This is a genomic window from Phenylobacterium sp. (assembly GCF_036502675.1).
Lineage (GTDB): Bacteria > Pseudomonadota > Alphaproteobacteria > Caulobacterales > Caulobacteraceae > Phenylobacterium.
Genome location: NZ_DASXYF010000080.1, coordinates 1 through 92,500, shown reverse-complemented (window position 1 = coordinate 92,500; position 92,500 = coordinate 1). Strand labels below are relative to the sequence as shown.

Annotated in this window: 84 protein-coding genes and 1 tRNA gene; 52 read left to right on the top strand and 33 right to left on the bottom strand. The window is 69.8% G+C overall.

All coding sequences use genetic code 11. From position 1 onward, the window contains the following. Window positions 1–54 precede the first annotated feature (54 nt). Window positions 55–131 (top strand) — tRNA-Met (locus tag VGL30_RS10460). 68 nt (window positions 132–199) lie between these two features. On the opposite strand, the gene VGL30_RS10455 is transcribed toward VGL30_RS10460, so the two are convergent. From VGL30_RS10455 to VGL30_RS10445, 3 genes are read right to left on the bottom strand one after another with little or no spacing between them, the layout of a single operon-like run. After that, window positions 200–1,666, bottom strand: a complete 1,467-nt coding sequence (locus tag VGL30_RS10455) for an efflux transporter outer membrane subunit (RefSeq protein WP_331539635.1) — start codon at window positions 1,664–1,666, stop codon at window positions 200–202. Continuing rightward, the gene (locus tag VGL30_RS10450; protein WP_331539633.1) at window positions 1,650–3,170 is read right to left on the bottom strand and encodes a DHA2 family efflux MFS transporter permease subunit; all 1,521 of its coding nucleotides are present in this window, start codon (window positions 3,168–3,170) and stop codon (window positions 1,650–1,652) included. Before VGL30_RS10450 ends, VGL30_RS10455 begins: the two co-directional genes overlap by 17 nt. A 5-nt stretch (window positions 3,171–3,175) precedes the next feature. Continuing rightward, a complete protein-coding gene (locus VGL30_RS10445; RefSeq protein ID WP_331539631.1) occupies window positions 3,176–4,261 on the bottom strand; it encodes an HlyD family secretion protein in 1,086 nt (361 codons plus the stop codon). 131 nt (window positions 4,262–4,392) lie between these two features. Here VGL30_RS10445 and VGL30_RS10440 point away from each other — a divergent pair, with 131 nt between their 5' ends. Then, window positions 4,393–5,355 (top strand): LysR substrate-binding domain-containing protein, encoded by a 963-nt coding sequence (locus tag VGL30_RS10440; protein WP_331539629.1) that lies wholly within the window; start codon window positions 4,393–4,395, stop codon window positions 5,353–5,355. Here the strand turns inward: VGL30_RS10440 and VGL30_RS10435 are convergent, their stop codons facing one another. Then, window positions 5,356–6,759: an AMP-binding protein gene (locus VGL30_RS10435; RefSeq protein ID WP_331539627.1), complete on the bottom strand. Its 1,404-nt coding sequence runs from the start codon at window positions 6,757–6,759 to the stop codon at window positions 5,356–5,358. Window positions 6,760–6,908: 149 nt separating this feature from the next. Between VGL30_RS10435 and VGL30_RS10430 the strand changes: the two genes are divergently transcribed. The 5 genes from VGL30_RS10430 (at window position 6,909) to VGL30_RS10410 (ending at window position 12,378) form a co-directional block, all read left to right on the top strand. Next, complete coding sequence (locus VGL30_RS10430; RefSeq protein WP_331539625.1) at window positions 6,909–8,420, top strand: CoA-acylating methylmalonate-semialdehyde dehydrogenase; 1,512 nt, start codon at window positions 6,909–6,911, stop codon at window positions 8,418–8,420. Between the two features lie 4 nt (window positions 8,421–8,424). After that, window positions 8,425–9,480, top strand: coding sequence for an enoyl-CoA hydratase/isomerase family protein (locus VGL30_RS10425; RefSeq protein WP_331539623.1), 1,056 nt, complete (start codon window positions 8,425–8,427; stop codon window positions 9,478–9,480). 2 nt (window positions 9,481–9,482) lie between these two features. Then, window positions 9,483–10,385 carry a 3-hydroxyisobutyrate dehydrogenase gene (gene mmsB / locus VGL30_RS10420; RefSeq protein ID WP_331539621.1) on the top strand — a complete coding sequence of 301 codons (903 nt, stop codon included), beginning with the start codon at window positions 9,483–9,485 and terminating at the stop codon, window positions 10,383–10,385. A 123-nt stretch (window positions 10,386–10,508) separates the two neighbouring features. After that, window positions 10,509–12,041 (top strand): CHAD domain-containing protein, encoded by a 1,533-nt coding sequence (locus VGL30_RS10415; protein ID WP_331539619.1) that lies wholly within the window; start codon window positions 10,509–10,511, stop codon window positions 12,039–12,041. A gap of 112 nt (window positions 12,042–12,153) precedes the next feature. Beyond that, a complete protein-coding gene (locus VGL30_RS10410) occupies window positions 12,154–12,378 on the top strand; it encodes a hypothetical protein (protein ID WP_331539617.1) in 225 nt (74 codons plus the stop codon). A 62-nt stretch (window positions 12,379–12,440) separates the two neighbouring features. Here VGL30_RS10410 and VGL30_RS10405 read toward each other — a convergent pair whose 3' ends face one another. The 3 genes from VGL30_RS10405 to VGL30_RS10395 are packed head-to-tail and all read right to left on the bottom strand — an operon-like array spanning window position 12,441 to window position 15,039. Continuing rightward, window positions 12,441–13,604: a glutathionylspermidine synthase family protein gene (locus VGL30_RS10405; protein WP_331539615.1), complete on the bottom strand. Its 1,164-nt coding sequence runs from the start codon at window positions 13,602–13,604 to the stop codon at window positions 12,441–12,443. A gap of 5 nt (window positions 13,605–13,609) precedes the next feature. Then, a complete protein-coding gene (locus VGL30_RS10400; protein WP_331539613.1) occupies window positions 13,610–14,362 on the bottom strand; it encodes a PspA/IM30 family protein in 753 nt (250 codons plus the stop codon). Window positions 14,363–14,376: 14 nt separating this feature from the next. After that, window positions 14,377–15,039, bottom strand: coding sequence for a YjfI family protein (locus tag VGL30_RS10395; protein WP_331539611.1), 663 nt, complete (start codon window positions 15,037–15,039; stop codon window positions 14,377–14,379). 127 nt (window positions 15,040–15,166) lie between these two features. On the opposite strand from VGL30_RS10395, the gene VGL30_RS10390 reads away from it, so the two are divergent. Genes VGL30_RS10390 through VGL30_RS10380 form a run of 3 tightly spaced genes read left to right on the top strand, consistent with a single transcriptional unit; the run spans window position 15,167 to window position 16,910 of the window. Then, on the top strand, window positions 15,167–15,805 hold the full coding sequence (locus VGL30_RS10390) for a DUF2491 family protein (protein ID WP_331539609.1): 639 nt from the start codon (window positions 15,167–15,169) through the stop codon (window positions 15,803–15,805). Window positions 15,806–15,816: 11 nt separating this feature from the next. Then, on the top strand, window positions 15,817–16,230 hold the full coding sequence (locus VGL30_RS10385) for a DUF350 domain-containing protein (RefSeq protein WP_331539607.1): 414 nt from the start codon (window positions 15,817–15,819) through the stop codon (window positions 16,228–16,230). A 17-nt stretch (window positions 16,231–16,247) separates the two neighbouring features. Then, window positions 16,248–16,910 carry a DUF1190 domain-containing protein gene (locus VGL30_RS10380; protein WP_331539605.1) on the top strand — a complete coding sequence of 221 codons (663 nt, stop codon included), beginning with the start codon at window positions 16,248–16,250 and terminating at the stop codon, window positions 16,908–16,910. Between the two features lie 54 nt (window positions 16,911–16,964). Here the strand turns inward: VGL30_RS10380 and VGL30_RS10375 are convergent, their stop codons facing one another. From VGL30_RS10375 to VGL30_RS10360, 4 genes are all read right to left on the bottom strand, one after another. Continuing rightward, window positions 16,965–17,279, bottom strand: coding sequence for a polyhydroxyalkanoic acid system family protein (locus VGL30_RS10375; protein ID WP_331539603.1), 315 nt, complete (start codon window positions 17,277–17,279; stop codon window positions 16,965–16,967). Between the two features lie 89 nt (window positions 17,280–17,368). Next, a complete protein-coding gene (locus tag VGL30_RS10370; protein WP_331539601.1) occupies window positions 17,369–17,575 on the bottom strand; it encodes a hypothetical protein in 207 nt (68 codons plus the stop codon). Between the two features lie 111 nt (window positions 17,576–17,686). Next, window positions 17,687–19,291, bottom strand: coding sequence for a M10 family metallopeptidase (locus VGL30_RS10365; protein WP_331539599.1), 1,605 nt, complete (start codon window positions 19,289–19,291; stop codon window positions 17,687–17,689). Window positions 19,292–19,490: 199 nt separating this feature from the next. Further along, window positions 19,491–20,624 (bottom strand): DNA topoisomerase IB, encoded by a 1,134-nt coding sequence (locus VGL30_RS10360; protein ID WP_414694973.1) that lies wholly within the window; start codon window positions 20,622–20,624, stop codon window positions 19,491–19,493. A 116-nt stretch (window positions 20,625–20,740) separates the two neighbouring features. Between VGL30_RS10360 and rlmJ the strand changes: the two genes are divergently transcribed. The 9 genes from rlmJ (at window position 20,741) to VGL30_RS10315 (ending at window position 27,670) form a co-directional block, all read left to right on the top strand. After that, the gene (gene rlmJ, locus VGL30_RS10355) at window positions 20,741–21,568 is read left to right on the top strand and encodes a 23S rRNA (adenine(2030)-N(6))-methyltransferase RlmJ (protein ID WP_331539595.1); all 828 of its coding nucleotides are present in this window, start codon (window positions 20,741–20,743) and stop codon (window positions 21,566–21,568) included. Window positions 21,569–21,670: 102 nt separating this feature from the next. Further along, window positions 21,671–22,111, top strand: coding sequence for a hypothetical protein (locus tag VGL30_RS10350; RefSeq protein ID WP_331539593.1), 441 nt, complete (start codon window positions 21,671–21,673; stop codon window positions 22,109–22,111). 76 nt (window positions 22,112–22,187) lie between these two features. Next, window positions 22,188–22,748, top strand: a complete 561-nt coding sequence (locus tag VGL30_RS10345; protein WP_331539591.1) for a sugar transferase — start codon at window positions 22,188–22,190, stop codon at window positions 22,746–22,748. Between the two features lie 61 nt (window positions 22,749–22,809). Next, complete coding sequence (locus tag VGL30_RS10340; RefSeq protein ID WP_331539589.1) at window positions 22,810–24,897, top strand: AsmA family protein; 2,088 nt, start codon at window positions 22,810–22,812, stop codon at window positions 24,895–24,897. Window positions 24,898–24,979: 82 nt separating this feature from the next. Beyond that, the gene (locus tag VGL30_RS10335; RefSeq protein WP_331539587.1) at window positions 24,980–25,462 is read left to right on the top strand and encodes a cytochrome c; all 483 of its coding nucleotides are present in this window, start codon (window positions 24,980–24,982) and stop codon (window positions 25,460–25,462) included. 4 nt (window positions 25,463–25,466) lie between these two features. Continuing rightward, on the top strand, window positions 25,467–26,150 hold the full coding sequence (locus tag VGL30_RS10330; RefSeq protein WP_331539585.1) for a cytochrome b/b6 domain-containing protein: 684 nt from the start codon (window positions 25,467–25,469) through the stop codon (window positions 26,148–26,150). 148 nt (window positions 26,151–26,298) lie between these two features. Then, entirely contained in the window at window positions 26,299–26,805 is a 507-nt protein-coding gene (locus VGL30_RS10325) for a hypothetical protein (RefSeq protein WP_331539583.1), read from the top strand. Window positions 26,806–26,855: 50 nt separating this feature from the next. Continuing rightward, window positions 26,856–27,239: a hypothetical protein gene (locus VGL30_RS10320; protein WP_331539581.1), complete on the top strand. Its 384-nt coding sequence runs from the start codon at window positions 26,856–26,858 to the stop codon at window positions 27,237–27,239. After that, on the top strand, window positions 27,236–27,670 hold the full coding sequence (locus tag VGL30_RS10315) for a hypothetical protein (RefSeq protein ID WP_331539579.1): 435 nt from the start codon (window positions 27,236–27,238) through the stop codon (window positions 27,668–27,670). Before VGL30_RS10320 ends, VGL30_RS10315 begins: the two co-directional genes overlap by 4 nt. Window positions 27,671–27,692: 22 nt before the next feature. Here the strand turns inward: VGL30_RS10315 and VGL30_RS10310 are convergent, their stop codons facing one another. After that, complete coding sequence (locus VGL30_RS10310) at window positions 27,693–28,022, bottom strand: hypothetical protein (RefSeq protein ID WP_331539577.1); 330 nt, start codon at window positions 28,020–28,022, stop codon at window positions 27,693–27,695. A gap of 130 nt (window positions 28,023–28,152) precedes the next feature. On the opposite strand from VGL30_RS10310, the gene VGL30_RS10305 reads away from it, so the two are divergent. The 3 genes from VGL30_RS10305 (at window position 28,153) to VGL30_RS10295 (ending at window position 35,555) form a co-directional block, all read left to right on the top strand. Further along, window positions 28,153–29,358: an L-lactate dehydrogenase gene (locus VGL30_RS10305; RefSeq protein WP_331539575.1), complete on the top strand. Its 1,206-nt coding sequence runs from the start codon at window positions 28,153–28,155 to the stop codon at window positions 29,356–29,358. 82 nt (window positions 29,359–29,440) lie between these two features. After that, window positions 29,441–34,078 carry a glutamate synthase large subunit gene (gene gltB / locus VGL30_RS10300; RefSeq protein WP_331539573.1) on the top strand — a complete coding sequence of 1,546 codons (4,638 nt, stop codon included), beginning with the start codon at window positions 29,441–29,443 and terminating at the stop codon, window positions 34,076–34,078. 25 nt (window positions 34,079–34,103) lie between these two features. After that, window positions 34,104–35,555: a glutamate synthase subunit beta gene (locus VGL30_RS10295; RefSeq protein WP_331539571.1), complete on the top strand. Its 1,452-nt coding sequence runs from the start codon at window positions 34,104–34,106 to the stop codon at window positions 35,553–35,555. Between the two features lie 22 nt (window positions 35,556–35,577). Here VGL30_RS10295 and VGL30_RS10290 read toward each other — a convergent pair whose 3' ends face one another. Next, on the bottom strand, window positions 35,578–36,033 hold the full coding sequence (locus VGL30_RS10290; RefSeq protein WP_331539569.1) for a hypothetical protein: 456 nt from the start codon (window positions 36,031–36,033) through the stop codon (window positions 35,578–35,580). A gap of 343 nt (window positions 36,034–36,376) precedes the next feature. Here VGL30_RS10290 and galE (VGL30_RS10285) point away from each other — a divergent pair, with 343 nt between their 5' ends. The 3 genes from galE (VGL30_RS10285) (at window position 36,377) to VGL30_RS10275 (ending at window position 39,224) form a co-directional block, all read left to right on the top strand. Continuing rightward, complete coding sequence (galE, locus tag VGL30_RS10285; RefSeq protein WP_331539567.1) at window positions 36,377–37,426, top strand: UDP-glucose 4-epimerase GalE; 1,050 nt, start codon at window positions 36,377–36,379, stop codon at window positions 37,424–37,426. 105 nt (window positions 37,427–37,531) lie between these two features. Continuing rightward, window positions 37,532–38,506 (top strand): ATP-binding protein, encoded by a 975-nt coding sequence (locus tag VGL30_RS10280; RefSeq protein WP_331539565.1) that lies wholly within the window; start codon window positions 37,532–37,534, stop codon window positions 38,504–38,506. Window positions 38,507–38,657: 151 nt separating this feature from the next. Then, the gene (locus VGL30_RS10275; protein ID WP_331539563.1) at window positions 38,658–39,224 is read left to right on the top strand and encodes a tetratricopeptide repeat protein; all 567 of its coding nucleotides are present in this window, start codon (window positions 38,658–38,660) and stop codon (window positions 39,222–39,224) included. A gap of 64 nt (window positions 39,225–39,288) precedes the next feature. Here the strand turns inward: VGL30_RS10275 and VGL30_RS10270 are convergent, their stop codons facing one another. After that, window positions 39,289–40,614: an anthranilate synthase component I family protein gene (locus VGL30_RS10270; RefSeq protein ID WP_331539561.1), complete on the bottom strand. Its 1,326-nt coding sequence runs from the start codon at window positions 40,612–40,614 to the stop codon at window positions 39,289–39,291. 158 nt (window positions 40,615–40,772) lie between these two features. Here VGL30_RS10270 and VGL30_RS10265 point away from each other — a divergent pair, with 158 nt between their 5' ends. Together VGL30_RS10265 and VGL30_RS10260 are read left to right on the top strand one after the other, a co-directional pair. Continuing rightward, a complete protein-coding gene (locus VGL30_RS10265) occupies window positions 40,773–41,537 on the top strand; it encodes an SDR family NAD(P)-dependent oxidoreductase (protein WP_331539559.1) in 765 nt (254 codons plus the stop codon). Further along, window positions 41,530–42,348, top strand: a complete 819-nt coding sequence (locus VGL30_RS10260; RefSeq protein ID WP_331539557.1) for a TOBE domain-containing protein — start codon at window positions 41,530–41,532, stop codon at window positions 42,346–42,348. Before VGL30_RS10265 ends, VGL30_RS10260 begins: the two co-directional genes overlap by 8 nt. 46 nt (window positions 42,349–42,394) lie before the next feature. Here the strand turns inward: VGL30_RS10260 and VGL30_RS10255 are convergent, their stop codons facing one another. From VGL30_RS10255 to VGL30_RS10235, 5 genes are read right to left on the bottom strand one after another with little or no spacing between them, the layout of a single operon-like run. Then, on the bottom strand, window positions 42,395–43,045 hold the full coding sequence (locus tag VGL30_RS10255) for an XRE family transcriptional regulator (RefSeq protein WP_331539555.1): 651 nt from the start codon (window positions 43,043–43,045) through the stop codon (window positions 42,395–42,397). Window positions 43,046–43,077: 32 nt separating this feature from the next. After that, window positions 43,078–43,668, bottom strand: coding sequence for a sarcosine oxidase subunit gamma family protein (locus VGL30_RS10250; protein ID WP_331539553.1), 591 nt, complete (start codon window positions 43,666–43,668; stop codon window positions 43,078–43,080). Then, the gene (locus VGL30_RS10245; RefSeq protein ID WP_331539551.1) at window positions 43,661–46,633 is read right to left on the bottom strand and encodes a sarcosine oxidase subunit alpha family protein; all 2,973 of its coding nucleotides are present in this window, start codon (window positions 46,631–46,633) and stop codon (window positions 43,661–43,663) included. The genes VGL30_RS10250 and VGL30_RS10245 overlap by 8 nt, the downstream gene beginning before the upstream one ends. After that, a complete protein-coding gene (locus VGL30_RS10240) occupies window positions 46,630–46,896 on the bottom strand; it encodes a sarcosine oxidase subunit delta (RefSeq protein ID WP_331539549.1) in 267 nt (88 codons plus the stop codon). Before VGL30_RS10240 ends, VGL30_RS10245 begins: the two co-directional genes overlap by 4 nt. Before the next feature lie 2 nt (window positions 46,897–46,898). Next, a complete protein-coding gene (locus VGL30_RS10235; RefSeq protein ID WP_331539547.1) occupies window positions 46,899–48,149 on the bottom strand; it encodes a sarcosine oxidase subunit beta family protein in 1,251 nt (416 codons plus the stop codon). A 109-nt stretch (window positions 48,150–48,258) separates the two neighbouring features. On the opposite strand from VGL30_RS10235, the gene VGL30_RS10230 reads away from it, so the two are divergent. Continuing rightward, window positions 48,259–49,272, top strand: coding sequence for a GlxA family transcriptional regulator (locus VGL30_RS10230; RefSeq protein ID WP_331539545.1), 1,014 nt, complete (start codon window positions 48,259–48,261; stop codon window positions 49,270–49,272). Here the strand turns inward: VGL30_RS10230 and VGL30_RS10225 are convergent. Together VGL30_RS10225 and VGL30_RS10220 are read right to left on the bottom strand one after the other, a co-directional pair. Beyond that, a complete protein-coding gene (locus tag VGL30_RS10225) occupies window positions 49,249–49,740 on the bottom strand; it encodes an outer membrane beta-barrel protein (RefSeq protein WP_331539544.1) in 492 nt (163 codons plus the stop codon). The two genes, VGL30_RS10230 and VGL30_RS10225, sit on opposite strands and share 24 nt — an antisense overlap. Before the next feature lie 103 nt (window positions 49,741–49,843). Then, a complete protein-coding gene (locus VGL30_RS10220; RefSeq protein WP_331539542.1) occupies window positions 49,844–50,557 on the bottom strand; it encodes a DUF899 family protein in 714 nt (237 codons plus the stop codon). A gap of 138 nt (window positions 50,558–50,695) precedes the next feature. Here VGL30_RS10220 and VGL30_RS10215 point away from each other — a divergent pair, with 138 nt between their 5' ends. Then, window positions 50,696–50,902, top strand: coding sequence for a hypothetical protein (locus tag VGL30_RS10215; RefSeq protein WP_331539540.1), 207 nt, complete (start codon window positions 50,696–50,698; stop codon window positions 50,900–50,902). 603 nt (window positions 50,903–51,505) lie between these two features. On the opposite strand, the gene VGL30_RS10210 is transcribed toward VGL30_RS10215, so the two are convergent. Beyond that, window positions 51,506–52,051, bottom strand: a complete 546-nt coding sequence (locus tag VGL30_RS10210; RefSeq protein ID WP_331539637.1) for a polysaccharide biosynthesis/export family protein — start codon at window positions 52,049–52,051, stop codon at window positions 51,506–51,508. A 424-nt stretch (window positions 52,052–52,475) separates the two neighbouring features. Between VGL30_RS10210 and VGL30_RS10205 the strand changes: the two genes are divergently transcribed. Next, window positions 52,476–53,696, top strand: coding sequence for an alkyl sulfatase dimerization domain-containing protein (locus tag VGL30_RS10205; RefSeq protein ID WP_331539538.1), 1,221 nt, complete (start codon window positions 52,476–52,478; stop codon window positions 53,694–53,696). A gap of 212 nt (window positions 53,697–53,908) precedes the next feature. Next, window positions 53,909–54,661, top strand: a complete 753-nt coding sequence (locus VGL30_RS10200) for a sulfotransferase family 2 domain-containing protein (protein ID WP_331539536.1) — start codon at window positions 53,909–53,911, stop codon at window positions 54,659–54,661. Between the two features lie 28 nt (window positions 54,662–54,689). Here the strand turns inward: VGL30_RS10200 and VGL30_RS10195 are convergent, their stop codons facing one another. Further along, a complete protein-coding gene (locus tag VGL30_RS10195; protein WP_331539534.1) occupies window positions 54,690–55,088 on the bottom strand; it encodes a hypothetical protein in 399 nt (132 codons plus the stop codon). Between the two features lie 303 nt (window positions 55,089–55,391). Then, window positions 55,392–55,634 (bottom strand): hypothetical protein, encoded by a 243-nt coding sequence (locus VGL30_RS10190; protein ID WP_331539532.1) that lies wholly within the window; start codon window positions 55,632–55,634, stop codon window positions 55,392–55,394. Window positions 55,635–56,306: 672 nt separating this feature from the next. Here VGL30_RS10190 and VGL30_RS10185 point away from each other — a divergent pair. Beyond that, window positions 56,307–57,071 (top strand): sugar transferase, encoded by a 765-nt coding sequence (locus tag VGL30_RS10185; RefSeq protein WP_331539530.1) that lies wholly within the window; start codon window positions 56,307–56,309, stop codon window positions 57,069–57,071. Between the two features lie 101 nt (window positions 57,072–57,172). After that, window positions 57,173–57,382, top strand: a complete 210-nt coding sequence (locus VGL30_RS10180) for a hypothetical protein (protein ID WP_331539528.1) — start codon at window positions 57,173–57,175, stop codon at window positions 57,380–57,382. Between the two features lie 134 nt (window positions 57,383–57,516). Here VGL30_RS10180 and VGL30_RS10175 read toward each other — a convergent pair whose 3' ends face one another. Continuing rightward, complete coding sequence (locus VGL30_RS10175) at window positions 57,517–58,962, bottom strand: oligosaccharide flippase family protein (RefSeq protein WP_331539526.1); 1,446 nt, start codon at window positions 58,960–58,962, stop codon at window positions 57,517–57,519. A gap of 943 nt (window positions 58,963–59,905) precedes the next feature. Here VGL30_RS10175 and VGL30_RS10170 point away from each other — a divergent pair. Further along, on the top strand, window positions 59,906–61,222 hold the full coding sequence (locus VGL30_RS10170) for a glycosyltransferase (RefSeq protein ID WP_331539524.1): 1,317 nt from the start codon (window positions 59,906–59,908) through the stop codon (window positions 61,220–61,222). A gap of 206 nt (window positions 61,223–61,428) precedes the next feature. Here the strand turns inward: VGL30_RS10170 and VGL30_RS10165 are convergent, their stop codons facing one another. Further along, window positions 61,429–62,439: a sterol desaturase family protein gene (locus tag VGL30_RS10165; RefSeq protein ID WP_331539522.1), complete on the bottom strand. Its 1,011-nt coding sequence runs from the start codon at window positions 62,437–62,439 to the stop codon at window positions 61,429–61,431. 325 nt (window positions 62,440–62,764) lie between these two features. Then, window positions 62,765–65,026 (bottom strand): polysaccharide biosynthesis tyrosine autokinase, encoded by a 2,262-nt coding sequence (locus tag VGL30_RS10160; RefSeq protein WP_331539520.1) that lies wholly within the window; start codon window positions 65,024–65,026, stop codon window positions 62,765–62,767. A 650-nt stretch (window positions 65,027–65,676) separates the two neighbouring features. Here VGL30_RS10160 and VGL30_RS10155 point away from each other — a divergent pair. Then, entirely contained in the window at window positions 65,677–66,603 is a 927-nt protein-coding gene (locus VGL30_RS10155; protein ID WP_331539518.1) for a glycoside hydrolase family 16 protein, read from the top strand. An 80-nt stretch (window positions 66,604–66,683) separates the two neighbouring features. Here VGL30_RS10155 and VGL30_RS10150 read toward each other — a convergent pair whose 3' ends face one another. Next, window positions 66,684–66,806 (bottom strand): hypothetical protein, encoded by a 123-nt coding sequence (locus VGL30_RS10150; protein WP_331539516.1) that lies wholly within the window; start codon window positions 66,804–66,806, stop codon window positions 66,684–66,686. A 382-nt stretch (window positions 66,807–67,188) separates the two neighbouring features. Here VGL30_RS10150 and VGL30_RS10145 point away from each other — a divergent pair, with 382 nt between their 5' ends. The 5 genes from VGL30_RS10145 (at window position 67,189) to VGL30_RS10125 (ending at window position 72,974) form a co-directional block, all read left to right on the top strand. Next, window positions 67,189–68,067, top strand: a complete 879-nt coding sequence (locus VGL30_RS10145; protein ID WP_331539514.1) for a glycosyltransferase family 2 protein — start codon at window positions 67,189–67,191, stop codon at window positions 68,065–68,067. Window positions 68,068–68,079: 12 nt separating this feature from the next. Beyond that, on the top strand, window positions 68,080–69,042 hold the full coding sequence (locus tag VGL30_RS10140) for a glycosyltransferase family 8 protein (RefSeq protein WP_331539512.1): 963 nt from the start codon (window positions 68,080–68,082) through the stop codon (window positions 69,040–69,042). A gap of 9 nt (window positions 69,043–69,051) precedes the next feature. Beyond that, a complete protein-coding gene (locus VGL30_RS10135; RefSeq protein ID WP_331539510.1) occupies window positions 69,052–70,131 on the top strand; it encodes a glycosyltransferase family 1 protein in 1,080 nt (359 codons plus the stop codon). Window positions 70,132–70,189: 58 nt separating this feature from the next. Continuing rightward, entirely contained in the window at window positions 70,190–71,683 is a 1,494-nt protein-coding gene (locus tag VGL30_RS10130) for a hypothetical protein (RefSeq protein WP_331539508.1), read from the top strand. A 160-nt stretch (window positions 71,684–71,843) separates the two neighbouring features. Beyond that, a complete protein-coding gene (locus tag VGL30_RS10125) occupies window positions 71,844–72,974 on the top strand; it encodes a glycosyltransferase family 4 protein (RefSeq protein ID WP_331539506.1) in 1,131 nt (376 codons plus the stop codon). Here the strand turns inward: VGL30_RS10125 and VGL30_RS10120 are convergent. Next, the gene (locus tag VGL30_RS10120; protein WP_331539504.1) at window positions 72,922–73,650 is read right to left on the bottom strand and encodes an FkbM family methyltransferase; all 729 of its coding nucleotides are present in this window, start codon (window positions 73,648–73,650) and stop codon (window positions 72,922–72,924) included. The genes VGL30_RS10125 and VGL30_RS10120 overlap by 53 nt on opposite strands. A gap of 493 nt (window positions 73,651–74,143) precedes the next feature. Here VGL30_RS10120 and VGL30_RS10115 point away from each other — a divergent pair, with 493 nt between their 5' ends. From VGL30_RS10115 to VGL30_RS10105, 3 genes are all read left to right on the top strand, one after another. Beyond that, window positions 74,144–74,941 (top strand): hypothetical protein, encoded by a 798-nt coding sequence (locus tag VGL30_RS10115; RefSeq protein WP_331539502.1) that lies wholly within the window; start codon window positions 74,144–74,146, stop codon window positions 74,939–74,941. Window positions 74,942–75,153: 212 nt separating this feature from the next. Then, window positions 75,154–76,299, top strand: a complete 1,146-nt coding sequence (locus VGL30_RS10110; protein WP_331539500.1) for a sulfotransferase — start codon at window positions 75,154–75,156, stop codon at window positions 76,297–76,299. Window position 76,300: 1 nt separating this feature from the next. After that, window positions 76,301–77,089: an SDR family NAD(P)-dependent oxidoreductase gene (locus VGL30_RS10105; RefSeq protein WP_331539498.1), complete on the top strand. Its 789-nt coding sequence runs from the start codon at window positions 76,301–76,303 to the stop codon at window positions 77,087–77,089. A gap of 21 nt (window positions 77,090–77,110) precedes the next feature. Here VGL30_RS10105 and VGL30_RS10100 read toward each other — a convergent pair whose 3' ends face one another. Further along, complete coding sequence (locus tag VGL30_RS10100; protein WP_331539496.1) at window positions 77,111–78,136, bottom strand: NAD-dependent epimerase; 1,026 nt, start codon at window positions 78,134–78,136, stop codon at window positions 77,111–77,113. A 290-nt stretch (window positions 78,137–78,426) separates the two neighbouring features. On the opposite strand from VGL30_RS10100, the gene VGL30_RS10095 reads away from it, so the two are divergent. From VGL30_RS10095 to VGL30_RS10075, 5 genes are all read left to right on the top strand, one after another. Further along, entirely contained in the window at window positions 78,427–79,383 is a 957-nt protein-coding gene (locus tag VGL30_RS10095; RefSeq protein WP_331539494.1) for a UDP-glucuronic acid decarboxylase family protein, read from the top strand. 394 nt (window positions 79,384–79,777) lie between these two features. After that, the gene (locus VGL30_RS10090) at window positions 79,778–80,452 is read left to right on the top strand and encodes a sugar transferase (protein ID WP_331539492.1); all 675 of its coding nucleotides are present in this window, start codon (window positions 79,778–79,780) and stop codon (window positions 80,450–80,452) included. 126 nt (window positions 80,453–80,578) lie between these two features. After that, window positions 80,579–80,797 (top strand): hypothetical protein, encoded by a 219-nt coding sequence (locus VGL30_RS10085; protein WP_331539490.1) that lies wholly within the window; start codon window positions 80,579–80,581, stop codon window positions 80,795–80,797. Window positions 80,798–81,146: 349 nt separating this feature from the next. Then, a complete protein-coding gene (locus VGL30_RS10080) occupies window positions 81,147–82,388 on the top strand; it encodes an outer membrane beta-barrel protein (RefSeq protein ID WP_331539488.1) in 1,242 nt (413 codons plus the stop codon). A 70-nt stretch (window positions 82,389–82,458) separates the two neighbouring features. Then, the gene (locus VGL30_RS10075; RefSeq protein ID WP_331539486.1) at window positions 82,459–83,556 is read left to right on the top strand and encodes an acyltransferase; all 1,098 of its coding nucleotides are present in this window, start codon (window positions 82,459–82,461) and stop codon (window positions 83,554–83,556) included. Here VGL30_RS10075 and VGL30_RS10070 read toward each other — a convergent pair. The 3 genes from VGL30_RS10070 to VGL30_RS10060 are packed head-to-tail and all read right to left on the bottom strand — an operon-like array spanning window position 83,545 to window position 87,172. Beyond that, complete coding sequence (locus tag VGL30_RS10070; RefSeq protein ID WP_331539484.1) at window positions 83,545–84,474, bottom strand: glycosyltransferase family 2 protein; 930 nt, start codon at window positions 84,472–84,474, stop codon at window positions 83,545–83,547. The two genes, VGL30_RS10075 and VGL30_RS10070, sit on opposite strands and share 12 nt — an antisense overlap. 2 nt (window positions 84,475–84,476) lie before the next feature. Beyond that, the gene (locus VGL30_RS10065; protein ID WP_331539482.1) at window positions 84,477–85,469 is read right to left on the bottom strand and encodes a polysaccharide deacetylase family protein; all 993 of its coding nucleotides are present in this window, start codon (window positions 85,467–85,469) and stop codon (window positions 84,477–84,479) included. Further along, complete coding sequence (locus tag VGL30_RS10060; RefSeq protein ID WP_331539480.1) at window positions 85,466–87,172, bottom strand: glycosyltransferase; 1,707 nt, start codon at window positions 87,170–87,172, stop codon at window positions 85,466–85,468. The genes VGL30_RS10065 and VGL30_RS10060 overlap by 4 nt, the downstream gene beginning before the upstream one ends. A 131-nt stretch (window positions 87,173–87,303) precedes the next feature. On the opposite strand from VGL30_RS10060, the gene VGL30_RS10055 reads away from it, so the two are divergent. The 4 genes from VGL30_RS10055 to VGL30_RS10040 all read left to right on the top strand — a co-directional run bounded on the left by VGL30_RS10055 (window position 87,304) and on the right by VGL30_RS10040 (window position 92,396). After that, window positions 87,304–89,103, top strand: coding sequence for an ABC transporter ATP-binding protein (locus VGL30_RS10055; protein WP_331539478.1), 1,800 nt, complete (start codon window positions 87,304–87,306; stop codon window positions 89,101–89,103). Then, a complete protein-coding gene (gene galE / locus VGL30_RS10050) occupies window positions 89,100–90,092 on the top strand; it encodes a UDP-glucose 4-epimerase GalE (protein ID WP_331539476.1) in 993 nt (330 codons plus the stop codon). The genes VGL30_RS10055 and galE (VGL30_RS10050) overlap by 4 nt, the downstream gene beginning before the upstream one ends. Further along, a complete protein-coding gene (locus tag VGL30_RS10045) occupies window positions 90,089–91,030 on the top strand; it encodes a glycoside hydrolase family 16 protein (protein ID WP_331539474.1) in 942 nt (313 codons plus the stop codon). Before galE (VGL30_RS10050) ends, VGL30_RS10045 begins: the two co-directional genes overlap by 4 nt. Window positions 91,031–91,223: 193 nt before the next feature. Next, entirely contained in the window at window positions 91,224–92,396 is a 1,173-nt protein-coding gene (locus VGL30_RS10040) for an acyltransferase (protein ID WP_331539472.1), read from the top strand. The last annotated feature ends 104 nt before the right edge of the window (window positions 92,397–92,500 follow it).

The window sequence follows — 92,500 nt, the reverse complement described above, 5'->3', positions numbered from 1 at the left end:
AAGCGAATGGATGTCCAGTCAGACCCTTCAAATCACGATTTCAGACAGCTTTGCCGCGGGGTGGAGCAGCCCGGTAGCTCGTCAGGCTCATAACCTGAAGGTCACAGGTTCAAATCCTGTCCCCGCACCCAAGTTCGCGAGACGGCCTCCTTCGGGAGGCCGTTTTCGTTTGGGCGCAGGCCGGCGGCGCAACCCAGGATCAACGCGCCGCGACGGCGCCGGGGCCCGCGGGCGGCGTGTCGCGCCAGTCCGCCGCGGCGGCGGCGAACAGTTTGACCACGTCCCCCAGCCGCTCGCCCTCCGCCCGGGCGCGCTCGCGGCGCGAGCGGCTGAGCTGGCGCTGGGCGTCCACCAGCCGCATCAGGGGCGCGCCGCCCAGGCGATAGGCCTCCTCGGCGTTGCGCAGGTTGCGGGCGTCGGCAGTCTCGGAACGGGCGAGGGCGGCCACGGTGGCGTCGCTCTCGGCCAAGGCCTGCAGGCTGTCGGCCACCTGGACGAAGGCGGCCAGCACCGCCTGCCGGTAGCGGGCCATGGCCGCGCGGGCTTCGGCTTCGGCGGCGCGCCGGTTGGCGTGCAGCGTTCCCCCGTGCAGCAGCGGCGCGGTGAGGCCCGCGCCCGCCGCCCAGCCGCTGGCGCCGTAGCGGAACAGGTTGTCCGGCGTGGTGGCGGTCTGCACCAGGTTGGCGGTCAGGCTGACGTCTGGATAAAGCTCGGCGGTCCGCACCCCGATCTCGGCCGTGGCGGCGTGCAGGTCGGCCTCGGCGGCCAGGATGTCGGGGCGCCGGCGCACCAGCGACGAGGGCAGGGCGACCGGGATGGCGCCGGGCAGGGTGAAGGCCGCCAGGTCGAACTCGGGCGGGCTCCAGGTTCCGGGCGCCTGGCCGGTCAGCAGCGCCAGACGGTGGCGCGCTTCCCCCAGGTCGCGCTCCAGCGGCGGGGCCAGCGCCTCGTCTCTGGCGACCTGGGCCTGGCCGGCGGCCAGGGAGCCGGCGGCCTCGCCGCCGGCCTTGATGCCGGCCACGACGATATCGAGGAGCCGCCTGTCGTCGGCGACGGTGGCCTGCAGGGCGGCGAGCTCGGCGCGCAACGCCGCGAGCCGGACGGCGGCCAGGGCGACGTTGCCGGTCAGGCTGAGGTAGGCGGCGTCGGCCCGGCGGCCCTGGGCCTCGGCCCTGGCCTCGGCCTCCTCCACCCGCCGGCGGCGCCCGCCGAACAGGTCGAGGTCGTAGGAGACCGCGCCGCCCACGTTGTAGAGGTTGACGGTCGGGCTGGGAAAGCCGGAGAAGCCCAGGGTGGCGGTGTTGATCCGCTGGCGCTTGGCCCCCGCCGAAAGGTCGGCCTGGGGTCGGCGGCCCCCGCGCGCGGCGTCGGTCTCGGCCTGGGCCCGGGCCAGGACGGCGTCGGCTTCGGCCAGCGTGGGGCTGTCCTTCAGCGCCTGGCGGATGACCTGGTCGAGCTCCGGCGACCCCAGGGCCGTCCACCACACGCCCGCGGGCCGCGTCTCGGGCGTCAGTTCCGCCCGGGGGGAGGCGGCGTCGCCCGCCATGGCGTAGCCGGCCGCGGCCGGCGCCGGCGGCCGCTGGAAGCTGGGACCCACGGCGGCGCAGCCGCCCAGCATCAGGGCGAGAGCCGCGCCGGCGGCCGGCGGCCTATTCCACGGCTGCATGGTCCATCTCTCCGGTTCGGATCTTGGGCGGCCGCATCAGCAGCAGCAGCGGGCTGGCGCAAATGACCATGATCAGCATCAGCCGGAAGTCGTCCAGATAGGCCACCATCGTCGCCTGGCGCGAGATCTCGGCGTTGAGCGCGGACAGCCCCGCCACCGAAACGGTGTCGTAAGGCGCCGCCAGGCCCGCGGCCACCACCGGATCGGCGGGATTGATCCGGCCGGCCAGCGACTCGTGCATCACCTGGCCGTTGGCGACCGCCGAGGCCTGCATCACCGAGATGCCGACGCTCGAGCCCATGTTGCGCACGATGGTGTTGACCGACGAGGCCTCCGCCCGCAGCGAAAAGGGAATGGTGGCGTAGGCCACCGCGTTCATCGGCACGAACATCACCCCGATGCCAAGCCCCTGGAGCAGGCCCGCGACGACGATCTGCTGCGTGCCCATGACCAGGTCGAAATGCGACATCCGCCAGGCGGCGACGGCGGTGAGCGTGAGCCCCAGCGCGAGGATCAGCCGCGTATCCATCCGCCCCACCAGCGCCCCGGTCAGGAACATCGCGATCAGCGCCCCGACGCCCCGGGGGACCGTCAGGAACCCCGAGTCGAACGCCGAATAGCCCATCAGCCCCTGGGTGATCGGCGGCAGCAGGGCCACGGCGGTGTACAGCAGCATGCCGATCCCGAAGCCGAACAGGGTGACCACCATGAAGTTGCGGTCGGCCATCAGCCGCCGGTCGAAGAACGGGTGCCGGACGGTGAGGGAGTGGAGGACGAAGACCCACAGGCCGATCGCCGCGATGATCAGATAGATCCAGGTCTCCCGCGAGGAGAACCAGTCCACGCTGGGGCCGCGGTCCAGCAGCAGCTGCGCCGAGCCGATGAAGGCGACCAGGGCCGCGAAGCCCAGGAAGTCGAACGGCTTGCGGTCGTCGGTGCTCTTGCCGGAGATGAACAGCCAGCAGCCGGCGAAGGCCAGGATGCCGATCGGCAGGTTGATGAAGAACACCCAGCGCCAGGAGAGGCTGTCGGTGAGGAAGCCCCCGAGGATCGGCCCGGCCACCGGCCCCAGGACGGTGCCCATGCCCCAGACCGCCATCGCCCGGCCGTGTTTCTCCGGCGGATAGACGTCGAGCATCACCGCCTGCGAGAGGGGGGTCAGCGGCGCGCCGAACATCCCCTGGAAGAACCGGAAGGCCACGATCTCCGGCAGGCTGTTGGAGACGCCGCAAAGCATGGAGGCGATGACGAAGCCGCTGATGGAGACCAGCAGCAGCCGCTTGCGGCCGAGCCGCGCGGCCAGCCAGCCGGTGAGCGGGGTGGTGAGGGCGGCGGCCACGATGTAGGAGGTCAGCACCCAGCCGACCTGCTCCTGGGAGGCCGAGACGCTGCCCTGCATGTGCGGCAGCGCGACGTTGGCGATGGTGGTGTCCAGCGCGTTCATCGTCGACGCAGCCATCACCGAGACGGTGATCGGCAGGCGCGCGCCCGAAGCGAGGGCCACGGCGGTCAGCGCGCCCGGGCGGCCGCCGGCCGGACGTCGACCTTGACGTTCGCGCTCAGCCCCACGCGGGCGGCCATGTCGGGCGGCGGCTTGTCGAAGGCGATCTGCACCGGCAGGCGCTGCACCACCTTCACCCAGTTGCCGGTGGCGTTCTGGGCCGGCAGGGCGGAGAAGGCCGCGCCGGTGCCGGGGCTGAAGCTGGCCACATGGCCGGCGAAGACCACGTCGGGATAGGCGTCGATCTTCAAGGCCGCCGGCTGGCCGACCTGCATCTTGCCGAGCTGGTCTTCCTTGAAGTTGGCCTCGACCCACGGGACCCCGGAGATCAGCCAGAACACCGTCTGGGCGGGGTTGATGTAGCCGCCCACCTGCAGCTGCTGCACCCGGGTGACGATCCCGTCCTTCGGCGCGCGCACCACGGTGTAGGAGGCGCTCAGCCTGGCCTTCTGGACTCGGGCGGCCGCCTCCATCACCGCCGGCTGGCGATCGAGCGGCAGGTCGGCGTCGCCGCCCATGTTGGCCAGCGCCACGGCGGCCTGCCCCTGGGCGACGGTCAGCTGGCGCTGCGCCTGCTCATTGGCGTGGACCGCCTCCGATTCCTGCTGGCGGGACGAGACGCCGGCGACCACCAGGGCGTGCTGGCGCTGCGCCTCGCGGGCGGTGAAGGCCACGCTTTCGCGCGCGGCCTGCACGGCGGCCTGCTCCTGCAGATAGGCGGCGCGCAGCGACATCGCCTGGGTGCGGGCGGCCGCGAGCTGCGCCTCGGTCTGGTCGAGGCTGGCGGCAAGGTCGCGGCTGTCGAGGCTGAACAGCTCCTGGCCGGTCTTCACGCGCTGATTCTCGCGGACGTTCACGCTCACCACCCGGCCGCCGATGCTGGCGCTCACCGGCACCTTCTCGGCCTGGACATAGGCGTTGTCGGTGGATTGCGAACGTCCGCCGGTGATGACCACGAAGGCGACGACGGCGAGCAGCAGCAGCGGCCCGCCGATCATCAGCGGCCAGCGCCAGCGGCGCAACCAACTGTCGCGCGGGGGCGCCGGGCGCATCGAGACGCCTGCGTCCGTGAAACCGTCTTCGCCGTCCCGCACCCGCAGGCTCCTCCCAGGCCACTGCCACGTTAATAGGTGCGCTGCGCTGCGAGCGCACGCCGCATGCCCAAGGTCTAGCGGAGGTACGGCGTAGCACTCAATGACGGAAATGATATATCGTCACCGGCGACATGCACCCACGTCATATCGCCAATCTCGACCTCAACCTACTCCGGGTGTTCGACGCGGTGTTCGAAGAAGGCGGCGTCACCCGGGCCGGCGTGCGGCTGGGGGTGACGCAATCGGCGGTCAGCCACGCGCTCAACCGGCTGCGCTACATCCTGGACGACGAGCTTTTCCTGCGCGGCTCCAATGGCATGCAGCCGACGGCGCGGGCGCAGGCCATCGGGCCGCAGGTGCGCGCCGCCCTGGAGCAGCTGCAGTCGGCGCTGGCCACCGAGGATTTCGAGCCGGCCACCAGCGAGCGCCAGTTCACCTTCGCGGCAGCGGCCTACGTCTGCGCCGTGCTGACCCCCAGCCTGGTGAGCCAGCTCAGCGTCGAAGCCCCCAACGTCGGCCTGCACTTCGTCGAAGCGCCGGACCTCGCCGAACGGCTGGACGCCGGCGGCGTCGACTTCGCCATCGGGGTGTTCGACAGCCTGCCGCAACGCTTCGCCGGCGACCCGATCCTGAACGAGACCCTGGTATGGGTGGTCCGCCGCGGCCATCCGCTGGCGAACAGCCTGAAGCGGCTGGAGGACCTGGTGCAGGCGCCGCACGTGGTGATCAACAACCGCCCCCGCGGCGTCCCGGCCGGCGCCCGCGGCGGCGAGGAGCTGGTTTCGCGGCCGGGCTGGGAGGACGCCGACCGTGTGGAAAGGGCGCTGGCGATGCGGGGGCTGCGGCGGCGGGTGGGCGTGACGGTGTCCGACACCACCACCGCCCTGGCGGTGGTGTCGCGCTCGGAGATGATCGCCATCGCCCCGCGCCGGCTGGCGCTGATGGCCTCGGACAGCGGCCGCGTGCAGCTGATCGATCCGACCGACGCCTCGCCGCCGGTGGAGGTGCAGATCGTCTATCGCCGGGACCGGATGTCCGAGCCGGCCGTCGCCTGGATGCGCGAGCAGCTGCTGGCCATCGGCAAGACGGTCTGATCAGCCGGCGAACAGGCCCGCGTGGATCTGGCGCAGCAGCGCCTTCTGCACCTTGCCCATGGCGTTGCGCGGCAGCTCGTCGACGAACAGGATCCGCTTGGGCGCCTTGAAGGCCGCCAGCCGGTCGCGGGTACGGGCGATCAGCTGGGACTCGTCGCCGGCGCCCATCACCACCGCCACCACCGCCTCGCCGAAGTCCGGATGCGGCACGCCGATCACGGCGCTCTCGGCGACGCCCTCGAACTCGTCGAGGATCAGCTCGATCTCCTTCGGATAGACGTTGAAGCCGCCGGAGATGATCAGATCCTTGGCCCGGCCGGAGATCCACACCCGCCCGTCCGGATCGGCGTGGCCCACGTCGCCGGTGATGAAGAACCCGTCGGCGGTGAACTCCTCGGCGGTCTTCTGCGGCATGCGCCAGTAGCCGGAGAAGACGCTGGGGCCCTGGATCTGGATCACGCCGGTCTCGCCGCCTTCGACGCGCAGGGCCACGCCGGGCAGGGGATAGCCGACGCTGCCGGCAAGGCGTGCGCCGTCCAACGGGTTGGAAGTGATGATCGCCGCCTCGCTCATGCCGTAGCGCTCGAGGATGCGCATGCCGGTGCGCGCCTCGAACTCGGCGAAGGTGGATTCCAGCAGCGGCGCGGAGCCGGAGACGAACAGGCGCATGTGCGCGGCCTGGGCGCGGGTGAACCCGGGGTTCGCCAGCAGGCGGGTGTAGAAGGTGGGCACCCCCATCATCACCGTCGACCGGGCCAGCCCCTCCAGCACCTGGCGGTCGTCGAACTTCGCCAGCCAGACCATCGGCGCGCCGGACAGGAAGACGCAGTGCAGCGCCACGAACAGGCCGTGGACGTGGAAGATGGGCAGGGCGTGCAGCAGCACGTCGGATTGCGAGAAGCCCCAGATCTCGTGCAGGGCCAGGGCGTTGGCCGCCAGGTTCCCGTGGCTGAGCATGGCGCCCTTCGAGCGCCCGGTGGTGCCGCTGGTGTAGATGATCGAGGCCAGGTCGGAGGCGGCCCGGGGAACCGCCGCGGCGAGCGGCGCGCAGGCCGCGGCCTCCGCGACCAGGGCCTGGACGTCCCGCACGAAGAGGCGCGGCTCGGCGTCGGCCAGGAAGTAGTCCACCTCGGCCGCGGTGTAGGCGGTGTTGAGCGGCAGGAAGACCGCGCCCGCCTTCAGCGCCGCCAGGTAGAGCATCACCGCCTGCGGGCTCTTCTCCGCCTGCACCGCCACCCGGTCGCCGGGGGCCACGCCTTTGGCGATCAGCAGGGCGGCGAGGCGGCCGGCCTGGTCGGCGACCTCGCCATAGCCGATCCGCGAGCCGTCCGGAAACAGGAAGCAGGGCGCGGCCGGATCGGCGGGAAAGCGCGAGGCCAGCAGGTCATAGAGATTGTCGGACATCGACGCGCTCAGTCTCGCTTGCAGCGTTCATGCCGGTCTAGGGGAGGCGCGGCGTATGGGCAATCGCTTGATTGGAGGATTGACGAGAGCCACCTGACAGGGGATGCCGACGCCTGCGAGCGTACGGTCCCTTCGGAGCAGTCAAGAGCATGCGCGACATCCAGCACTTCGTGAACGCCGCCGCCGCGGCCGGCCGTTCGGGCCGCTTCGGCGAAGTGTTCGACCCCAACACCGGCGAGGTGCAGGCGCGCGTCGCCCTGGCCTCGGTCGAGGACGTGGACCTGGCCGTCCAGGCCGCCGCCCAGGCCCAGCCCCGCTGGGCGGCGGTGAACCCGCAGCGCCGGGCCCGGGTGATGTTCGAATACAAGCGCCTGGTGGAGGCGCGCCTGGAGGAACTGGCCAACTTGCTCTCCTCCGAGCACGGCAAGGTGGTCGCCGACTCCAAGGGCGATTTCCAGCGCGGCCTGGAAGTCATTGAATTCGCGTGCGGAATCCCCCACGCCATGAAGGGCGAATACACCGAGGGCGCAGGGCCCGGCATCGACGTCTACTCGCTGCGCCAGCCGCTGGGCGTGGTGGCCGGCATCACCCCGTTCAACTTCCCGGCGATGATCCCGATGTGGATGTTCGGGGTGGCGATCGCCGTCGGCAACACCTTCATCCTGAAGCCCTCGGAAAAGGATCCGAGCGTGCCGGTGCGCCTGGCCGAGCTGTTCGCGGAGGCGGGCGCCAACCTGGGCATGGACCTCAAGGGGGTGCTCAACGTCGTGCACGGGGACAAGACGGCGGTGGACGCCATCCTCGACCACCCGGCCATCCAGGCGGTGAGCTTCGTCGGCTCATCCGACATCGCCCAGTACGTCTATTCCCGCGGCACGGCGAACGGAAAGCGGGTGCAGGCCATGGGCGGAGCCAAGAACCACGGCCTGATCCTGCCCGACGCCGACCTCGACCAGGCGGTGAAGGACATCGTGGGCGCCGCGTACGGCTCGGCCGGCGAGCGCTGCATGGCGCTGCCGGTGGCGGTGCCGGTGGGCAGGAAGACCGCCGAGGCCTTCCGCGAGAAGATGATCGCTGAGATCGAGACCCTGAGGGTGGGCGTTTCCACCGACGCGGCGGCGCAGTACGGCCCGGTGGTCAGCGCCGCCCACCGCGACAAGATCGCCGGCTACATCAAGCTGGGCGTCGAGGAAGGCGCCGAGCTGGTGGTCGACGGCCGGGATTTCCGGCTGCAGGGCTTCGAGAAGGGCTTCTTCATCGGCCCGACCCTGTTCGACCACGTCAAGCCGAGCATGAAGACCTACCAGGAAGAAATCTTCGGCCCCGTCCTGCAGATGGTCCGCGCGGAGACCTTCGAGGAGGCCCTGGCCCTGCCGTCGCAGCACCAGTACGGCAACGGGGTGGCGATCTTCACCCGCAACGGCCGCGCCGCACGCGAGTTCGCCAGCCGGGTGCAGGTGGGCATGGTCGGCATCAACGTGCCGATTCCCGTGCCGGTCGCCTACCACTCCTTCGGCGGCTGGAAGCGCTCGGCCTTCGGCGACGCCAACCAGCATGGCATGGAGGGGGTGCGCTTCTACACCAAGGTCAAGACCGTCACCGCCCGCTGGCCGGAAGGCGACGTCACCGACGCGGCGTTCCATATGCCGACCATGAACTGAGCTCATGGAGGAGCCGGAAATCCTCGTCGGCGTGGAGGGCCGGGTCGGACGGCTGACGCTGAACCGCCCCAGGGCGCTGCACGCGCTGACCACCGGCATGTGCCGGACGATGACCGGCGCGCTGATGGCCTGGCGCGACGACCCCGGCGTCGAGCTCGTGCTGCTGGACCATTCCGGCGAGCGCGGCTTCTGCGCCGGCGGCGACATCCGCATGCTGGCCGAGAGCGGGGCGGGGGACGGCCGGGCCGCCCGGGAATTCTTCTTCGTCGAGTACCGGCTGAACCACCTGCTGTTCGGCTACCCCAAGCCGATCGTGGCGGTGATGGACGGGGTGACCATGGGCGGCGGCGTGGGGATCTCGCTCCCCTGCCGCTACCGGGTCGCCACCGAGCGGACCACCTTCGCCATGCCGGAGACCGGCATCGGCCTGTTCCCGGACGTGGGCGGCGGCTGGTTCCTGCCCAGGATGCCGGACCACATCGGCCTGTGGCTGGCGCTCACCGGCGCGCGGATCAAGGCGGCCGACTGCGAGCTGGTGGGCGTCGCCACCGACTATCTGGAGAGCGCCGCGATCCCCGGGTTCAAGGCCCGGCTGATCGCCGATCCGGCGGCGGCGGAGACCCTGCTCACCGAATACGAGGCCGACGCCGGCCGGCCGCCGCTGGCCGCCGACCAGGACCACATCGCCCGCCTGTTCGGGGGCGACGGCGTCGAGGCGATCTTCGCGGCGCTGCAGGCGGACGGCGGGGCGTGGGCCGCCGGGCAGCTCGCCACCCTGCAGACCAAGTCGCCGCATTCCATGAAGGTCAGCTTCCGCCTGCTGCAGCTGGGCGCGAAGTCGGCCAGCTTCGCCGAGCACATGGCGATGGAGTACCGCATCGGCGCCCGCCAGGTGGCGACCCACGACTTCCGCGAGGGGGTCCGCGCGGTGATCGTCGAAAAGGACAATGCGCCGGCGTGGAATCCGCCCACGCTCGAGGGCGTGACGGAGGCGAGCGTCGAGGCGGTCTTCGCGCCGCTGCCGTCCGCCGAAGAATGGACGCCGCTGGAAGGGGCCTGAACATGACCCGCATCGCCTTCATCGGACTGGGCAACATGGGCGGGGGCATGGCCGCCAACCAGGCCAGGGTCGGCCACGCCGTGGCGGCCTTCGACCTCGCCCCGGCCGCGCTGGCCCGCGCGCAGGCCGCCGGCTGCCGGGCGGTCGGCGCCGTGGCCGAGGCCGTGGCGGACGCCGAGGTGGTGATCACCATGCTGCCCGCCGGCCCCCACGTGCGCAGCGTCTACCAGGACGAGATCTTGCCGAACGCGGACCCCCGGGCGCTGCTGATCGACTGCTCCACCATCGACGTCGACAGCGCCCGCGCCGTGGCGGCCCAGGCCGCGGCGAAGGGCTTCCGGTTCGCCGACGCCCCGGTCTCCGGCGGGGTGATGGCCGCCGACGCCGGCACGCTGGCCTTCATGGTGGGCTCGGCCGGCACCGACTTCCCGGCGGCGGAGGCCGCGCTCTCGCCCATGGCGCGGGTGGTGATCCACGCCGGCGAGCCCGGGGCGGGCCAGGCGGCCAAGATCTGCAACAACATGCTGCTGGGCGTGTCCATGCTGGGCGTCTGCGAGGCCTTCGCGCTGGCCGAGAAGCTGGGGCTGGCCGCCGACCGCTTCTTCGAGATCGCATCGAAGTCCTCCGGCCAGTGCTGGTCGCTCACCACCTACTGCCCGGTTCCCGGCGTGGGGCCCGAGACCCCGGCCGACCGCGGCTATGGGGGCGGCTTCGCCACGGCCATGATGCTGAAGGACCTGAAGCTGGCCCAGGAAGCCGCCGCCCGGTCGGGGGCCGCCACGCCGATGGGCGCGCAGGCCGAGGCGCTCTACGCGCTGTTCGCGGGCCTGGGCCATGCCGGGAAGGACTTCTCCGCCGTCATCGAGCTGCTGCGCGGGCGCCTCGACGGCCTCTCCGCCGCCTGAGGCATGATTCGGGGCCGGCGCGATAGACAAGCGCCGCGTTCTGGTCACAGGGTGCCGCCCGCGTCCAGTCGAGCGGCGAACAGCCGCCGCTTCGGCGCGCCCGAAACCGATCCGAGTTGCCCGATGGCGCCCCCGCGTCCGACCGCCGGCCTGGAGACCGAGCTGAAGTTCGAGGTGGATTCCGCATCGATCGAGAAGCTGAAGACCCACCCGGCGCTGGCGGGGCCGGCGTCGCCGAAGCGCCTGCGGTCGGTCTATTTCGACACCCCGCACCACGACCTGAAGAACCACGGCGTCACCTTGCGGGTGCGCGAGGCCGACGACGGCTTCGTCCAGACGGTCAAGAAGCGCCAGGGCGCCGGTCTCTTCGCCCGCGACGAGTGGGAAAGCGCCGTGGCGGGCGTCCGCCCCGACACGGCCGCCCTGCAGGACACCCCGGCCGGCGACGTGCTGAACGGCCACGCCGGCAGCCTGGCCCCGGTCTTCGCCACCATCGTCGAGCGCCAGGTGCACCTGTGGCGCCATGACGGGGACGTGGTGGAGGTGAGCCTCGACCAGGGCGAGATCACCGCGGGCTCCCAGAGCGAGCCGATCCGCGAACTGGAACTGGAGCTGAAGGCCGGCGATCCGGCGGCGCTGTTCGCGCTCGCCCGCGACCTGGCGCAAGGGGCGCCGATCCGGCTCAGCTTCGATTCCAAGGGCGAGCGCGGCTACCGCCTGGCGGGGCACGACGGCCTGGCGGCGCTGAAGGCCGAACGCACGGCGGTCTCCGGCGACATGAGCGCGGCGGAGGCTTTCCGCCGGGTGGCCCGCAGCGCCCTGGGGCAGATCGCCGGCAACGCCCAGCTGCTGCGCCGGGCGCGCCTGCCGGACGCCCTGCACCAGACCCGGGTGGGGCTGCGCCGGTTCCGCGCGGCGCTGGCGGTCTTCGGCGGCGTTCTCCGGGGCCCGGCCCTGGACGAGGTGCGCGCCCAGACCAAGTGGCTGGCCGAGGCGCTGGACGAGGCCCGCGACATCGACGTCTTCATGCAATCGACCTTCCGCCCGGCGGAGGCGGCGGCCGGGGAGGGCGATCCCACCATGGCCGCCCTCGGGGCGCGCCTGCGCCACGCCCAGGCCGAGGCCTATGAGCGGGCGGTGGCGGCGATCGAATCGCCGCGCTTCGCCGCCCTGCTGCTGGACGTCGCCGCCTGGGTGGAGGTGGGCGCCTGGACCCACGCCGAGGCCGCTCGGCGCTGCGAGCCCGTCCGCGACCTCGGCGCCCGCGAGCTCGATCGGCTGAGCGAAAAGGTGCTGAAGAAAGGCCGCCATCTGGCCAAGCTGGAGCCGGCCGAGCGCCACCAGCTGAGGATCAAGGCCAAGAAGCTGCGCTACGCCACGGAGTTCTTCGGCGGCGCCTTCGGCCCCAAGGCCGAGCGCCGGCGGGCGCGCTACCTGGCCAGCCTGCGCACCTTGCAGGACACGCTGGGCGAACTGAACGACATCGCCGTGGCCCGCGCCCAGGGGCCAGGCTTCCTCAACGGCCGCGGGGCCGACGTGGCCTTCGCCGCCGGCCTCATCGTCGGCCGCCGCGAACGGCGCGAACCCGACCTGCTCGATGCATCCGAAAAGGCCTTCGCGGCGTTCAGGCAGGCCAGGCCGTTCTGGGAGCCCTGACCCGGTTCCCGTCCGGGTTGCAGATCGGATTCACCTCTTTGTGCAGGTACAAGCGTCGCAAAAGGGCGCTTAATGGGGCCCGTGGGGTCGAGCGTCAGAACGGGAGCCACCCATGAACGTCATCACCGTAAGCGCGGTCCAGGGCGGCTGGGTTGTCGATCACGCCCTCGCCGCCAATCCACTCATGTTCCTGGCGGGCGGCAAGGCCGAGCAGAAGGCGCGTGAGCTCGCCCAGAGGGCGAGCCAGCGAGGCCTCGCGGCCGAGGTGCAGATCTATGATATCGCCGGCCAGCTCGCCGGCCGCTTCCGCTATGGGGCGGAACCCGCTTCGGTGTAGCCGCGGCATGGTCCAAACTTGATTTGAGCGTCATCGCCGGGCTTGTCCCGGCGATCATTGGGTCACCCCACGATCGCGTGCGGGACGTAGCGCGACAGGTTCCTGGTCACCCGGCTGCGGTCCTCGCGGATGCCCAGCGCCACCGGCTCGTCGCCGACGATCCAGGCGCCGGCCACCGGATAATACCCGTCGAAGCGGGGCAGGGGATGCAGCGCCTGGCGGACATGGCCCTCGGCGCCGTAGCCCTGGTCCAGCACCGGCGCGCGCCGGCCGCGATCGACCAGCTCGACGTTGGCCCCCTCGCGGGAGAACAGCGGCTTCCTGACATAGGACGCGCCCAGCTCGGCGATGCGCGGGTCGTCCTCGAAATAGGCGGGCAGCAGGTTCGGATGGCCCTCCTCCCGCGCCCAGAGCAGCGGCAGCAGGCCCTTGTTGGAGAGGATCGCCTTCCAGGCGGGCTCCAGGAACAGGGTCTGCGAGCCCGCCAGGTACGCGGCGAACGGCTCGCGCAGCATCTCCTCCCAGGGATAGAGCTTGAAGATCGCCTGGACGATGTAGTCGTCCTGGTCGACGAAGCGGCCGTCGGCGTCGACGCCGATGGCCTGCATGGGCACGAACTTCGCCTCGATCCCCGCCTGGGCGGCGATGTCCTGCAGGTAGCGGACGGTCTGGCGGTCCTCCACCGCCTCGGGATCGCTGGCGAAGTGGACGAAGCCGCCGGCGGGGAACAACGTGGCGAAGCGGGCCGCCAGCTTCTCGTGCAGGCTGTTGAACTGGTCGGCGCCGGCGGGCAGGCGGCCGGCCTCGATCATGTCCTCCAGCCAGATCCACTGGAAGGCGGCGGTCTCGTAGAGGCTGGTGGGGGTGTCGGCGTTGTATTCCAGAAGCTTGGCCGGCCCGCGCCCGTCGTAGGCGAAGTCGAAGCGGCCGTAGAGCGAGGGCGCCGCCTCGGCCCACGACTGGGCCACGTAGTCGCGCAAAGGTTCCGGGATGGCCAGGCGGGCCATCGTCCGCTCGCTCTTCACCGCCTCGGCGACCACCTCGAGGGCCAGGGCGTGCAGCTCGGCGGCCGGCGCCTCGATCCCGTCTTCCACCTCGGCCAGGGTGAACTGGTAATAGGCCCGCTCGTCCCAGTAGCGGCGCCCGTCCAGGTGATGGAAGGTGAAGCCCAGGCGCTCGGCCTTCTCCCGCCAGCCCGGGCGTTCGGCGACCTTGATCCGCTGCAAGGGGGTCAGGCGTCCCGGTCGGGCGAAGGCGCGCCCAGCTTCAGGGCCGGCGCCTCGATCTGCAGCGGCTCGTCCTTCGGCGCGGTCAGCCGGGCCAGCACGTCGTCGGCGCTGGTCTGGCCGGGCAGGATGCCGGCGTTGCGCAGCTTGGCGTCCAGGTCCGCGCCGGTGCGGCGGTCCTCCAGCTCGGCGGAGGCCTTGAACTTCTCGTCGCGGATCGCCTGGCGCTCCTTGATGCGCTTGAGGCTGTCGGCGGCCGAGCCCAGCGACGCCGTGGCGCCGGCGCCGCCCGCGACCACCGAGGCCTGGGCGCGCTGGACGGACTCGTTAACCTTCACCACGTCGATCTCGCGGCGCAGCCCCTCCACCTTCTGCTGGGTGGCGGCGATGATCTGGTGCAGCCGGTCCTCGGCGCCGCGCATCTCGGCAAGCTGCGGCGCCTTCAGCGTCACGTCCTGCTCCAGGTCGGCGATCCGCTGGGCGACCTCGCGGGCCAGGGCCTCGTCGCCCTTGGCCAGGGCCGCGCGGGCCGAGCCCTCGTAGCGGGACGCCTGGTCGCGGAAGCTCTGCAGCTCCTTCTCCAGGATCCGCCGGCGGGCCACCAGGGCGGCCAGGTCGTCGCGCGCCTTGCCCAGGGCGTTGTCGGCGTCGCGGATCTCCTGGTCGAGGATGCGCAGCGCATTGGCGTCCACCACCGCGCCGCCGGCCTCGTAGGCCGTGCCGCGCACCAGGGCGAAGAGTTTGGTCCAGATGGCCATGTCGAGTCCCTTTCTCAGGCGGCGGCGGAGAAGCTGTCGCGCAGGTCGGAGGCCGCGCGGATGGCGTTCTCGGCCAGCATGCGCAGCTCGATCAGCACGGTCTGCAGGGTGGTCTTGCAGGCCAGCTCGCCGAACACCTCGTAATAGTCGCGGCCCGCCACGGTGGTGATGCCGAAGTTGGAGAGCGGCACGATTTTCTGAGCTTTCAGCAGGAACTCGTTGAAAGCATGCCGGTCCTCCTGCTCGTCCACCGGCCAGAGCAGGGCCGAGACCACGATCTGCTCTGCGCCGACGCTGAGATAGATCGGCAGGTCGCCGTGCTCGTGCATGACGATGCGCACCACGGGGTCGGCGCCCTCCATCACCCGGACGGTCATCTCGCCTTCGCGGGCGAGCGCCGTGGTCTGCAAGGCCTCGCTGAGGGTCTTCACTGTCCAGTCGATGTCGATGACCTGGTCCATAGGGCGGGTTCCTCGGGTCGGAGAAGTGGAATGGGCGGGGGCCGGCCCGCGGCTCGAGGCGATGAGGATCGCGCGCACGGCGGCCTGGATATCGGCGCGGGCGGCGGGGGGAACCCATAGCTCCAGCTTCACCAGGCCCATGCGCCGGCGCGCGTCCCGCCAGGCCCGGGTGCGCTCGGCGGCGTTGACGGCGGACGGTCTGGCGGTTGGCGGCATGTTCGCGGAATGCATACATGTATGCTTGACACGATGCAATCGCCGGGTGGATGTCTACGGGCATTGCCCGTAACGGCGACCCGCGCGTTCGGCTGCGGTCATAGGGCGCGCAGAGGATGACGGTTTGATGTTCGACCGGCTGTTCGGCCGTGGCCGCACCCCGGCGGCGCCTGCGCTGCCGATGGTGCGCAACATCACCATCGGGCGCAGCCTGCGGGTCGATCCGCTGGCCTGGCGCCGGTTCGGCGATGCGGCGCGCTTCAGCCTGGACGGCGACACCCTGGAGATCGTGGCCCAGGGCCTGATCGACCTGGGCGCCGACGGCTTCGTGCACCGGTTCTACACCGACGACGACGTGATGTTTCAGGTGCTCTCCGGCGATCGCGACGGGGCGGGGTCGGAGGACCACACCCTGTTCGTCCCCTGGTCCAGCGACTATCCCGCCGCCCCCGGCGACAAGCGGCGCTGGCGCGACCGGCTGCAGGCGCGGACCTTTACCGGCGAAGGCCTGCCGGACTACCGCCGCTTCTGGTTCGGCGACGAAGCCGAGACGCAGGCGCCGGTGAGCTTCTGGGAAAGCGTGTATGACAACCGCGACGCGGCCACGACGCGGCGAATCTACCAGACCTGCATGTTGTTCGCCCGCGAGCTGCCCGGCGAGGGGCGCGAACTCCTGCTGGCGATCGAACAGGAGCCCGAGGGGGGCGACATGACCCATGAAGTGATGATCGGCGTGCCGCTCGACATCGCCGAATTCAGCGCCTGACGGAGCCTGCGATGTTCGACCCGGTCCTGTTCGCGAGCGGTGCGCTCGCCTTCCTGCTGGCCTTCGGGCTCGCCGGCGCCTTCGCGCTGGCCTTCAAGTACGTCTACCAGTGGATCACCCCGCACGACGAGAAACAGCTGATCCGCCAGGGCAACAGCGCCGCCGCCGTGGTGCTGGGCGGCGCGATCCTGGGCTATGTGATCCCGCTGGCCTCGGCGCTGGCCCAGACCCACAGCCTGCCGGAGTTCGCCGCCTGGGCGCTTCTGGCCGGGGTGATCCAGATCGCGGTGTTCTGGATCGTCCGCCGGGTCGCCGTGCGCGACGTCTCGGCCCGTATCGAGCGCGGCGAGATGGCCTGCGCCCTCTATCTCCTGAGCATCTCGGTGGCGGTGGGGATCATCAACGCCGCCTGCATGACCGCCTGACCGGAGCGCGCGCCGCAATGTCCGCCTCGCCCACCCCGCCCCGGCCGCTGCTGAAGCGCAGCCGCCGGCTCGTCCTGACCACGGTGATCGCCAGCGCCGGGGTCTCGCTGGCCGCCTGCGACGCGCCGGGCGCCTCCGCCGACTGGAACAGCCCGCCCGCCGTGCAGATCGAGCAGGGCGCCCCGCTCAACGCCCACACCTACGCCTCGCTCGCCGCCTGCAAGGCCGCCAACGAAGTGCCCGACGAAGCCTGCGAACAGGCCGCCAAGGCCGCCGTCGCCGACCAGGACAAGACCGCGCCGCGCTTCGCCGAGCGCGCGACCTGCGAGGACGTCTACGGCGCCGGCCAGTGCGTGCCCAACACCCAGGCGGGGCAAGGGAGCTTCTTCACCCCGCTGCTCACCGGCTTCGTCATCGGCCAGCTCATGAACGGCGGCTTCCGGGGCGGCGCGCTCTACCGCGACCAGCGGGACGGCGGCCTTTACACGGGCTACGGCGGCCGGGTGTTCAACGACTACTCGACCGGGCGCACCCAGATCGGGACCAATGGTCTCGATCCGCCGGCCGCGATCCGCGAGGCCCCGCCCAAGATCCAGACCCGCACCTCGGTGCTCTCCCGCGGCGGCTTCGGCGGCCGCATGAGCGCCCACAGCTACGGCGGCGGCGGCTTCGGGGCTTAGGAAAACGCCCTGCTCCCGCAAGGGAACAAGGGAAGAAGGATCGCGAAGTCGCCGCTACTTCTTCTCCAGCAGCAGCTGGCCTTCCTTCTGCAGGCGGCCCTTTATCTTGCCGGCGATCATGCCCAGCACGTCGGGCAGGTCGATCTCCATCCGCACCGCCTGATCCTGCACGTCCAGCCGGCCGGCGATCGCCTGGCCCAGCACCTTGGCGCCGAAGCTCAGCCGGTCGCCTTCCCACGCCCGGGTGACGCTCATCAGCCCCTCGCCGCCGAACTGGGCGCCCAGCTGGCCGAAGCCCGCCTCGATGCGCCGGCGCGCCTCGGCCTTGCCGAGGTCGTGGGGGATGTTGACGGTGACGGTCTTGGTCATGCGAAAGGCGATCTCCAGGGACGGAACGGCTGAGGCGGCGTGCGGCTCCGCCGGCGGCGACGGACAGGGAGCCGGTCCGGCCCGATAGCCTAATCGGCCAGGGTTTCGGCGGCGGTTATCATCGCCCGTTTCGCCAGCCGCCGGGCGCGTCCGGCGATCTCCTCGGCCGGAAGGTCGTGCAGGCCCTTGGGCCGGGGCAGGCTGACCATCACGGTCGCCCCGTCGTCGGTGAGGATCGACACACCGACGGCGGTCGGGCCGACCGTCACCGACGGTGGCAATGAAAGATCCGGCATGTCGAACGTCTCCTGGCCCCCGCCCGATGTGGGGGCGCGGAGTCCGCGCGTCCATACAAGATTTGATGAAATTCCCGACATGAACCCGTCCGGCGGAAGCGTCCCCGGACGCTAGCTGATCCAGGCGCCGGTGAGGCTGGTCATCGAGACGCCCGCCAGGATCAGCTGGTCGCCGCCGCCCATGTCGACCACCGTGTCGGCGCCGGCCTGGGCGACGGTATAGGCCGTGCCCGGATCCAGCAGCACCCGGTCGCCTTCGGCGAGATGGAAGTCGGTCACCCGGTCGATCCCGGCGCCGGAGAAGCTGTGGAACACGTCGGCGCCCGCCCCGCCGGTGACGGTGTCGCTCCCCCTGTCGCCGGACAGCCAGTCGTCGCCGGCCCCGCCGGTCAGCACGTCGTCGCCCTGGCCGCCGCGGACGATGTCGTTCCCAACCCCGCCGTCGCAGGTGTCGGCGCCCAGGTTGCCGTAGACGATATCGTCGCCTTCATCGCCGCCCAGGAGGTCGTTGTCCTTGCCGCCCACCACCCAGTCGTCGCCCGGCCCACCCGCGGCGATGTCGTTCCCGGTGTTGCCGTTGATGTCGTCGAAGCCCGCGCCGCCGACGATCCGGTCGTCGCCGTCGCCGCCGCGCAGGTAGTCCTCGCCCAGGCCCCCGTCGAGGCTGTCGGCCCCGCCGCCGCCCAGGAGGGTGTTGGCCGCGTCGTTGCCGGTGACGCTGTCGGCCCCGGACCCGCCGGTGAAGTTCTCGATCACCGTTCCATAGGCGATGCCCAGGTTATCGGACCAGGTGTAGGTGTTGGCCTGGGCGAACTGGGTCTGGAAGAAGCTCGCCGCCCAGGGATAGATCGACGTCCAGTAGGCCGCCTGGGCGCCGGCCGAATAGTAGGCGATCGAGGAGTAGGCCCCCGGCGTCAGGTCGACGACCGAGCCGCGGGTGTGGCTGGAGAGGTCGATGGTGTCGGTCCCGCCGGCGTCCCAGATCGTCTGCATCATCGGCGTCGACTGGGAGAAGCTGTAGATGGTGTCCCCCGCGGCCGTCGCCGTGTCCGCGCCGTAGCGGCTCTGCAGCGCCAGCACGTCGAACACCATCGGCGTCGAGGGGAAGACCCCGGTCAGCACGGTCCTGACGCCGGTGGCGGTGGGCTCGACCGTCCTGAACTGGTCGTCCGCATATTGGGTGTAGCTCATCACCGTGTAGCGGTGGTTGTCGTAGGGCGCGGGCAGGGTCGCGCCGTCCTCGAACGGGTGCTTCAGCCCCAGCGCATGGCCCAGCTCGTGGATCATGGCCATGTAGTCGTAGCTGGTGGCCGCGAAGCCGGCGCCGGCCTTGCCGTAGTCGATCCAGATGTCCCCGGACCGGGCGGTGGGCGCGCCGCCGTGGAAGGGCGGCATGATGGTGTAGCCCCAGGAGCCCGGCTCGAACTTGTCCACGTCGGTGAAGGCGACGCGGACCTGCCCTGGCTGCACCTGGTCGAGGGTCTGGACCAGCGAGAGCTGCAGCACCGAGTCCCACGCCCCCGCCGCGGAGGCGAACCGCGCGGCCTGGCCCGGGCCGAGGACGCCGTAGTCGGGATCGCTGGGCTCGCCGTCGGCGCCGTAGCCCGGCCAGGCGCCGCCCAGGCCCGCGACGCTGAACGTCACGGTCGAGCCGCCCCACCAGGAGTCGGGGTCGAGGAGCGCTGCGGAGATGTCGCCTGCGCTGGGCGCCGCCATGCCTGATCCGTTCCGAAGGTCTCGCGTCGGGCCGGATCGTGGCCGCCAGACGTGAAAGAGTTTTGAATCGTTAGGATGAACAGCGCCCGGCCGAGCCGGCGCGACGATCGGTCCGAGATGCGGCTCGGCTTACTTCCCCTGCACAACGGGCTATCGCTGGGGTCGAGATGCTCCCCTTCCCCGGGGGGGCTGTCAGCCGTCAGGCTGACTGAGGGGGGTTCTTTTCGGCGACGCCGCTTGCCCCCTCCACCGCCTGCGGCGGTCCCCCTGCCCCTGCGGGGAGGATCCGGGAGGGTTTCCGGCTCATGGTGTCCGCTTCGTCGTGCAGCGTCTCCAGGAAATGCAGCACCGCCAGCTCGAAGGCCCGGTCGGAGGCCGGCGCCTTGAGCTCCAGCCTCCCGCCGGCGTGGGCCGCCAGCACCGCCGGGTGGATGTAGGCCTTGCGGCAGACCGCCGGGGTGTTTCCCAGCAGGCCGGCCACCGCTTTCACGCAAAGGTTCTGCTGGCGCCTGGCCTCGGTCTCGTTCTCGGGCCTGGGCGTGGAGAGCAGGGCGCGCACGGCCGACAGCGTCCCGGCCCAGGTGCGGAAGTCCTTGGCCGAGAAGTCCTCGCCCATCGCCGCGCGCAGATAGGCGTTGACGTCGGCGGACTCCACCGCGCGCCGCTGGCCGTCCTCGTCCAGGTACTGGAACAGCCGCTGGCCGGGGATGTCCTGGCAGGACTTGACGATGCGCGCCAGGCGCCGGTCGTGCAGGCCGGTCACGTGGGTCTTGCCGCTCTTGCCGCGGAACTCGAAGGTCACACCCGTGGCGGTGATCCTGGCGTGCCGGTCGCGCAGGGTGGTCAGGCCGAAGCTCCTGTTGGTCCTGGCGTACTCGTCGTTGCCCACCCGGATCAGGGTGATCTCCAGCAGGCGCACCACGGCCGCCAGCACCTTCTCCCGCGGCAGGCCGCGGCGGGCGAGGTCGGCCTCCGCCCGGGCGCGAAGGCGGGGCAGGGCGCGGCCGAAGGCGACCAGGCGGTCGTACTTGCTCTCGTCGCGCGCCCGGCGCCAGGCGTCGTGGTAGCGGTACTGCTTGCGCCCCCGCTGGTCGCGGCCGGTGGCCTGGATGTGGCCTTTCGGGTCGGGGCAGATCCACACGTCGGTCCAGGCGGGCGGCAGCACCAGGGCGCGGATCCGCGTCAGCGCCGCCTCGTCGCGCACCGGCGCGCCGTCCGCGTCGCGGTAGCCGAAGCCCGCGGCGGCCTTCACCCGGCGGAGGCCCGGGTCCTGGTCGTTGACGTAGTGCAGGCCAGGCGCGGCGGTCGGCGGATCGGGCAGGTCGCGCGCCACCGTCAGCACCGGAACGGCGGGCGGGACGGGCGCATAGGCATCGTGAGAGGTCTCCGCGGGCCGCGGCTCAACGTGGTATGGGGCGGCGCGGTTCCGTACCGCCGGGAGGACGCCGCTTGAACTACCGCCACGCCTTCCACGCCGGCAACTTCGCCGACCTGGTCAAGCACGCCGCCCTGATCGAGCTGCTCTCCCGCCTGACCCAGGCGAAGGCGCCGCTGACGGTGATCGACACCCACGCCGGCGCGGGCCGCTACGACCTGGGCGGCCCCGAGGCGCAGCGTTCGGGGGAGGCGGCGGCCGGCGTCGCCCGGCTGATGGCGGCGACGGACGCGCCCGCGCCTCTGCAGGCCTTGCGCCGGGCCGTGGCGGCGGCGGAGAAGGCCTGGAGCGGCCCGGCCTATCCCGGCTCGCCCTGGCTCACGGCCGAGCGGCTGCGGCCCCGCGACCGGCTGGTCGCCTGCGAGCTGCGGCCCGAGGAGCATGGCGCGCTGGCCCGGCTGCTGCGCGGCCGGGCCAATGTGGAGACCCGCTGCACGGACGGCTTCGCCGCGGCCGCCCAGGCCCTGCCGGCCCGCGGCCCCGCCCTGGCGCTGATCGACCCCCCCTTCGAGCGGGCGGACGACTACCGCCGCACGGCCGCCGCCGCGCGGGCGGCGCTGGTCCGCAACGCCGGCGCCGTCCTGATGATCTGGCTGCCGCTGAAGGACCTGGAGACCTTCGACGCCTTCCTGCGCAGCCTGGAGGACGCGGCGCGGCGCACGCCCCTGCTGATCGCCGAGACCCGCATCCGGCCCTTGAGCGACCCCATGCGGATGAACGGCTGCGTTCTGGCCTTCGCCAACCCGCCGGCCGGATTCGAAGCGCCGCTGCAGGCGGCCTGCGACTGGGTCGCCGAAACCCTGGGGCAGGGGGGCTCGGCGCGGATCTTGACCCCGGGCTGACGCGTTCTCGATTTTGCGGATGCGAGACATCGGAGGCGTGGTATGTTGCGACGCACAATCCGATCGCAGGCTGGAGACGCCGTGATGTCGATGATCGAGCCCATGAAACCCCCGACCGAAGCGGTGGCCATCGCCCAGCGGGCGCTGCGCCTGCCCGTGGGCGCGGCTTCGCCGCTCTGGTTGCTCTACGCCGGCGCGGCGGGGGCGGGCCTGGCCTACTGGTGGATGACGCGCTGGGCCAAGCCGGCCAACCTCGAGGCCCTGATGGGCGCGGGCAAGGCGGCCGCCGAAACGGCGGTCGAGGCCGCGGCCCCCGCCTCCGAGGCCGTCGTCGCCGCCGCCGAGACGGCGCAGCAGACCCTGGAGACCACCGTCGAGACAGCGCTCGAGGCGGCTCCCGAACCGGAACCCCCGCCGCCCGAGGAGGCCGCGCTGACCGAGGCGCTTTCCCTGACGCCGCCGGCGGAGGAGCCGGCCTCCAGGCCCAAGGCCTCCGCGCCGCGCCGTCCGCGGGCGCCGGCCTCCGCGCCGCGCCGCGACTGATCCGTCAGCCCCGCTTGGCGGGCTGCGCGCGGGCGCCTAAAAGGTGACGCGTGCGGCGCAGGGAGCGGCCAGGCGGGTGAAACGGGGCTTCGACATCCTGGCGGCGGCGGCGGGGCTGATCGTTCTGTGGCCGGTGCTGCTGGCGCTGGGCCTGATGGTGCGCCTGGAGTCGCCCGGGCCGGCCATCCACTGGTCGCGGCGCGTGGGACGCGGCAACCGCCTCTTCGCCATGCCCAAGTTCCGGACCATGCGCGCGGGCTGCCCCGACGTCGCCACCCACCTGCTGCAGGCGCCGGGCCAGTGGATCACCCCGCTGGGCTGCGTCCTGCGCAAGACCAGCCTCGACGAGCTGCCGCAGCTCTGGAGCGTGCTGGTGGGCGACATGAGCCTGGTCGGGCCCCGGCCCGCCCTCTTCAACCAGGACGACCTGGTGGCGCTGCGCACCCGCGACGGTGTCGACGCCCTGCGCCCCGGCATGACCGGCTGGGCGCAGGTCAACGGCCGCGACGCCCTGCCGGTCGCCGACAAGGCCAGGCTCGACCGCGATTACCTCGACCGCATGTCCTTCGGCTTCGACCTGCGCATCCTGGCCCTCACCGCCGCCCGGGTGCTGGTGCGCGACAGCGTCGCCCACTAGCCAGGGACACATCCGGAGCCTCGGGCGTTTTCCCGCCGTGGGACGCCCTGGAGACGCCGTTGTGTCGAGTGATTTCGCCCTGATGCGCGCCGGCGAGGGCTTGCGGCGCATGGCTCACGAGGCGGCCGAGCGGACCCGCAGGCCGCCGCCCGCGCCGCCGGAGCCGGGCGAGCCGGCGTCGCCGCGCCGCCGGGCGCTCTACTGGACCGGCGGGGTGCTGGCCGCCCTGGTGCTGGCCGTGACGGCGTTGCTGCTTTTCGCCGACTGGAACATGCTGCGCGGCCCCATCGGCCGCTACGCCTCGGCGAGGATGCACCGCGAGGTGGACATCACCGGCGACCTGAAGGTGCATCCCTGGTCGTTGAGCCCCAGCGCCACGGCCGACGGGATCCGCATCGGCGCGCCAGCCTGGGCGGGGCCCAAGCCCATGGCCCGCATCGACCGGCTGGCTGTGCAGATCCGCATCCTGCCGCTGCTGCGCGGCCAGGTGGACCTGATGCTGGTGCAGGCCGACCGCCCCGACGTCGACCTGCGGCGCGACGCCAGGGGCCGCGCCACCTGGGACTTCTCCGACGGCCGCAAGCCGCAGCAGCCGCTGCGCCTGCCGCCGATCCGTAAGTTCGTGATCAACGACGGACGGCTGCGCCTGGTGGACGAAAAGCGCCACCTCGTCTTCAGCGGGACCATCCGCGCCAGCGAGACGCTAGGCGCCGCCAACCGCGGCTTCGAGCTCACCGGCCAGGGCGCCCTGAACCAGGAGCCGTTCCATATGCAGGTGACCGGCGGGCCGCTGCTGAACATCGACCGTAACCGGCCCTACCCCTTTGACGCCGACATCCGCGCCGGCGCGACCTACGTGACGGCCAAGGGTTCGGTGACCAAGCCGTTCGACCTGGGCCGCCTGTCGATGAACGCCACCGCCCGCGGGCCGGACCTGGCCGACCTCTACGACCTGACCGGCGTGGCCCTGCCCAACACGCCGCCCTACCGCCTCTCCGCGCGGTTCGCCCGCGAAGGGACCCGCTACCGCTTCGAGGGCCTGACCGGCCGGGTGGGCGACACCGACCTGACGGGCCGCCTGGCGGTGGACACGGCGGGCGGCCGGCCGAAACTGACCGCGGGACTCGTCTCCCGCAGCCTGGACTTCGACGACCTGGCCGCGGTGTTCGGCGGGGCGCCCAAGGCCGGCCCCGGCGAGACCGCCTCGCCGCAGCAGGCGGCGGTCGGCCGGCGGATGGCCGCCCAGCAGCGCCTGCTTCCCGACGCCACCCTGAAGGTCGAGCGCCTGCGGGCCATGGACGCCGACGTGGACTACCGCGCCCAGTCGGTCCACGACGCCCCGGTCGCGCTGCGCTCCGGCTCGGTGAAGCTGAAGCTCGACCACGGGGTGCTCACCGCTGACCCCCTGGCCTTCGAATTGCCGCGGGGCCGCATCGCCGGCTCCGTGCGCCTGGACGCGCGCAAGGCCACCCCGGTCACCGACCTGGACCTCAGGATCTCCAACGCCCGCCTCGAGCAGTTCGTCCCGGTCCGCACCGGCGGCGCCCCGCTGACCGGCGCGCTGGCGGGCCGCGTGAAGCTGCACGGCGCGGGTGATTCGGTGCACCGCGCGGCGGCGGCGGCCGGCGGCCAGGTGACGCTGGTCGTCCCCGGCGGCCAGATCCGCAAGGCCTTCGCCGAGCTGATGGGCGTGAACGTGGTCAAGGGCCTGGGCCTGCTGTGGTCGAAGGACCAGGACACCACGCCGATCCGCTGCGCCGTGGCCGATTTCCGGGCGGTCAACGGCGTGCTGACCGCCGACCACATGGTCTTCGACACCGGCCCCGTAGTGGCGACCGGCTCCGGGACGGTGAACCTCGCCACCGAACGAATCGACATCCGCCTCAAGGGCCACCCCAAGAAGTTCCGCATCGGCCGCCTCAACGCGCCGATCACCGTCGAGGGGCCGATCACCGCTCCGAAGGTCGGCCTGGAGACCGGCGGCGTGGTGGCGCAGGGCGGCGTCGCAGCGGCGCTGGGGAGCGTGCTCTCGCCGCTGGCCGCCATCCTGCCGTTCGTGGACCCGGGCCTGGCCAAGGACGCGGCCTGCGGCGCCCTGATCGCCGAAGCCGGTCGTGACGGCGCGCCGGTGAAGACCGCCCGCCGGTGAGCGCAGAGAGGCGGATTGACGGACGCCGCCGCGCGCCTCCACTCTTCGGTCCTTCGATCGAATGAATGAACGGGAGTTGCGGATGGCCGGGATCTGGCGCGGGCGGTTGGCGGTCACGGCGGCGGCGCTGGGATTGGGTCTCGCCGTGGCGGCCGGAGGCGCCCTGGCGCAGAGCGCCGGCGCCGATGCGGTGAAGGCGCGGCAGGCCAACTTCAAGCAGCTCGGCGGGGCCTTCAAGACCATCAACGACCAGCTCAAGGCCGGCGCGCCGGACATGGCGGCGATCAAGGCCGCCGCGTCCAGGATGCAGGCCCTGGCCGCCCGGGCGCCCGACTGGTTCCCGGCCGGCAGCGGTCCCGAGGCGGGCGTAAAGACCGGCGCCAAGCCGGAGATCTGGTCCGACGCGGCCGGCTTCGCCACGGCCGCCAGGGGGCTGCAGGCCGCCACCGCCAGCCTCTCGGCCGCCGCGAACGGCGGCGACCCGGCCGCGGTCAGGGCGCAGGTCGCGGCGACCGGCGCCGCCTGCAAGGCTTGCCACGACAAGTACCGGGCCAAGTCCTCCTGATCCGGTGGCGGGCTCGGGCGGCGACACGCCGGGGCTGCGCGCCCGGCTCTGGGACGCGCCGGTGCGGATCGGGCACTGGCTGATCGTGCTGCTGGCCGCCGCCGCCTGGTTCACCGCCGAGATCGGCCGGATGGAGCTGCACCGGCGCTGCGGCTATGGCGTCCTGGGCCTCGTCCTGTTCCGGCTCTATTGGGGCTTCGCGGGGTCCGAGAGCGCGCGGTTCGCCAGCTTCCTGAAGGGGCCGAGGGCGGTGGCCGCCTACGCCCGCACCCTCGGCCGCCGCGCACCGTCCGAGACCGCCGGCCACAACCCGCTGGGCGCCTGGAGCGTGGCGGCCCTGCTGGCGGCGTTGGCGGCGGAGGCGGGATTCGGCCTCTTCGCGGTGGACGTGGATGGGATCGAATCCGGGCCGCTGTCGAGGTTCGTGGATTTCGACGCCGGCCGCCGCGCCGCCGCGCTGCACGCGCTCGCCTTCACGGCCCTGCAGGCGCTGGTCGTCCTGCACCTGGCGGCGGCGGTCTTCTACCTGGCTTACAAGCGCCAGGACCTGATCGGCCCGATGATCACCGGCCGCCGGCGCTTCGCCGTCGACCCGGACCTCAAGTTCGCCCCCGCCTGGCGGGCGGCGGCGGGGGCGCTGGCGGCCGCGGCCCTCGTCTGGTTCGTGGCCCGCGGCCTCAGGATGTGACCTGGGCGCCTACGGGCCGGGCGTTGAGCCTGTCGTCCTACAAGGTTGAGTTTACTAAAGTTAAGCTTGGAACATTCTTGAGCTTTGGCCGTTTCCGGCCGGTCTGAAGTCGCCCCGGGGCACGGGGCGACCAGCTCGGAGGAACTCGATGATTAAAGCCCTTGTCGCCAGCGTCGCCTCGGCGGCGCTGATGGCGTCCGCGCCGATCGCGTTTGCGCAGTCCACCTCGACCGTCGGCTCCGGCGCTTCGAACACCAGCGGCGGTTACAGCAATTCCACCCTGGGGACCGGCGGCTCCTCCGCCACCGGCTCCGGCTCGGGCTCCACCCTCGGCGTGGGCGCCGCCAGCGCCGGCCGCGGCACGGCGAGCGTCGGCCTGGGCGCCGGCGGTTCCTCCGCGGGCGCCGGCGGCGGAACCTCGTCCACGATGGGCGTCGGCGGCTCGACCGCCGGCCGTTCGGGCGCGAGCTCGACCCTCGGGACGGGCGCGTCCGCGGCGGGCGGCTCGGGAATCGACACGTCCTCCACGACGGGCACGGGCGCCTCGACGGCCGGCCGCGGCGACACCTCGTCGGCGGTCGGGACCGGCGCGTCGAGCGCCTGGAGCGACCAAGGCGCCATGCAGCACAAGAAGCATCGGCGCCATCGCCACTAGGTCGGGACCTGGCGGCCGGCTTCGAGCCGGCCGTCTCGGCGCGTGATCAGATGAAGACGATCCTTCTGGCCGCGTTCGGCGCCGCCCTTTGGGCCGGCGCGGCCTGCGCCCAGGATGCTAGCGTGACGGCGGACCCCAACGGGCGCCTGCACGGTTCGGCCCCGGGCGTCACCGTCGAGGCCGGCGGCGGCCAGGTCAGGTCTTCGCTCCACTCGCCGGACGCTTCGGCGCAGGCCCGCACGCAGAGACCGGGCTGCGGCCGTGGGGTGACGGTGCGATCCGCCGACGGCGCCGCGGTCAGCAGCGCCTGGGCGAGCGGCCCGGGCCCGACCACGGCCGCCGGAGCGGGATCTCCCGGCTCGACTGTCCAGACCCTGCCTTGCGCGGACGACCGGCCGGTGATCCGCGCCACCCCGAAGAGGAGACATAAATGAAAGCAGCTGTTGTTGCGGCGTCTGCGGCGCTCGCCCTGGCGCCCGCGGCCGGATGGGCGCAGTCGGCGACCACCGCCGGGACCGGCGCCTCGCAGCCGGGGGCGGCGACCGGCGGCACGGCGGGCTCGGCGGCGGCGGGAAACACCTCGGCCTCGACCGTGGGCCTCGGCGCGACCAGCGGCGGCGCGACGGCCATCGGCGCCGGCGGCTCCGCCGCTGCGCCCGACGGCAAGGCCGACACGCGCGCGAAGATCAGCGGCAATGGGGAAAAGGCCCAGGCAAAGGCCCAGGCGATGGATCAGGGCACGTTCTCCAGGTCCCACACCCACACCAAGGTGAAGAAGGACGCCGTCTCCTCGCGCACCAAGGCGATGGCGCACACGCCGGGCTCCAAGCCGGTGATGTCCACCAGCACGGCGCCGACGCCCTGACGGGCGACGGCCTTCGAGCCCCTTAGCCCTCCGCCGCCTGGCGCAGGCAGGCGAGCCAGGCGTCCTCGCGGGCCTTTTCCGCGTCACGCAGCCGGGTCTCGGCGTCGCGCACCCCGGTGTCATGCTTGCGCCACTCCGACACCGCGCCCTCGCGCGCCGCCCGCGCGGCCTCCAGGGTCGGGAAGCGGGCCAGCACCGCGCGGGTGGAATAGGTCACCGGCGGGCCCACGGTCTCGCGGTCGGGATAGAAGCCAGTGACGGAATCGGCGGTGTCGGACTCCACGTGGAAAACGTCCGCCCAGCCGGCGTGGTGGCGCATCAGCGCCCAGGGACGTTCGATCCGGTCGCTCATCGCCAGGTCTCCTCACGAGCGGCGCGCCGCCATGGCGGCGCCGATGGCTTCTAGTCTAAGATTGCGCCGCTGGACGCAAGTGCGCGTCAAGTCAGGCGCGCCCGCGCGGTGCGGGCGGAGGGGAGGGGGCATGGTTCCGGCGTCGGTCGCCGACTACCGCGAGCTGGCGCGCCGGCGCCTGCCGCGGCTCCTGTTCGACTACATCGACGGCGGCTCCTACGCGGAGGTCACCCTGGCCCGCAACCTGGCCGACTTCCAGTCGATCGCGCTCCGCCAGCGGGTGATGCGCGACATGACCCGCCTGGACCTGTCCGTCCAGACCCTGGGCCAGACCTGGGCCATGCCGGTGGGCCTGGCGCCGGTGGGCCTGGCCGGCATGTACGCCCGCCGCGGCGAGGTGCAGGCCGCCCGCGCCGCGGCGGGCGCCGGGGTGCCCTTCTGCCTGTCGACGGCGGGGATCTGCGCGGTGGAGGAGGTGGCCCGCGACGCGGCCCCGCCCTGGTACCAGCTCTACATGCTGAAGGACCGCGGCTATATGCGCGAGCTGCTGGCCCGCGTCCACGCCGCCGGCTGCCCCGTCCTGGTGTTCACCGTCGACCTGCCGGCAGCCGGGACCCGCTACCGCGACGTCCGCTCCGGCCTCAGCGGGCCGCGCAGCCTCGGCGGGGCGCTGAACCGGGTTTGGCAGGGGGCGAGCCGGCCGGCCTGGCTATGGGACGTGTGGGCCCGCGGCCGGCCGCACCTGTTCGGCAACGTGGTCGCCGCCATCCCCGAGGCCAGGGGCATCGACGACTTCTGGGTCTGGGTCGGCCGCAACTTCGACCGCGGCGTCACCTGGGAGGACCTGGCCTGGGTGCGCGAGACCTGGGACCGGCCCATCGTGCTGAAAGGCGTGCTGGATCCCGACGACGCCCGCGAGGCGGCGCGCCTGGGGGCGGACGGGATCGTCGTCTCCAACCACGGCGGCCGCCAGCTCGACGGGGTGCGCTCCTCCGTGAGCGCCCTGCCGCCGATCGTCGACGCGGTGGGCGGCCAGCTGGAGGTCTACCTGGACGGCGGGGTGCGCTCCGGCCTCGACGTGCTCAAGGCGCTGGCTTTGGGAGCAAAGGCCTGTTTCCTCGGCCGCGCCTGGGCCTACGCCTTGGGCGCCGGCGGGCAAAAGCAGGTGTCGAGGATGCTTTCGACTCTGAGAGCCGAGCTGTCCACGGCTATGGTGCTCACCGGTTGCACAGACGCCAGCCGGGCGGGGAAGAGCCTGCTCGACACGCTAAAGTTAGAAGATCATTTCGTTTCCTCGGCATCAGCCCCATCGACAAGCCCTGACCTTGCCGGGTAAATGCGGCGGGATGCGGCAGGACGGCCCTAAGCGGCCGCGTTGACGCATGCGCGACGTTTGGTGTCGAGAGTGAGGGACGTGAATGGGGTCGCCCCAGCGCCAAGGACTGTATGATCCGGCGAACGAGCATGACTCGTGCGGTGTAGGGTTCGTGGCCAATTTGAAAGGCCGCAAATCGCATGAGGTGATCTCGGACGGCCTGCAGATCCTGGTGAACCTGGATCACCGCGGGGCCGTCGGGGCCGATCCGCTGGTGGGCGACGGCGCGGGGATTCTGATTCAGATTCCGGATGCGCTCTATCGCGACTGGGCCGCCGGGGAGGGCGTGCGCCTGCCGCCGGCCGGCGAATACGCCGTCGCCATGTGCTTCCTGCCGCGCGACGCGGCCGCACGCGACCTGGGCGTCGCCCAGCTCGAGCACTTCCTGAAGGTCGAGAAACAGCCCCTGCTGGGCTGGCGCGACGTGCCGGTGGACACCACCGGCCTGGGCGGCGCGGTGCTGGCCGAGATGCCGGTGATCCGCCAGGCGTTCATCGGCCGCGGGCCCAACATCCGCGACCAGGACGCCCATGAGCGCAAGCTGCTGGCGGTGCGCAAGCAGCTGCAGAACCCGCTGGGCGATCTCGCCCAGAAGCACGACCTGCCGGGCCTGACCGAGCTCTACATCCCGTCGCTATCGACGCGGACGGTGGTCTACAAGGGCCTGCTGCTGGCGACCCAGGTGGGCAGCTATTACCAGGACCTGCGCAACCCGCTGGCGGTGTCCGCCCTGGCGCTCGTGCACCAGCGGTTCTCCACCAACACCTTCCCGTCGTGGAGGCTGGCGCACCCCTACCGGTTCATCGCCCACAACGGCGAGATCAACACCGTGCGCGGCAACGTCAACTGGATGAACGCCCGCCGGCGCAGCATGGAGTCCGACCTGCTGGGCGCGGACCTGGCCAAGATGTGGCCGCTGATCCCGCACGGCCAGTCCGACACCGCCTGCCTGGACAACGCGCTGGAGCTGCTGGTGGCCGGCGGCTACCCGCTGGCGCACGCGGTGATGATGCTGATCCCCGAGGCCTGGGCCGGCAACCCGCTGATGGACGCCAAGCGCAAGGCTTTCTACGAGTACCACGCCGCCCTGATGGAGCCGTGGGACGGTCCCGCCGCGGTGGCCTTCACCGACGGCCGCCAGATCGGCGCGACGCTGGACCGCAACGGCCTGCGCCCGGCGCGGTTCGTGATCACCGACGACGACAACGTGGTCATGGCCTCCGAGGTCGGCGTGCTGCCGATCCCGGACGAGAAGATCGTGCGCAAGTGGCGCCTGCAGCCCGGCAAGATGCTGCTCATCGACATGGAGCAGGGCCGGATCATCGAGGACGAGGAGATCAAGGCCAGCCTGGCCCAGGCCGAGCCCTACGAGGAGTGGCTGGCCGACACCCAGTTCAAGCTCGAGGACCTGCCGGAAGCCCCGGCCGGACGCGCCGACCTCTCCAACGACCCGGCCCAGCTGCTCGATCGCCAGCAGGCGTTCGGCTACACGCAGGAAGACCTGCAGTTCTTCCTGGAGCCGATGGGCGCCACGGGCGACGACCCCGTGGGCTCCATGGGCACCGACACGCCCATCGCCGTGCTCTCGCGGCGCGCCAAGCTGCTCTACGAGTACTTCAAGCAGAACTTCGCCCAGGTCACCAACCCGCCGATCGATCCGATCCGCGAGGAGCTGGTCATGAGCCTGGTGTCGATGATCGGCCCCCGGCCGAACCTGCTCGGCCGCCACGCCGGCACGCACAAGCGCCTGGAGGTGGCCCAGCCGATCCTCACCGACGAGGAGCTGGCCAAGATCCGCGCCATCAGCGAACTGCTGGACGGCGCCTTCCGCACCGCCACCCTGGACGCCACCTGGCCGGCGGAGGAGGGGGCGGCGGGCCTCGACGGCGCGCTCGCCCGCCTGTGCCGCGAAGCCACCGACGCGGTCCTGGCCGACATGAACATCCTGATCCTGTCCGATCGGGCTGTGTCGCAGGAGCGGGTCCCGATCCCGGCGGCGCTGGCCACGGCGGCGGTGCACCACCACCTGATCCGCCAGGGCCTGCGCATGCAGACCGGACTGGTGGTCGAGACCGGCGAGGCGCGGGAAGTGCACCACTTCTGCGTCCTGGCGGGCTACGGCGCCGAGGCGGTGAACCCCTACCTGGCCTTCGAGACCCTGGAGCAGCTCCGCGGCGGCGCCGGCGGGCCGCTCTCGGCCTACGAGGCGCGCAAGAACTACATCAAGGCCGTCGGCAAGGGGGTCCTGAAGGTGATGTCCAAGATGGGCATCTCCACCTACCAGTCCTACTGCGGCGCCCAGATCTTCGACGCGGTGGGCCTTTCGACCGCCTTCGTGGAGGCCTACTTCACCGGCACGGCCACCACCATCGAAGGCGCCGGCCTGCGCGAGATCGCCGAGGAGGCGGTGCGCCGCCACCGCGACGCCTACGGCGACGCGCCGGTCTACCGCGACATGCTGGACGTGGGCGGGACCTACGCCTTCCGCCTGCGCGGCGAGGAGCACGCCTGGACCCCGGAATCGGTGTCGCGCCTGCAGCACGCCGTCCGCGGCGGCCTGCCCGGCGAATACCGCGCCTTCGCCGAAACCATCAACAAGCAGAGCGAACGGCTGCTCACCATCCGCGGCCTGATGCGGCTGAAGCCCGCCGACGAGCCCCTGCCGCTGGAGGCGGTCGAGCCGGCCAGCGAGATCGTCAAGCGCTTCGCCACCGGGGCGATGAGCTTCGGCTCCATCAGCCGCGAGGCCCACACCACGCTGGCGGTGGCCATGAACCGCATCGGCGGCCGCTCCAACACCGGCGAGGGCGGCGAGGAATCCGACCGTTTCAAGCCGCTGCCGAACGGCGATTCCATGCGCTCGGCCATCAAGCAGGTGGCCTCGGGGCGCTTCGGGGTGACCACCGAGTACCTGGTCAACGCCGACGACATCCAGATCAAGATGGCCCAGGGCGCCAAGCCCGGGGAGGGCGGCCAGCTGCCCGGCCACAAGGTCGACAAGAACATCGCCCGCGTCCGGCACTCGACGCCGGGCGTCGGCCTGATCTCGCCGCCGCCGCACCACGACATCTATTCGATCGAGGACCTGGCCCAGCTCATCCACGACCTGAAGAACGTCAACCCCAAGGCCCGCATCTCCGTGAAGCTGGTCTCGGAAGTGGGCGTGGGCACGGTGGCCGCCGGCGTCGCCAAGGCGCGCGCCGACCATGTGACCATCTCGGGCTTCGAAGGCGGCACCGGCGCCTCGCCGCTCACTTCCCTGACTCACGCGGGTTCGCCCTGGGAGATCGGCCTGGCCGAGACGCAGCAGACCCTGCTGCTCAACGGGCTGCGCACCCGCATCGCCGTGCAGGTGGACGGCGGCCTGCGCACCGGCCGCGACGTGGCGATCGGCGCGCTGCTGGGCGCCGACGAGTTCGGCTTCGCCACCGCGCCCCTGATCGCCGCGGGCTGCATCATGATGCGCAAGTGCCACCTCAACACCTGTCCGGTGGGGGTGGCCACCCAGGACCCGGTGCTGCGCGCGCGCTTCACCGGCCAACCCGAGCACGTCATCAACTTCTTCTTCTATGTGGCGGAAGAACTTCGCGAAATCATGGCCGAGATGGGCTTCGCGACGGTCTGCGAGATGATCGGCCGGGTCGACCGTCTCGACATGGCCCCGGCCGTGGACCACTGGAAGGCGCAGGGGGTGGATCTGTCGAAGATCCTCTATTCCGCGCCGGCCGAGGGCCGGAAGGGGCTGTGGAACATGGACAGCCAGGACCACGGCCTCGGCAAGGCCCTGGACCACCAGCTGATCGCCACGGCCAGGGACGCGCTGGAGAACGGCGTGCCCGTGCGCGGCGAGTTCGCGATCCGCAACATCAACCGCACAGCGGGCGCCATGCTCTCGGGCGAGGTGGCGCGCCGCTACGGCCACGTAGGCCTGCCGGAGGACACCATCTCCATGCGCCTGACCGGCGCCGCCGGCCAGAGCTTCGGGGCGTTCCTGGCGCGCGGGGTGACCCTGGAGCTGTTGGGCGACGGCAACGACTACGTGGGCAAGGGCCTGTCCGGCGGCCGCGTGGTGGTCCGCCAGCCGCCCGGCGCCCGGCGCGACCCGACCGAGAACATCATCGTCGGCAATACCGTGCTCTATGGCGCCATCGCCGGCGAGGCCTATTTCGAGGGCGTGGCCGGCGAGCGGTTCGCCGTGCGCAACTCCGGCGCCGTGGCGGTGGTCGAAGGCGTGGGCGACCACGGCTGCGAGTACATGACCGGCGGCGTGGTGGTGGTGCTGGGCGACACCGGGCGCAACTTCGCGGCCGGCATGTCGGGCGGGATCGCCTACGTCTACGACCCCAAGGGCCGCTTCGCCCCACTGGTGAACCCGGCGATGGTGGACCTGGAGAAGATCGCCCACACGGCCCAGACGGACGAGGGCCTGCGTCCGAGCCAGCGCTCCATCTCGGTGGAGAACGCCGGCATGGGCGACCCCCTGCGGTTCGACGCCGAGCGGCTGCGCATCCTCGTCGAGCGCCACCAGCTCTACACCGGCAGCGCGCGGGCGCGGTACATCCTGGACAACTGGGACGCGAGCCTGGCGGCCTTCGTCAAGGTCACGCCCAGGGACTACCGCCGCGCCCTTCTGGACATGGCGGCGGAACGGCTGGCGGCGGCCGCCGTCGCCGCCGAGTAACCCTCTAGATCCGGAGCACCATTCGATGGGCAAGCCCACCGGTTTCCTCGAGATCGACCGGCGCGACCGGTCCTATGAGAAGCCCGCCGAACGCCTGAAGACCTGGAAGGAGTTCGTGAAGCCGCTGTCCTATGGCGAGGTCGGCCGGCAGGCCGCGCGCTGCATGGACTGCGGGATTCCATTCTGCCACCAGGGCTGTCCGGTGAACAACCAGATCCCGGACTTCAACAACCTGGTCTACCGCGACCAGTGGCGCACGGCGCTCGACAACCTGCTGTCGACCAACAACTTTCCGGAGTTCACCGGCCGCATCTGCCCTGCGCCCTGCGAGGCGGCCTGCGTGCTGAACATCGACGACAACCCGGTGACCATCAAGACCATCGAGGTCCAGATCATCGACCGCGGCTGGGAGGAAGGCTGGATCACGCCCCAGCCGTCGCCCCGCGGCACCGGCAAGCGGGTGGCGGTGGTGGGCTCGGGCCCGGCGGGGCTGGCCTGCGCCCAGCAGCTCGCCCGCGCCGGCCACTCGCCGACCGTTTTCGAGAAGAGCGACCGCATCGGCGGCCTGCTGCGCTACGGCATCCCCGACTTCAAGATGGAGAAGCACCTTATCGACCGGCGCGTCCGGCAGATGGAGGCCGAAGGCGTGATCTTCCGCACCGGCATGGAGGTCGGCGTCCACGTCACCGTGCGGCGCCTGCTCGACGACTACGACGTGCTGGTGATGGCCGGCGGCGCCGAGGCGCCGCGCGACCTGGACGCGGCCGGGCGCGACGTGGACGGCGTCCACTTCGCCATGGAATTCCTTATCCAGCAGAACAAGCGCAACGCCGGAGACCCCGAGGCCGTCGCCGCGCCCAATGGCGCCATCTCCGCCGAGGGCAGGCACGTGGTGGTGATCGGCGGCGGCGACACCGGAAGCGACTGCATCGGCACCTCCAACCGCCAGGGCGCGGCCTCGGTGGTCCAGCTGGAGATCATGCCGCAGCCGCCGGAGCGGGAGAACAAGGCGCTCACCTGGCCCAACTGGCCGCTGAAGATGCGCACCTCCTCCTCGCAGGAGGAGGGCTGCGACCGCGACTTCGCCATCGCCACCCGCCGGGTGGTCTCCGCGAACGGCAAGGTGACGGCGCTGGAGTGCGCGCGCCTCGAATGGGTGGCCGACGCCGACGGCCGCATGCAGATGCAGGAAATCGCGGACAGCGCCTTCGAGATCAAGGCCGACCTCGTCCTGCTGGCCATGGGCTTCACCGGCCCGCGCCAGCCGGGCTTCGTGGCCGACACCGGCGTCGAGCTCGACCCCCGCGGCGCGGTGAAGGCCAATGTGGTCGACTACCGCACCTCCACCCCGGACATCTTCGCCTGCGGCGACATGCGCCGCGGCCAATCCCTGGTGGTCTGGGCCATCCGCGAAGGCCGCCAGTGCGCCCAGGCGGTGGACGCCTACCTGATGGGCGCCAGCCGGCTGCCGCGGTAGGCGGCCGCGGCGCCGCGACCCGCTACTTGAACTTGATCTCGCGGGTGTTCATGACGCCCCGCAGCACGCGCATGGATTCCCGCGAGACGGCGGCCTGGTTGCTCTTGGGCGTCGAGCCGAACAGCAGGGCGTTGTCCTTGTCCTGGTCGTCGAGCGAGCGGTCGAACGCCGCCATGTTCTTGTATTGGATGATCAGGATCACGTCCGGCTCGTGGTCCCGCGGGGCGTCCACGGCCAGCACCCGGTAGTCGAGCACATCGCCGCGCTTCTTCTGCAGCTCGTTCGACTTGCGCCAGGTGGTCGCGAGGTAGGCCATGTAGTCGTCGAACATGCCGGGCCTGGTCTCGATGGAGCTGATCTGCCAGACCGGCCCCTGGTCGTAGACCCGTTCGGCCATCTGGGCGCAGGCGGGGAGGGGCAGGGCGCCCGCCGCGGCGACGGCCGTGGCGACGGCGGCGGCTTTCAAGGTCCGAAGCATCACTATCACGCCCTCCTGGCTGGCGCGACCGCCCGGGATCGGACGATCCGCGGGGCCAGTGGGCGCGCAAGCGGGGCTTCGCGCAAGGTCGAGCGCCACCAGCCGCCGGCCAAGGTCACCCCGACGGCGCGTAGAGCACCTCGTGCGCCCGGGCCAGGCTGTGGACCCGCCGCCAGGCGGCCGGGCAGGTCGAACTCGCCTAATCGCTGCACGTCGCGCCCCGAGGCTGCCGGGGATTGACCCGCAAACCCGCAGAGGCGTCATGCGAGCGGTCGAAAGCCCTCGCAATCGCCGCGGGCCGGCTGGTAAGGCGACGTTACGAAAGCGGGTGAGGACAGGCCGAATGGAGAAGTCAGGCAAGGGCGCGGTGCTGGTGGCCGGCGGCGCCGGCTACATCGGGGCGCACACCGCCCAGGCGCTGCACGCCCAGGGCTACCTGCCGGTGGTCTTCGACAACCTGAGCTCCGGCGCCCGCGAGGCCGTGCGCTGGGGCCCGCTGGCGCACGGCGACGTGCGCGACGCCGCGGCGCTGGCAGACGCCATGGCTAAGCACGACGTCCAGGCGGTGATCCACTTCGCCAGCCTGATCGAGGTGGGCCGCTCGGTGGCCCGCCCCGACCTCTTCTGGGAGCACAACGTCGGCGGCACCGCCACCCTCCTGCAGGCCATGCGGGCCCGCGGCGTCCGGCGCCTGGTGTTCTCCTCCAGCGCCGCCGTCTACGGCCAGGGCGGCCGAGGTCCCCTGGAGAGCATCGCCGAGCACGCCGCCAAGGACCCGGCCAGCCCCTATGGCGACACCAAGCTCGCCTGCGAGCGGCTGATCGCCGCCCACGGACGGGCGTTCGGCCTCACCGCGGTGGCGCTGCGCTACTTCAACGCCGCCGGCGCCGACCCCTCCGGCCTGATCGGCGAAGCCCACGCGCCGGAGACCCATCTGATCCCGCTGGCCATCGCCGCGGCGCTCGGCGACGGCAAGGCGCTCACCGTGTTCGGCGACGACTTCGACACCCCGGACGGGACCTGCCTGCGCGACTACGTGCATGTGAACGACCTGGCCGCCGCCCACGTGGCCGCCCTGGAGGCGCCGCTGGCCGAGGGCGCGTTCGAGGCGGTGAACATCGGCGCCGGCCGCGCCTATTCGGTGTTCGAGGTGATCGCCGAGGCAGCCCGCGCCCTGGGCCGACCGGTCCCCCACGCCGTCGGCGCCAGGCGGGAAGGGGACCCTCCCAGCCTGCTGGCCGACGTGGCCCGCGCCCGCGCGGTGCTCGGCTGGACGCCCAAGGTCTCCGGCCTCGACGAGATCGTCCGCGACGCCGTCCGCTGGGAGAGCGCCCCGGCCTACGGGCGGCCCGGCCGCAAGGCCGCCATGGCGGCCCTGTCCGCCTCCGCCTGACCAAAGTTCCCGCCCTCGCGACGTGAACCCGCCGCGCCTTGGGGCGTTGAGGATCCCGGCGAAGCGGCGCCTTTGCGGACGCCCTTCGGCAGTCGTAGGGAATGAATGTGGTCCGAGGCCGGAATCGGCGGGCTGGCCTGTCGTGAGGTCGACGACCTCTGCCGCGCCCTGGCCACGGGCGCCGGGTTCGCCTTGGTCAGCGACGAGGCGCGGCGGACGTCGGACCTCGCGCCGCTGGCGCAGTGGGTGCGCGACCAACCGCCCTGGTCGGATTTTCCGTTCATCCCGCTCACCGAGCGCGGCGGCATGGAGCGCAATCCAGCCGCCTCGCGCATGGTGGCGGCGCTGGGCAATGTGGTGTTCCTGGAGCGGCCGTTTCATCCCACCAGCCTGGTCAGCGTCGCCCGCACCGCTCTCCGGGCCCGCCAGCGCCAGTACGACGCCCGGCAGCTCATCGAGGAGATCCGCGAGGCCGAGGCCCTGCTGGAGCGGCGGGTGCGCGAGCGGCGCGACCTGCTGCAGAGCACGATGGGCGGCGTGGCCAGCATCGAGACCGTCCTGCAGCCCGACCTGTGGCCGGCGACGATCGACCCCACCCAGATCGAGCTGGTGATCCTCAACCTGGCCATCAACGGCCGCGACGCCATGGAGGGCGGCGGCTCCCCGGTCGTCAAGACCGCCAACACCCTGCTCGGCGCGCCGCAGTATCCCGAGGAGCCGCCGGCCGGCGACTATGTGATGGTCTCGGTCACCGACAGCGGCACGGGCATGACGCCGGAGGTGCGGGCCAAGGCGTTCGAGCCGTTCTTCACCACCAAGCCCGTGGGCCGCGGCTCCGGGCTGGGGCTAAGTCAGGTCTACGGCCTGGCCAAGCAGTCCGGCGGCGGCGTGCGGATCATCACCGGGCCGGGGAAGGGAACTTCGGTCCAGGTCTTCCTGCCGCGCGCCGCCCGGGCCTGCCCGTGGTGTTCCTCACCGGCTACGCCGACGCCGAAAGCCTGGAGCGCGCCGATCCCGACGCGGTCGTGCGCAAGCCGTTCGACGCGCGCGAGCTTTCCGCTAAGCTCGGCGGCGCCTTGAAGCCCGGCGCGGTCGCCTGAACCGACTGCCGTCCGGGCCGAACATGGTTAGGAAAATCGTTAAGCGTCTCAAGGCCTTTAAGAGGCGATCCTGAGCGTTTAGACTGTCGGTGTCGTGCAACGGCGCGTCGGGGCGTCGGCGGAGGTGTTGCGTGAGACGAGCATCGGTCCTGGTGTCGGCCTTTCTGGCCATGGCGACGCAGGCCGCGGCGGCGCCGCAGGCGCCCGCCCGTCCGGATCCCGCGCCAGCGTCGGCCCCGCCGGCCGCTCCGGCCGCCGACTATCGCAAGGGAGTCGAGGCGTTGCGCGCCGGCCAGCTCGACAAGGCCGAGGCCGCCGCCCTGTCGATCCTCAGCGCCCAGCCGCAGCAGGCCAGCGGCCGCCAGCTCCTCGGTCTCGTCAAGGTCAAGAAGGGCGACCTGCCCGGCGCCGTGGGCGAGTTCGACAAGGCGCTCACCAGCGACCCGCAGTCCATCCCCGCCCGCGAGGAGCGCGCCGTCGCCTTCGCCCGCATGGGCCAGCCCGACAAGGCCCGCGCCGACCTCGAGGCGCTGAAAACCCGCGCCGCCGCCTGCGCCAAGGCCTGCCCGCCGGAACTGCGCACCGCGGTCTCCCGGGTTGAGGCGGCGCTGGCCGCCGGCCGCCCCGCCGCCGCCCTCAGCGCCGCCGCCGCCCTCGCCCACATGAGCGCCGCGGCTACCGCGCCGAGCAGCTTCTGACGCGCGGCGCTCCGGCAACGACGCCATCGCCGGGCTTGTCCCGGCCTCCTGGGCCTCCTAGACCTCAGAATCCGCTCCGCAGCGCCGCCGCCACCGCCGCGATCTTGGCCTCCGTCTCCGCCCGCTCGGCCGAAGGCTCGCTGTCGGCCACCACGCCGGCGCCGGCCCGGGCCTCCACCCGCCAGCCGTCGGCGTCCTGCACGAAGGCCGCGGTACGGATCAGCACGCTGGAGTCCAGGTTTCCGTCGAAGCCCAGCCGGAACATCGCGCCGAAGAACGGCCCCCGCGGCGCCTCCAGCCTGGCGATCACCCGCATCGCCTGCACCTTCGGGGCGCCGGTGATGGAGCCGGGCGGGAAGGCGGCGCGCAGCAGGTCGACCGCGTCGCGTCCCGGCGCCAGCCGCCCGCGCACCGTCGAGACCAGATGGTGCACGTTGGCGAAGCTCTCCACGGCGAACAGCTGCGGGACCGCCACCGTGCCGGGCTCGCACACCCGCGCCAGGTCGTTGCGCATCAGGTCGACAATCATCAGGTTCTCGGCCCGGTCCTTGGCCGAACCCGCCAGCGCCTCCGCCAGCGCCCGGTCGGTCCCGGCGTCCGCGCCCCTGGGCGTGGTGCCCTTGATCGGCCGGGTGGAGGCCTCGATCCCGTCCAGCGCGAGGAACCGCTCCGGCGAGTTGGAGGCCACCGCGCGGCCGGCCAGGCGCAGGTAGCTGGCGAACGGCGCGGGGCTGGCCTCGGCCAGCCGAGCGAAGACGTCGAAGGGGCGTCCGCCGGGGGCCAGCCGCCCCCGCCAGCGCCGGGCGATGTTGGCCTGGAAGATCTCGCCGGCGGCGATCCGCTCGACCACCTCGGCCACGGCGCGCTCGTAGGCTGCGGGATCGTCGGCGGCGAGATCCGCGCCCCCGGCGCCCGGCGGCTGCGGCGCGGCGCCCAGCCAGCCCAGCGCCCGCCGGGCCTGGCCGCGGGCGGCGGCCTCGTCCGCGCCCCGGCCCACCGCCCAGAGCCGCCGCCCGGCCTGGTCGAAGGCCAGGATCGCCGGATAGCGGGCGCAGGCCAGGTCCGGCCAGCCGTCCAGCCGCGCCAGGCCCAGCGGCTCCACCCGGTCGCCCAGCTCGTAGCAGGCCAGGCCCGCCACCCCGCCCTGGAACGGCGGGCCGCCGGCGAGGCCTGGCCGGCGCGGGCCTGCGAGCTCCGCCAGGGCCGCGAAGGCGTCGCCCGGGTCGTCACGCCCGATCACCAGCGTCCGGTCGGGCTGACGGGCGAGATAGGCCCAGCGCGCGTCCGCGCCGCCGCCCACCAGACCCAGCGCCCACGGCTCGTCGGCGAAGGCCGAGAGCACGGCTCCGGGGTCCCGCCACGGGGCTTCGACGAGGGCTGCCGCTTGCATGGGGCCGCCATAGCGCGCCCGGCGGGAACCGCATAGCCAGGCCCTGGATCAGCGCCTGGTCGGCGCCGCTTCGACTGGACAACGGGCGCGGGACCGCCAATTGATGGGCCGCAATCCACCACGTCCGGGGCCGCCCGGCGAACGACGGGAGGTCTGCGATGCGCCGGCACGAAGGCAAGGTGGCGCTGTGCGCCGGCAGCGCGACCGGCATGGGGGCGGAGACCGCCCTGCGCCTGGGCCGCGAGGGCGCCAGGGTGGTGGTGGGCGACGTCAACCTCGACGCCGCCCAGAAGCTCGTCGACCGGATGGTTTCCGAGGGCGGCGAGGGCCTGGCCATCACCTTCGACATCGCGGACCCCGATTCGGTGAAGGCGCTCGTCGACCGCACGGTCGAGCGCTTCGGCAAGCTCGACCTCATGCACGTCAACGCCACCGACCGGAAACTCAACCTCCAGGACTATGACGCGGTCACAACCGACCTGGAGGTGTTCGACCGTATGCACGCCGTCAGCCTGCGCGGTCACCTGCTGTGCACCCGCTTCGCCGTTCCGGAGATGCTGAAGGCCGGCGGCGGGGCGATCGTCTACACCTCGTCCGACGCCGGCAAGACCTCGGCCCCCCAGCGGATGAGCTACTACATCGCCAAGGCCGGGCTGAACGGGCTGATGCGCCACACCGCCATCCGCTGGGGCAAGGAGGGCGTCCGCGCCAACTGCATCTGTCCGGGGGTCATCCTGACGGACGCGGTGCTGGTCAACACGACCGAGGAGTTCCGCGAGCAGCAGCGGCGGCGCGTGCCGAGCCCCCGCCTCGGAACCATGCAGGACATCGCCGCGCTGGTCGCCTTTCTGCTCTCCGACGAGGCCGGCTGGATCAACGGCCAGGCCGTCAGCGTCGACGGCGGCAGCGTAATGCATGGATAGTGACGAGACGGGCTCCGGCGCGGAGGATCTCGACGCGACCCTGCTGCTGCGCCGCGGGGCCAGCCGGGTGGGCGCCGAGCGAATCGCGCTGCTAGAGGCCGTGGCGGAGCTGGGCTCGATCAGCGCCGCCGCCAAGCGCGTGGGCCTGAGCTACAAGGGCGCCTGGGACGCGGTGCAGGCGCTGAACAACCTGTTCGACCAGCCGGTGGTCTCCACCCAGGCCGGCGGCGCCCGCGGCGGCGCGGCGGCCGTCACGCCCCGCGGCCAGGCGCTGGTCGGCGCCTTCCACCGGGTCGAGGCGGAGCTGGCCGAGACCCTGGCGCGGCTGCAGGCGCAGCTGGCCGGCGACGGGGCGGACGACCTCAAAGGCCTGTTATGGAGTCTGGGCATGAAGACCAGCGCACGGAACGCCCTGCGCGGCGTGGTCGCGGAGGTGATCGAAGGCGCGGTGAATTCCGAGGTGACGCTGAAGGTCGCCGAGGGACTGGAGATCGTGGCGGTCGTCACCTGCCAGAGCGTCGCCGACCTGGGCCTCGTCCCCGGCAAGCCCGCCATGGCGCTGATCAAGGCGAGCTTTGTGACGCTGGCGGTGGGCGAGGGGCTGAAGACCTCCGCCCGCAACCAGCTCCGGGGCCAGGTGTCCCACCGCGAGGACGGCGCGGTCTCCAGCGAGGTCACCCTGGCGCTCGCCGGCGGCAAGTCGCTCACCGCCACCCTCACCCGGGCGAGCGCGGAGATCCTCGACCTCAAGCCGGGCGACTCCGTCACGGCGCTGGTCAAGGCCCCCCACGTGATCCTGGCGGTCGATTAGGGTTTTCGTCCCCCACCGAAGCCCGGTCGATGTCCGGGCCGGAACCTCAGGTCGCGTTGCGCGGATAGATGATCACCGAGAGGTAGGTCATCGGCCGCTGGACCAGCTCCTCCGGCCCGTGGGGCGCGCCCGAGTCGAACAGCATGGCGTCGCCGGGGGTCAGGCGGTAGGTGCGCTCGCCGTGCCGGTAGATCACCTCGCCCGACAGCATGTAGATGAACTCCATGCCGGCGTGCTGGAAGCCGATGTGCGGCACGGCGTCCGCCTGCAGGGTGATCAGGAACGGCTCGACGGCGATGTCGCCGCGCAGGGCGTGGCCCAGGAGCTGATAGACGTGGCCGGCCTTGGTGCCGCGCCGCTCGATGACCACGGTCTGGTCGTGGCGGACGTAGGAGCAGTCCTGCCGGTCCTCGGACGCGGCGAACAGCGAGCTCAACGGCGCGCCCAGCGCATGGGCCAGCGCCTGCAGGGTGGAGAGCGACGGCGAGATCTGGCCGTTCTCGATCTTCGACAGCATGCCGGTGGAGATGCCGGCCGCGCCGGCCAGGTCGGCGACCGACAGGTCCTGCTGGCGCCGCCGCTGGCGGATCTGGCCGCCCAGGGCGCGCTCCAGGGTGCGGACGGGGGCCTGCGGCGCGCCCGAGGCGGTCTTCATTTCGCCGGCGTCGGCGGGGGCGGCGGAAGTCCTGGAAGCCATGCGGTGAACAGACGTCCAGGGCGCGCGGGCTGTCAAGCGACGGAAGGCCGGGTGGAGCGCACCTCGAGGCCCAGGCCGGCGGCGCCGGCGCCCAGCCAGTGGGCGACATGGCCGGCGGAGCTGCGCGGGACGGCCAGCTCGAAACCATCGGCGCGCCGCCAGAGCAGGATTTTAACGTGCGCGGTCACCGTCGCGGCGGCCGCGCCCACCGGAAACGCCTTCGGGTGCAGGTCGATGGACACCCCCTTGGCCAGCACTTCGCCCGCCGCGGGGCCGCCCAGCCGCAGCAGGCCGTAGCCGCCGGACTGGTCGACGACGCCGGCGAGCCCGGCCAGCCGCCCGGCCAGCCGCGCAGCCCAGGCGAAGCCGCCGGCCTCGCGCACCGCCAGCCAGGCGCCCGGCGCGGTCCCCACGAAGACCGTGGCCGGGCCGAAGGCGCAGCGCGGCCCGTCCGCCGGGGCCAGGCCGCAGTCCTCGCGCACCCGGGCGATCAGCGCCGGCCCCTGGCCGCGGCGGGCCTGGACGAGGGCCACGCCGTCGCCGGCGCGGGGCTCGACCCAGAAGCCGGGCGGGCCGTCCACGGCCTCGAACAGGCCGGCGAAGGGGGCTGTCGACTCAACCACGCAGGCGGCTCCCCTCCGGATCGACGAACACCGGCGGACAGACCTCCACCACCACGTCGCCGTTACGCACCGGATCGTAGGCCCGCACCCGCTCGCCGTACCGCCGCGGGCCGCCCTTCAGCAGGCCCAGGCCGATCCAGCCGCCCACCGTGGGCGAGAAGGCGGCGGCGGTGAGCCAGCCCTCGTCGTGCGCCGCCGTGGCCGGCGCGCCCACCGGCAGGAAATGCGCGCCGGCGCGCAGCCGCCGGCCGGGATCGACCGGGCGCAGCCCTACCAGCGCCGGGCGGTCGGGGTCGGCCAGGCCGGGCCGGCCGGCCAGCACCCGGCCCACATAGTCCTTCTTCCTCGACATCATCCGGCCGAGGCCCAGGTCCGCCGCGGTGGTCTGGCCGTTCAGCTCGCCGCCGCCCGCGTGGCCCTTCTCGATGCGCATCACCCCCAGCGCCTCGGTCCCGTAGGGCGTGACGCCCAGCGGCGCGCCGGCCTGCATCAGGGCGCGAACCAGGGCCTCGCCGTAGCCCGCGGGCACGGCGACCTCGAAGGCCCGCTCGCCGGAGAACGACAGGCGGAAGACGCGCGCCGGGATTTCGCCCCAGCGGGTCTCGGCGGCGGCCATGTAGGGGAAGGCCGCGTCCGCCAGGTCGACCGCCTGGCCGAACAGCGCCTGCAGCAGCTCGCGCGAGCGGGGGCCGGCGACGGCGACCTGCGCCCATTGCTCGGTCACCGAGGCCATCTGGAGGTCGAGGTCCGGCCACACCGCCTGGTGGTGGAACTCCAGGTGGGCCATCACCCGGGCGGCGCCGGCCGTGGTGGTGGACATCACGAAGTGGTCGGGGCCCAGGCGCGCCGTGGTTCCGTCGTCGAGCACCAGGCCGTCCTCGCGCAGCATGACCCCGTAACGGGCCTTGCCGACCGGCAGGGTCGAGAAGGTGTTGACGTAGACCCGGTCGAGGAAGCGGCCGGCGTCCGGGCCCTGCAGGTCGATCTTGCCCAGGGTGGAGACGTCGCAGACGCCGACGCCGGAGCGGACCGCCGTCACCTCGCGGCTGACGGTGGCCAGCCAGTCGGCCTCGCCCGGCCTCGCGAACCACTGGGCGCGCTTCCATTCGCCGGCGTCGACGAAGGTCGCGCCCAGCTCCTGCGCCCAACCGTGCGACGGCGTCAGGCGGGCCGGGCGGAAATGGCGGCCGCGGGCGTGGCCGGCGAAGGCGCCGATGGCCACCGGAAACTGCGGGGGGCGGGCCCGGGTGGTGCCGGTTTCGGGGATGGACGCGCCGGTCAGCTCGGCCATCAGGGCCAGGCCGTTGAGGTTGGAGGTCTTGCCCTGCTCCGTCCCCATGCCGAGCGTCGTGTAGCGCTTGAGGTGCTCCACCGAGCGGAAACCCTCGCGGGCGGCGATCTCCACGTCGGTGACGGTGACGTCGTTCTGGAAATCCACGAAGGCCTTGGTGCGCGACCCCGCCACCCGCCACAGCGGCGCGGCGGCCGACGGCTCGTCGTCGGCGCGCGGGGCGGCCACCCGGGCGCTGAAGCCCAGGGCGGCGGCCGCCGCGGCCCCGCGGTGGGCGCCGTCGCGCAGGGCCGCGCCCAGGGCCAGCTCGCTGGCGGCGGCCCCGGCGAGCGCCATGCCCGGCGGCGGGCGGACGGGCTGGAAGGCGGCCTTGGCTTCGTCCCAGGCCGGTCGGTCGCCGTGATGGGCGGCGAGCGCGATCTGCGGCGTCCACCCGCCGGAGACGGCCAGCAGGTCGACGGCGATCGTACGGCGTGCGCCGCCGGCGTCGCGCACCTCGATGCGCCGCAGCGCCCGGCCGCCGACGGCGTCGGTCACCTGGGCGCCCAGCAACACTTCCGCGCCGGCCGCCCGCGCCGCATCCGCCAGTCCGGGCGCGACCTCGGCCCGCGCGTCGATCACCGCGGCGAGCTCGATCCCACCGGCCCGCAGGTCGGCCGCCGTGCGCCAACCGTCGTCGGTGGCGGTGAACACCGCCGCCCGCCGCCCGGGGACGGCGGCGAAGCGGTTCAGGTAGCTGCGCACCGCGCCGGCCAGCATCACGCCCGGCCGGTCGTTGCCGCCGAACACCAGGGGCCGCTCCACCGCCCCGGCGGCCAGGACGGCGCGGCGGGCGACGATCTTCCACAGCCGCTGGCGCGGAAGGCCGGGGGCGGGCCGGGGCAGGTGGTCGCTCACCCGCTCGATCGCGCCGTAGACCCCGCAGTCGTAGACCCCGAAGACCTGGGTGCGCCGAAGGATCCGCACCTCCGGCAGACTGGCCAGCTCCGCCGCCGCCGCGGCGGCCCAGACGGCGGCGGGCTGGCCGTCCACCTGCGCCCGCTCGGAGAGCAGCCCGCCGCCGAGGGCGAAGTCGTCCTCGCAGAGCAGCACCCGCGCGCCGGCCCGGGCGGCGGCCAGGGCGGCGGCGAGGCCCGCGGGCCCGGCGCCCACCACCAGCACGTCGCAGAAGGCGTGGCTCTTCTCGTAGGCGTCCGGGTCCGCCTGGCCCGAGGCGCGGCCCAGGCCGGCGGCGCGGCGGATGGCGGGCTCGTAGAGCCGCTCCCAGAAGGCGGCCGGCCACATGAAGGTCTTGTAGTAGAAGCCCGTCGCGAAGACCGGGCCGGCCAGGCCGGCGACCGCCATGGCGTCGAAGGCCAGCGACGGCCAGCGGTTCTGGCTGGCGGCGGCGAGCCCGTCGAACAGCTCGACGGCGGTGGCCTGCAGATTGGGTTCGCGCCGCGCGCCGACGCCGATCTCCACCAGGGCGTTGGGCTCCTCGCGCCCGGCGGCCAGCAGGCCGCGGGGACGATGGTATTTGAACGAGCGGCCCACCAGCCGCACGCCGTTGGCCATCAGGGCGGAGGCCAGGGTGTCGCCCGCCAGGCCGTGCAGCGTCCGCCCGTCGAAGCTGAAGGCCAGCGGCCGGCCGCGGTCGACCAGCCCCCCTTGCTCCAGGCGGAAGGCCCCGGTCATGCGTCCGGCCCCTGCGCCAGGCTGACCGCGAACACCTCGTGGGTGCGGGTGTCGCGCTCCACCACCAGCCAACGGCGGCAGCCGGCGGCGTGGCGCCAGTGCTCGCGGCTGCGCCCGGCCGGGTTGATGCGCGGATAGAGCCAGGCCGCGAACCCCGCCTCGGCGTTCGGCGCCGCGGGGTCCGGCCGCGGCGGCGCGACCTCGCCGCGGCAGGTGAACTCCGCAAGGTCGCGTTCGCCGCAGAAGGGGCAGGGCAGGCGCATGGTCAGTGCAGGTTGGGCTGCGCCCCCTGGCCTTTCTCGTCGAGGAGATGTCCGGTGGCGAAGCGATCCAGGCGGTAGGCGGCCGCCGTGGGCCAGGACCGGCCGGTGGCCATCAGGTGGGCCAGGCACCAGCCGGCGGCGGGCGTGGCCTTGAAGCCGCCGTAGCACCAGCCGGCGTTGAGGTAGAGGCCGTCTACCGGCGTGCGGTCGATGATCGGCGAGCCGTCCTGCGACATGTCGACGACGCCGCCCCAGCTGCGCAGCATCCTGAGGCGCCCAATCATCGGCATCAGCGCCATGCCGCCTTCGCAGACGTCCTCGACGGCCGGCAGGTTCCCCCGCTGAGCGTAGGAGTTGTAGCCGTCCAGGTCGCCGCCGAACACCAACCCGCCCTTGTCCGACTGGCTGATGTAGAAGTGCCCGGCGCCGAAGGTGATCACCCCCGGGATCAGCGGCTTGACCGCCTCGGAGACGAAGGCCTGCAGCAGGTGGCTCTCGACGGGCAGGCGCAGGCCCGCGGTCTCGGCCAGCCGCGACGAATGGCCGGCGACCGACAGGCCCACCACGGGGGCGGCGATATAGCCGCGGCTGGTCTCAACCCCCACCACCTGGCCGGCCTCGCGGCGCACGGCGGTCACCTCGCAGTTCTGCACGATGTCGACGCCGCGGCGGTCGGCGGCCCGCGCGTAGCCCCAGACCACCGCGTCGTGCCGGGCCGTGCCGCCGCGTTTCTGCAGCAGCCCGCCGGTGACCGGGAAGCGCGCGTCGTCGAAGTTCAGGAACGGCGCCATGCGGCGCACGCCCTCGGCGTCCAGCAGCTCGGCGTCCACGCCGTGCAGGCGCATGGCGTTGCCGCGGCGGGCGTAGGCGTCGCGCTGGGCGTCGGAATGGTGGAGGTTCAGCACGCCCCGCTGGCTGACCATGGCGTTGTAGTTGAGGTCCTGCTCCAGGCCCCCCCACAGGCGCATGGCCTGCTCGTAGAGCGGGATGTTGCCGTCCAGCAGGTAGTTGGAGCGGATGATGGTGGTGTTGCGACCGGCGTTTCCGGAGCCGATCCAGCCCTTCTCCAGCACCGCCACCCGGGTCATGCCGTGGTTGCGGGCCAGGTAGTAGGCCGCCGCCAGCCCATGGCCGCCGCCGCCCACCACGACCGCGTCGTAGCTGTCCTTCGGCGCCGCATCGCGCCAGACGGGTTTCCAGGCCCGATGCCCGCCCAGCGCGTTGGCGAGAAGGCTGAAGATCGAATAGCGCACAAACCCCACCCGACAACGCGCACGCGACGAACCACGCTTGACAGGCAAATTAGTTGCTTGTGAGGATGAGGGTGGGCACAGAAACGACGAATACGTATCCAAAAACGACATGTACGCCGTATTGCGCGAGGCAACCCAGCTGACCGGCTTCCTGCTGCTGGAGGGGTTTGCGCTGATGTCCTACGCCTCGGCCATCGAGCCGCTGCGCGCCGCCAACATCCTGGCCAGGCGCAAGCTCTACGAATGGCGCCACATCTCCGTGAACGGCCAGGCGGCGACGGCGTCGAACGGCGTCGCCGTGGCGGCGGACGGACGGGTGGGCGACGAGGGGCGGCTGGACGCGCTGTTCGTCTGCGCCGGCGGCGCCCCGGCGGCCTTCGACCATGGCCCGACGCTGGCCTGGCTGCGCAGCCTGAGCCAGCGCGGCGTGCGGATCGGCGGCATCTCCGGCGGGCCCTATGTGCTGGCGCGGGCGGGGTTGCTCAACGGCTACCGCTGCACCATCCACTGGGAGCACGCGCCGGCGCTGGCCGAGGAGTTCCCCGACCTGGACATCCGCCACACCCTCTACGAGATCGACCGGGACCGGCTGACCTGCGCCGGCGGCATCGCGGCGCTGGACATGATGGTCGACCAGATCGAGCGCGACCACGGGGCCAAGCTGGGCGCCGCGGTCAGCGAATGGCACCTGCGCACCCAGGTGCGCCAGGCGGGCAGCTCGCAACGGATGACGCTGTCGGAGCGCTTCGGCGTCTCCAGCGAGAAGGTGCTGCGCGCCCTGGCCTTCATGGAGGCCAACCTGGAGGAGCCGGCCACGGTGGAGGAACTGGCCGCAGCCGCGGGCAGCACGGTGCGCCAACTGCAGCGGCTGTTCGTCCAGCACCTGGGGCATACGCCCATGCGCCAGTACCTGCTCCTGCGGCTGGAGCGCAGCCAGGTGCTGTTGCGCCAGACCGCCATGCCGCGCACGGAGGTGGCGCTGGCCTGCGGCTTCGCCAGCCCCAACCACTTCTCCCGCGCCTACAAGGCCCACTTCGGCCGCTCGCCAGGCGAAGAGCGTCAGCCGACCGCGCGCCGGCGCGCCCGCTGGACCGACGGCTCAGAAGCGGCGGACGAACCCTAGGGAGACCACGTTGGCCTTGATCCGGGAGTTGCGGAAATCCTGGCGGGTAAAGTCGGCGCGGTAGCCCTCGCCGGCCTTGGGCGAATATTGGGCGCCCGCGCCGAACTTGAAGGAGGTCCGGTTGCGGGCGCTGTCCACCGAGCCGGCCGTGTCGCCGCCGTAGCCCACCCGGGCGAACAGGTCGGTCTTGGGGGCCACCGGCAGGTAAGCCACGCCGAAGGTCGATCCCCTGCGGTCCCGCTCCGCCTCCCGCTCGAGGCCGCGGGAGAGCGTGAGGGGATTGCCGGCGCTCTCGGTCTCGGCGCCGAGGTGCTGGCTCAGGCGCAGCGTCCTGCGGTTCTGGTCCGAGACTTGCGCGGCGGGGATGGGCGGGTAGGCCTGAACGCTGTAGGCGGGGTTGAAAGCCGTCTGGGCGGCCGCGGCCATCGGGACGGCGGCGATAAGGGCGGACAGGGCGATCCTCAGCATTTTCGTCGGGCTCGTGCGGCGGCCCGAGCATTCCCGGACCGCATAAGAGCAACACGGGATGCGCCAATAGGTTGCCGGGCCGCGCCCGAAGCCCAGGTGCGGGTCAGCCGTAGTCCAGCTTCGGATTGAAGTCGCCGCGGCCCTCCGGCGTCAGGTCGAACAGGTTCCACATGGGATCGAGCAGGTCGTTGTGGCGGTATTGCTGGCCAGGCTCCGGCGGGACGTACAACAACTCCGAGCCCCAGGTGTGGCGGACGCCGACGGCCTCGCGGCGGAAGACGTTGAGCATGGGCATGTCCCACTCTTCACCGGGCTTGAAGTCCTGCTGCTCGCGCATGGCCGCCGACAGGCCCGCGGAATCGCCGAAGTAGTCGCGGTCATAGTCATTGCCGTCGGTGGAAAGCAGGTGCAGCCCGGTCCAGCCGCGCGCTTCGGCGAAGTCGGTCAGTCGTCCGATCGGCGATTTGGCCGCGACGACGAAGTTGATCCGCTGGTCCACATGCCGCACCTGCCCGTCGAGGGCGTCGAGGAAGTGGGTGCAGCCGGGGCAGGGGCGGGCGCGTTCGGGGCCGAACATGAAGCTGTAGACTGCGAGCGTGTCCTTGCCGGGCGCGAATAGCCCGGAGAGCGTCACCGGACCGCCGGGGCCCACGAAGCGGTAATCGTCCTTCACCGCCCCGCCGGGGGGCAGGGCGCGGCGCCGGGCGGCGACGCGCTCGACCTGGCGGCGCAGCGCCATCTCCTCTTCCAGGAGGGCGTTGCGGGCCGCGCGGTAGGCCGGGCTCTCGTTGGGAAAGGCGAGGTGCTGCAGGCTCATGACTGGCTCCCGGGCTGGCGGCCGTTTCCCCTAGGACGCGCGAGGACGGCCCATTCCGACAGGGCGGGCGAGAGATACCGTCGATGAACGCGCGGCGCACATGGGCGTTCAGGAGGAAACCCTGCAAGGAGCCCTGCCATGGGTGAACTCAACACCGAAGCCCGCAAGAAGCTGCCCAAGTCCAAATTCGCCGAACCGGACAAGCGGGCCTATCCCGTCGAGGACAAGCCCCACGCCCGCAACGCCAAGGCCCGCGCCGCCCAGGCGGTGAAGGCCGGCCGGATGAGCAAGGCGGAGGAAAAGCAGATCGACCGCAAGGCCGACGCGGTGCTCAAGAAGTCCTGAAGCCGGCAGCTTTCGCCGCTGGGCGCCGCCGCCGCAATGACCTGCATGGGCGAAATTGAAACCTTCGTGGCAGCCGCCATTCGCGGCGAATGGGTGGCGAAAAGGTGGCGACCGCTGTTGTCGGTCGCCCTGTCTTCGTGTCCTTGAAACTTCACTGATCGCGCTCGCCGCTAAACCCTCGGTTATGACTCGAAGGAATTTTTAATATCTGGCCCTATCCATGAACGAAGCTTTTACTAATCTTCGGTGTCAGTACTCAGATTGACTTTATTCGCCAGTGAAAATCCGGTATGGTGCCGGGAACTGGAGGGGCGCCGTGAATCGAACAACGTTGGCCAGGGATGTCGCGCGCCTGTTCTGGGTGCGCCGCGCAGGGCCGTCGCATAACCAGTTGCGCGAATATCTCGATACCTTGAGCGAGCCGATGATCCGAGATGCTCGATCTCAAGAACAGGTCTCGGCTCGACCACTGACCGCGCATCGGGTGTTGCGTGCGCTGTCGCAAGGCCCGTTGGGCGCCCTCAATCGGCGCACGGCTCATTCAAGGGGGCGTTGAGGCAGGTCGCGCAGAGGCCGGACAGGCCGGCGTCGCTTAGCCCAGGATCAGAAGATCCGCTCGGGGATTCGGATCGTGTCGCCCGGCGCGACAAGGGTCGAAGGCGTCAGCCGATATTTCGTCTCGGCGGTCTCCCCGGCGTGTTTGATGAACACCCTCTTCGTATTGGCGCGGAGCGTGAACCCCTTTGCGGTCGCCACGGCGTTTTCCACCGTCAGGGCATGGGTGTAGGGGTAGTCGCCCGGCGATTGCACCTCGCCCAGGATGAAGAACGGTCGATAGGTGAGGATTCCGACGGTGATTTTCGGATCCCGCACATAGCCGCCTTCCTTCAGCAGGGTCGCCACCGACCTTTCAATTTCCGGCGCGGTGAAGCCGGCGGCCTGGATTTCGCCGGCCAATGGCAATGAGATCTTGCCGGAACCGTCGACGGAGAACTCGCCGGTCAAGGACTGTTCGCCAAAGGTGGTCACCCGGATCTTGTCGCCGGGGCCGAGCTTGTAGGCCGCGACCGGGTCGGTGGCCGGGGGATCGGCGGATGCGGCCGGAAGCCCCGCGCACGACATCAGGCAGAGGCTGGCGGCCAGCACCATCGCCTGCAAGACCAATCGTCCCATACGCAGCGACCTCATGCGTTGCACTCCCAGAATCCTGCCGCACGAACGAGCGTCGCGTCCAGCGATAGCAGCGTTCGCTTCGGGTACGCATAATATGTGTTCACGCGCTGACAGAACGGCGCCGTCGCCGGACGATCGATGATTTTCGGCGCAACCAGGCCGTGGCGCCGGCCGGGACCCCGCTCCGCCGGGGGCGTCCCCCGCGGAGGTCCGGCGCGTCGGGCCTTGCCTTGGCCGACGCGCCGCCGGCTATAGTCCGCCCAAGCCCGCTGTCGCAGAGAGGGGGCGCAGGCCGAACCTGGGAGCGCGCGATGAAGCAGGTGGTGGTGCACGGTCCTGGCGACCATCGGCCGGACAAGGCCGCGAGGCCCACGCGGGGTCCCGGAACATGGTGACACGGGTGACGGCCGCGGCGGACACCCTGCTGGCGGGACTGGTCAAGTCCGGCGAAGGGCAGAGCGAGGCGATCCTGCGGGCCCCGGGGGTCTGGGAGAGCCGCGGGGTCGGCAACAGCTACCTGGCGACCACGCCCGAGGGCGACGTGCTGGTCAACGCCGGCACGCTGAATGACGGCAAGCGGGGCTACGGCTTGTTCCGCAAGGTCTCCCAGGCGCCGGTCCGCTACATCGTGCTGACCCAGAGCCACAGCAACCAATACGGCGCGGTCGAGGTGTTCAAGGGCCCCGAGACCCAACTGGTCACCCATCGGCTTTATCCGGAAGGCCGCGCCTACGCGGCGGCGCTTCGGCCCTACTACCGCCGGCGCGGCATGAAGCTGTGGGCCTCGATCGGCGGCGAGGGCGCGGCCGCGCAGCCCACCAGGGAGTTCGTCCCCGACGTCCTGGTGGACGAGCGCTTCGCGTTCGCGCTGGGCGGGCGCCGCTTCGAGGCGATCTACACCCCCGGCGGCGAGACCCGCGACGCCATGGTGGTCTGGATGCCCGACGAGAAGATCGCCATCGTCGGCAACCTGTTCGGCCCGATCTTCGGCCACCAGCCGAACCTCAACACCATTCGCGGGGACAAGCCGCGCTGGGCGCTGCAGTACATCGAATCCGCCAAGAGGGTGCGTGAACTGGGCGCCGAACTGCTGCTCACCGGCCACGAGGCCATCGAAGGCGGCGAGGCCATCCGCGCCGGGATCACCAAGTTGATCGACTCCGTTCAGTGGCTGCACGACGCCACGGTGGCGGGCATGAACGCCGGCAAGCACCTGCATGCGCTGATGCGTGAGGTGCGTCCGCCGCCGGAGCTCGTGCTGGGCGAGGGGCACGGCAAGGCCGCCTGGAACGTCCGCGCCATCTGGGCGGAGTACACCGGCTGGTTCGACTACGACTACACCAGCGCTCTCTACGACACGCCGCGCAGCGCCGTGTCGGGCGACCTGGCGGACCTGGCCGGCGGCGCCGGGCGGCTGGCGGCGCGGGCGCGCGACCGGCTGGCGGCGGGCGAGCCGGTGGAGGCCATGCACCTGCTGGAGATCGCGCTGGAGGCCGACCCGGACAACGCCGAGGCCAGGGCCGCCAAGCGCGACGCGCTCTCGATCCTGCTCGACCGGGCGGCGGGCATCAACCTCAGCGAGACCATGTGGCTCCGCTCGGAACTCGCCGCCCTGGACTGAACGCCCGCGGGGGATGCGCCGCCGACCTCGATCCTGCCGGCGGCCGGCGAGCCGCCTCGAGGGGCGATGCAGCCCAATTTCGCGGCGCACTCTGCAAGGGAAGCGCTCTTCGGCGCGCGCTCCAACCGTTGGTCGAGCTTGTTCGCCACATTTTGTTGTCATTCGCCGTCGCACGGTGAAACTTGCCACTGCCTTGGAAAATGATGTGACGCGTGGTGAACATAGACTTGTTTTCGGAGCCCCGGGAGTCGGGAGTTCATCGGTTTCTGAAGTCGAAGTTCGACAGGAAGCGAGCGTATTTCGTCTTTCGCCGGCATTACCACCGGGCGCTCTCCATGATTGCACGGAGGAAGCTTCCGCCGGATTTTGCGAACCACAAGGTCATCTTCATTCACATTCCCAAGTCGGCAGGGAACGCTGTCACCCAAAGCCTGTTCGGAAAATCGTCACTCAGCCTGGGCGCGCACAGGAGAGCCACGGACTGGCAGAGGGCTGCGCCTGACGTGTTCGCCGAGTGCTTCAAGTTCACCTTCACCCGACATCCCGTGGACCGCTTCGTCTCCGCCTTCGCCTTCCTGAAGCAGGGCGGCATGACGCGGGCCGACGCCCAGTGGAGACGGGCTTTCCTGAGCGGATGCGACGACATTCACGCCTTCATCGACAGGATGCGTGATCCCTCGTTCTGCAACGAGGTGGTCAATTACGTGCATTTCATTCCCCAATGGAAACTGATCTGCAACCGAAAACGGGAAATACTCATTGATTTCGTTGGTAAATATGAGAATCTCGGGAGCGACTTCGACTATATCCGCGAGAAGATCGGCCTGGGCGGAATCCTGACGAAGGACAACGTCACCGACCCGGAATTCAAGGGGGACCAGGTGTTGGAGGCGTCGGAAATCGACTTCGTCGCCCACCTGTACGAAACCGACATGACACTGTTCGGCTACGCCGAGCAGCCGTAGCGCCCCCCACGCGGCGGGCTCCACTCCGTCAGCGCTGCAGTCCGTCGCGCGGCGCCGGCCACAGCGCGGCGACCAGCCCGACGACGGCGATGGCGAGGAATGCGCCGGTCGCGGCCGACATGCCATATTCCGACGCAAACCCGGTGCGCCGCTCGCCGGGCAGATTTTCCAGGTGCACGAAGAACGAGTGGTAGTAGTCCGCGAAGCTGATCGCCCACCCGGTGATCAGAAACCGCTCCATGGACTTGTATTTCAATCCGAAAAAACCGCCGGACAGCAGGAACAGCGAGGGCACGTAGTCATATACGGCGAAGGCCGGCCACGGGGGATGGTGGAGCGCCCGGACCACCTTTATGGCCAGTTCGATGGGGCCGAAGCCGATCGCCAGCCAGGCTGAGACCCTGATCGGGCTTGCGGCCAGCGTCATTCCGCCGCCCTGGCTGCGTCGGTTCCGGCGCGCGGAACGCCGCCGGGTGGCCGTATGGTCGTGGCGGCGGATGCCAGGGTCATTCGTTGGGCGCCGGTTGAAAGCTGCCGGAAGCGACCGCCTCCGGAACCCGGCCGACGATATCCGGCGCGGGCAGGGAAGAATTCAACCCGAGGCCCCGGCTCGCTCGATTGCCGGCCGGCGCCGGCTTCTGATGCAACAAGGCGGACCGACGGGACAATACTCCCTCAGTTTCAGCCATGGACCGCCGCGCGGCTTGCGGCCTTGCCTGGGGCCCGGCGGCTAGGCGAGATGCCGCCAGGCCGCGGTGGCGACGAGGATGACGAGGATGACGAGGATCCACGCGAGGACCGGCAGGACGATCAGTCCGAAAAGCCGCGCCCAGCGTGGCCGCGGACGCCCCGGTCGCCGTCGCGGCTTGTCAGGCCCAGGTTGAGGGCTGCTGTTGGCCAAGGTGAATTCCAAGCGCGGCGGCCGCGTTTGTTGCTGATTAAGCACGTCTTCGATTAACGGTTTGTCATCCACGACCGCAATCGGAGACGCCGACCCGCCACAACAGTAATATCGTCCGTTCCGGATGGGAACTGCCGTCTCGGCGCGCGTCCGCCTGCGACCTCCGGCGGCGCCGACGATGAGTTCGACTGTGCCGGACCGAAATTCTGACGGTCTTTTATAATTATTGCAGGGAAAACTTCACGGTGAGAGGCGCGCGCCGGCGGCGGAAATTTGTTCGCAGTTGCTAATATTTGAAATTTGAGCATGTAGGACAATATCCATGTCATAGAGCCAGTTCGCGTCCCGCGCGAATTAGGTGTCCAGGCCTTTGAAAAGCTCCGGAGAGCTTCTGCCTCACAACCAACGCCGCGACATTAAGAATGCATAAACCTTCGGCAGAATGCGGCCTCAGATCTAATCCGCCTGTTTTGTGTTGGCTGGCGAGGACGGGACCAGACAACATCAGTTCATGTAGCGCTGTGCAGATTACCGGGACGTCAGTCGTGGATATCCCACAGAAAATAAACCCGCTGGGCGAATAATAGAGCACGCGCCTATGGCGGAAATGGATTTCGGTGCGGGAGGTTGAGCGTACAATTCTAACGTGGATCTATTCAAATGTCCTGCATCGATCAGAATGACAGCACGGCCAGTCCCCGAAGGACCTATTGGGTGCAGAAGATCCCGGGAAGAATAGAGACGTTGGCGCACATTCAAGAAAGCGTGTCGGTGACGCCGGGCGTGTCCTTTGCGCCGAGGATTTCGCCGCGGCGGCGGAGTATAGCGTCGGGCGCGCGACTTGGGCTTTCCGCCGGCGCCGGTCAGGCCGGAGCCCTCGGCCGCGGTCGCGACGTCGATCTCAACACGGCCAGCGAGGCCGTCCAGAAGGGCATCGCCCTGGCCCTGCTGGTCTTCCTGCTGCCGCTGATGGCGATGATCGCCCTGGCCGTGCGGCTGCAGGACGGCGGGCCGGCGCTGTTCAAGCACCGCAGGGTCGGGCAGGGGGGCGCAGCCTTCCGCTGCTGGAAGTTCCGCACCATGCGGGTGGACGCGGCGGAACGGCTGGCCGAGCTCCTCGCCCACGACCCCGAGGCCCGGCGGGAGTGGGAGCGGGACCAGAAGCTGCGCAACGATCCGCGGGTGACTCCGCTCGGCGCCTTCCTCCGCAAGTCCAGCCTGGACGAACTGCCCCAGCTGATCAACCTGCTCCGCGGAGAGATGAACCTGGTCGGCCCGCGGCCCATCGTCGAGGCCGAGATCGCCCGCTACGGCTGGCGCTACCGGCATTATCAGGCGGTGAAGCCGGGCATTACCGGCCTGTGGCAGGTCAGCGGCCGGAACCATGTCGATTACCGGACCCGCGTGGCCCTGGACTCGCTCTATTCGCAGCGTCGCAACATGTCTCTGGACGTGTGGATCCTGCTCAGGACGGCGCCGGCCGTGCTGTTCAGCCGAGGCTGCTACTAGTCGATCGATCACCTGCCCGGCCCACACGCACCCACAAAAAAAGGCCTCAACGAGAAATGAACATGCCGGGGGGATCGCCGTTCTGCGAACCGAGATTTCACATGGAAGATTCCCTGGTCGCCTACTGCCTGTGCCAGGTCGAAATCGGATGGACCTGGCGCCTGGTCGATGAAATGGGCGAGACCATCGCCGACGGGTCCGCACCGGATCAGCGCAGCGCGGAGCGTTGCCTGATCGAGGCCTTCGACCGGATGCAAGCCGAGCTGGCGCCGCCGCCGCGAGTCGCCGACGCTCGCCGGAGCGCGGCCTGAGGCGGCGCGAGCGGACGGGACGAGATCTGCGCCGCCGGCCCGGGGTTTTTCGCGGGGACGCCTGCGTCATGATCGAGCCGCACGATTTCACGGTCCCCGATCCAGGCCCGCCGGGCGGCGACACGGCGGCCGGCTCACCCCGCGCTGCGGGCGCTCGGCGCCACCATCTGCACCAGGTGTCCCACGTCGCGCTTGACGTTCGGAAAGTCGAGCGCCGCCAGGATGACGAGGTAGGCCGTAGCGCCGAACAGGCCGAGCGCGACGAACGCCAGCAGCCCGGCGGGGGCGTGGGCCTGGGCGAACCACACCAGGCTCGCCGCGGCGGCGGCTGAGGTCGCCGGCGCGGCGATGGCGGTCAGTGCGCGGGACACCGGCCATCCGAGGGTGATCTTGGCGTTCGCCAGGCCGATGGCGAAATAGGCCAGGTTGCTGAGCGCGACCAGGACTGCGAGGCCCCTCCATCCGCCAAGCGGCGCGAGCACGGCAAGGATGCGCAAGGCCGTGTAGACGGCGGAGACGATCGTCTGCGGTTTGCTGCGTCCACGGCCGTAAAGCGCCGCGCCGCTCAGCTGGCCCAGCAGGCCCAACGCCAGGCAGGGGAACAGGAGCGCCAGGAGCAGGGCGCCGGGCGTCCAGGCCGGCCCGAGCAGATCCCGGCAGATCCGTTCGGCGAGCGCTGCGACCAGCGCCGTCGCCGGCAAGGTGATCATCGCCACCAGGCGGATCAGACGTTCGTAGAGCCGGCGCTGGCTCAGGTCGTCCGACTTGTTCAGGCAATGGACGAACAGCGCCGTCCAGACCGGATTGTTCACCGCCTGCGATATCGACCAGGCCGCCTGATAGGCGAAGCTGTAGAGGCCCAGATGCGTAGCGCCGAAGCGGCGGCTGACCAGGCTCGCCTCCAGCATGCGGCCGACGCTGTCGATCATCTTCCCGGCCACCACGCCGCCGCCCATCTTGCTGTGCGGCGCCACGGCGCGCCAGCTGAACGCCAGCCGCGGCGCCTGGAAGGCCGCGATGTTGAGGGCCAGCGCGCGGATTCCGTAGAGCGTCAGCATCTGGACGACCAGGCTCCAGACGCCCGCGCCGTGGGCCGCACAGAACAGGGCGGCGGCGGCTCCGGCGACCGTGCCGCCCAGATCGACGAAGGCGTAGATCTCGATGCGGCCGCGCCGGGTCAACCGGGCGGCGGGCAGGGCGGCCAGCACCAGGAGGACCACGCTGCCCGACAACGCCGTCATCACCCGCGGCAGCCGCGGCTGGTGCGCGATCAGCGCCAGGGGGATTGACCACAGGCTGAGCGCTGTCGCCAGGATCGTCCCCATTCCCAGGAGCAGCCAGAAGGCCGACGACCAGGCGAGCTGGTTATCCTCAGGCTCGCGCGCCAGGGATTGGCCCAGGCTTGCGTCGGCGAGCATCATCATGAACAGCACGTACGGCATCGCCAGGCCGTAGAGACCGAACTCCGCCGGCCCCAGCAGGCGGGCCAGGAGCGGCGTCAGCGCCAACTGCAGCGCAATCTTGCCGATATTGCACACGCCCATGGTCGCGGCGCCGAAAGCCAGTCGTCGTCCGTCCATGCACCTGTCCAGGAACTCCCGATCAGCAGCCCGACCGGATTTGACGGCAAGGCTACAGCACGCGAGGCCGACCGCCAGCGCGGCTGATGAATCGAGCAAAAATCAGTGCAGGAGAGATCAAATTATATGCGGCCTCCGCCCGGGTCGGGGGCGGTGGCGTTACAGACGTCATACACGGGCGCCTGGGTGACCGCGGGCTCAAGCGCGGCGCGCGGGCCTCCAGATCAGTCTTGTCCGCCCGGCCTGGGCCGCCCCGCGGCATTGGGACTCCGGTCTGCGACCGCTGGAGGGCGCCTTGCCTGCTGCGCCTGCCCGATGCGCAACGATTTTAAGCAATCGAAAGGCCATGTTGCAGTTGCTTTGGGAGAAACTTGCCATTTTCAGTGGTTTAATATAATTTTAATCATAGGTTTCAAAAAGGTTATCTCGAAAACCTGCGGTCCTGGCGAATTTCAACGCTTGCATCATGCTCAAGCTTGAGACGCACATAGAAAGTACATGGGGGGCGTAACACGGGCGAGCGCTTCGGGCGTGCTTGGTGTGCATCCCAATAGGCTATCGGATGCGCGCTCCCCATATTTTGACGTGAATATACAATTCTGGGCTGTGAGTATACCTGTTATTTTAGGTAAATATATCTAATAAATTTAGTATAAGTGGGAATTAGTCGGGTCCTTTGCCGACCAATGTCTTATTATTTGTTGATCATTTATTGCATTTCCAGAGTGTATATTTGTGTATTGAATGATTATGGGGAAATAGTTGTGGCGTTCTGGGGTAGTAAAGCTTCCGGACGAGTAGATCGAATTCACTTATATTTCTGAGTCCATAGGTCTTACTTCGCGTCTGCGGGCGCGGCTTACGGCTCTGCGGCGGCGTCTTGGACGCCGCCGGACCGAAGCGGGAGATCGCTGGGCGTCAGTCTCGACGCAGGTGACGAAAAATGAGCGAACAGAGCGCCCGAATTACCCCGATCGCCAATGGAGGGGTCTTCTCGCGCGCCGCCCTCAACGGCGCGGCGCACCGGGAGCCGTCGATCGGACAGACCGTCGCCTTGCCTGGCCGCGATGCTCACGCGCTGTTTCGCGACGACGACTCCGGCCGGCTCGCGCCGCGGCGGGCCTCGCCCTTCGGAAGTTACCCATCCACGCGCATGTCGCGCGTCGGCGGCCAGCCCCGGACGGCGATCATCCACTATTGGCTGGTCGGAATGCGGGGCGGCGAACGCGTGCTGGAACGGCTCATACGCCTGTTCCCGAACGCCGACGTGTTCACCCACGTCTACGACCCTTCCGCCGTGTCGCAGGTCATCCGCGACCGGCCGGTCCGCACCACCTTCGTGCAGAATCTTCCCGGCAGCCGGCGCCATTATCAGAAGTACCTGCCGCTGATGCCCATGGCGCTCGAACAGCTCGACCTGCGCGGCTACGACCTGATCATTTCGAGCGAGTCCGGGCCGGCGAAGGGGGTGATCTCCCCGCCCGGCGCACTGCACGTCTGCTACTGCCATTCGCCGATGCGGTACCTGTGGGACCACTATTCGGACTACCGACGGTCGGCGGGGCTGCTCACGCGTCTGGCGATGCCGCTCCTGGCGCATGACCTGCGGCGCTGGGACTATGCGTCCGCGGCCCGGGTCGACCGCTTCATGGCCAACTCCACCTTCATCCAGCAGCGGATCGAAAAGGCCTATCGTCGACCGTCCAGCGTGGTCTATCCGCCGGTCGACGTGTCGCTGTTCCACCCGTCCGACGACGTGGAAGCGCGCTACCTCTGGGTCGGCCAGTTGACCGCCTACAAGCGGCCGGACCTGGCGGTGGACGCGTTCAACGCGCTGGGATTGCCGCTCCTGGTGGTGGGCGACGGCGAGATGATGCGCGAACTCAAGCGGCGGGCGCGCCCGAACGTGACCATCGTACCGCGCCTCGGCTTCGACGCGCTGCGCGACGCCTACGCCCGTTGCCGGGCGCTGGTCTTCACCGCCGAGGAGGATTTCGGCATGGTGCCCGTCGAAGCGATGGCGTCGGGCCGCCCCGTGCTGGCCTACGGCAACGGCGGCGCGCTGGACACCGTGCTCCCGGGCATCACCGGGCTGTTCTTCCAGGAGCAGACGATGGACTCGCTGATCGCCGCGGTCGAGGCGATGGAAGCCTGGCTGCCGGAGTTCGATCCGGCGCACGCGGTGCGCAACGCCGAGCGCTTCTCGCCCGAACGCTTCGACGAGGGCGTCCTGTCGGTCATCGCCGGCGGCGACCGCTGAGAGTCGCAGCCGGCCCGCCGCCCAGGGCCTGTCCGGTCCGGTCGGCCGGGACGCCGAACTTCTGCTTCAGGTCCCGATGGTCCCGCTCGATGCGCCCGCGCGGAGTTAGGGATACGCGCGCGGTGTGAGGACGGCGGCTCGGCCAAGCCCTCGCGCCATTCGCCCGGCGGCCGGATCCTACCAACAACCAACTCGCATGATCTGGGTCAGTAGGGCTGGGGCGCCGACGGGTTGGGCTGTTTTCCAAAATGAGCCGGCTTGCGGAAGAACACCCGATCGAAGAACGGCGCCGGCGCAGTAACCGGAGCACTGGGGTCTCTGTACGAGGGCAGGCCTCGGAGCAGGCGCCCGATCTTGATCAATGGAAGAAAATAGACCCCGGCGAGGGTGTGGTAATCCGCGTCTTCGGCCTTGCCGAGGCCCCACGGGAAGGATTCACCCTTGCGGGGCTCGACCAGGGTGCCGAACAACCGGTCCCATATCGAAAGTTTGTTGCCGAAGTTCGTGTCCCAGTGCTCGACCTTATAGCTGTGGTGCAGCTGGTGCATGTGTGGACTTAGTATGACTTTGTCCAGCGGCCCAAACCCGACGGGAAAATGAGAATGTCGCAGTGAATCGAGAACAAGGATGGTGCCGATCAAGTTTGCGTTGGCGATCATCACCAGCATCTGCGGCAGGGTGAAGCCATTGAGCGACCGGCCAAGTCCAAGCGCTACGCCGCCGATCGCCGCGGCGACCAGACCATCGAATTGATCCCCGAATGGGTGCATTCGCTTGGTCGTGAACGGCGTCAGGAAGGTGGCGGAGTGATGAACCTTGTGCAGTTCCCAGAGTACGGGAACAAAATGTTGCAGATAGTGGGTGAGGTAATTCGCGAAGTCGGTCAGAACGAAAAACATCAGTGACCACAATATAATCGTAGCTACATTGTAGTCGTAGACCGGGTGATTGGGGAATCCGCTATCGATCAGGAACGAGGTGATCCCGGCCATGCCGGCCGTCGTCGCCAGATTTACGCCTGCAAAAATCCCTCCGATGAATTTGGAAGCAACATACATAAGAACGTCTATTCTTGTGGATTTGGATCCCCATTCCGCGACCGGGAATATATGAGTCACCAGAGTTCTTATGGATAATTTCTTTTCGGCTGATCGTAGCTGAATGACGTAGCTGAATGACGCAGCGGATAGGAATGTGAGCCAGGTCAGGCCAAACATCCATAGTTTTCCGAAATGCATGACGGGGAAACCAGTCTATCTTGCTTTGTTCAGGAAGGGCCAATTGCCTTCCTTGAATGTCGCCTTGCCGAAACGCATCGCCATACATATTCAGAATACATGCCAGTATGGGGCGAAAACGTAAAGATGTTTGGGGCCTGAGACCGCCCGACAGCCTCGTTGTTTACTTTTTGGGCGAAAAGGTCAGCGCCCCTGGAGCCAGGGCTCCGGGAACCGCCATCCGTCCTCCAAGCGGGCGCCCGCGGTCAGCAGCGCCGGAACCCCACCTTCCTGGCCGAGCAACTCAGCCCTTAGCTGCGGCGCCTCATCTCTCCATGCCGGCGGCCGGCGCCTTGGCGGCGGGACGCCGGCCGGCAGGGCGTTCCGGCGCGGTGTAGTATTTGCGGTAGGCGCGGTAATAGGCCGACGGGTCGTCAGGATCGACGCTGGCCGCCTGCCGCACGTCGACCCGCGTCAGGGCCACGCCCGCGACGGTCGCGCCGGCTGCGTCGAGCAGGCGAAGCGACGTGCGCACCAGGCTGCGCCGCGTCTTGCGCCAGTAGACCAGCAGCAGGACGACGTCGGCGTGACGCACGATCATCCGGGTCTCGGTCACCAGGATCACCGGCGCGGTGTCGAGCACGATCAGGTCGAAGCGCCGCCGCAGCTCCTCGATCATGCGGGCCATCTGCTCGGAGCTGAACATGTCCTGCGGGGTATAGTGCGGCCGCACGAGCGGCAGCACCATGGCGCCGCTCGCCGCGTCGAGCATGAGCGCCTCGTCCAACGTGGCCTCGCCGTTCAGCACCTCGACCAGGCCCACGGTCGGCTCCACCTGCAGAAGCTGGTTCACGGCGCGCTGGCGCAGGTCGCAATCCACGACGACCGCGCGCAGCCCCGACATCGCCGCGCTTCGGGCCAGGGCGACCGAGGTCGTCGTCTTGCCTTCGCCGGGCAGGGAGGAGGTGACCGCCAGCACCTTCGGCTTGGCGCCCAGGCGCGAGAACCCGATAGCGGCGTTCAGGCTGCGGAACGACTCGGCGAAGCTCGACACCGGCTTGGCGACGATATGGTCTATGGGCCGGCGGCAGAGCGGGTCATCGGTGGTGACGATCGATCGCAGGCTCGGGATGGAGCCGATGTAGTTGACGTTCAGCTCGCGCTCCACGACCTCGATGTCGGCCACGCCGTTGTCGAACATTTCGGCGATCAGCGCGGCGGTGACTGCGGCGGCGAGACCCAGCACCATCCCGAATGCGATGTTCAGCCCCTTGCGCGGCGCGCTCGGGAACGAAGGCGCCCGGGCGAGCGAGACCACGTGGGCGTCGCTGCGCGCCAAGCCTGCTTCCGCGCTCATCTCCTTGAACTTGCTAAGGAAGCTCTCATAGAGAGTGCGTTCCGCGTCGGCATCGCGCTGCAGCTCGTTCAGGCGAACCATCGAACGGTTGGTTTGCGCCAGATCCTGGCGGGAACGCGAAGCGCTGTCCTCGATCGAGACGGTGCGCTGCCGGGCGACGGCCTCCTGGGCCTGCAGGTTGGAGACCACCCGCTGGATCTCGCCCTGGATCTGGCTGTCGATGTCGGCGAGTTCGTGCTTGGCCTTCAAGAGGTCGGGGTGGCGATCGCCGTAGCGGCTCTGAAGGTTGGCGACCCGCTGGCTGGTGAGGGCGCGCTGCTGGCGCAGTTGCTGGACGACGGGCGAGCTCAGGGCTTCGCCGACGTCGTCGCCCTTGCTGCCGCTGGCGAGCTGGCTCATCGCGGTGCCCAGGCGAGCCTGGGCCTCGGCCTGCTGGGCGCGGGTCAGCGCCACCTGCTGGTCCAGGGTGGAGATCTCCTGCTCCGCCAGGGTGGCGCCCTGGGCGCTCAGCAGGTTGTTCTCGATCTTGTACCGCTGCAGCGCGGTCTCCGCATCGACCACCCTTTGGCGCATTTCGCCGATGCGGCTGTGGAGCCAGGCGTTGCCCTCACGCGAGGCGTCGAACTTCGCCTCCAGTTGCGAGCGCAGATAATCGGCGGCGAAGGCGTTGGCGATCCGCGCGGCCTTGTCCGGATCGTGGCTGGTGAACGCCAGATTGACCAGGTAGCTCGTGCCCACCCGGCTGACCTTCAGCCTGTCCAGGACCGCGTCGACCACAGGACTCTTCGGCGCGTCCTCACGGGGGACGGACGCAGGCTTCACGCGGGACAGCGACTGGCGCAGCCGCGTCTTCAGGTCCGGCGGCGCCAGGGCGGAATTGAATTCCGGATCCCTGTCGAGCCCCAGCTTGGCGATGACGGATTCCGCCAGGGCGGTGGAGCGCAGCACCTCGACCTCCGTCTCCACCACGCTGGCGTCGAGCACGGTGTCGGCGGCGGTGGGCGTCTCCCTGGCCAGCAGCTCCTGGCTGGGCTTGTCGATCATCAGGTGCACGTCGGCCGTGAAGGTCGGCCGCATCGACATCGTAACCGCCGCGGCCATGGCGACGATCAGGAGAAAGACGGCCGACATCAGCCGCAGGCGCCGCCGGGCCATGCGTATCAGCTGCGGCAGGTTGAACGCCCGTTCCGCCGGTGCGGGGGTCTTTCCGAGATTGGGCGTTACGTGCATGGCGTCGTCTCACTCATCTGGAACGCGCGGCCGACGCCATGGACTTCGGAACACGATGTCCTGGAGGGGCCGCGGCCTTGCCGGGACCGCGTATCGACGCCGCACCCGCGCGAAGCGCATTTCCGTAACTTTTCGACCATCACTCAATCTCGAACGACAATGGACTCGCCTCGATCGCCGCGATGACTTCACAAAAAGACCCTGCGCACGTCTGGCGGCGGTGGCGGCGTGGTCCGTTGCTGGTCAGGTATGGAAGTCTTCATTCCGCAATATACAATGAAGCAGGGCGCGCCCTGTCTGTCGACGGATTGCGAGCAAAGATCGTCGCCCCCAATAATGCATGATCGTCTGTTGATCATTTAATGGGCGCCCAGGTCACGTCGCGAGATAATTAATCGCCACCCCGGTGTTGACGCTCTACGTGTGCTTGAAACAACTCGACGCTGGAACTCGCCACGGGCGAAATCGCGTTGATGAGAGCGGCGGGTCCGACATGAATTCTACACTTCTGTACTATTTGACGGGGCGGGACAGTTGCGTGAGCCGGCCGTTGGCCGCAGGCCACGCGGCGCGCGTCTGAAGCCGGTGCGCCCAGCCCTGGACGACGGCGTGCGGCGCAGCCCCGGCCGCCTCCGCAGCGGGACGGGGGCATGACCGCGCGCAGGCCCGGTGCGGCGCGGGCGGCCCTGGCCGCAGCCGTCGTGTTCCTGTCTCTGGCGACCGGCGGCTGCGGTGCGACGCAATCCCATGCCGAGACGGCCCCGACGGGAACCCCCCTCGACCTGAGCGGATACGAGATCTCGTTCGAGGAGGGCTTTTCCACCCTCAGCATCGGCGACCGGCCGGGTTCCGGCATGCGCTGGTACAACCACACGCCTTGGAACGGTGATTTCGGGGACGCGGGCTTCGCCGCGCCGGGCCCGGACGGGCCGTTCTCGCGCGGCGCCAAGGGCATGAACATCACCGCCCGCCGTGGCGCCGACGGCCGGTGGAGCTCAGGCCTGATTTCGTCGCGCGACCGTGACGGGCCGGAAGGCCGCGGCTTCGTCCAGCAGTACGGCTATTTCGAGATCGACGCCAAGCTGCCGTCCGGCATGGGGGTCTGGCCCGCCTTCTGGCTGATCGGCGTCGACAAGTCGGAATCCTCCGCCGAAATTGACGTCATGGAATATTACGGGGGATTTCCCCGTTACTACCATTGCGTGGCGCACATCTGGCGCGGCGGCAAGGATGTCTTGAGCAGGGATTTTCTCATCCGCGTCCAAGACAACCTGCTCACCGACCAGTTCAACAAGTTCGGCGTGCTGATCGAGCCGGAGACCACCACCTTCTACCTCAACCACCGCGTCGTCGGCGCGATGGAGACGCCGCCGGAGTATCGCCAGCCGTTCTACATCCTGGCCAATCTCGCGATCGGCGGCGGCTGGCCGATCGAGAAGCTCACCACTCCCAAGACGATGGAGATCGCCCGTATCCGGGTTTACCGCCGGATCGCTGCGGCCACCCCGGAACCGGCCGCTGCAGCGCCTGCGGAAGCAACGGGCGCCGCGACTGGACCGGCCGGGGCCCCACGCTAGCCGCCGCCGTCCCGGAAGCGCCCTTTCCGGCGAGGTTCACGCGCGGCCATTTCCTGCGCCTTGGCCGCGGCGCGGCGTTCTCAGTTCTTGAAGTAGGCGTCCCAGCGGCGCCGGCGCCGGCGCCGGCCGGCCCATTGGCGAACCGGCTCGAGCAACAGCAGCGCCAGGAGGCCCAGGCTGGCTGCCACGACAAGGATCAGCATCGACGCTCGACCACCGTTCGCTCTCTCCGGCCTGCCCGGGGATCGGGCAGGCGCGTCTGTGACAATCGCAGGCGCTTTCCTGCAGGTCAGCGTCCGAGGACCGGCCTGCCGCAATCATCGTGTGTTCGCCGCTTTCCTGCCCTCTTCCTGGGCGCCTTGGCTCTGTAAAGGTCTTTCATGAATTGCCGTATTGCGCCCGCAGCAGTCTTCCGCTCGCATCATGGTCGATAAGACCTGAAGTCTGGCTTCCGCCCTCGGATATTGCGTGGATGCGTCATCCTATTCGAATTGAAGACACCTTGGTTGTGAGCGGGATCGGTTCGTCGGCGCCGATTCAACCCGGACCATGTCTTTGCGCGATCGCCGCGGGAGGGAACGGACGATGAGGATCGCCGTGGTCATCGCCACCCTGGGCCGGCCGCACGAGGCCGGACAGGTCCTGGAACGCCTGCGCCGCCAGTCGCAGCCGCCGGCCCGGATCGTCTTCTCGGTCGAAAAAGCCGAGGACCTGCCGCCGCAGCCGGTCCTTGGCGACGATGTCGAGGTGGTGTTCGGGCCGCGCGGCCTCTGCGCCCAACGCAACCGCGGCATGACCCGGATCAGCGGTGAATGCGACGTGGTCGTGTTCTACGACGACGACTACCTGCCCAGCCGGCGCAGCCTCGAGGGCGTCGGCGCCCTGTTCGCCGCCCACCCGGAAGTGGTCGGCGCCACCGGCGTCGTCCTCGCCGACGGGGTGACCCGCGGCGGGCTCTCCTGGGAGCAGGGCGAAGCGATCGTCGAGATCTATGACGCCGCCCCGCCGCCCGCGCCCGCGATCCAGGCCGACATCCGCACCGCCTACGGATGCAACATGGCCTTCCGCTGCAAGGCCGCCGACGGGCTGCGGTTCGACGAACGCCTGCCGCTCTACGGCTGGCAGGAGGATGTGGACTTCGCCGGCCAGATCGCGCGCCGCGGCCGGGTGGTGAGGACCAACGCCTTCGCAGGCGTGCACCTGGGCGTCGCCAAGAGCCGCTCGCCCGGCAAGCGGCTGGGATATTCCCAGATGGTCAACCCCGTCTACCTGGTCCGCAAGGGCACGATGCGGCTCAGCCACGCCGCCCGGATCATGTGCTGCAACCTGGTCGCCAACCACGTCCGGGTCCTGGCGCCGGAGCCGCACATCGACCGCCGCGGGCGGGTGCTCGGCAACTGGCGCGGCCTCCTGCACCTGGTCGCCGGCCGCGCCGACCCCGAGCAGATCTCGAGTTTCCAGTAGGGGCCGTGGCGCATGCACCGGGCGAACTTGCAACATCAGGCTGAAGCCGCCCCGCAGCCGCGGGGCTGCGTCTGCTACGTGATCGACGAGGGCTATCTCTTCCCGACCCTGGTCAGCGCCTTGCAGGCGCGTGCGCACGTCCCGCCCGCCGTGGCCGACGTGGTCATCGCCTGCATCGGCGAGCCCACGGCCCACAGCGAGGCCGTCGCCGCCGTGGCGGCCGCCCGCGGCGTCCACTTCATCCGCGCCTCGCACGCCGACATCGACGGCCTGCACGTCATGTTCGGCCGCTTCTTCCTGAGCGAGATCCTGCCGGCGCACTACCGCCGCGTGGTCTATATCGATGGCGACACCCAGGTCCGCGGCGCCCTGGAGCCCCTGTTCCGGGCGGACGTGCCCGCCGGCGGCTTCCTGGCCTGCCGCGACCCGGCGATCCTGTTCGCGCAGCACGACCTGGCCCATCGCCGCCGGCTCGCGGCCTATCGCCAGCAGATCGGCCTGACCGGGGCGGCGGAGGACTATTTCAACAGCGGGGTGCTGGTCATCGACCGGGCGGGCTGGGGGGCGATCGCCGAGACCTGCCTGGGCGTCTACCGCGAGCGGGGCGAGGCGTTCCGCTTCCCCGACCAGGACGCGCTCAACCTCGGCGCCCGCGACGCCTGCACCCTGATCTCCAACCGCTGGAACTTCCCGGGCTTCCTGATCGGCTCGCGCGCCGAGGCCGTCGCCCTGCCGCGCATCTACCACTTCATGTCCAACCCGCGGCCCTGGAACGTCGCCGCCCAGCCCTGGGGGGAGGCGTGGGGCGCGCCCTACCGGGGGCTCCTGGCCGACCATCCGGAGCTTTCGTTCCTCAAGCCTTCCAAGTCGCGGATGCACGTCGTGCGCTACTGCGTGCAGCAGTTCGTCAAGATGAGCCTCTCCTATCGCGCCGTGGGGCGGATGCGCGAGGCTCCGCCGCAGCTTTACGTCTGAGGCCGCCAGGTGAAGATCGTGCTCAACGGCCGCTTCCTGTGCGCCCGGCAGACCGGCGTCCAGCGGGTGGCCGCCAACCTGACGCTCGGCCTCGACCGGCTGTTGGCCGGGGGCGGCGCGACGGACGCCGGCTGGGAGGTGTGCGCGCCGCGCGGGCGCAAGCGCGACCTCTCCCTCTCCGCCTTGCGGCTGCGCGACGACAGCCTGCTGACGGGCCAGGCCTGGGAACAGTTCGAACTGCCGTTCGCGACCGGCTCCGCGGGGCTGGTCAACCTCTGCAACGTCGGCCCGCTCGGCTCTCGCAGCGCGCTGACCATGATCCACGACGCCCAGGTCTATCTGGCGCCCAGTTCCTATTCGGCGGCGTTCGTCCGCTGGTACCGGCTGGCGCTGCCCCGCCTCGCGGCCCAGTCGCGCCTCGTCCTCACGGTGTCGGAGTTCTCCAAGCGCATGCTGGTGCGCTTCGGGGTCGCCGCGGCGGACCGCATCCGGGTGGCGCCCAACGGCGCGGACCACATGCTGGAGGTTCGGGCCGAGCCCGCGATCTTGGCGCGCCTGGGCCTCGAGGGCGCCAGCTACGTCTTCGCCTTCGGCAACCTGCAGCCGCACAAGAACCTCGACCTGCTGCTCAAGGCGTTCGCCGACCCGCGCCTCGGCGACCTGCGCCTGGTGGTCAGCGGCGAGCTCGACGCCCCGGCCATCGCGCGCGTCTTCGGCCTGGCGCCTGGCGCCAACGTGCAGCTGGCGGGCCGGTGTTCCGACGGGGAGATCCGCGCGCTCCTCGAAGGCGCGGCCTGCCTGGCGTTCCCTTCCTCGACCGAGGGGTTCGGCCTGCCGCCGCTGGAAGCCATGATCCTCGGCTGTCCCGCCGTCGTCGCGCCGGCCGGCGCCTTGCCGGAGGTCTGCGGCCAGGCTGCGACCTACGCCCCCCTGGAGGACGTGGGCGCCTGGGTGGAGGCGATCGCCGGCGTGGCGGGGGACGACAGCGGCCGTGCGGCCCGCCGCGAGCAGGCGAAGGCGCACGCCCAGGCCTTCACCTGGCGACGCAGCGCCGAGCGCCTGCGCGGCCTGATCGAGGAGGTCATGTGAGGACCGCCGCGCGCCCGGGCGACGCGGTCCCCGCCGCAATCCGCGGGGGCAGGGCGCATTGACCTACCCGGCCGTCATCTTCTGGCTGGTCGCCATCTGGGCGCTGTTCGCGCGGGGCCCCGCGATCTACCTGCTGTTCTTCATAAGCTGGTCGTTCGGGACCCTCGCCGTGATCCCCACGCAGGCGGTCGGCGGCATCAGCATCATGCCGCCCTGGATCTCCGCGGCCGTCCTCAGCGTGAAGGTGGTGCTCGACGTCGGCCCGCGCGTCTACCTCGGCGCGCTGTTCGACTATCGCCGGTTCGGCTTCCTCACGCTCTGCACGCTCTATGCGGTGGTGTCCGCCCTGCTGCTGCCGCGGATCTTCGCCGGCCAGCTGGACGTCATCACCATGCGGCTGGTCGCCGTCGCCGCCCCGACGGCCCTCGGACCGACGCCGAGCAACTTCATCCAGGCGCTCTATTTCATCCTGACCAGCCTCACGGTCGTCAACATCTACTTCGTCGCCTGCGATCCGGTGCGGAGACACCAGCTGCTGGTCGCCTTCGGATGGGGCGGGGCCGTGGCGGTGATCACCGGGCTGGTCGACCTTCTGGCCAGCAAGGCGGGCCTCACCGGCCTGCTCTTGCCCTACCGGACCTCAGCCTACGTCCTGATGGTCGACGGCGAGGTCGGCGACATGAAGCGTGTCGTGGGCCTGATGAGCGAGGCCTCTGCCTATGCGGCGCTTTGCCTGTCGTTCCTCGCCCCGATCGCCATCACGCCCGACCGGCGGCAGGCCGCGCCCTGGGGCGGCTGGCGGGTCCCGCTCGCGGCGCTCCTGACGCTGTTGACCTATCTGTCGACCTCGTCCGGCGGCTATGTGGCCCTGGTTTCCGTGGTCCTCGTGGTGCTGGTGGGCATCGCCGGCGGCATGTTCGACAGCCGCGAGCGGGCCTGGCTCGCAGCCTATTGGGTGATGATGCTGGTGGTGGCGGCCATATGCGTGGCGGTCCTCCGGCCGGATGTGGTGGCCACGGTCGCCAAGCTTGTCGACGCCGTCGTGATCCACAAGGCCCACACCTCTTCCTACGTCGAGCGGAGCATGTGGAACCGGGTCGCCTACGAGGCTTTCCTGCACTCCCACGGACTCGGCGCCGGGATCGGCTGCTGCCGCTCATCGAGCTGGGTGTTCGCGGTGCTCAGCAACATCGGCGCGCCCGGGGCGATCCTGATGTCGGTGTTCATGGCGCGGGTGTTCCTGAGCCGCGGGGCGGACACGGAGGACTCCGGCCTGATGCGCATGGTGAAGCTGTCGCTGCTCCCCAACCTGTTCGTCATTTCGCTGACGTCGCCCTCGGTGGGGTTCGGGCTTGGCGCGGCCTGGCTGTTCGGGCTTGGCGCGGCCCTGGCCTGGCCGCTGGCGGTGAGCGTCGAGACCGGCGCGGCCGCCCCGCCGCGGGCGCACCCCGCCTTCCTTCCGCCGTTGAGCCCGGACCTGGCCCCGAATTCGCCCATGGGGTCGACCCTCGGGCGCGATCCGGTTGGGCGTCCGGGCGGCGCCGGCGCCTGAATGTGCCGTCCCCCGCCGCGCGGGCGACGCTCTTTACGCAAGGCGGGAGCGTTTTTCTTGCAATCTTCGCACCTTGTCCGAGGGTCTGAACTGTTTCTTGCAATCGGCGCGGCGCGGATGCGACCGTTCGAGATGGGTGCTGGGTAGGGTTCAAAGGCGCATGCGGATCCTCCACATCATGAACCACTGCGGCTTCGCCAACGGCAATGTGCACGCCGCGGTCGACCTGGCCTGTGCGCAGACCGCCAGGGGCGACACGGTCTGCATGGCCGCGGCCGGCGGCGAGTTTGTGGAACTGCTCGAACGCCACGGCGTCGAACACGCCTTCCTGCAGCAGGAACGGCGCGACCCGGTCTCCGTGGCCAGGATGCTGCTGGGGCTCGGGCGGCTCGTGCGGCGCTTCAGGCCCGACGTCCTGCACGCCCACATGATGACCGGCGCCGTCATCGGGGCCGCCGTCGGCCATGTCCGGGGCGTCCCCCTCGTGACGACCGTCCACAACGCCTTCGACGGCCACGCCATCCTCATGGGCCTGGGCGACCTGGTGGTGGGGGTCAGCCGCAGCACCGCCGAATGCATGGCGGGGCGCCGGGTCCCGCGCTCGAAGCTCCGCGTCGTGCTGAACGGCACCCTCGGCGCGCCGCGGCGCGATTTCTTCCCCAGCCAGCCCGTCGCGCTCAAGTCGCCGAACGTCGTGACCATCTCCGCCCTGCATGGCCGCAAGGGGATTCCCGACATGATCGCCGCGTTCGAGATCGTCGCCGGGCGGCGCGGCGACGTCGAGCTCTACATCGTGGGCGACGGCCCGGGGCGCGCCGAGTACGAGGCCCTCGCCGCCGCATCGCCCGCCGCCGGCCGGATCCACTTCCTGGGTCAGCTGCGCGACACCAAGTCCTTCCTCAACGCCGCCGACATCTTCCTGCTGACGTCCCACGACGAGCCGTTCGGCCTGGTGCTCACCGAGGCCAGGGAGGCGGGTTGCGCCATCGTCGCCACCGACGTCGGCGGCGTTCCGGAGGCTCTCGACCAGGGCGCGGCCGGCCTGCTGGCGCCGGCGAGACGCCCCGACCGGCTGGCGGAGGCGCTCCTGGGACTGCTCGACGATCCGGCCGAACTCGCGCGGCTGCAGGCGGCGAGCCGCGCCAACCTCGAGCGCTGGACGATCGACCGGGTCGCCTCGGAATACGCCGACGTCTATGCCGAGGCGGTCGCCCTGCGCGCCCCGAAGTCCAGGGCGGTCATCCCCGCACGAAGGCGACGTCGTGCTGGCCTTCCGGCAGCGCCTCCATAAGCTGAGGCGCGCGGCTGGTCTGCTTCGCATAGTCGGAATGCAGGTAGCGGTTGTCGAAGCGGTAGAGCACGAAGCCCGCCCGGCGGAAGCGGTCGATCAGGGCGTCGACCCGCGCGGCGCCGTCCCCGAACCGGCGGACCTCCGCGCAGATCGAGATCTTGCCCGGGAAGACGCCGAGGTTGTCCAGCAGGTCCTCCAGCACTTCGACCTCCATGCCCTCTACGTCGACCTTCACCAGCGAGGCCCGGGCCAGCGCCTCCGCAGGCACCAGGTCAACCAGGCGGCGAAGCGGCAGCTTGCCCTCCAGATTCTTCTCCGTGGGGTCGTCGACGAAGCGGCTTTCACCGGAGTTGTCGCTGCTCGAAAGCTGCAGGTAGCGCTCCTCGGCCTTGTTCGAAATGCCGTACGGCAGCACGACCACGTTCTGCAGGTTGTTGATGGCGATGTTGTGCTCGAGCCGCGCGCGGATCGAGGGCGAGGGCTCCGCCGCGTAGACCTTGCCGCGGGGGCCCACCTTGCGGCTCATCAGCAATGAGTAGTAGCCGATGTTGGCGCCGATATCGATCGCCACGTCGCCCGGGCCGAGATGGGCGTCGATGAACCGGGTGATCTCCGGCTCCCAGATCCGGTAGAAGAACAGCCGGGCCTCAATGTACTCCCAGGGCCGGAGGGTCATGGCGCCTGCGTCCGGTATCGCGCGGGTGACTTCCTTGTTGGAGAACAGTCTCCACGACCGCTTCATCGCACCTGTGTAGAATCCACGCACGCTCGGCGGAAGAAACTCACCTCGAACAAGCTCCACGTAGGCCCTCCTTCTTAAGTCGCGGCGGCCACCCCTGCTGCTGCGTCAGGTGCGATCCGGGGCGGGGTGCGAGAGGTTTTCTCTCGACGATGCGGCCTGCACCCTACCGGCCCGCTCCGCCGCCTGAAAAGACCTGCGCACGGTCTGGAGACCTCCGAGGCGGGGTTGAGGCCGCAGGCGTCGAAAGCGGTCGAGGTCTGTTCGAATATTGACCATCCGTCCACCCTCAGGCGCCGCTTGTGCACCAACAGGCTCCAGCGTGACCGCAAAGAAAGCGCCCCTGGAGCCGCCTCCTTGAGCCTGGTTAACGGCTGCGAAATAAGTTGAACTCGGAGATATACGTGAATTTTTGACAGGAACTACTCAAATGGTGGGGCAGATTGTGCAGTCGGACGCACAGCGCCGGCGCGCGGAATTCTCGGACCCATCCGAGACCCCGGCGCGCCTGGAGGCGCCCGAGGTTTCCGACGCGACGGTTCAGGCGCTTGTCGCGGACATGGACCGCACCGGCGTCGCCGTGCTGCCGGACTTCGTGTCGCCCGCCGACCTGCGCGACCTCCAGGAGTTCGTGGAGCGCGCCGTCGAGGAGGCGGGCGGCGAATACGTGGGCTTCAACGGCAGGGACGCGGTCGCGGGGACCCTGCTGGCGGCGCTTGCCGATTCTCCCCGGTTCCAGAGCTTCATCCGCCGCGTCTATGAAGGCGGCGCTCGGCGGCCCGCGCCCAGCCAGTCGATCTACCAGGTGCTGCGCTGCCTGAAGGGCGAGACGGGGGCCAGGCAGGCCTTCATCTTCCACTTCGACTCCTACGTGGTGACGATGCTGCTGCCGATCCTCATCCCTTCGACGGGCAAGCAGGGGCATCTGCTGGTCGCGCCCAACCTGCGCAAGGAACGGCCGCTCTATGTGATCAACCTCGTGGACAAGATCCTGCTGGACAACAAGCTCACCCAGGCCCTGCTCCGCCGCGCCCACGACTGGGGCCTGTGGAAGTTCAAGAAGGTCAAGATGGTGCCGGGGAATCTGTATCTCTTCTGGGGCTACCGGTCGCTGCACACCAATGAAGCGTGCGACGTGGAGAACATCCGCTCGACCGCGCTCTACCACTTCGGCGATCCCCACGCCGACAGCCCCCTGCGCCAGAAGATGGGCCGCGCGGTGGTCTGACCGCGCCAGGCTGCGGCGCTGCGGACTCAGCTTCCGACCCCGAGCCCCTTGCTTCTTCTCCTGTTCAGACCGGGGCGAGACGCTCCAGGACGGCGTCGACCGCGCGAGGTCTGGCGCCGCGCCAAATTCATGGGCTAACTGTTCACGAAGAGGGAGCGGTACGAACGCTTCGGACGCTTGGCCTGGCGGCGGGCGCCGCAAAGGGAGGGGACGTGACGCTCGACGAGATCCTGGGCGCGGCGCGCCGTCAGACCGGCCTTTCGGAGTTCGCCAGCGAATCCTGGCGCGAGGGGCTGGAGATCCTGCTGGCCGACCACGCCAGGACCGGCATGCTCAACGACGTGGGCCGCAGATGGCTGACGGGGATGTGCACCAACGCGCTGGCCAACCGGCTGCAGGTGGACGACTTCCTGCGCCGCAACCCGCAGGCCGCCCAGGCGCCGGTGAAGCGGCCGGTGTTCATCCTGGGCATGCCGCGCACGGGCACCACCATGCTGAGCTACTTGATGGCGGCCGACCCGGCGCGGCGCTCGCTGCTGAAGTGGGAGGCCTACAACCTCGTGCCGCCGGCCGCCCCGGGTGCGCTGACGACGGATCCCCGCTGCGTGGCGGAGAAGGCCAGGGAACAGGCGATGATCAAGGCCGATCCCGGCCAGGCCGCGCGGCACTTCGAGGCGGCGGACGGGCCGACCGAATGCGTCCACCTGGTCGCCCAGGACTTCAAGTCGCTGTTGCTGGCGGTGGTCTCGACGACGCCGACCTACCACGACTGGCTCCTGTTCTGCGACATGACCGAGGCCTTCGCGCACCGCAAGCGCGCCTTGCAGGTGCTGCAGTCCACCAACCCCGGCCTGTGGACGCTGAAGATGCCCTCGGACGGGCTGTTCATCCGCACCCTGTTCGCGACCTTCCCGGACGCCAAGGTGATCTGGACGCACCGCGACCCCTACGTGGCCACGGCCTCGATCTTCAGCATGCGCTCCCATTCCCGGGCCCGCTTCAACCGCGACCTCGACGCGGCCTACATGCGCGAGCGCTTCCCGCTGCAACTGGCGCTCCACGCCCAGCGGCCCCTGGAGGTGAGCCGCGAGCGGCCGGGCGATTTCCACCACCTCTACTACGACGAGATGACCGCCGACCCGCTGGGCCAGATGAAGAAGATCTACGCCTGGCTCGGCGACGAGTGGACGCCGCAGGCCGCCGCCGGGATGCGGGGCTGGCTGGACGAGAATCCGCAGGGCCGATTCGGCGTCCACAGCTATTCACTGGCCCAGTGGGGCCTCGGCAAGCGCGACCTGGAGCCATACTTCGCGGACTATCTGCGGGAGCATCCGGTCGCCACCGGGGTCGAGGCCTGAGATGGCGCCGCGCGGATTGTTCGACCTGACCGGCAAGGTGGTGGTCTCCACCGGCGCCAACAGCGGCATCGGCCTGGGCTTCCTGCAGGGCTGCGCCAAGCAGGGCGCCGACGTGGTGGTCTGGGGCCGCCGGGCCGACAGGAACGCCGAGGCCCTGGCGGCCTTGCAGGCGCTGGGCGCGGGGCGGGGCCACGCCGAGGCGGTGGACGTCGCCGACGAGGCCGCGGTGGTCCGGGCGATGGCCGGCACGGTCGAGGCGATGGGCCGGGTGGACTGCGTGTTCGCCAACGCCGGGATCAGCTCGCGGGCCCCATCCTTTCCGGACATGACCAGCGAGATGTACCACGCGCTGCTGAACGTGAATCTGCACGGCGCCTTCTACACCCTGCGCGAAGCGTCCCGGCACATGCGCGCCCGCGCCCAGGCCGGCGACCCCGGCGGCTCCATCGTCGCCTGCGGCAGTCTCGCCATCTTCCGGGGCTACGCCGGGCTGGAGCACTACGGCGCGGCCAAGAGCGGGGTGGCCGCGATGATCAAGGGCCTGGCCGTCGAGATGGGCCCCTACGGCGTGCGCGCCAACATGATCGCGGCGGGCCTCATCCGCACCGCCATGACCGACAGGCCGCAGAACGAGGCGGTGGCGAAACAGATGGCCGGACAGACGCCGCTCGGCCGCTGCGGCGAAATCTCCGACATCGAGGGGCCCGCGGCCTACCTGGCCTCGGACGCCTCGGCCTTCCACACCGGCGACATCCTGGTGCTCGACGGCGGCCGGCTGGTGAATTCGTAGCGACCCCTCCCGGCGCAGGCCTTATCGCCCGGAACTGACGCCGTAATAATCCAGGTACCAGTCCACGAAGGCCCCCACGCCGGCCTCGACCGGGGTCTTCGGCGCATAGCCGAGCACGGCCCGCGTCTCGTCCACGTCCGCCTCGGTGCGCTGCACGTCGCCCGGCTGCATGGGCAACAGGTTGAGCTCGGCCTTGCGGCCCAGCTTCTCCTCCAGCACCTCGATATAGCGCATCAGTTCGGTGCGCCGGCTGGCGCCCAGGTTGAGGATCCGCCAGGGCGCGACGCCGCTGGTCGCCGGGTCCGGGCGCTGCGGATCCCAGGTCGTATCGGGCGAGGGCGGATGGCCGTAGGCGGCGACGATCCCATCGACGATGTCGTCGACATAGGTGAAGTCCCGCTGCATCTGGCCCTGCCCGTAGACGTCGATCGGCCGGCCGGCCAGGATCGCCTCGGTGAACTTGAACAGCGCCATGTCCGGCCGGCCCCATGGGCCGTAGACGGTGAAGAACCTCAGGCCCGTCGTCGGAAACCCGAACAGGTGGGCATAGGCGTGGGCCATGCTCTCGTTGGCCAGCTTGGTCGCCGCATAAAGGGTGATCGGATGGTGCACCGGGTCGTGCACCGAGAACGGCAGCTTGCCGTTGGCTCCGAACACCGAGCTGGTCGAGGCGTAGACCAGGTGCCGCGGCTGCACGGCGCGGCACCCCTCCAGGATGTTCAGGAAGCCGACCACGTTCGAATCCACATAGGCGGCCGGCTGTTCGAGGCTGTAGCGGACCCCGGCCTGGGCGGCCAGGTGGATGACCCCGGTCGGCCGCGCCTCGGCGAACAGGTCCGCCACCGCGGCCCGGTCGGTCAGGTCGATGGCCGCATGCCGGTATCCCGGCAGGCTTTCCAGCCGCGCCAGGCGCGCGCGCTTCAATTCGGGGTCGTAATAGGAATTCAGGTTGTCCAGTCCGACCACCGTATCTCCGCGGTCGAGCAGGTATTGGGCGACATGGGATCCAATAAACCCCGCCGATCCCGTCACCAATATGTTATCCACGGCGAATCTCTACCATACTTCGAACCACCCGGATGTCAGTGAAGGCGAAAAGTCTCGTTGAGATCAACACCGGGTCGATAGGTTGTCTTCTATCCCAGGCGCATCTGTCGGGGAAGGGGCGGGCATGAGCCAGGCCGGCGCCGGGCGCGCCGTGCAAGTTTCTTGGCCATCCGCCCGGATGGGCCGGGCCGTCGCCCAGGGAACGCGCACGGACGGCGGCGATGCGGGACCGGGGACGTTCTTGTGCCCGCCGTCTCGGATAGCCCATAATGCGTGGCTGGGGGTGTCCGATGCCGAGAGTTTACGACAGTCGAAAGCGCATTCTGGTCACCGGCGGCGCCGGGTTTCTAGGGTCACATCTTATCGATCGTCTGCTGGCCCATGGCCACGAAGTGATTTGTTGCGATAATCTCTTCACCGGAACCAAGAGAAACATTGAACATCTGCACGGAAATCCAGCCTTCGAATTTCTGCGACACGACGTCACCTTTCCTCTATACGTAGAAGTGGACGAGATTTACAATCTGGCGTGCCCGGCATCGCCTATTCACTACCAGCATGATCCAGTCCAGACCACCAAGACCTCGGTGCACGGGGCCATCAACATGCTGGGGCTGGCGAAGCGGGTGGGGTCCAAGGTGCTGCAAGCCTCGACCAGCGAGGTTTATGGCGACCCCGCAATCCACCCACAGACGGAACAGTATTGGGGCAACGTAAATCCGATCGGCCCGAGATCTTGCTACGACGAAGGAAAGCGTTGCGCCGAGACGTTGTTCTTCGATTACTGGCGACAGAACCGCCTGCGGATCAAGGTCGCGAGGATCTTCAACACCTATGGGCCGCGGATGCACCCGAACGACGGGCGCGTGGTGTCGAATTTCATCGTCCAGGCGCTGACGGGCGAGCCGATCACCATCTTCGGGGAAGGCCAGCAGACCCGTTCGTTCTGCTTCGTCGCGGACATGGTGCGCGGCCTGCACCAGTTGATGGACACTGCCGACGAATTCACGGGGCCGATGAATCTCGGCAACCCCCGCGAGTTCACCATCCTGGAGCTCGCCGAGCGGGTCATCAGCTTGACCGCATCGAGCTCGAAGCTGGTCTTCCTGCCGCTGCCGGAAGACGACCCCAGGCAGCGACAGCCGGACATCGGCCTGGCCACGTCCGAGATGGGCTGGAGTCCGGAGGTGGACCTGGACGACGGGCTGCTGTCGACGATTTCATATTTCAAGGAACGCCTTCAATAGGTTGAAGGGGTTTCCGCATGGCCGTGGCGTGCGTTGCGACCGAGCTTGCGGCCTGCCAAAAGTCTTGCTGCACTGCGGCGAAATTGAGTTAAACTCGCCTTAATTTGGGTCAGGCGTCTGGGCTACTGAGCGCTTGGTGGGCGCCTGGGGGTGATTCCTGTGCGCCGTGGGGTTCTTCGGTTAGCCGGGCCGTAGTTAAGGCATTATAAATCCTTAACAGCAGGGAGCGACATGTGACTCGGAGTCCGTGAGAAACATTTCTTTCTCGCGCACGATGAATCGTGTGTGTACTAAGAGTACGACAACAAAAAAATCTCCGCAGGGCCGAACTATCCTGCGTTATCCTGAGTTTCTTAGGGAGTCTGGTTGGTAAGTCTCCTTGGGCGTTAACCGTATGTCCGATTATGTCGCGAATGGTGTAGCTGGCGCGATTCCGCTTAATCGGAAATCGCAGCCATCCAGTGGAGCGGTGGGGCAGGTCTTTCTGAAGATCTTCTTGATTTCCCTCCTGATCTTTATGCTCCCGTTAATGATCGTCGTCGCCGTCCTGATCAAGCTGGAGGACGGGGGGCCGGTGCTGTTCCGGCACAAGCGGGTCGGCCTGGGCGGCAGACCCTTCTACTGCTTCAAGTTCCGCACGATGCGCGTCGACGCCGAGACCTATCTCGCCGCGCTGCTGGCCAGCGACCCGCGCGCCCGCGAGGAATGGGAACGCGACCACAAGCTTCGTGACGACCCGCGCGTCACCGCCGTGGGGCAGTTCCTGCGCAAATCGAGCCTGGACGAGGTGCCGCAGATCATAAACCTGCTCCGCGGCGACATGAGCGTTGTCGGGCCGCGGCCGATCGTCGAGGGCGAGATCGCGAAATACGGCTGGCGCTACAAGCATTACAACGCCGTGAAGCCCGGCTTGACCGGGCTCTGGCAGGTCAGCGGGCGCAGCAATGTCCGATATCGCCGCCGCGTGGCCATGGACGTGCTCTATGCGTCGCGAAAGAGTGTCGGGCTGGACCTTTGGATCATCGCCAAGACCATCCCCGCCGTCATGCAGAGCGACGGGTCCTACTGACTGCGTTCTATCGCGGCGTAGGCGACAAGAAGCCGGGATCAGGGGGGGCTAAGCGGAGCCGGGTCCGGCGGGGAGACGGTTCGCCGTGCGCCCGGCGGGATCCGGTCGAAACCTCGGAGTGCGAAGTTGGAAGAGTCCCATTGCGCCTATTCCCTGAGCCAGACGGATTCGGGTTGGATGTGGCGCCTGTTCGACGAGGATGGCGTGATGATCGCCGATGGCTCGGCGCCGGACCAGTCCACGGCGCAGAAGGGCGTGATGGCGGCGTTCTGGCGCGGCGTGGGCTCGGCGTCCTCGTTCCTGACCGACGAGCAGCCGGGCGGCGATTCCACGTTGGGCACGTAATCGCCGCCGCCGCGGCGCCCTGGAAGGGCCACGTTCTTCCCCTAGTCGGAAGACGCTCTGGCGGAATCGGATCCGTCCGTCGCCGATGCGCCGGCCGGCTTCACGTCTTCTTTCCAAATTGGACTTCTAATCAGGTCATGTGCAATTTTGGGGGCGCGCTGTCTGATAATGGCGCGGTGGCTGTGTGGTCGGTTCCAGATTCCGGGTTGCACTGGAAGGGCGAAGCTCATCAGCAGATGAACCTGCTCTTCAGAACCTCGAAGCGCAGCCAGGGGACGCGTGGATGAAGCGCCGATTGCGGGCCGGCGGGCTCCGTCCATCGTTGGGAGCAAGGCCGAGGCTTTGCGCGATGCTGTTCGGCCTCCTGGGATTGGTGGCGGTGGGAAAGCCGGGCGCGGCCTGCGCGGAAGAGGGGTTTCCCAGGACGCGCAACGTTGCGGTGGGGGAACGACCGCTGCCGGGCTATGAGGCGAGCGGGTTCCGGCTGGGCTCATTTGACATTTACCCCCGCGTGACCACCAGCGTCGATCACGACGACAACATCTACGCCGCGGACACCGATCCGATCTCGGACGTCATCGTCGGCGTGACTCCGGAAGTGGATGTGCACTCGAACTGGGCGCGCCACTCGCTTGCGTTGTCGGCCAACTCCAATTTCGTCCGCTACGTCGACCAGAAGACGGAAAACACCGACGGCTGGAAGGTCAAGGCGAGGGGGAAGTTGGACATCACCCGGGAGCTCAACGCGAGTCTTGAGGTCTCCCAGACCCGCCAAACCGAGCCAAGGTATTCCTCCGCCTACGTGTCGACCGCGCTGGAGCCCATCCAGTACGACACATCCTTTGCTCAGGTGTCGGCGGCGGCGACGCTGAACCGGTGGCACATCTCCTCCAGCCTGTCGGACGCCCGCGCGCGGTATGCCGACGTCGCCCTGCGCACCGGCGGCACGCTTACCCAGAAGTTCCGCGACCGGGACGACGGCGTGGGCGTCCTGCGGGTCGACTACGCGCTCAGCCCGTCGATCGCGGTGTTCACCGAGGGGTCGCTCACCCGGACCCGTTACCGGCTGAACGTCGGACAGGATCGCGACTCCGATGGACGCTCGATCCTGGCCGGGATCGACATGGAGATCACCAACCTGATCACCGGCGAGATCAGCTTCGGACATATCACGCAGAGTTTCGACGATCCGAGGCGCAACAGCATATCCGACGCCCACTACCGCGCGCGGATCCGGTGGTTCCCCACCCAGCTCATCACGGTGACGCTTACCGGAAACCAGGAGATCACCGACAGCGGCCTGGAGACCAATTCCACCGTGATCACGCGTGAAGCCGGCCTGCAGGCGGACTACGAACTGTTGAGGAACCTGATCATCAACGGGTGGTCGAGATACGTCCAGAGCGACTACCAGGGCCTGGACCGCCGCGACAAGCGGATCGAGTCCGGAGTGGGCTTGAATTACCTGATGAACAGCGCCGTGGGCGTCAACCTGCACTATTCACACGGCAAACAGGATTCGTCAGGCGCTGCGTCGGGGCGCGGGTTCACCGACAATGCGGTTGGCGTGACGCTCGTGCTGCAGCACTGAGGGCGACGCGATCGGCGCCGTTCTACAGCCCCGGCCGGACCACGGTATGACCCCGGGGCCGCCGCGCGCCGTGCGGTACCGGAATCTCGACGTCCTGAGGCTGGTTGCAGCGTCGTCGGTGATTTTCTCACACGGGTTCCTGATCGCCGAGCGGACCGAGGCCAACGAGCCGTTCAAGATCCTGAGCGGCGACATCCTCGGGCTCTACGGGGTGTACACCTTCTTCATCATCAGCGGCCTGCTGGTCACGGAAAGCTGGGTGTCCACCCCCGGCATGGCGGGCTTCGTGTGGCGGCGGTTCCTGCGGCTCTACCCCGCCTACCTCGTTTGCATGGCCGTCACCCTGACCATCGCCGGGCTGTTCTTCTACCCGGACGGCGGGCTGCTGGATTTCCTGCGCGCCGACGCCAGGACTATCGTCAAGCACCTGGCATACCTGGTGGGGGACGGCTTCTTTTCCGGTGTGAAGTATTACGCCCATACCGCCGACTTCAGCGAGGGCGAGGTCAACGGGTCGATATGGAGCCTGCAGCAGGAAATCGTCTGCTACGGACTGCTGGTCGTGTTCGCGGCGGCCAGGCTTTGGAAACCTTCCCTGCTGATCGCCGCCCTCCTCGTCTCGACCTTGGCGCTCTATAAGGAATGGTTCGGTCCGGAGGGAGTGCTCGAATACTTCTTCTACGCCATTCCGTCGTTCGTCTCCGGCGCCCTGGCGTGGTGGTTGTTGAAGGTGCACAGGCCGAACGTCTGGATCGCGCTGGCCTGCGCGGCCGTGATCGGCGCCGCGCTCCTGGTGCACAAGACGATGTTCGTCTTCCCGCCCTGCGCAGCCTATCTCATCTTGTACCTGGGGGTCTCTGCGCCCTTCGACCTGCGGACGCCCCGATGGTTGGGCGACGTCTCCTATGGGGCCTATCTGTATGGCTGGCCGGTCGAGCAGATGGTCAAGATCGCGCTGGGGGAGCGGGCCGCATGGTGGCAGGTGTTCGGGCTGGGCCTGGCGGGCGCCCTGACTCTGGGCTTCATCTCATGGCGGCTGATCGAGAAGCCGGCGTTGCGCCTGAAGGGCGTGGTCCCGGCGGATTGGTCGCTCGACCGCAAGGTCGCCGATGTGGCCCGTGCGCGACTGCCGCGCCCCGGGGCGCGCCGGCCGGCGTCAGGAACCTGAGAGCTTCGGAAAACGCAGCAGCGAGCGGGCGACGGCGCCGGGCGCAGACAGCGCCTTTCGCCAGTGCTGACGCCGGTGGAGCCAGATGGCGCGGTCGAGCGTCCGGGTCACGCGAGGATCCACGGGTTCCGGCGACGCCTGGATGTAGCCGCGGAACCAGTTGAGGAAATAGCCGCGGACCTCGTCGTACTGGCCGGCGCGATGCACCTCGGCCACGCATGATTCCGGATGCTGCCGATAGTCGAGCCAGACCTGGCTCGAGAAATAGACCGGCGCCCTGAGGTAGATCTTGTTCAGGAACCCCTGGTCCTCGTACATCATCCGCGGTCCCAGGAAGTGCTCCTCGAAGCCGCCGACCGCTTCGCACGCGCTTCGGCGCACGAGCAGGTCGGACGGGCAGGGCGCAGGCGCGCGGCCCAGGGGATAGATGTTGAGCAGCACGTCTGGCGGCGGCACCGGGCGGTCCAGCACAGGGCCGGTCGGGATCACCTCGTCCATCCCGCCCGCCCAGGCGCTCCAGTAGTTCACCGCGCCGCAGACCATCGCCACGGAGGGGTGGGCGTCGAGGATCGCCACCTGCTCGGCGAGCTTCTGCGGACGCCAGACGTCGTCGGCGTCGATGAAGGCGATGAACTCGCCCAGCGCATTGCGGATGCCCAGGTTGCGGGTGGCGCTCATGCCCCGGTTCACGTGGCCCGGATGCTCGAGGTATCGCACCTTGGGCTGCAGCCGCCCGGCGCAGGCCTTCGCCAGCGCCGTTCCCCCGTCCGTCGAGCCGTCGTCGCAGAGCAGGAGCTCGAAATCGCCATAGCTCTGGGCGAGCACGCTCTCGATCGCCTCCGCCAGGAAGGGTTCGGCGTCGAAGAAGATGATGATCACGGAAACCCGCGGCGCGGCGGTTGCGGACGCTGGCGCCATGACTAGGCCATCCTCAGGGCGGCGTCGAACGCGTCGACATCCCAGTCGAGGACCTGCAGGCGGGGCAGGGCGAAGGGGTTCGTACGACCGGGGCGGACGGGTCCCTCGTGGGTGGTGACGGCGCAGTCGAAGCCGGCGTCGCGCACCACGGCCTCGGCGCGGGCGTCATATTCCCCGTAGGGATAGGCGAACTGGGTCACGGCCTGCTGGGCGAGGGCCTCGCAGGCCGTCCTGCTGCCGGCGATCTCGTGGCGCTGCGCCGCGTCCGGCAGGCTGGGGAGGTGGGCGTGGGTGCGTGTGTGGGCGCCTGCGGCAATCAGTCCGCCGGACACCAGGTCCCGGACCTGCGCCGCCGTCATCGGCAGGTCGGCCTGGTCGGCGGGCGCTGCGGCGCAGAGGATGCGGAGGCCGTCCATCGCCGCCGCGCGCGCGCCGGGATCCATGTCGCGAAGCCGGCTCCAGACTTCGACGAAGGTCCGCTCGCGGGCGTTCCGAGGCGGTTCCCATCCGCGCCAAGGACCTTCCGCGGCCGCGGCGTCCTCGACGACCAGGCCGATCCGCTGTTCGGCGGAAAGCTGTAGCGTCCCGTGCAGCGGCGCGCGGCGATCCAGGATGAGGCGCGCCAGCTCGTCCCACCAGAATTCGCGGTCGGACCCGATGCTTTCGCTGACGAGGTACACCGTCGCCGGAACGCCGTGCGCCTCGAGCCGCGGCTTGGCGACGGTGAGGTTGTCGGCATAGCCGTCGTCGAAGGTCACGGCCACGGCGTCGCGAGGCAGGTCGTTCGCTTCGAGCCGTGCGACGAACTCGGCCAGCGGCAGGGGGGTTCGCCTGCGGCGGAGCAGCTCCATCTGCGCTTCGAAGCGTTCCGGGCCGACCGCAAGGTCCCAAGGATCGGACGCCGGCGTCGCGACCCGGTGGTACATCAGGATGACCGGCTTCGCCGGCGAACCGGTCAGGGCGTGCGCCAGCCTGCGCCTCCATCCCAAGCTCACGACTCCGGCTTGCGGGCGCGCACCGCGACAATCACCGGGAAGGCGCTGTCGACGACCTTCAGCTTGTTGAAGTCGCACTCCTCCAGGGCGACGCCCTGGATGAAGGCCGTGGCCGCATAGACGTTGCCGAAGACTTCCACCTCGACGTTCTCGGTCCCGAACACCTCTGCGAACAGTCGCCGCGCCGAGGTTTCGGTAAGCGACCAATACCAGGTGGAGCCCCATTCATCGCGATCGACCCGGCTGATGCCCGGGACGGTGAGCAGCACCACGCCGCCGGGCTTGAGCGCCTTGTGCATCTCCTTCACCGCGGCCTGCATGTCCCAGACCAGGTGCAGGGTCTGGGTGAGCAGGAGCACGTCGAACACCCCCTCCGGAAGGACGCCGGGCTGCGACATGTCGCCGACCAGCGTCGCCTGGGGGTTGCCGTGGTGAATATGCAGGACATCCTGCTGCGTCACGTGCACGCCGCCGAACCGTTTACAGTACTCGTCGTCGCCGACCTCCAGCGCGCGGCCTTTTACATCCGCCATGTTCTTGAACAGGAATTGCTCAATGTAGTTGCGGTCGACCGGCGTACCGCGATCGTAGCCGAACTCGTCGCTGATCGGCTTCACCCCGGTAAAATCGCCGAAAGAGATCGCTTTTGGCAGCAGGTTGAGGAGCTTCCACTGAATGGCGCGCACGCGTCGTCTCGCTGAGGGTGAAATCTTCGCCAGCATCCGCCGGATGAGGTATTTCTTGATCATGGATGAAATTAAGACGGGCAAAAGGCGGAACCCCGCACGCGGAAATTCCCGGGCGTCGCTCAGGATTTTCCTGAACGCCGCGGATTTCATCCCGCCGGAGTGCCACTTCCGTATGCCATCCCTGAGAAGCTCACCGCCGTAATAGTCCGTCCAGCCCAAGCGCCCGCGGATCCAGGCCCTGTGCAACTCCACGTCCGGTTCGGCCGCGTCCCGCTGCCGGTCATGAACCAGCAGGGCCCAGCGTAGCATCTCGCGGTGGTCGCCCGACATGTTGGCGCCATGCATCCGGTATTCCGCGACGACCGCCGCGTGCGACGCCACGGGATATTGGCGCGCCATGCGGAAGTAGCAATCGTAGTCTTCGCAACGCTTAAGTGAAATATCGAAGCCGCCCACCTTCAGCAAAAGGCCTCGTCGGTAAAGCACGGTTGCGTGCATGCCGATCGAATTGCTTTGCAGAAAAGTCTTGAAGGGGGAGGGGCCGATGGGTTCATACACATTCCTGGTCAGCCTGCGGCCCTTGCGGTCGATAAATACATGCCCCCCGTAGACGAACCCCGCGTCCGGCCGGTCCCGGAGGCATGTCAGCCCGGACTCCACCCCCCTGGGGCGAAGCAGGTCGTCCGCATCGAGGAAGAGGATCAGGTCGGACGTGGCGCGCCGCAGCCCGGTGTTGCGCGCGGCGGACAGGCCCTGGTTGTCCTGCCGCACGAGGTGTACGTCGGCATAAGAGGCGACCACGCTGGCCGGATCGTCCAGAGATCCATCGTCGACGACGATGATTTCGTCCGCCGGTCGGGTCTGTGCGCGGACGCTCTCGATGGCGTCTCTCAGGAAGTGGGCGTGATTATACGTCGTGATGACCACGGCGACGGTTTCAATCGCGCTCGGGTTGCCTGGATCTGGCGACGCCCAACCGGCTGTAGAAGAATCGCTCAAGCCGAGCATGTACATGGTCGAAACAACTGCGTTGCCTTTAGTCGGGTTTGCTCTCTCCCAAAATCAAGTTTTACTTTTCCCCCGCTCTCCCGGAGCCTAGAGTGCCGAGGCAAGTTTTGTTCACTGGCCGATCATAGGGATCCAGGTTGCTGACGTTTTCGCTCAAGGCCCTCAATCCCCTTTCCGGATACACCCATATCTGGGAAATCGGTCGTCGCTACACTTGGACGGCGCCCATCGTCGCCGTGGGCGGGTTGGTGTGCAGCGCTCTGGAAGGCCTGAGCATCAGCTTGCTGATCCCTCTGCTCGGCGCCCTTATGGCCACACCGACGTCGGCTTCCACGTCAGGTATGGCCTCTGAGGGTATATTATCCTTCCTCAACCGATTTGCTGAGTCAATCGCACCGGATCGCCGCCTTCCGGTCATCGCCGGCGTGATGCTTGCGATGGTGATCGTCAAGGGCGTGGTGGCGAGCCTCAATTCGCTGTTCATCGGCTGGGTCGATGGCCGGGCGGCGCACGACGTCCGTCAGGGGATGGCGAAGCTGCTGGTGAACGTGGGGTATCCCTTCTACCTCAAGAACGACCCTGCGGAACTGCTCACCATCCTGTCGTCGCAATCCTGGAGCGCCACCGAGGCGATCCGCACGGTCTTCGCGATGGTGGCCGACATCGTCGCGATCGTCGTCTTCATCACCCTGCTGATCATGGTCGATTGGCGCCTGACGCTCATCGCGCTCGCCCTGACGCTGCCGGTGAGCGCGTTCCAGAACCTGTTCCGCGAGCGCGTGCGCCGGTTGGGGCAGCGGGTGTCCAACGCCAATCACTGGCTTGGCGAGCGTATGCTCGTGCTCGTGGACGCGTTCCGCATGATCAAGATCTTCGGCCAGGAGCAGCGCGAGCTTGCGCGCTTCTCCGAGGCCTCGACCGAGGTGCGCCGCAGCGGATTGTCGGCGGAGATGTTCGGCGTCTGGTTCGGCCCCACCGTCGAGACGCTGCACGCCAGCGTGTTCGTGTCGATCCTGCTGGGCGCCTATTTCGCCCACGTGCCGGCCCCGGTGCTGCTGGCGTTCCTGGTGCTGCTCTACCGGCTGCAGCCCTACATCCAGTCCATCGAGGGCGCCCGGCTGAGCTTGAGCGAATCGGAGACGGCTCTGGACGAGGTGGAGTGGCTGCTGGATCCGGTGGACAAGCCGCCGGCGCCGGGCGGGCGCGTCCGGTTCTCCACCCTGGACGGTCCCATCGTGTTCGAGAACGTCTCATTCACCTACGCCACGCGTCCCGCGACGCCGGCGCTCGACGGCGTGAACCTGATGTTCCAGCCTGGGCAGGCCACCGCCCTGATCGGCCGTTCCGGGTCCGGGAAGACGACGCTGGTCAATCTGATCTGCCGGCTGCTGCATCCGAGCTCGGGGCGAATCCTGGTCGGGGGCCGCGACCTCAGCGACATCGATCCCATAAGCTGGCGCGCGCACCTCGGGTTCGCCGGCCAGGACGCCGAGCTGATCGACGGCTCGATCGCCGAGAACATCGCCTATGGCCTGCCGCAGGCCAGTCTCGAGACCATACGGGAAGCGGCGGCGCTGGCGGACATCGACGCCTTCGTCCACGACCTGGAGAAGGGGTACGAGACCCGTGTCGGAGCCCGGGGGCTCAGCCTTTCCGGCGGACAGCGCCAGAGGATCGGCCTGGCGCGGGCGCTGGTGCGGCGCCCGTCCGTGCTGGTGCTCGACGAGGCGACCAACGCGATCGACGGGCTCTCGGAGCAGGCGATCCTGAACGTGGTGCGCGAGCGCAACCTGACCGCCATCGTGGTCAGCCACCGGGCGAGCGCGCTGAGCTACTGTGACCAGGGCGTGGTGATCGAGCAGGGGAAGGTTGTGGAGGCCGGCGCGCTCGACGACCTGAAGGCCTACCGCCTGTTGATGGAGCTGGCGCCCGCGTGACCGCCCGGCCAACCGTGCTGGTGACCGGCGGGGCGGGCTATATCGGCTCTCACGCCTTGCTCACCCTCGCCGAAGCCAGGCGTCCGGCGGTGGTGCTCGACGACCTGAGCACGGGGATGCGGGAGCGCGTGCCGTCCGGAACGCCATTCTACCAGGGCTCGGCGGGCGACGGCGCCCTGGTCAGGCGGATCATCCGGCGCCACGAGGTGGGCGGCGTCATCCACTTCGCCGGCTCGAAGGTCGCGCCGGCGTCCCTCGAACAGCCGCTCGCCTATTACCGCAACAACGTCGCCTCGACGCTGGAGTTGCTCGACGCGGCGGTGGCCGGCGGCGTCGAGCGGTTCATCTTCTCCTCCTCCGCCGCGGTCTACGCCCCGTCGCCGGGGCGCCTGCTGGCGGAGGACGCGCCCGTGGGGCCCAGCACGCCGTACGGCTGGTCGAAGCTGATGGTCGAGCGGGTCATCGAGGACGTTGCGCGCGCGCACGGCCTTTCCTGGATGGCGATGCGCTACTTCAACGTGGCCGGCGCCGACCCGCAGGGGCGCAGCGCCTCGGCGCCGGAGATCGCCGGCCACCTGATCGCGGCCGCCTGCGACGTCGCGGTCGGGCGGCGACCCTTCCTGCCGATCTACGGCGACGACTACGACACCCCGGATGGAACCTGCGTGCGCGACTTCGTACATGTCTCCGACCTCGCCGAGGCGCACCGCCTGGCGCTGGACCACCTGGAGGGCGGGGGAGGGTCTGGCGTCTTCAACTGCGGCTACAGCCGCGGGGTCTCGGTGATGGAGGTGGCGGACGCCATGGAGGCGCTGACCGGGACAGGCTTGCCGCGAAAGGTGCAGGGCAGGCGTCCAGGGGACCTGTCGTCCGTGGTCGCCGACAGCCGCCGGCTGCACGCGACGCTGGGTTGGCGGCCCAGGTTCGAAGACCTGGGCGTGATCCTGGGTTCGGCGCTGGCCGCGGCGCGGCGGGCCGCGGGCCTGTGAAGCGCGGACGGCATTTCGCGCTGGCCTATCGCCGGGTCTTTTGCATGATGGCGAGGGGGCGCTTCTGGAGCGCTTTGATGAAAGCTGCGATCGCAGGCCTCCTGCTGTTTCTGGCCGCCACCCCGGCTTCGGCCGCCGGGTCCATGGCCGTCACCTTCGTCGAGGACCGGGCGGGCCAGCCGCTCGACCTCAAGGGTTACGGCCTGACTTTCAACGAGGAATTCGACGGACCCTTGTCGCTGCAGGGACCGCGCCTGTTCGCGCCGGTGCACACCCCGATCGGCGCCGGCAAGTTCGACGATCCGCAGGGACCGGCCTATGCCGCGGTGGAGGTCCCCGGCGAGGACGGCCGGGACGTCACGGCCCTGAGCATCACCGCCTACAAGGACGGCGGCGGGTGGCGGTCCGGGAACGTGCAGTCGGCCGACGCCGCGCAGTCCTATCGGCAGGCGCCGTTCGGCGGCAAAGGCTTCGCCTGCCGCGGCTGCTATTTCGAGGCGAGGCTGAAGTTCCCGCAGGCCGCGCCGGGCTATTGGGCGGCCTTCTGGCTGCTGTCCCCTGACCAGCCCGGGATCGGCCACGTCGAGGTCGACGTCATCGAGTGGTACGGCGGCGATCCGAAGGGTCATCACCAAAGCGTGCATGTCTGGTCGAAGGCGGCGCCGGCGAAACATACGTTCAAATCGAACTTCGTCGGCATGAAGGACGTCATCGCGGACGGGCGGTGGCACAACTACGGGGCCCTTCAGCAAGACGGCCAGATCGTCTTCTACGTGGATCGCCGGGAGATATCGCGCGTCCCGGTGACAGCCGAGTTCGACGTTCCCCTATACGCCCTGGTGTCGCTCTCCGTGCTGCCCAAGGAAGCGGCGGCGGCGGTCGGCCCGATGGTGCTCTACGCGGATTACATCCGCGCATACGCGCCCAAAGGGCTTTGACGCCTCCAGGCCATCCGGCGCTGCGCCACGCAGTCCGCCTTGCTCGCGGCGGATTCGCCCGAGGTCGGGGACGACGTCATCCCCGGGTTGTGCGCCGTCCGGCGGCGTGGATAGGTTCCGGGCTTGTCGATCCGGGCGAGGCGGACGCCCCGCTCACGGCGCAGATGGACGGCTGTAGTTCCCGGAGATGTGCATGGGCGTCCTGAGTGCTCTTCGACCGGCGGCTCCGGATCGACGCGCGATCGTCTCGGTGCAGGTCCTCAGGTTCGCCGCAGCGGCCATCGTTCTGTTCGCGCACCTGGAGGACCGTCTCGGCGGCTTCGGAGACCGCTACGGCTTCGTGTACCGAAAGGTGGGCTTCGCCGGAGTGTTCGGCGTGGAGATCTTTTTCGTGATCTCCGGCTTCATCATGCTGCACATCGGCTGGGGGAAATTCGGTGCGCCCGGGGCGGTCGGTGACTTCTTCAGGCACCGGGTCGCGCGGATCGTTCCGCTCTACTGGACGCTGACGGCTCTCCAGATCGCCCTCGCCCTGGTGCTGCGCGACGCGCCGGACCGCGTGAACCCGGCCAACATTCTCAAAAGCCTTCTGTTCATTCCCTACCTGAGCGAGATGGGGAAGCACCGGCCGGTGCTCGAGCAGGGCTGGACGCTCAACTTCGAGATGCTCTTCTACCTGCTCTTCGCGGCGTGCCTTGTGGCGCCGCGCCGTTTCGGCATTGCGGCCCTGGGAGCCGTTCTGGCGCTCGGGGGGATGGCGCGGTATTTCGGCGTCCATGCGATCCTGCTGGACCCGTTGCTGCTGCTGTTCCTGGCGGGCGGGGCGTTGGCGCTGGTCCGGCGGCGCCTGCCTCGTCTCCTGAACTTTCCTTACGCGCTGCCGGCGGCCTTCGTCCTGATCGTCGTGGCCACGACCGTCGTTCACGATCCTCTGGCCCACGCCCTGTTCGCCATCCTCGTGGTGGGGTTGGCGGTGCTCTGCCGGGACGTTGCGGCGGACCTGCCCGGGATGCGCTGGCTGGTCGCCGGCGGCGACAGTTCCTACAGCCTCTATCTGTCGCATGGCTTCGTGCTGCTGGTGGTGGGGACGGCCTGGCGCAAGCTGTTCGGCGCCGACCTGCTGCCGGTCTACGCGGCGGCCGTCGTGGTCGGATCGCTGGCGCTGGCCTGGATTTGCTTCGTCTTCATCGAGCGGCCGCTCAGCCGATGGACGGGCGCGCGCCTGGCGCGGCGCGGCCCGCAAGCCCGCAAGCCCGCGCCGCCGCCCTCGGCAGAATGGCGTCGCGAGGCGCCGGGCGCTTCGCGACCCGGGCGGACAGGGGCGCTACCCCACGATGAAGTCGGCGTTGGTGAGGGCGAGGCCTGAGGCGAGCTGTGCGAACTTGACCTGGGCCGCGGCGCCATTGCCGTCGGCGTCGTAGAACAGTTCGCCGGTGGCCTTGTTGTAGATGATGTGGTCGTCGGCGTCGG

Bases quoted from the DNA above. Each gene is read 5' to 3' on its own strand.
- VGL30_RS10150 (WP_331539516.1), bottom strand. From the start codon at position 66,806: ATGCTGATCCTTGTCGTGGCAGCCAGCCTGGGCCTCCTGGCGCTGCTG.
- VGL30_RS10220 (WP_331539542.1), bottom strand. From the start codon at position 50,557: ATGAGCCTGCAGCACCTCGCCTTTCCCAACGAGAGCCCGGCCTACCGC.
- VGL30_RS10290 (WP_331539569.1), bottom strand. From the start codon at position 36,033: ATGCTTCGGACCTTGAAAGCCGCCGCCGTCGCCACGGCCGTCGCCGCG.
- VGL30_RS10155 (WP_331539518.1), top strand. From the start codon at position 65,677: ATGACCGCGCGCAGGCCCGGTGCGGCGCGGGCGGCCCTGGCCGCAGCC.
- VGL30_RS10215 (WP_331539540.1), top strand. From the start codon at position 50,696: ATGGGTGAACTCAACACCGAAGCCCGCAAGAAGCTGCCCAAGTCCAAA.
- VGL30_RS10225 (WP_331539544.1), bottom strand. From the start codon at position 49,740: ATGCTGAGGATCGCCCTGTCCGCCCTTATCGCCGCCGTCCCGATGGCC.
- VGL30_RS10435 (WP_331539627.1), bottom strand. From the start codon at position 6,759: ATGTCCGACAATCTCTATGACCTGCTGGCCTCGCGCTTTCCCGCCGAT.
- VGL30_RS10455 (WP_331539635.1), bottom strand. From the start codon at position 1,666: ATGCAGCCGTGGAATAGGCCGCCGGCCGCCGGCGCGGCTCTCGCCCTG.
- VGL30_RS10175 (WP_331539526.1), bottom strand. From the start codon at position 58,962: ATGGACGGACGACGACTGGCTTTCGGCGCCGCGACCATGGGCGTGTGC.
- VGL30_RS10400 (WP_331539613.1), bottom strand. From the start codon at position 14,362: ATGGCCATCTGGACCAAACTCTTCGCCCTGGTGCGCGGCACGGCCTAC.
- gltB (WP_331539573.1), top strand. From the start codon at position 29,441: ATGGGGTCGCCCCAGCGCCAAGGACTGTATGATCCGGCGAACGAGCAT.
- VGL30_RS10145 (WP_331539514.1), top strand. From the start codon at position 67,189: ATGAGGATCGCCGTGGTCATCGCCACCCTGGGCCGGCCGCACGAGGCC.
- VGL30_RS10440 (WP_331539629.1), top strand. From the start codon at position 4,393: ATGCACCCACGTCATATCGCCAATCTCGACCTCAACCTACTCCGGGTG.
- VGL30_RS10365 (WP_331539599.1), bottom strand. From the start codon at position 19,291: ATGGCGGCGCCCAGCGCAGGCGACATCTCCGCAGCGCTCCTCGACCCC.
- VGL30_RS10315 (WP_331539579.1), top strand. From the start codon at position 27,236: ATGAAAGCAGCTGTTGTTGCGGCGTCTGCGGCGCTCGCCCTGGCGCCC.
- mmsB (WP_331539621.1), top strand. From the start codon at position 9,483: ATGACCCGCATCGCCTTCATCGGACTGGGCAACATGGGCGGGGGCATG.
- VGL30_RS10325 (WP_331539583.1), top strand. From the start codon at position 26,299: ATGATTAAAGCCCTTGTCGCCAGCGTCGCCTCGGCGGCGCTGATGGCG.
- VGL30_RS10210 (WP_331539637.1), bottom strand. From the start codon at position 52,051: ATGGTGCTGGCCGCCAGCCTCTGCCTGATGTCGTGCGCGGGGCTTCCG.
- VGL30_RS10305 (WP_331539575.1), top strand. From the start codon at position 28,153: ATGGTTCCGGCGTCGGTCGCCGACTACCGCGAGCTGGCGCGCCGGCGC.
- VGL30_RS10160 (WP_331539520.1), bottom strand. From the start codon at position 65,026: ATGCACGTAACGCCCAATCTCGGAAAGACCCCCGCACCGGCGGAACGG.
- VGL30_RS10430 (WP_331539625.1), top strand. From the start codon at position 6,909: ATGCGCGACATCCAGCACTTCGTGAACGCCGCCGCCGCGGCCGGCCGT.
- VGL30_RS10095 (WP_331539494.1), top strand. From the start codon at position 78,427: ATGCCGAGAGTTTACGACAGTCGAAAGCGCATTCTGGTCACCGGCGGC.
- VGL30_RS10230 (WP_331539545.1), top strand. From the start codon at position 48,259: ATGTACGCCGTATTGCGCGAGGCAACCCAGCTGACCGGCTTCCTGCTG.
- VGL30_RS10350 (WP_331539593.1), top strand. From the start codon at position 21,671: ATGAAACCCCCGACCGAAGCGGTGGCCATCGCCCAGCGGGCGCTGCGC.
- VGL30_RS10195 (WP_331539534.1), bottom strand. From the start codon at position 55,088: ATGACGCTGGCCGCAAGCCCGATCAGGGTCTCAGCCTGGCTGGCGATC.
- VGL30_RS10060 (WP_331539480.1), bottom strand. From the start codon at position 87,172: ATGTACATGCTCGGCTTGAGCGATTCTTCTACAGCCGGTTGGGCGTCG.
- VGL30_RS10260 (WP_331539557.1), top strand. From the start codon at position 41,530: ATGGATAGTGACGAGACGGGCTCCGGCGCGGAGGATCTCGACGCGACC.
- VGL30_RS10255 (WP_331539555.1), bottom strand. From the start codon at position 43,045: ATGGCTTCCAGGACTTCCGCCGCCCCCGCCGACGCCGGCGAAATGAAG.
- VGL30_RS10320 (WP_331539581.1), top strand. From the start codon at position 26,856: ATGAAGACGATCCTTCTGGCCGCGTTCGGCGCCGCCCTTTGGGCCGGC.
- VGL30_RS10280 (WP_331539565.1), top strand. From the start codon at position 37,532: ATGTGGTCCGAGGCCGGAATCGGCGGGCTGGCCTGTCGTGAGGTCGAC.
- VGL30_RS10380 (WP_331539605.1), top strand. From the start codon at position 16,248: ATGTCCGCCTCGCCCACCCCGCCCCGGCCGCTGCTGAAGCGCAGCCGC.
- VGL30_RS10120 (WP_331539504.1), bottom strand. From the start codon at position 73,650: ATGACCCTCCGGCCCTGGGAGTACATTGAGGCCCGGCTGTTCTTCTAC.
- VGL30_RS10245 (WP_331539551.1), bottom strand. From the start codon at position 46,633: ATGACCGGGGCCTTCCGCCTGGAGCAAGGGGGGCTGGTCGACCGCGGC.
- VGL30_RS10370 (WP_331539601.1), bottom strand. From the start codon at position 17,575: ATGCCGGATCTTTCATTGCCACCGTCGGTGACGGTCGGCCCGACCGCC.
- VGL30_RS10080 (WP_331539488.1), top strand. From the start codon at position 81,147: ATGCTGTTCGGCCTCCTGGGATTGGTGGCGGTGGGAAAGCCGGGCGCG.
- VGL30_RS10105 (WP_331539498.1), top strand. From the start codon at position 76,301: ATGGCGCCGCGCGGATTGTTCGACCTGACCGGCAAGGTGGTGGTCTCC.
- VGL30_RS10090 (WP_331539492.1), top strand. From the start codon at position 79,778: ATGTCCGATTATGTCGCGAATGGTGTAGCTGGCGCGATTCCGCTTAAT.
- VGL30_RS10310 (WP_331539577.1), bottom strand. From the start codon at position 28,022: ATGAGCGACCGGATCGAACGTCCCTGGGCGCTGATGCGCCACCACGCC.
- VGL30_RS10335 (WP_331539587.1), top strand. From the start codon at position 24,980: ATGGCCGGGATCTGGCGCGGGCGGTTGGCGGTCACGGCGGCGGCGCTG.
- VGL30_RS10265 (WP_331539559.1), top strand. From the start codon at position 40,773: ATGCGCCGGCACGAAGGCAAGGTGGCGCTGTGCGCCGGCAGCGCGACC.
- VGL30_RS10170 (WP_331539524.1), top strand. From the start codon at position 59,906: ATGAGCGAACAGAGCGCCCGAATTACCCCGATCGCCAATGGAGGGGTC.
- VGL30_RS10270 (WP_331539561.1), bottom strand. From the start codon at position 40,614: ATGCAAGCGGCAGCCCTCGTCGAAGCCCCGTGGCGGGACCCCGGAGCC.
- VGL30_RS10070 (WP_331539484.1), bottom strand. From the start codon at position 84,474: ATGGCGCCAGCGTCCGCAACCGCCGCGCCGCGGGTTTCCGTGATCATC.
- VGL30_RS10415 (WP_331539619.1), top strand. From the start codon at position 10,509: ATGGCGCCCCCGCGTCCGACCGCCGGCCTGGAGACCGAGCTGAAGTTC.
- VGL30_RS10140 (WP_331539512.1), top strand. From the start codon at position 68,080: ATGCACCGGGCGAACTTGCAACATCAGGCTGAAGCCGCCCCGCAGCCG.
- VGL30_RS10240 (WP_331539549.1), bottom strand. From the start codon at position 46,896: ATGCGCCTGCCCTGCCCCTTCTGCGGCGAACGCGACCTTGCGGAGTTC.
- VGL30_RS10295 (WP_331539571.1), top strand. From the start codon at position 34,104: ATGGGCAAGCCCACCGGTTTCCTCGAGATCGACCGGCGCGACCGGTCC.
- VGL30_RS10410 (WP_331539617.1), top strand. From the start codon at position 12,154: ATGAACGTCATCACCGTAAGCGCGGTCCAGGGCGGCTGGGTTGTCGAT.
- VGL30_RS10125 (WP_331539506.1), top strand. From the start codon at position 71,844: ATGCGGATCCTCCACATCATGAACCACTGCGGCTTCGCCAACGGCAAT.
- VGL30_RS10385 (WP_331539607.1), top strand. From the start codon at position 15,817: ATGTTCGACCCGGTCCTGTTCGCGAGCGGTGCGCTCGCCTTCCTGCTG.
- VGL30_RS10425 (WP_331539623.1), top strand. From the start codon at position 8,425: ATGGAGGAGCCGGAAATCCTCGTCGGCGTGGAGGGCCGGGTCGGACGG.
- VGL30_RS10165 (WP_331539522.1), bottom strand. From the start codon at position 62,439: ATGTTTGGCCTGACCTGGCTCACATTCCTATCCGCTGCGTCATTCAGC.
- VGL30_RS10390 (WP_331539609.1), top strand. From the start codon at position 15,167: ATGTTCGACCGGCTGTTCGGCCGTGGCCGCACCCCGGCGGCGCCTGCG.
- galE (WP_331539567.1), top strand. From the start codon at position 36,377: ATGGAGAAGTCAGGCAAGGGCGCGGTGCTGGTGGCCGGCGGCGCCGGC.
- VGL30_RS10180 (WP_331539528.1), top strand. From the start codon at position 57,173: ATGGAAGATTCCCTGGTCGCCTACTGCCTGTGCCAGGTCGAAATCGGA.
- VGL30_RS10375 (WP_331539603.1), bottom strand. From the start codon at position 17,279: ATGACCAAGACCGTCACCGTCAACATCCCCCACGACCTCGGCAAGGCC.
- VGL30_RS10040 (WP_331539472.1), top strand. From the start codon at position 91,224: ATGGGCGTCCTGAGTGCTCTTCGACCGGCGGCTCCGGATCGACGCGCG.
- VGL30_RS10115 (WP_331539502.1), top strand. From the start codon at position 74,144: ATGGTGGGGCAGATTGTGCAGTCGGACGCACAGCGCCGGCGCGCGGAA.
- VGL30_RS10395 (WP_331539611.1), bottom strand. From the start codon at position 15,039: ATGCCGCCAACCGCCAGACCGTCCGCCGTCAACGCCGCCGAGCGCACC.